General features: G+C 64.9%; 102 protein-coding genes, 5 tRNA genes and 2 pseudogenes (2 of these 109 only partly in view). 61 read left to right on the forward strand and 48 right to left on the reverse strand.

What is annotated here, in order from left to right; translation table 11 throughout:
• The 11 genes from LR961_RS04350 to LR961_RS04400 form a co-directional block, all read left to right on the forward strand.
• Positions 1 to 695, forward strand: the 3' portion of a protein-coding gene (locus LR961_RS04350; RefSeq protein WP_057633435.1) for a response regulator transcription factor. It extends 19 nt beyond the left edge of the window; only the last 695 of its 714 coding nucleotides appear in the window; its start codon lies beyond the left edge, outside the window; the stop codon is at positions 693 to 695.
• Between the two features lie 119 nt (positions 696 to 814).
• Positions 815 to 2,080 (forward strand): HAMP domain-containing sensor histidine kinase, encoded by a 1,266-nt coding sequence (locus LR961_RS04355; RefSeq protein WP_232147218.1) that lies wholly within the window; start codon positions 815 to 817, stop codon positions 2,078 to 2,080.
• Positions 2,081 to 2,226: 146 nt separating this feature from the next.
• Complete coding sequence (locus LR961_RS04360) at positions 2,227 to 2,607, forward strand: diacylglycerol kinase (protein ID WP_232147219.1); 381 nt, start codon at positions 2,227 to 2,229, stop codon at positions 2,605 to 2,607.
• Between the two features lie 53 nt (positions 2,608 to 2,660).
• The gene (locus tag LR961_RS04365; RefSeq protein ID WP_232147220.1) at positions 2,661 to 3,410 is read left to right on the forward strand and encodes a TerC family protein; all 750 of its coding nucleotides are present in this window, start codon (positions 2,661 to 2,663) and stop codon (positions 3,408 to 3,410) included.
• Positions 3,411 to 3,646: 236 nt separating this feature from the next.
• On the forward strand, positions 3,647 to 4,282 hold the full coding sequence (locus tag LR961_RS04370) for a LemA family protein (protein ID WP_232147221.1): 636 nt from the start codon (positions 3,647 to 3,649) through the stop codon (positions 4,280 to 4,282).
• Between the two features lie 10 nt (positions 4,283 to 4,292).
• Complete coding sequence (locus LR961_RS04375) at positions 4,293 to 5,186, forward strand: TPM domain-containing protein (protein ID WP_232147222.1); 894 nt, start codon at positions 4,293 to 4,295, stop codon at positions 5,184 to 5,186.
• Positions 5,186 to 5,677 carry a TPM domain-containing protein gene (locus LR961_RS04380; RefSeq protein ID WP_232147223.1) on the forward strand — a complete coding sequence of 164 codons (492 nt, stop codon included), beginning with the start codon at positions 5,186 to 5,188 and terminating at the stop codon, positions 5,675 to 5,677. Before LR961_RS04375 ends, LR961_RS04380 begins: the two co-directional genes overlap by 1 nt.
• A 64-nt stretch (positions 5,678 to 5,741) precedes the next feature.
• Positions 5,742 to 6,647: a prolipoprotein diacylglyceryl transferase gene (gene lgt / locus LR961_RS04385; protein WP_232147224.1), complete on the forward strand. Its 906-nt coding sequence runs from the start codon at positions 5,742 to 5,744 to the stop codon at positions 6,645 to 6,647.
• Positions 6,644 to 7,438: a thymidylate synthase gene (locus LR961_RS04390; protein WP_232147225.1), complete on the forward strand. Its 795-nt coding sequence runs from the start codon at positions 6,644 to 6,646 to the stop codon at positions 7,436 to 7,438. The genes lgt and LR961_RS04390 overlap by 4 nt, the downstream gene beginning before the upstream one ends.
• 23 nt (positions 7,439 to 7,461) lie before the next feature.
• Positions 7,462 to 8,040 (forward strand): hypothetical protein, encoded by a 579-nt coding sequence (locus tag LR961_RS04395; protein ID WP_232147226.1) that lies wholly within the window; start codon positions 7,462 to 7,464, stop codon positions 8,038 to 8,040.
• Positions 8,037 to 8,528, forward strand: a complete 492-nt coding sequence (locus LR961_RS04400; protein ID WP_232147227.1) for a dihydrofolate reductase — start codon at positions 8,037 to 8,039, stop codon at positions 8,526 to 8,528. The genes LR961_RS04395 and LR961_RS04400 overlap by 4 nt, the downstream gene beginning before the upstream one ends.
• A 199-nt stretch (positions 8,529 to 8,727) precedes the next feature.
• Here the strand turns inward: LR961_RS04400 and LR961_RS04405 are convergent, their stop codons facing one another.
• The 9 genes from LR961_RS04405 to LR961_RS04445 all read right to left on the reverse strand — a co-directional run bounded on the left by LR961_RS04405 (position 8,728) and on the right by LR961_RS04445 (position 18,015).
• Positions 8,728 to 9,750 (reverse strand): symmetrical bis(5'-nucleosyl)-tetraphosphatase, encoded by a 1,023-nt coding sequence (locus tag LR961_RS04405; protein WP_232147228.1) that lies wholly within the window; start codon positions 9,748 to 9,750, stop codon positions 8,728 to 8,730.
• A complete protein-coding gene (gene apaG / locus LR961_RS04410) occupies positions 9,750 to 10,133 on the reverse strand; it encodes a Co2+/Mg2+ efflux protein ApaG (protein WP_232147229.1) in 384 nt (127 codons plus the stop codon). The genes LR961_RS04405 and apaG overlap by 1 nt, the downstream gene beginning before the upstream one ends.
• A gap of 49 nt (positions 10,134 to 10,182) precedes the next feature.
• Positions 10,183 to 10,995 carry a 16S rRNA (adenine(1518)-N(6)/adenine(1519)-N(6))-dimethyltransferase RsmA gene (rsmA, locus tag LR961_RS04415; RefSeq protein ID WP_232147230.1) on the reverse strand — a complete coding sequence of 271 codons (813 nt, stop codon included), beginning with the start codon at positions 10,993 to 10,995 and terminating at the stop codon, positions 10,183 to 10,185.
• Complete coding sequence (pdxA, locus tag LR961_RS04420) at positions 10,992 to 11,972, reverse strand: 4-hydroxythreonine-4-phosphate dehydrogenase PdxA (protein ID WP_232147231.1); 981 nt, start codon at positions 11,970 to 11,972, stop codon at positions 10,992 to 10,994. Before pdxA ends, rsmA begins: the two co-directional genes overlap by 4 nt.
• 3 nt (positions 11,973 to 11,975) lie before the next feature.
• A complete protein-coding gene (locus LR961_RS04425) occupies positions 11,976 to 13,337 on the reverse strand; it encodes a peptidylprolyl isomerase (protein WP_232147232.1) in 1,362 nt (453 codons plus the stop codon).
• Complete coding sequence (gene lptD, locus LR961_RS04430) at positions 13,334 to 15,787, reverse strand: LPS-assembly protein LptD (RefSeq protein ID WP_232147233.1); 2,454 nt, start codon at positions 15,785 to 15,787, stop codon at positions 13,334 to 13,336. Before lptD ends, LR961_RS04425 begins: the two co-directional genes overlap by 4 nt.
• Positions 15,788 to 15,883: 96 nt before the next feature.
• Positions 15,884 to 16,804, reverse strand: a complete 921-nt coding sequence (locus LR961_RS04435; protein WP_232147234.1) for a histone deacetylase family protein — start codon at positions 16,802 to 16,804, stop codon at positions 15,884 to 15,886.
• A gap of 59 nt (positions 16,805 to 16,863) precedes the next feature.
• Positions 16,864 to 17,418: a cob(I)yrinic acid a,c-diamide adenosyltransferase gene (locus LR961_RS04440; RefSeq protein WP_232147235.1), complete on the reverse strand. Its 555-nt coding sequence runs from the start codon at positions 17,416 to 17,418 to the stop codon at positions 16,864 to 16,866.
• 15 nt (positions 17,419 to 17,433) lie between these two features.
• Positions 17,434 to 18,015: a hypothetical protein gene (locus LR961_RS04445; RefSeq protein WP_232147236.1), complete on the reverse strand. Its 582-nt coding sequence runs from the start codon at positions 18,013 to 18,015 to the stop codon at positions 17,434 to 17,436.
• A gap of 119 nt (positions 18,016 to 18,134) precedes the next feature.
• On the opposite strand from LR961_RS04445, the gene ubiH reads away from it, so the two are divergent.
• A complete protein-coding gene (gene ubiH / locus LR961_RS04450; protein WP_232147237.1) occupies positions 18,135 to 19,346 on the forward strand; it encodes a 2-octaprenyl-6-methoxyphenyl hydroxylase in 1,212 nt (403 codons plus the stop codon).
• A complete protein-coding gene (locus LR961_RS04455; RefSeq protein ID WP_232147238.1) occupies positions 19,343 to 20,521 on the forward strand; it encodes a UbiH/UbiF family hydroxylase in 1,179 nt (392 codons plus the stop codon). The genes ubiH and LR961_RS04455 overlap by 4 nt, the downstream gene beginning before the upstream one ends.
• Positions 20,522 to 20,666: 145 nt before the next feature.
• On the opposite strand, the gene LR961_RS04460 is transcribed toward LR961_RS04455, so the two are convergent.
• The 10 genes from LR961_RS04460 to LR961_RS04505 all read right to left on the reverse strand — a co-directional run bounded on the left by LR961_RS04460 (position 20,667) and on the right by LR961_RS04505 (position 31,366).
• The gene (locus LR961_RS04460; protein ID WP_232147239.1) at positions 20,667 to 21,077 is read right to left on the reverse strand and encodes an EF-hand domain-containing protein; all 411 of its coding nucleotides are present in this window, start codon (positions 21,075 to 21,077) and stop codon (positions 20,667 to 20,669) included.
• 134 nt (positions 21,078 to 21,211) lie between these two features.
• Positions 21,212 to 21,934, reverse strand: coding sequence for a hypothetical protein (locus tag LR961_RS04465; protein ID WP_232147240.1), 723 nt, complete (start codon positions 21,932 to 21,934; stop codon positions 21,212 to 21,214).
• A 66-nt stretch (positions 21,935 to 22,000) separates the two neighbouring features.
• A complete protein-coding gene (locus LR961_RS04470) occupies positions 22,001 to 22,900 on the reverse strand; it encodes an SMP-30/gluconolactonase/LRE family protein (RefSeq protein ID WP_232147241.1) in 900 nt (299 codons plus the stop codon).
• Positions 22,901 to 23,016: 116 nt separating this feature from the next.
• Positions 23,017 to 23,400: a hypothetical protein gene (locus tag LR961_RS04475; RefSeq protein ID WP_232147242.1), complete on the reverse strand. Its 384-nt coding sequence runs from the start codon at positions 23,398 to 23,400 to the stop codon at positions 23,017 to 23,019.
• Positions 23,401 to 23,511: 111 nt separating this feature from the next.
• On the reverse strand, positions 23,512 to 24,561 hold the full coding sequence (gene rlmM / locus LR961_RS04480) for a 23S rRNA (cytidine(2498)-2'-O)-methyltransferase RlmM (protein WP_232147243.1): 1,050 nt from the start codon (positions 24,559 to 24,561) through the stop codon (positions 23,512 to 23,514).
• A 162-nt stretch (positions 24,562 to 24,723) separates the two neighbouring features.
• On the reverse strand, positions 24,724 to 25,284 hold the full coding sequence (locus LR961_RS04485; RefSeq protein ID WP_232147244.1) for a nucleoside deaminase: 561 nt from the start codon (positions 25,282 to 25,284) through the stop codon (positions 24,724 to 24,726).
• A gap of 333 nt (positions 25,285 to 25,617) precedes the next feature.
• Entirely contained in the window at positions 25,618 to 27,927 is a 2,310-nt protein-coding gene (locus LR961_RS04490) for a TonB-dependent receptor (RefSeq protein WP_232147245.1), read from the reverse strand.
• 185 nt (positions 27,928 to 28,112) lie between these two features.
• Positions 28,113 to 28,853, reverse strand: a complete 741-nt coding sequence (phbB, locus tag LR961_RS04495; RefSeq protein WP_232147246.1) for an acetoacetyl-CoA reductase — start codon at positions 28,851 to 28,853, stop codon at positions 28,113 to 28,115.
• A 28-nt stretch (positions 28,854 to 28,881) separates the two neighbouring features.
• Positions 28,882 to 30,210 (reverse strand): CitMHS family transporter, encoded by a 1,329-nt coding sequence (locus LR961_RS04500; protein ID WP_232149193.1) that lies wholly within the window; start codon positions 30,208 to 30,210, stop codon positions 28,882 to 28,884.
• Positions 30,211 to 30,250: 40 nt separating this feature from the next.
• Positions 30,251 to 31,366 (reverse strand): porin, encoded by a 1,116-nt coding sequence (locus tag LR961_RS04505; protein WP_232149194.1) that lies wholly within the window; start codon positions 31,364 to 31,366, stop codon positions 30,251 to 30,253.
• Between the two features lie 253 nt (positions 31,367 to 31,619).
• On the opposite strand from LR961_RS04505, the gene LR961_RS04510 reads away from it, so the two are divergent.
• The 3 genes from LR961_RS04510 to LR961_RS04520 are packed head-to-tail and all read left to right on the forward strand — an operon-like array spanning position 31,620 to position 34,730.
• The gene (locus tag LR961_RS04510) at positions 31,620 to 32,309 is read left to right on the forward strand and encodes a response regulator transcription factor (RefSeq protein ID WP_232147247.1); all 690 of its coding nucleotides are present in this window, start codon (positions 31,620 to 31,622) and stop codon (positions 32,307 to 32,309) included.
• Positions 32,296 to 33,681, forward strand: coding sequence for a sensor histidine kinase (locus tag LR961_RS04515; RefSeq protein ID WP_232147248.1), 1,386 nt, complete (start codon positions 32,296 to 32,298; stop codon positions 33,679 to 33,681). Before LR961_RS04510 ends, LR961_RS04515 begins: the two co-directional genes overlap by 14 nt.
• On the forward strand, positions 33,678 to 34,730 hold the full coding sequence (locus LR961_RS04520) for an ABC transporter substrate-binding protein (RefSeq protein WP_232147249.1): 1,053 nt from the start codon (positions 33,678 to 33,680) through the stop codon (positions 34,728 to 34,730). Before LR961_RS04515 ends, LR961_RS04520 begins: the two co-directional genes overlap by 4 nt.
• A 130-nt stretch (positions 34,731 to 34,860) precedes the next feature.
• Here LR961_RS04520 and LR961_RS04525 read toward each other — a convergent pair whose 3' ends face one another.
• On the reverse strand, positions 34,861 to 36,609 hold the full coding sequence (locus LR961_RS04525; RefSeq protein WP_232147250.1) for a glutamine--tRNA ligase/YqeY domain fusion protein: 1,749 nt from the start codon (positions 36,607 to 36,609) through the stop codon (positions 34,861 to 34,863).
• Between the two features lie 103 nt (positions 36,610 to 36,712).
• Here LR961_RS04525 and LR961_RS04530 point away from each other — a divergent pair, with 103 nt between their 5' ends.
• The 4 genes from LR961_RS04530 to LR961_RS04545 are packed head-to-tail and all read left to right on the forward strand — an operon-like array spanning position 36,713 to position 38,864.
• Positions 36,713 to 37,381, forward strand: a complete 669-nt coding sequence (locus LR961_RS04530) for a glutathione S-transferase family protein (protein ID WP_232147251.1) — start codon at positions 36,713 to 36,715, stop codon at positions 37,379 to 37,381.
• Between the two features lie 19 nt (positions 37,382 to 37,400).
• Positions 37,401 to 37,667 (forward strand): DUF2007 domain-containing protein, encoded by a 267-nt coding sequence (locus LR961_RS04535; protein WP_232147252.1) that lies wholly within the window; start codon positions 37,401 to 37,403, stop codon positions 37,665 to 37,667.
• A 32-nt stretch (positions 37,668 to 37,699) separates the two neighbouring features.
• Positions 37,700 to 38,350, forward strand: coding sequence for a peptide-methionine (S)-S-oxide reductase MsrA (msrA, locus tag LR961_RS04540; protein WP_232149195.1), 651 nt, complete (start codon positions 37,700 to 37,702; stop codon positions 38,348 to 38,350).
• A complete protein-coding gene (locus tag LR961_RS04545; RefSeq protein WP_332311015.1) occupies positions 38,343 to 38,864 on the forward strand; it encodes an NAD(P)H-dependent oxidoreductase in 522 nt (173 codons plus the stop codon). The genes msrA and LR961_RS04545 overlap by 8 nt, the downstream gene beginning before the upstream one ends.
• A gap of 375 nt (positions 38,865 to 39,239) precedes the next feature.
• On the opposite strand, the gene LR961_RS04550 is transcribed toward LR961_RS04545, so the two are convergent.
• The 5 genes from LR961_RS04550 to ahpC form a co-directional block, all read right to left on the reverse strand.
• Entirely contained in the window at positions 39,240 to 40,205 is a 966-nt protein-coding gene (locus LR961_RS04550; RefSeq protein WP_232147254.1) for a transaldolase, read from the reverse strand.
• 36 nt (positions 40,206 to 40,241) lie between these two features.
• The gene (gene rnk, locus LR961_RS04555; protein WP_232147255.1) at positions 40,242 to 40,670 is read right to left on the reverse strand and encodes a nucleoside diphosphate kinase regulator; all 429 of its coding nucleotides are present in this window, start codon (positions 40,668 to 40,670) and stop codon (positions 40,242 to 40,244) included.
• A 305-nt stretch (positions 40,671 to 40,975) separates the two neighbouring features.
• Positions 40,976 to 41,908, reverse strand: a complete 933-nt coding sequence (gene oxyR, locus LR961_RS04560; protein ID WP_232147256.1) for a DNA-binding transcriptional regulator OxyR — start codon at positions 41,906 to 41,908, stop codon at positions 40,976 to 40,978.
• A gap of 249 nt (positions 41,909 to 42,157) precedes the next feature.
• Complete coding sequence (gene ahpF, locus LR961_RS04565; protein ID WP_232147257.1) at positions 42,158 to 43,753, reverse strand: alkyl hydroperoxide reductase subunit F; 1,596 nt, start codon at positions 43,751 to 43,753, stop codon at positions 42,158 to 42,160.
• A gap of 185 nt (positions 43,754 to 43,938) precedes the next feature.
• Entirely contained in the window at positions 43,939 to 44,502 is a 564-nt protein-coding gene (gene ahpC, locus LR961_RS04570) for an alkyl hydroperoxide reductase subunit C (protein WP_232147258.1), read from the reverse strand.
• Positions 44,503 to 44,797: 295 nt separating this feature from the next.
• On the opposite strand from ahpC, the gene prmC reads away from it, so the two are divergent.
• The 3 genes from prmC (at position 44,798) to LR961_RS04585 (ending at position 47,885) form a co-directional block, all read left to right on the forward strand.
• Entirely contained in the window at positions 44,798 to 45,640 is an 843-nt protein-coding gene (prmC, locus tag LR961_RS04575; protein WP_232147259.1) for a peptide chain release factor N(5)-glutamine methyltransferase, read from the forward strand.
• A 229-nt stretch (positions 45,641 to 45,869) separates the two neighbouring features.
• On the forward strand, positions 45,870 to 46,814 hold the full coding sequence (gene pip / locus LR961_RS04580) for a prolyl aminopeptidase (protein WP_232147260.1): 945 nt from the start codon (positions 45,870 to 45,872) through the stop codon (positions 46,812 to 46,814).
• A 333-nt stretch (positions 46,815 to 47,147) separates the two neighbouring features.
• A complete protein-coding gene (locus LR961_RS04585) occupies positions 47,148 to 47,885 on the forward strand; it encodes a hypothetical protein (protein ID WP_232149196.1) in 738 nt (245 codons plus the stop codon).
• Between the two features lie 91 nt (positions 47,886 to 47,976).
• Here LR961_RS04585 and LR961_RS04590 read toward each other — a convergent pair whose 3' ends face one another.
• Genes LR961_RS04590 through LR961_RS04605 form a run of 4 tightly spaced genes read right to left on the reverse strand, consistent with a single transcriptional unit; the run spans position 47,977 to position 50,831 of the window.
• Positions 47,977 to 48,780 carry an N-formylglutamate amidohydrolase gene (locus LR961_RS04590; protein WP_232147261.1) on the reverse strand — a complete coding sequence of 268 codons (804 nt, stop codon included), beginning with the start codon at positions 48,778 to 48,780 and terminating at the stop codon, positions 47,977 to 47,979.
• Entirely contained in the window at positions 48,773 to 49,324 is a 552-nt protein-coding gene (locus LR961_RS04595; protein ID WP_232147262.1) for an NUDIX hydrolase, read from the reverse strand. Before LR961_RS04595 ends, LR961_RS04590 begins: the two co-directional genes overlap by 8 nt.
• Positions 49,321 to 50,259: a 5'-3' exonuclease H3TH domain-containing protein gene (locus LR961_RS04600; protein WP_232147263.1), complete on the reverse strand. Its 939-nt coding sequence runs from the start codon at positions 50,257 to 50,259 to the stop codon at positions 49,321 to 49,323. Before LR961_RS04600 ends, LR961_RS04595 begins: the two co-directional genes overlap by 4 nt.
• Positions 50,256 to 50,831 carry a nitroreductase gene (locus tag LR961_RS04605; RefSeq protein ID WP_232147264.1) on the reverse strand — a complete coding sequence of 192 codons (576 nt, stop codon included), beginning with the start codon at positions 50,829 to 50,831 and terminating at the stop codon, positions 50,256 to 50,258. The genes LR961_RS04600 and LR961_RS04605 overlap by 4 nt, the downstream gene beginning before the upstream one ends.
• A gap of 313 nt (positions 50,832 to 51,144) precedes the next feature.
• Here LR961_RS04605 and LR961_RS04610 point away from each other — a divergent pair, with 313 nt between their 5' ends.
• Entirely contained in the window at positions 51,145 to 53,451 is a 2,307-nt protein-coding gene (locus LR961_RS04610; RefSeq protein WP_232147265.1) for a DUF1631 domain-containing protein, read from the forward strand.
• Between the two features lie 85 nt (positions 53,452 to 53,536).
• A complete protein-coding gene (locus tag LR961_RS04615) occupies positions 53,537 to 54,640 on the forward strand; it encodes an NAD(P) transhydrogenase subunit alpha (RefSeq protein WP_232147266.1) in 1,104 nt (367 codons plus the stop codon).
• Between the two features lie 391 nt (positions 54,641 to 55,031).
• Here the strand turns inward: LR961_RS04615 and LR961_RS04620 are convergent, their stop codons facing one another.
• The 3 genes from LR961_RS04620 to LR961_RS04630 are packed head-to-tail and all read right to left on the reverse strand — an operon-like array spanning position 55,032 to position 56,346.
• Positions 55,032 to 55,463, reverse strand: coding sequence for a DUF3106 domain-containing protein (locus LR961_RS04620; RefSeq protein ID WP_232147267.1), 432 nt, complete (start codon positions 55,461 to 55,463; stop codon positions 55,032 to 55,034).
• Positions 55,460 to 55,780, reverse strand: coding sequence for a hypothetical protein (locus tag LR961_RS04625; RefSeq protein WP_232149197.1), 321 nt, complete (start codon positions 55,778 to 55,780; stop codon positions 55,460 to 55,462). The genes LR961_RS04620 and LR961_RS04625 overlap by 4 nt, the downstream gene beginning before the upstream one ends.
• A 41-nt stretch (positions 55,781 to 55,821) precedes the next feature.
• On the reverse strand, positions 55,822 to 56,346 hold the full coding sequence (locus LR961_RS04630) for an RNA polymerase sigma factor (RefSeq protein WP_232149198.1): 525 nt from the start codon (positions 56,344 to 56,346) through the stop codon (positions 55,822 to 55,824).
• Between the two features lie 158 nt (positions 56,347 to 56,504).
• Here LR961_RS04630 and LR961_RS04635 point away from each other — a divergent pair, with 158 nt between their 5' ends.
• Genes LR961_RS04635 through LR961_RS04645 form a run of 3 tightly spaced genes read left to right on the forward strand, consistent with a single transcriptional unit; the run spans position 56,505 to position 58,734 of the window.
• A complete protein-coding gene (locus tag LR961_RS04635) occupies positions 56,505 to 56,807 on the forward strand; it encodes an NAD(P) transhydrogenase subunit alpha (protein ID WP_055772039.1) in 303 nt (100 codons plus the stop codon).
• Complete coding sequence (locus LR961_RS04640; RefSeq protein WP_232147268.1) at positions 56,804 to 57,301, forward strand: hypothetical protein; 498 nt, start codon at positions 56,804 to 56,806, stop codon at positions 57,299 to 57,301. Before LR961_RS04635 ends, LR961_RS04640 begins: the two co-directional genes overlap by 4 nt.
• A complete protein-coding gene (locus tag LR961_RS04645; protein ID WP_232147269.1) occupies positions 57,298 to 58,734 on the forward strand; it encodes an NAD(P)(+) transhydrogenase (Re/Si-specific) subunit beta in 1,437 nt (478 codons plus the stop codon). The genes LR961_RS04640 and LR961_RS04645 overlap by 4 nt, the downstream gene beginning before the upstream one ends.
• Before the next feature lie 21 nt (positions 58,735 to 58,755).
• Here the strand turns inward: LR961_RS04645 and LR961_RS19310 are convergent, their stop codons facing one another.
• Positions 58,756 to 59,673 (reverse strand): helix-turn-helix domain-containing protein, encoded by a 918-nt coding sequence (locus LR961_RS19310; RefSeq protein WP_232147270.1) that lies wholly within the window; start codon positions 59,671 to 59,673, stop codon positions 58,756 to 58,758.
• A gap of 407 nt (positions 59,674 to 60,080) precedes the next feature.
• Here LR961_RS19310 and LR961_RS04655 point away from each other — a divergent pair, with 407 nt between their 5' ends.
• Positions 60,081 to 61,892: a sulfotransferase gene (locus LR961_RS04655; RefSeq protein WP_232147271.1), complete on the forward strand. Its 1,812-nt coding sequence runs from the start codon at positions 60,081 to 60,083 to the stop codon at positions 61,890 to 61,892.
• On the opposite strand, the gene LR961_RS04660 is transcribed toward LR961_RS04655, so the two are convergent.
• The 3 genes from LR961_RS04660 to LR961_RS04670 form a co-directional block, all read right to left on the reverse strand.
• Positions 61,877 to 62,557, reverse strand: a complete 681-nt coding sequence (locus tag LR961_RS04660; protein ID WP_232147272.1) for a 2OG-Fe(II) oxygenase — start codon at positions 62,555 to 62,557, stop codon at positions 61,877 to 61,879. The two genes, LR961_RS04655 and LR961_RS04660, sit on opposite strands and share 16 nt — an antisense overlap.
• Entirely contained in the window at positions 62,511 to 65,447 is a 2,937-nt protein-coding gene (locus LR961_RS04665) for a TonB-dependent receptor (protein WP_232147273.1), read from the reverse strand. Before LR961_RS04665 ends, LR961_RS04660 begins: the two co-directional genes overlap by 47 nt.
• A 158-nt stretch (positions 65,448 to 65,605) precedes the next feature.
• Positions 65,606 to 66,034, reverse strand: coding sequence for a hypothetical protein (locus tag LR961_RS04670; protein WP_232147274.1), 429 nt, complete (start codon positions 66,032 to 66,034; stop codon positions 65,606 to 65,608).
• A 102-nt stretch (positions 66,035 to 66,136) separates the two neighbouring features.
• Here LR961_RS04670 and sufT point away from each other — a divergent pair, with 102 nt between their 5' ends.
• The 4 genes and pseudogenes from sufT to LR961_RS19315 all read left to right on the forward strand — a co-directional run.
• On the forward strand, positions 66,137 to 66,688 hold the full coding sequence (gene sufT, locus LR961_RS04675; RefSeq protein ID WP_057628710.1) for a putative Fe-S cluster assembly protein SufT: 552 nt from the start codon (positions 66,137 to 66,139) through the stop codon (positions 66,686 to 66,688).
• Positions 66,689 to 66,812: 124 nt separating this feature from the next.
• A complete protein-coding gene (locus LR961_RS04680; RefSeq protein ID WP_232147275.1) occupies positions 66,813 to 67,910 on the forward strand; it encodes a branched-chain amino acid aminotransferase in 1,098 nt (365 codons plus the stop codon).
• 309 nt (positions 67,911 to 68,219) lie between these two features.
• Positions 68,220 to 69,953: pseudogene (locus LR961_RS04685) on the forward strand (S8 family peptidase); the annotation flags it as partial.
• Positions 69,954 to 70,097: 144 nt separating this feature from the next.
• Positions 70,098 to 70,319, forward strand: a pseudogene (locus LR961_RS19315) (proprotein convertase P-domain-containing protein); the annotation flags it as partial.
• A 119-nt stretch (positions 70,320 to 70,438) separates the two neighbouring features.
• On the opposite strand, the gene ybaK reads toward LR961_RS19315, so the two are convergent.
• The 4 genes from ybaK to wrbA form a co-directional block, all read right to left on the reverse strand.
• Entirely contained in the window at positions 70,439 to 70,915 is a 477-nt protein-coding gene (gene ybaK, locus LR961_RS04695; protein ID WP_232147276.1) for a Cys-tRNA(Pro) deacylase, read from the reverse strand.
• On the reverse strand, positions 70,916 to 71,401 hold the full coding sequence (locus LR961_RS04700) for an asparaginase domain-containing protein (RefSeq protein WP_232149200.1): 486 nt from the start codon (positions 71,399 to 71,401) through the stop codon (positions 70,916 to 70,918). It lies immediately after the preceding gene.
• 200 nt (positions 71,402 to 71,601) lie between these two features.
• The gene (locus tag LR961_RS04705; protein ID WP_232147277.1) at positions 71,602 to 71,952 is read right to left on the reverse strand and encodes a DUF2069 domain-containing protein; all 351 of its coding nucleotides are present in this window, start codon (positions 71,950 to 71,952) and stop codon (positions 71,602 to 71,604) included.
• Complete coding sequence (gene wrbA / locus LR961_RS04710) at positions 71,949 to 72,542, reverse strand: NAD(P)H:quinone oxidoreductase (protein WP_232147278.1); 594 nt, start codon at positions 72,540 to 72,542, stop codon at positions 71,949 to 71,951. The genes LR961_RS04705 and wrbA overlap by 4 nt, the downstream gene beginning before the upstream one ends.
• Before the next feature lie 77 nt (positions 72,543 to 72,619).
• Here wrbA and LR961_RS04715 point away from each other — a divergent pair, with 77 nt between their 5' ends.
• Genes LR961_RS04715 through LR961_RS04725 form a run of 3 tightly spaced genes read left to right on the forward strand, consistent with a single transcriptional unit; the run spans position 72,620 to position 74,917 of the window.
• Entirely contained in the window at positions 72,620 to 73,894 is a 1,275-nt protein-coding gene (locus LR961_RS04715) for a YihY family inner membrane protein (RefSeq protein WP_232147279.1), read from the forward strand.
• Positions 73,891 to 74,463: a TlpA disulfide reductase family protein gene (locus LR961_RS04720; protein ID WP_232147280.1), complete on the forward strand. Its 573-nt coding sequence runs from the start codon at positions 73,891 to 73,893 to the stop codon at positions 74,461 to 74,463. Before LR961_RS04715 ends, LR961_RS04720 begins: the two co-directional genes overlap by 4 nt.
• 16 nt (positions 74,464 to 74,479) lie before the next feature.
• Positions 74,480 to 74,917 carry a T6SS immunity protein Tdi1 domain-containing protein gene (locus LR961_RS04725; RefSeq protein WP_232147281.1) on the forward strand — a complete coding sequence of 146 codons (438 nt, stop codon included), beginning with the start codon at positions 74,480 to 74,482 and terminating at the stop codon, positions 74,915 to 74,917.
• A gap of 61 nt (positions 74,918 to 74,978) precedes the next feature.
• On the opposite strand, the gene ppk2 is transcribed toward LR961_RS04725, so the two are convergent.
• From ppk2 to hemA, 4 genes are all read right to left on the reverse strand, one after another.
• Positions 74,979 to 75,764 carry a polyphosphate kinase 2 gene (gene ppk2, locus LR961_RS04730; RefSeq protein WP_232147282.1) on the reverse strand — a complete coding sequence of 262 codons (786 nt, stop codon included), beginning with the start codon at positions 75,762 to 75,764 and terminating at the stop codon, positions 74,979 to 74,981.
• A gap of 44 nt (positions 75,765 to 75,808) precedes the next feature.
• Positions 75,809 to 77,521, reverse strand: a complete 1,713-nt coding sequence (locus LR961_RS04735; protein ID WP_232147283.1) for a tetratricopeptide repeat protein — start codon at positions 77,519 to 77,521, stop codon at positions 75,809 to 75,811.
• A gap of 417 nt (positions 77,522 to 77,938) precedes the next feature.
• Positions 77,939 to 79,024: a peptide chain release factor 1 gene (gene prfA / locus LR961_RS04740; RefSeq protein ID WP_232147284.1), complete on the reverse strand. Its 1,086-nt coding sequence runs from the start codon at positions 79,022 to 79,024 to the stop codon at positions 77,939 to 77,941.
• A complete protein-coding gene (gene hemA / locus LR961_RS04745; protein WP_232147285.1) occupies positions 79,002 to 80,285 on the reverse strand; it encodes a glutamyl-tRNA reductase in 1,284 nt (427 codons plus the stop codon). Before hemA ends, prfA begins: the two co-directional genes overlap by 23 nt.
• 67 nt (positions 80,286 to 80,352) lie before the next feature.
• Between hemA and LR961_RS04750 the strand changes: the two genes are divergently transcribed.
• The 8 genes from LR961_RS04750 (at position 80,353) to ychF (ending at position 87,227) form a co-directional block, all read left to right on the forward strand.
• Positions 80,353 to 82,038, forward strand: coding sequence for a tetratricopeptide repeat protein (locus LR961_RS04750; RefSeq protein ID WP_232147286.1), 1,686 nt, complete (start codon positions 80,353 to 80,355; stop codon positions 82,036 to 82,038).
• A 35-nt stretch (positions 82,039 to 82,073) separates the two neighbouring features.
• Positions 82,074 to 82,694, forward strand: a complete 621-nt coding sequence (gene lolB / locus LR961_RS04755) for a lipoprotein insertase outer membrane protein LolB (RefSeq protein ID WP_232149201.1) — start codon at positions 82,074 to 82,076, stop codon at positions 82,692 to 82,694.
• Positions 82,691 to 83,569, forward strand: coding sequence for a 4-(cytidine 5'-diphospho)-2-C-methyl-D-erythritol kinase (gene ispE, locus LR961_RS04760; protein ID WP_232147287.1), 879 nt, complete (start codon positions 82,691 to 82,693; stop codon positions 83,567 to 83,569). The genes lolB and ispE overlap by 4 nt, the downstream gene beginning before the upstream one ends.
• 3 nt (positions 83,570 to 83,572) lie before the next feature.
• A tRNA-Gln gene (locus tag LR961_RS04765) sits at positions 83,573 to 83,649 on the forward strand.
• A gap of 110 nt (positions 83,650 to 83,759) precedes the next feature.
• Positions 83,760 to 84,719: a ribose-phosphate diphosphokinase gene (locus LR961_RS04770; RefSeq protein ID WP_057633081.1), complete on the forward strand. Its 960-nt coding sequence runs from the start codon at positions 83,760 to 83,762 to the stop codon at positions 84,717 to 84,719.
• A gap of 106 nt (positions 84,720 to 84,825) precedes the next feature.
• A complete protein-coding gene (locus LR961_RS04775) occupies positions 84,826 to 85,428 on the forward strand; it encodes a 50S ribosomal protein L25/general stress protein Ctc (protein ID WP_232147288.1) in 603 nt (200 codons plus the stop codon).
• 53 nt (positions 85,429 to 85,481) lie between these two features.
• Entirely contained in the window at positions 85,482 to 86,063 is a 582-nt protein-coding gene (pth, locus tag LR961_RS04780) for an aminoacyl-tRNA hydrolase (RefSeq protein ID WP_232147289.1), read from the forward strand.
• 72 nt (positions 86,064 to 86,135) lie between these two features.
• Complete coding sequence (gene ychF, locus LR961_RS04785; RefSeq protein ID WP_232147290.1) at positions 86,136 to 87,227, forward strand: redox-regulated ATPase YchF; 1,092 nt, start codon at positions 86,136 to 86,138, stop codon at positions 87,225 to 87,227.
• A gap of 571 nt (positions 87,228 to 87,798) precedes the next feature.
• On the opposite strand, the gene LR961_RS04790 is transcribed toward ychF, so the two are convergent.
• The 3 genes from LR961_RS04790 to LR961_RS04800 are packed head-to-tail and all read right to left on the reverse strand — an operon-like array spanning position 87,799 to position 92,174.
• Positions 87,799 to 88,443, reverse strand: coding sequence for a response regulator transcription factor (locus LR961_RS04790; protein ID WP_232147291.1), 645 nt, complete (start codon positions 88,441 to 88,443; stop codon positions 87,799 to 87,801).
• On the reverse strand, positions 88,415 to 89,317 hold the full coding sequence (locus LR961_RS04795; protein ID WP_232147292.1) for an Hpt domain-containing protein: 903 nt from the start codon (positions 89,315 to 89,317) through the stop codon (positions 88,415 to 88,417). The genes LR961_RS04790 and LR961_RS04795 overlap by 29 nt, the downstream gene beginning before the upstream one ends.
• Entirely contained in the window at positions 89,307 to 92,174 is a 2,868-nt protein-coding gene (locus LR961_RS04800) for a response regulator (RefSeq protein WP_232147293.1), read from the reverse strand. The genes LR961_RS04795 and LR961_RS04800 overlap by 11 nt, the downstream gene beginning before the upstream one ends.
• Before the next feature lie 588 nt (positions 92,175 to 92,762).
• Here LR961_RS04800 and LR961_RS19240 point away from each other — a divergent pair.
• Both LR961_RS19240 and LR961_RS04805 read left to right on the forward strand, forming a co-directional pair.
• On the forward strand, positions 92,763 to 92,894 hold the full coding sequence (locus LR961_RS19240; RefSeq protein WP_269670544.1) for a hypothetical protein: 132 nt from the start codon (positions 92,763 to 92,765) through the stop codon (positions 92,892 to 92,894).
• Positions 92,895 to 93,253: 359 nt separating this feature from the next.
• Complete coding sequence (locus tag LR961_RS04805) at positions 93,254 to 94,495, forward strand: carbohydrate porin (RefSeq protein ID WP_269670545.1); 1,242 nt, start codon at positions 93,254 to 93,256, stop codon at positions 94,493 to 94,495.
• 209 nt (positions 94,496 to 94,704) lie between these two features.
• Here LR961_RS04805 and LR961_RS04810 read toward each other — a convergent pair whose 3' ends face one another.
• Positions 94,705 to 97,494 (reverse strand): TonB-dependent receptor, encoded by a 2,790-nt coding sequence (locus LR961_RS04810; RefSeq protein WP_232147294.1) that lies wholly within the window; start codon positions 97,492 to 97,494, stop codon positions 94,705 to 94,707.
• Between the two features lie 184 nt (positions 97,495 to 97,678).
• On the opposite strand from LR961_RS04810, the gene LR961_RS04815 reads away from it, so the two are divergent.
• From LR961_RS04815 to rpoC, 15 genes are all read left to right on the forward strand, one after another.
• Positions 97,679 to 98,701 (forward strand): cyanophycinase, encoded by a 1,023-nt coding sequence (locus LR961_RS04815; protein ID WP_232147295.1) that lies wholly within the window; start codon positions 97,679 to 97,681, stop codon positions 98,699 to 98,701.
• Positions 98,702 to 98,814: 113 nt separating this feature from the next.
• Positions 98,815 to 99,831 carry an isoaspartyl peptidase/L-asparaginase gene (locus tag LR961_RS04820; RefSeq protein WP_232147296.1) on the forward strand — a complete coding sequence of 339 codons (1,017 nt, stop codon included), beginning with the start codon at positions 98,815 to 98,817 and terminating at the stop codon, positions 99,829 to 99,831.
• A gap of 169 nt (positions 99,832 to 100,000) precedes the next feature.
• Positions 100,001 to 100,086: transfer RNA gene (locus LR961_RS04825), tRNA-Tyr, on the forward strand.
• 27 nt (positions 100,087 to 100,113) lie between these two features.
• Positions 100,114 to 100,187, forward strand: a tRNA-Gly gene (locus tag LR961_RS04830).
• A gap of 37 nt (positions 100,188 to 100,224) precedes the next feature.
• Positions 100,225 to 100,300 (forward strand) — tRNA-Thr (locus LR961_RS04835).
• A 47-nt stretch (positions 100,301 to 100,347) separates the two neighbouring features.
• Entirely contained in the window at positions 100,348 to 101,538 is a 1,191-nt protein-coding gene (tuf, locus tag LR961_RS04840) for an elongation factor Tu (RefSeq protein ID WP_232147297.1), read from the forward strand.
• 105 nt (positions 101,539 to 101,643) lie between these two features.
• A tRNA-Trp gene (locus tag LR961_RS04845) sits at positions 101,644 to 101,719 on the forward strand.
• Positions 101,720 to 101,769: 50 nt separating this feature from the next.
• Positions 101,770 to 102,177 (forward strand): preprotein translocase subunit SecE, encoded by a 408-nt coding sequence (secE, locus tag LR961_RS04850; RefSeq protein ID WP_232147298.1) that lies wholly within the window; start codon positions 101,770 to 101,772, stop codon positions 102,175 to 102,177.
• A 10-nt stretch (positions 102,178 to 102,187) separates the two neighbouring features.
• The gene (gene nusG, locus LR961_RS04855) at positions 102,188 to 102,748 is read left to right on the forward strand and encodes a transcription termination/antitermination protein NusG (protein ID WP_232147299.1); all 561 of its coding nucleotides are present in this window, start codon (positions 102,188 to 102,190) and stop codon (positions 102,746 to 102,748) included.
• 202 nt (positions 102,749 to 102,950) lie between these two features.
• Complete coding sequence (rplK, locus tag LR961_RS04860; protein WP_057636147.1) at positions 102,951 to 103,379, forward strand: 50S ribosomal protein L11; 429 nt, start codon at positions 102,951 to 102,953, stop codon at positions 103,377 to 103,379.
• A gap of 4 nt (positions 103,380 to 103,383) precedes the next feature.
• Complete coding sequence (gene rplA, locus LR961_RS04865) at positions 103,384 to 104,082, forward strand: 50S ribosomal protein L1 (RefSeq protein WP_232147300.1); 699 nt, start codon at positions 103,384 to 103,386, stop codon at positions 104,080 to 104,082.
• Positions 104,083 to 104,737: 655 nt separating this feature from the next.
• On the forward strand, positions 104,738 to 105,271 hold the full coding sequence (rplJ, locus tag LR961_RS04870) for a 50S ribosomal protein L10 (protein ID WP_232147301.1): 534 nt from the start codon (positions 104,738 to 104,740) through the stop codon (positions 105,269 to 105,271).
• Positions 105,272 to 105,334: 63 nt separating this feature from the next.
• Positions 105,335 to 105,700 carry a 50S ribosomal protein L7/L12 gene (gene rplL, locus LR961_RS04875; protein WP_232147302.1) on the forward strand — a complete coding sequence of 122 codons (366 nt, stop codon included), beginning with the start codon at positions 105,335 to 105,337 and terminating at the stop codon, positions 105,698 to 105,700.
• Between the two features lie 321 nt (positions 105,701 to 106,021).
• Complete coding sequence (gene rpoB, locus LR961_RS04880; protein WP_232147303.1) at positions 106,022 to 110,212, forward strand: DNA-directed RNA polymerase subunit beta; 4,191 nt, start codon at positions 106,022 to 106,024, stop codon at positions 110,210 to 110,212.
• An 89-nt stretch (positions 110,213 to 110,301) separates the two neighbouring features.
• Positions 110,302 to 113,076 carry the 5' portion of a DNA-directed RNA polymerase subunit beta' gene (gene rpoC / locus LR961_RS04885; protein ID WP_232147304.1) on the forward strand. Its footprint extends 1,452 nt past the window's final position, so only the first 2,775 of its 4,227 coding nucleotides appear in the window; its start codon is at positions 110,302 to 110,304; its stop codon lies beyond the right edge, outside the window.

Here is a 113,076-nt window from a genome sequence, read left to right on the forward strand (position 1 = left end):
CGTCCGGGCTCGTGCTGGTCGTCGAGGACAACCGCAATATCTCCGAGATGATCGGTGAGTACCTGGAAGGCAAGGGGTTCGAAGTGGACTACGCGGTCGATGGCCTGGATGGTTACCGGTTGGCCGCAGAAAACAGCTATGACGTGGTGGTGCTGGACTTGATGCTGCCGCGCCTGGACGGCATTGAAGTATGTCGTCGCCTGCGCAATGAAGCGCGCAAATCGACACCGGTGCTGATGCTCACCGCGCGCGACACGCTCGACGACAAACTCACCGGGCTGGGTTATGGCGCCGATGATTACCTGACCAAACCCTTTGCGATCCAGGAACTGGAAGCGCGCCTGCGAGCCTTGATCCGTCGTGAGCGTCGCCAGGTGGGCGCCGAAGTGCTGAAGGTGGCCGACCTGGTGCTTGATCCGGTCAGCATGCGCGCCACCCGTGCCGGCAGTGAGCTGCAGCTGTCGCCGATCGGCCTGCGCCTGCTCACCATCCTGATGCGCGAATCACCGCGCGTGGTGACGCGACAGGAGATCGAACGCGAAATCTGGGGCAATGGTCTGCCCGACTCGGACACGCTGCGCAGCCATCTGTACAACCTGCGCAAGATCATCGACAAACCGTTCGATCGGCCGCTGCTGCACACGGTGCAGAGCGCTGGTTACCGCATCGCCGACATCGGTCAACCGATGGGCTGAGCGGCATCCGCGCCGCCATTCAGGGCCGCCACGGGCAACTGACGTGGCGGCTTTTTTATGAATACGGATCGGTAGCGCCCCACTGCTCCCTATAATCGCCGTGGCTCAGGGGGAGCAACATGGCGTACGGCTTGCCGCGCAAAATCCGGATCGCGTTCATCGTGCAGGCATTGCTGGCGAGCCTGGCAGTGCTGTTGGGCGCCTATCTGCTCACTGCGGTGGCAACGCGGGTGCTGGTCAGCGTGGGCTTGCATGAAGAGGCTGAGCACTATTGGACCCTGCACGCAGCTACGCCTGAGCAGGCCACTCCCAATACGCGCGGCATTCGCGGTTATCTGCTGCGCCCGGACCAATCGGCTGAAGGGCTGCCCGCCAACCTGCGCCCACTTGCGCCCGGATTTCATTCGTTGACCACAGACGGGCAATGGGTGCTGGTGGACCAGCGACCGGCTGGCCGGCTGTATCTGGTGTTCCAGCAATCGCGGGTCCAGCGTGGCGCCTTCTGGCTGGGGGTGATGCCGGCATTGTTGCTGCTGCTGGCCGTTCACGCGGTGTCTTGGCGGACCTATCGCGTGTCACGGCGGCTGGTATCACCGGTGAACTGGCTGGCGCGGCGGGTGGCGCGCTGGGACTCGCGTCATCCTGACGCCAGTGAGCTGGCACCGGATCGGCTGCCGGCCGATGTGCAGGGCGAAAGCCGGCAGTTGGCGCTGGCCCTGCACGCCATGGCGGGCAAGGTTGCCGAACATGTGGCGCGCGAGCGCAACTTCACTCGCGATGCCAGCCATGAGCTGCGCACTCCGCTGACCGTGATCCGCATGGCCAGCGACATGGCCCTGGCCGACCCGGAGATCAGCGTGCAGCAACAGCGCAGCCTGATGCGCATCCGCCGTGCAGGGCAGGACATGGAAGCGATCATTGACGCCTTCCTGTTGCTGGCCCGCGAAGTGGAGCCGCAGCAGGAGACCTTCGATGTGGGCGAAGTGGTGCGGCAGGAGGCCGAGGCCGCCGAGGAGCTGCTGGCCGGCAAGCCGGTCAGCCTGCATGTGCGGGTCGACGGCCCGCAGCCGCTGCTGGCGCCGCCGGGGGTGATGCACGTGGTGATCGCGCAGCTGCTGCGCAACGCCTGCCACTACACCGATGCCGGGGAGGTAGAGGTGCGGGTGACCGATGGTACGGTCGTGGTACGCGATACCGGCATAGGTATCAGCGCCGAGGCGCTGGGCAAGGTGTTCGACCCGTTCTATCGCGCCGGCTCCGGGCGTCCGCAGGGCAGCGGGCTTGGCCTGCCGATCGTGCGCCGGCTATGTGAACGCTGCGGCTGGCGCATCACCCTGCACAGCACTTTAGGCCAGGGCACCACTGCCACGTTGCGCTACCGCTGAGGGTGAGCCGCCATCTGGGGCTCCCAATAAGTGCCGGGCGGATGTGGCAAAATTGGGGATTATTTTCGGGCCCCGAGTCATGCCGATGCCGGTTCTGCTGCCGTTCCCCTCTCTGTACGCTCTCGGCCAGCCTGGCGGGGTGCTGCGTGGCTGATCAGACCGGGCACCTGCCGCGTGGGCCGGCGCGCATCCTGAAGGCCGCCAAGTGGTCCTGGCAGGGCTTGCGGGCCGCTTGGCTGCACGAATCCTCGTTCCGGCTGGAAGTGTGCCTGTTCGTGGTGTTGGCACCGTTGGCGTTGTGGCTGGGGCAAACCCCGGTGGAACGCGCGTTGTTGATCGGTTCGATGTTGCTGGTGATGGCGATGGAGCTGGCCAACTCGGCCATCGAGGCCGTCATCGAGCGTTACGGCCCGGAGTATCACGTGATGGCCGGACGCGCCAAGGACATGGGTTCGGCGGCGGTGTTCGTGCTGATGATGAATGTTCTGCTGTGCTGGGGCCTGATCCTGTCGCCCCGGCTTTTCTGAAACCACCTGCCGGGCGGCGGTGGTAGTACGGTTTTTGTTGAAGGATTGCTCGCATGTCTTTTGAGTTTCTTGCCGACCCCAATGTGTGGGTCACCCTGTTCATGCTCAGTGCGCTGGAAATCGTGCTCGGCATCGACAACCTGGTGTTCATCTCCATCGCCGTCGGGCGCCTGCCCGAGGAAAAGCGTCCGCTGGCGCGTCGTGTCGGCATCGCGGTGGCCTGTATCACCCGTGTTCTGCTGCTGATCTCGCTGGCCTATCTGGCGCACATGGAGAGCAACCTGTTCACCGTGGCCGGCATGGGTATTTCCATCCGCGACCTGGTGCTGATCCTGGGCGGTCTGTTCCTGCTCTACAAGGGCATCAAGGAAATCCGCGAACTGGTCAGCGGCGGTGAAGATGCCGATCCGACCACCACCAAGGTTGCATCGTCCTTCGGCATGGTGATCGCGCAGATCGCCATCATCGATATCGTGTTCTCGCTGGACTCGGTGATCACTGCGGTCGGCATTGCCGACCATGTGCCGGTGATGGTCTGCGCCGTGCTGCTGGCGGTGGCGGTAATGCTGCTGGCGGCCAACCCGCTGGGCCGTTTCATCGATGCCAACCCGACCGTGAAGCTGCTTGCGCTGGCCTTCATCCTGCTGGTCGGTGCGGTGCTGGTGCTGGACGGCCTGGATGTGCACGTGCCCAAGCCCTACATCTACGCAGCCATGGGCTTCTCGGTGCTGGTGGAATGGTTGAACCTGCTGATGCGCCGCAATGCCAAGGCCCATCACGTGCCGGGTGCGGACAACTGGTAAGCCCGTCGGTGACTGGGCTGTAAGCCGGATGTTCTGACAAACCCCGCGTTCTCCGGAACGCGGGGTTTGTCGTTTCAGGGCCGGGGCAACGGCGGGGATGGTTGCGTCAGGCATGTTGCCGGGGAGCGGCCCGTCAATGGCGCGAATCTGGCCGGTGCCTGCGGGCGGGGCCGTATGCACACGCTGCACACCGGCCGTGGCATGCTCGGCGCTCCTGCCGTCCAAGGATCCCGACCATGCGCCAGTTCCTCCGCCTGATGTTGCTTGTCATTGCGGCAATCTCGATTTCCGGGTGTGGCTACAACGCCATCCAGCAGAAGGACGAGGCGGTGAAGGCCGGCTGGTCCGAAGTGGTGAACCAGTACAAGCGTCGTGCCGACCTGATCCCCAATCTGGTCAACACCGTCCAGGGCTATGCCCAGCAGGAACGGCAGGTGCTGACCGAGGTGACCAACGCCCGCGCCAAGGTCGGGCAGATCCAGGTCAATGCAGATGATCCCGCCTCGCTGGCGCAGTTCCAGCAGGCGCAGGGCGAGCTGGGCAGTGCGCTGTCGCGGCTGCTGGTGGTCAGCGAGAACTACCCCACGCTCAAGTCCGACCAGAACTTCCGCGACCTGCAGGCGCAGCTGGAAGGCACCGAAAACCGCATCACCGTGGCGCGCGGCCGGTACATCCAGATGGTGCAGGACTACAACACCTACATCCGCTCGTTCCCGCAGGTGATCACCGCCAAGCTGTTCGGTTATTCGGCCAAGCCCAATTTCACCGTGGAGAACGAGGCGCAGATCGCGCAGCCGCCGGAAGTGAAGTTCGGCAGCCCGCAGCCGGCCGCGCAGCCGCAGCAGAGCCCGCCGCCGGCTCCGGCGCAGTGAGCCTGGGTCAGTGAAGCGCGCGCTGCTGCCGCGTCTGTGGCTGCTGTTCTGCCTGCTCGGCTTCGGCTGGGCGGGCTGGGCCGGCGCCCAGCAACTGGCGCCGATTCCCGCGCTGGATTCGCCGGTGGTCGATACCACCGGCACTCTGGATGCGGCCGGCAAACAGGCGCTGGTGCAACAGGCGTTGGCGTTGCAGCAGCGCAAGGGCAGCCAGTTGCAGGTGCTGATCGTGCCGACCACGCAGCCGGAAGACATCGCCCAGTACACCACCCGCGTGTTCGAGCAATGGGCCATCGGCCGCAAGGGCGTGGACGACGGCGTGTTGCTGGTGGTGGCCAAGGATGACCGGCGGGTGCGTATCGAGCCTGGTTACGGACTGGAAGGTGCCATTCCCGATGCCATCGCCAACCGCGTGATCCAGGAGTACCTGGTGCCGCGCTTCCGCCAGAACGATTACGCCGGTGGCATCACCGCCGCTACCGGTGCGCTGGTGGGCTTGATCGACGGCGAGGAGCTGCCGCCACCGGTGGCCAGCAACCGCGACGGTGGCGGCGATGGTGACCAGGTGTTCTTCATGGCGATCATGATCGGCCTGTTTGCTTCGGTGGTCATGCGCCTGTTGCTGTCCAAGCTGCCGCGGCCAATACGCGGGCTGATCGCTGGGGCCGTGGCCGGTGGCGTGGGCCTGCTGGTGCTGTCGATGGTCGGCGGCGGCATTGCCGCGCTGGTGGCGTTCTTCCTGTCCTTCGGCAATGCCTCGCGGGGCGGCTTCGCCAGCGGTGGTGGCTGGGGTGGAGGCGGCTTTGGCGGCGGAGGGTTTGGTGGAGGCGGCGGCTTCGGCGGTGGCGGCTGGGGCGGTGGTGGTGGTCGATCGGGAGGCGGTGGCGCCTCGGGGAGCTGGTGATGCGCTGGTTGCGCCATCTTTTTGCGCCTACGGCACAGGCCGCGTTCCCGGAAGCCAGCCTGGACCGGATCGCCCACGCGATCGCCGATGGCGAGCGTCTGCACGGCGGTCAGGTGATGTTTGCGGTGGAATCGGATCTGCCGCTGTCGGCGATCTGGAAGGGCGTAAGCCCGCGCCAGCGCGCCGAGCATGCGTTCGCGGTGCTGCGTACCTGGGACACACAGGCCAACAACGGCGTGCTGATCTACCTGCTGCTGGCCGACCACGCCATCGAGATCGTCGTCGATCGCGGCCTGCGTGCGCAGGTGGAGACGCAGCGCTGGCAACTGGTGTGCGAGCACCTGCGCGAGCAATTGCAGCACGGTGACCGGGAAGCGGCGGTACTGGCGGCGGTGGCCGAGGTCTCGCAGCTGCTGGCCGAGTACTTTCCGCCGGACCCGCAGCGCGCGACCGGCAACGAGTTACCTGACCGGCCGCAGCTGCTCGGCTGAGCCGGCGGTTGACGCCGGGGATGCAGCCCCGAGAATAGGGGATCGTTCGCCGGACAATGCTTCCATGATCTATCTGCATGACATAGACCCCATCGCCTTCTCGCTGGGGCCGGTAGATGTGCATTGGTACGGCATCATGTACCTGCTGGGCTTCGCCGCCGCCTGGTGGTTGGGGCGTAGCCGCATCCTTGCCGGGCGCCTGCCTGGCGTGAACATGAACGGTTTTTCCGATCTGCTGTTCTACGCGATGCTCGGCGTCGTGCTGGGTGGTCGTATCGGCTACATGCTGTTCTACGCAACCGATGCGTTCCTGGACAACCCGCTGATCCTGCTGCGCGTATGGGAAGGCGGCATGAGTTTCCACGGCGGCCTGCTCGGCGTGATGGTCGCGGGCTGGTGGTGGACCCGCAAGCACAAGCTGCATTACTTCGACACGATCGATTTCGTCGCGCCGCTGGTGCCGTTGGGTCTGGGCTTCGGCCGGTTGGGCAACTTCATCGGTGGCGAGCTGTACGGCAAGTTCACCAACAGCGGTTGGGGCGTGATCTTCCCGCACGCGCCGTTGCAGGACATTCCCGCCGGTCTGCCGACCATGCAGCAGCTGCTGTCCAGTACGCAGATCCAGCAGGATTACGCCGCCGGCCTGCTCAACCAGTACGCACGCCATCCTTCGCAGTTGTATGAGGCGCTTTTGGAAGGGCTGGTGATGTTCGCGGTGCTGTGGGCGTTCTCGATGACGCCGCGCGCGCGTTACGCCGTGTCCGGCCTGTTCGCGTTGATGTACGGCAGCTTCCGCTTTCTGGTCGAGTTCGTGCGCATGCCCGACAACGGTGTGTACGTGGCCTTCGACTGGCTGACCCGCGGGCAGATCCTGAGCCTGCCGCTGATCGCGCTGGGCGTGGTGCTGTTGCTGATGTCGCGTCGTGCACCGGTGCTGCAGCCGGTGTTGCCGCTGGAAGAAAAGGCATGAAGCAGTATCTGGATCTGCTCCAGCATGTACTGGAGCACGGCAACGAGAAGTCCGACCGCACCGGCACCGGCACGCGCAGCGTGTTCGGCTGGCAGATGCGCTTCGACCTCAACCAGGGTTTTCCGCTGGTCACCACCAAGAAGCTGCACCTGCGCTCGATCATCCACGAGCTGCTGTGGTTCCTGAAGGGCGATACCAACATCGCTTACCTGCAGGACAACCAGGTGCGCATCTGGGACGAATGGGCCGACGCCAATGGCGATCTTGGCCCGGTCTACGGCAAGCAGTGGCGCAGCTGGGCGACGGCCGATGGTCGCCAGATCGACCAGATGCAGTGGCTGGTCGATGAGATCAAGCGCAACCCGGATTCGCGCCGGCTGGTGGTCAGTGCGTGGAACGTGGGCGAGTTGTCGCAGATGGCGCTGATGCCCTGTCACAACCTGTTCCAGTTCTACGTGGTGGACGGCAAGCTCAGCTGCCAGCTGTACCAGCGCAGCGGCGACATCTTTCTCGGCGTACCGTTCAACATCGCCAGCTACGCGCTGCTGACCCACATGGTCGCCCAGGCAACGGGCCTGGGCGTGGGCGATTTCGTGCACACGCTGGGCGACGCGCATCTGTATTCCAACCACTACGAACAGGCACGCGAACAGCTCTCGCGCGAACCGCGCGCATTGCCGAAGCTGTGGTTGAACCCGGAAGTGACCGACCTGTTCGGTTTCAGCTTCGATGACATCCGCATCGATGGTTATGACCCGCATCCGGCGATCAAGGCGCCGGTGGCTGTTTGACGTTTCGGAAAAGGAGATTCTTTATGCGACGGATTGCATTGTTTTTCGTGGTTCTGGCTGTGGCGGTGCAGATGCCGGCATCTGCGGCAAAACTGGCAAAGCGATCGCAGTCAGAGCAGAACGCTGCCATCTATGCGCAGCTCATCAAGCCTGCGCTGCAGAAATCCTTGGTTGAGGATTTGCTGGGCGAACTGGAAGATAGATCCCTCGCTTATGCCCCGCCGGGATGGGAGGAGCAATGCGCGGAGATTCGGCCTGCGGTGCGCGGATTCGTGCAAAGCCGCGTTCTCCCTTGGACGCAGAAGTTGGTGGATGGAGACGAGCTGGCCGATGGTGTGGCGGCAAGCTTGCAGGAGCAGCTGACCGCGGCTGAGAGGCTTTTGATCGTCACCGCAATGGACAGTGGCAATGTGGCAATGGCTACGTATCTGGTAGCCAATCACAGAGGGTTGGCGGAGCGCTTGAGTGTGCTTTTGGGCGACCAGATGAAGGCTGGGCTGTCAGAGAACCTTTCGGTTGTAGTGGAGGGGGCGACGCATGACGTCAGGCCAGTTGTTGACTCGTGTAAAGCCCGTTTGGCTGCGCCGGGGGCAGCGTCTTGAAGCTCTCACTCATCGCCGCACTGGACCGCAACAACGGCATCGGCCGTGACAACACGATGCCGTGGCATTTGCCGGACGACTTCAGGCACTTCAAGGCACTGACCCTTGGCAAACCGATCCTGATGGGGCGCAAGACCGCCGAATCACTTGGTCGCGCGCTGCCGGGGCGGACCAACCTGGTGCTGACCCGCAGCGGACAGGTGCCGTTCGAGGGCATGCGCGCGGTGGCTTCGCTGGAGCAGGCGCAGGCCATCGCGGCCGAAGAGGGCGCCGATGAGTTGTGCGTGATCGGCGGTGGCGAGATCTATCGCTTGTTGCTGGACCGAGCCACCGATCTGCATCTGACCTGGGTGGATGCAGAGGTCGCGGCAGACACGCATTTCCCGGACGTTGATCCTGCAACGTGGCAGGAAACGGACAGCCAGCCGCATGCGGCCGATGAACGGCACGCGTTCGCGTTCCGGTTCGTGCATTACGTGCGGCGCTGAGGTTCGAGGCACAAAGCACAAAGCACCCCTCCCAAGTCGTCCCCTTCGCCTACGGCGCAAGGGAGGGAGTGGATCGTGCCAAGCCTGTTAGATGATGGCAGCACTGCCGCCCTTGCCCCCTCCCTTGCGCGGCAGGGGAGGGTTGGGGAGGGGTAAGGCTTTCAGATGCCCAAACCCGCGCACCAACAACGCCCGCACCTCATTCGGCAGGCGCAGGCGTACCCTGATTGCCGCGCGGATTGCCGCCGCCGTTTCCACCACCATTGCCACCACCACCCGGACGGTGACGACGGGGACGTCGGCGTTGCTCATTGCGTGGCTGTTGCGGCTGCTCGTTGCGCGGCTCGGGACGGCGCTCCTGCGGCGGCTTGCGCGGTGGACGTGCGCCCGGCACCGGCGCCGGCACATCGCGGCCGGGGACCTGCACCACGCACAGCGCCTCTCCATCCAGCCGCAACGCGGTGAGCTTGCCGCCCCAGACCGCGCCGGTGTCGATGGCGTGCACGCCCTGGGTGATGGTCAAGCCCAGCGCGGACCAGTGGCCACAGACCATCTTCAACTCGCGCTCGACCCGGCCGGGCACTTCAAACCACGGGTACATGCCTTGTGCCTGCGTACCGGGCGTGCCCTTGTCTTCCATGCTGATGCGCCCGCTCGGCGTGCAGTAACGCATGCGGGTGAACATGTTGATGATCGCGCGCGAGCGGTCGTAACCGCTCAGGCCCGGTGACCAGGCCGGCTTGTCGCCGTACATGTTGCGGAACAGCTTGCGGTAGCCATTGCCGTGCAGCTGCTGCTCGACTTCGCGCGCATGCTTCTCGGCCAGGCTGACCGTCCACTTCGGTGCCAGCCCGGCATGGAACATCATCCAGCCCAGTTCGCGGTCAACGTGCACCAGCTTCTGCATGCGCAGCCAGTCCAGCAGCACGTCGCGGTCCTCGGCCAGCACGATGCGCTGCAGGTCCGGGTTGACCTTGCGCTGCTCCTCTTCGCTGCGTGCGCCGATGGCCAGCAACGAAAGATCGTGGTTGCCCAGCACCACCACGCTGTGTTCGCGCAGCGAGTGCACCAACCGCAGGGTTTCCAGTGATTGGCCGCCACGGTTGACCAGGTCGCCGCAGAACCAGAGATTGTCTGCCGCCGGGTCGAAGTTGATCTTCTCCAGCAGGCGCTGGGTGACGTCGTAACAGCCTTGCAGGTCGCCGATTGCCCAGGTCGCCATCAGTGCAGCGTCCTGGGAATGGCCAGCACGAACGGGGCGATCGGCGCGGCGAATTCGGTGCCGTCGTCGGCCAGCATGTCGTAATGGCCCTGCATGGTGCCCGAGTCGGTGCCCAGCATCACCCCGGAGGTGTAGCGGAACTCCTCGCCCGGACGCAGCCGCGGTTGTTCGCCGACCACGCCTTCGCCGTCGACATGCTCGACCCGGCCTTCGCCGTCGGTGATGCGCCAATGGCGGCTGATCAGCCGCGCCGAAATGGTGCCGCTGTTGTGGATGCGGATCGTGTAGGCGAACGCATAGCGCCCGTCTTCAGGGGCCGACTGTTCGTCGATGAAGCGAGGGGAGACCTCGATCTCGATCGCGTAGTGGCGGGAATCTTCCATGGCGGGAGTGTAAGCAAAAGCAGGTGATCGGAATGCGCAGGTGCTGCACTCAAGCGTGCGGTACGTTGGCAAGGCGGATGAAATCGGCAACTTCAAGCTGTTCGGCACGGGCATCGCTGCGCACGCCGGCGGCCGCGAACTGGGCCTCGTCGATGACGCCGTTGAGCGCGTTGCGCAGGGTCTTGCGGCGCTGGCCAAAGGCGGCTTTGACCACTTCGGCGAAACGCTTCTGATCAAGGATGCCGACCGTGGCCGGGTCGCGCGGCACCAGTCGCACCACGGCCGAGTCCACCTTCGGCGGCGGCCGGAATGCACCCGGCGGCACCACGAACAACGAGGTGACTTCGCACCAGGCCTGCAACATCACGCTCAGGCGGCCATACACCTTGCTGCCCGGGCCGGCCGCCATGCGATCGACCACTTCCTTCTGCAGCATGAAGGTCATGTCCGAAATCGCTGCGGCATGTTCCAGCGCATGGAACAGGATCGGCGAGGAGATGTTGTAGGGCAGGTTGCCGACCAGACGGATCTGCGAATCACCGGCCAGCTCGGTGAAGTTCACCTGCAGCACGTCGCGATGGACGATGGTGAGCTCGCCCAGCGGCGCGGAAGCGGCCGTCAGCGGTGCGATCAGGTCGCGATCAAACTCGATGACCGTCAATTTCGGGTGTCGGCGCAGCAGCGGGAAGGTGATGGCCCCTTGGCCCGGGCCGATCTCGACCAGGCGGTCGCCGTCCTTCGGGTTGACTGCCATCACGATCTTTTCGACGTAATGCTTGTCGGCCAGGAAGTGTTGGCCCAGCTGCTTTTTCGCGGGCGCGGTGAAGCCGGCGCCGGTGCGCGGGGAATGTGAGGAATTCATTGGGTGATTTTACGTTGTGCAGCCAGTCTCGCGCACAGCGCGGTGGCGGCGAACAGGCTGGAGGGATCGGCCAGGCCCTTTCCGGCCAGGTCCAGGGCGGTGCCGTGGTCCACTGCCACACGCGGGTAGGGCAGGCCGAGGGTGATGTTGGTGGCCTGCTCGAAGCCGCTGTACTTGAGCACCGGCAGGCCCTGGTCGTGGTACATGGCCAGCACCGTATCGAACCCGGCCAGCTTGGCCGGCAGGAACGCGGTGTCGGCCGGCAACGGGCCGATCAGGTTCATGCCTTCGGCGCGCAGCTGCTCCAGCAGCGGGATCATCACGTCCAGCTCCTCGCGGCCCAGATGCCCGTCTTCACCGGCATGCGGATTCAGCCCGAGCACGGCGATGCGCGGCTGTGCCAGGCCGAAATCGCGGCAAAGCGCGGCGTGGACGGTGGTGATCACCTTGCGCAGACCGGCGGCGGTGATGGCGTCGGCCACCTCGCGCAACGGCAGGTGGGTCGTGGCCAGCGCCACGCGGACGATGTCGTTGGCCAGCATCATCACCACTTCGACTCCGGCCTGTTGGGCCAGTAGTTCGGTGGTGCCGCTGTAAGGGATGCCGCCTTCGTTGATGACCGCCTTGTGCACCGGGCCGGTGACCACGCCGTCCAGGCTGCCATCCAGGCAGGCCTGACCGGCGCCGAGCAGCGCGTCGATCACCGCATTGGCATTGCGCTTGTCGGCTTGGCCGAACTGGCTGGAGACCGCGTTGGGGACCGGGCGCAGGCGCAGGTCGCCGGGTGCGCTGGCATGCGCGTCCTCGGGCAGCAACTGCAGCGGCAGGGCCAGCGCGGCGGCGGCGGCCTTCAGGGTTTCGGGATCGCCAAACGCCAACAGCCGGCAATCACTGCGCGGCTGTTGGACGAGGCGGACACAAAGTTCCGGGCCGATCCCGGAGGGCTCGCCCGGAACCAGAGCGAGCTGGGGAATCATGGCTTACGGCTTGGCCGGCTCTGCCGGGGTGGCAGCAGGTTCGGCCGTGCCTTCGGCACGGTCGCCGCTGCGGAAGCTGACGTAGGCTTCGCCACGCAGTTCCTGCAGGAAGCGGTTGTACTCGTCGTCCAGCTTGCGGCGGCCGATCTGTTCGCGGACCTGTGCACGCTTGTTCTGGTCGGTCACGTCGGTCTGGCGGGTACCCACGCGCTGCACGATGTGCCAGCCGGCGTCGGTGCGGAACGGTGCGGTCACGCCGCCGTCGTTGACGCTCTCCACCTGACGGCTGAAATCCGGGCCGAAAGCGTCAACCGGGAACCAGCCCAGGTCGCCGCCCTGGCCGCGGCTGTTGGCGTCGTCCGAGGACTCCTTGGCCACGGCTTCGAACTCGGCGCCGCCAGCGATGCGGGCGCGCAGGGTTTCGGCCTTGGCCTTGGCGGCCGCGTCGCTGACCTGGTCGGTCACGCGGATCAGGATGTGGCGGGCGTGGTATTCGGTGACCTTGCTGGTGCCGGCACCGGCGCTGGCGTCGCGCACTTCCACCAGCTTGAGCAGCTGGAAACCGCTGGGGCCACGGATCGGGCCAAGCACGTCACCGGACTTCATGCTCTTGATCTGGTTGGCGAATGCGCTGGGAATCTCGTCGCTGCTGCGCCAGCCCAGGTCGCCGCCTTCCAGCGCGTTGGGGCTGTCCGAATAGCGCACTGCGGCAGCGGCGAAGTCCAACTCGCCCTTGTCCAGCAGGTTCTTGATGCCATCGACCTTGCTCTGGCCGGTTGCGATCTGCTCGGCGCTGGCCGCTTCCGGCAGTGCCACCAGGATGTGCGCCAGATGGAACTGCGCGCCGCCGGCGTTTTCCTGTGCCAGCGCGGCGTCCACTTCGCCCTCGCTCACGCTGATACGGCTCTGCGCGAAACTCTGGCGCAGGCGCTGGGTGATGATTTCCTCGCGCACCGAGTTGCGGAAGTCCGCATAGCCGATGCCGTCTTGGGCCAGGCGCTGGCGCAGGCCATCGACCGTGGTGCCGTTCTGCTGGGCGATGCTGCCGATGGCGTGGTTCAGTTCTTCGTCGCTGACGCGGATGCCGCTGCCATCGGCGCGGGCGACCTGCAGCTTGACCAGCACCAGGCGTTCAAGCACCTGCCGCTCCAGCACGCTGTCCGGCGGAAGCTGGTTTTCACGACCGGCGTACTGGCCCTTGATGTTGTTGACCGCGCGCTGCAACTCACTTTGCAGGATCACGCCTTCATCGACGATGGCCGCGATGCGGTCCAGCGGCTGGGTCTGCTGCTGGGCGGCTGCCGGAGCGGCCACGCCGGAAAACGCCAACAAGGTGGCGAGCACTGCGGGAAGGGTTTTGGTCATGGGATCTGATTCGGATCGTAGTCGTCGTCGAGCGCCTGGATGTTGCTGGGCGGCACGAGGTACAGGTCGTCGCGGTTGTAGCCGAGAATAGCACGGCGCAAGGTGCGGTCCGTGTCTTGCCCGACCGAGCTCAGGCCCTTGAGCACGAACTCGATCTGGAAGGAGTTGTTCATGTCGCCCTCGCGGTTGCGGACATAGCGACGGGCCAGCGCGCGGACTGCCAGGCAGCAGCTGTCCCATTGCACGCCGCCGATGATTTCCAGGGGCTTCTTGTCGGTTTCCAGCAGCGAGTAGTAATAGCGGCCAACAATGCTCCAGCGTGGGTTGATCGGATACAGGAAGGAGAAATCAACCTGCTTGAGCTGGTCTTCAAGCTTGCCGCTGGCCGAACTGGGATTGCCGCGATAGCGGTAGGTCACGTTGACCACGCCATCGTTGGGGAACAGGTAACGACCGCGCACGCTGGCCAGGTCTTCCTTGCGGTACTTCGGATTCCACTGATAGGTGCTGCCCAGCGTCCAGCGGTCGGTGATGGCCCAGTTGACGTCCGCCACCCAGGCTGATTTGCCGTCGCGGTCAACCGGATCGCTCGGATTAAGGGTGACTTCCGAATCGTCGAAGTAGGTGATCTGGCCGATGCTGGCCGACAGCTTCTCGCGGCCGTCCGCCTGGCGGATCAGGCGCGTGGTCAGCGCGGTGGTGAGCTGGTTGGCGTCGTTCTGGCGGTCGGCGCCGGTGAAGCGCGAATCGCGGAACAGCTGACCCCAGCTGAAGGTGAAGGCACGCGTGTCGAACAGGGGCAGGTCATCCTGGTCGCGGTACGGCGTGTTCAGGTAGTACAGGCGGGGTTCCAACGTGTGCAGGAACGACTTGCCGCCGATGCTGGTCTCGCGGTCGAAGAACAGTCCCATGTCCAGACTGGCGATGGGCAGGCTGCGGTTGGGCGAGGTATTGCCGCGCAGTTGTTCAGGCGTGGCGGTGGCCGGGTTGATGCCGTCGGCGATCAGCTGTTGTCGACGGACGTTGTCGGCCAGGCCGCGCTCCAGATCATAGGCGGTATAGCGCCATGCCAGGGTCGGAGTGATGTACCAGGAAGCGCCGGCCAGGGGCATCGAAACGTAGGGTTTGATGTCCAGCCGCGAGCCGTTGTACATGCGCGTCACGTCGCCGGTGCGAACGTACTCACCATCGGCATCGATCGTCTTCAGATTGATGTCGTCGTGGGTGAAGCGCACTGCTTCTGCGTAGATGCCGGCCTCGAGCCAGTTGCCGAAGCTCTCTTCCCAGGTGCCGAACAGACGTGGTTGGCGACTGTAGGGCAGGGATGCTTCGGTCAGCGTGTAATCGGTGAGCTGCCAGTGGTCGGCCATGATGCCGGCTGTCCAGCTGCGCCCGGTACCGTACACGCCGGCAGTGCTCTGGATGTTGGACGAGGTGATGCCGAGCAGACGGTTGGAGAAATCCTCCACGTAGCGCTCATCGCTGACCCAACCCAGGTTGGCGCGCGCCTGCCAGTGGCGGTTGATGTTGTGGTAGCCATTGAACAGAACCTGGCCCCGGTCCTTGTCGCGCAACGAATCGTTGGGCAGGTACGCGGTATCCAGCTGGCCTCTGCCGCCGGAATACAGATAGCGGAATTCGTTGTCCAGCATCAGCCCGCGCTTGCTCATGTAGCGCGGGGTCAGGGTGTCGTCGTAGTTCGGCGCCAGGTTGAAGTAGATCGGCTGCGCGTAATCGAAGCCGTTGCGGCCGGACATGCTGAGCTTGGGATACAGCAGGCCGGTCTGGCGGCGGTCGTCGATCGGGAACTTGAACCAGGGCGCGTACAGCACCGGCACCTTGCCGATGCGAAGCACCGCGTTGCGTGCGGTACCGAAACCTTCGTCGTTGTCCACTTCGATCTGCGGTGCAGACAGCTTCCACACCGGTTGCGAAGGGTCGCAGGTGGTGTAGGTGGAGTGGTGCATCTGGCCGATGGAGCCCTGCAGATCGATCGACTCGGCGCCACCGTTGCCACGCCGGGACACCAGTTGGTACTGGATGCTGCTGATCTTGTGGGTGTCCGCTTCCTGATTGCCTTCGGCGCGCTCGGCCACCATCCGGATCGAGGAGTCCGAGTAACGGACGTTGCCCTCGGCGATGTAGTTGCCGCTTTCGGTATCGAAGCGCAGGTTGTCGGTGCCCATGAACTGATCGCCGCGCTTGAGCACCACATTGCCCTGGTATTGGGGAATGGTGGCGGTGCCGGTCAGCTCGTTGCCTTCGATATCGGTGGGCAACTGCTCACGCTGCGCAGCGGCAGCCGGGTCGGCCTTGGGTGCTTCGTCGAAGGCGGGCAGGACATCGGTGGCCGGGCAAAGGCCCCAGTTGACCGGTTTCTCATCGGCCATCGCCGGCAGGCAGATGGCAATGCCCAGGGGCAAGGGAAGCAGGCGGAGGGCTCGGCGCACGCGGTTCGCATTCGGGGGAAAACGGCCGCTAGCTTGCCCCATCGCCTGCATGGGGGCAATGAAGGCGATCCGGCGGAGCCGGTCGGGGTTCATGGATCAGGCCGGCAGAAGTGCCTGTACGTGCGCCACGCTGGACTCCCGCAGTGCCTGCAGGTCGTAACCGCCTTCGAGCATGGACACCACCCGGCCGCTGCTGTGGCGGTTGGCGATGGCGACCAGTTCGTCGCTGAGCCAGCCGAAATCCTCGGTTTCCAGCATCAGATCGGCCTGCGGGTCGCGCATGTGCGCGTCAAAGCCCGCCGAAATGAACAACAGCTGCGGGCGGAACGCTTCGATCTGCGGCAGCATCTCGTCGGCCCAGGTGTTGCGGAAGCGGAAGCCGCCGCTGCCGGGTGGCAGCAGGATGTTGCAGATGTTGCCCACGCCGCGCTCGCGCATGTTGCCCGAGTACGGAAACAGGCCGGACTGGTGGGTGCTGTAGTAGGCCACCTTGGGGTCGGCCTCGAAGATGGCCTGGGTGCCATTGCCATGGTGCACGTCGAAATCGACGATGGCGATGCGCTCCAGGCCGTACTTGTCACGCGCATAGGCGGCGGCGATGGCGATGTTGTTGAACAGGCAGAAGCCCATCGCGGTGTCGGCGGTGGCGTGGTGGCCCGGCGGGCGCACCGCGCAGAAAACGTGCCGGTTGGCTTCGTCCAGCATCACCACATCCACCGCCGCCACGCCCGCGCCGGCGGCGTGCAGGGCGGCACTTGCCGAGCCGGGCGAGGTGAAGGTGTCCAGGTCGATGCGGCGCAAGGGCTCGGCCTGTGGCTGCAGGACGTGGTCGATCAGCTCGCGCTCGTGCACCCGCGCCAGTTCGCCGAGCTTGGCCGGCGGGGCTTCACGCCACTCCAGTTGATCGGGAAACGCGCCGCGTAGCGCCGAGATCACCTCGCGCAGGCGGTCCGGGGATTCAGGGTGGTCAGGGCCGGGGTCGTGCCCAAGGCAGGCAGGGTGGGTGAATACGAGCATGGCCGCACTCTAAACCGTCGACGCCGCGCAGTGCGCGGCGTCCAGGCAGGGGAAGGGACTCAGGCGCGACGGCGCTCGTGGTTCCAGAGCACTTCGCCGTGACCGTCGGCGCGGGCCAGCACGCGGGCCAGCACGAACAGCAGGTCCGAGAGGCGGTTGAGGTAGCGCACGGCTTCGCCGCGCACATCCTCGACCCGGGCCAGGGCCACGGTTTCGCGCTCGGCCCGACGCACGATGGTGCGCGCCAGGTGGCAACGCGCGGCGCCTTCGCCACCGGCCGGCAGGATGAAGTCCTTCAGTGCCGGCAGGTCGTCGTTGTAGCGGTCCAGGTGCTGCTCCAGTGCGTCGATGTCGGCGGCGTGGATGGCAGCATGGCCGGGGATGCAAAGCTCCCCGCCCAGATCGAACAACTGGTGCTGGATGGTGGTCAGCAACGCGCGCACATCGTCGGGCAACTGCACCGCCAGCAATACGCCGATTGCCGAATTGGCCTCATCGACGGTGCCGTAGGCGTTGACCCGGTCCGAGTCCTTGCCGGTGCGGCTGCCATCGCCCAGGCCGGTGCTGCCATCGTCACCGGTGCGGGTGTAGATCTTGGAAAGGCGGTTGCCCATTGCGCGGTTCCGTCCTTAGTGGGCGATGCGGCCGGTGGCCGACTGCTTGCCGAAGGCTTCCACGGCGACCTGCACCAGCGCGGCGGCACCAACGTACATTGCGGCAGAGCGCAGGTACGGCAGCAGCCAGTCGCTGTAGTTCTTGGCCCAGCCGGCGAAGGTCGGCTCGGCCACCGAAGCGCTGATCCAGTAGAAGCTGCCCTGGGCGATCAGATGGCACAGTGCCACCGAGCCGATCAGGCTGGCGGCCAGCACGCCCAGCGACTTCCAGCTGGCCTGACGGTAGTGACCGCGCAGCAGCATGCCGCCGGCCCACATCGCGAAGTACGCCGGGATCAGCATCCAGTAGGCGGCCGAGACGCAGTAATGCTGCCAGAAGCTCATGCCCTGGCTGCTGATCACCGCCCAGTCCACCACCACGGCCAGGCCCATCAGCAGCGGGAAGGCCCAGCGGGTCCAGCTGCGCAGGTAGAAGCCGCCGATGAAGAACACTGCCCAGGACGCGTCCGGAATCGGCGCGAAGTGGTTGATGCGGGTGCCAGCCATCAGCAGCACGAGCAGGGACAGGACAAAGGCACGTTGGACGTTGGCGGTCATGGCGATGATCGGTTTGACGGAATCAGACCGCCATTCTAGCCGCAGTAGCCGTGAACCGGCGGTTGCGCTGCGGCATTGGCAGGGCCGGCGCGGCCGGGCGAGGTCGTATCATGGCCGGCATGAGTGAGAACCATGACGTAGTGATTGTCGGTGGCGGGCTGGTTGGCGCCAGTCTGGCCATCGCCCTGGACCGGTTGGGACTGGACGTGGGCCTGGTGGAAGCCACGCCGGGTGGCGCGCTGCCGGCGGTGTTCGACCAGCGCAACCTCAGTTTTGCCGCAGCAACGGTCAACGCGCTGACCGCGCTGGGCGTGATGCAGCGCCTGGGCAACCCGGGTGGCCCGATCCGGCGCATCCATGTAAGCCGGGCCGGTGATTTCGGCCGGGTGGTGATGCGCGCCGAGGACTACGGCCGCGAGGCGTTCGGCCAGGTGGTGGTGGCGCGTGATTTCGGTGATGCGCTGGAAGCCCGTCTGGGCGAGCTGCAGCACCTGACCCGCTACCGACCGGCGAAGTTCGTCGGGCTGGGGGCATGCGCCGATGGGCGTCGCGAAGTAGTCATTGCCGATGAAGCCGGTGAGCGCCGTCTGCAGGCGCGGCTGGTGGTCGGCGCCGACGGCACCCGCAGCGCGGTACGTCAGGCGCTGGGCATCGAGGTGAGCGAGCACGATTACGAACAGACCCTGTTCGTGGCGCGGGTGCGTGCGGCCAAGGCCCCGGACGGCAGCGCCTACGAACGCTTCACCGATACCGGGCCGACCGCGTTGCTGCCGCGTGGTGATCGCCACTACGGCGTGGTCCATGGTGTGGCTCGCGATCAAGCCGATGCGGTGATGGCGCTGGATGACCGGGCCTGGTTGGCGCGGTTGCACGACGCGGTGGGCTGGCGCGCCGGGCGGCTGCTGGAAAGCGGGCCGCGCAGCGCGTATCCGCTGATCCAGGTGCTGGCGAAGAAGCTGGTCGGTGAGCGTGCGCTGCTGCTGGGCAATGCCGCGCAGACCATCCACCCGCTGGGTGCGCAGGGCTTCAACCTGGGCCTGCGCGATGCGCTGACCCTGGCCGAGCTGATCGGTGACGCCGAACGTGATCCTGGCAGCGATGCGCTGTTGCAGGCCTACGTGCAGCGTCGTGGGCCGGACCGCGAGCAGACCTTGGCGTTCTCCGATGGGTTGGCGCGTCTGACCAGCAATGCGTCACCGCTGATGCGGCCATTGCGCAGCCTCGGGCTGGTGGCCGCAGCGCAGGCCGCGCCGGTGCAGTCGTTCCTGGTCGGCGGTGCGATGGGATTCCGTGGGCAGGTGCCCGAACTGTGCAGGAGTGAGGCGCGATGAGCCGTCGCGGGCAATGGGATGCGGTGGTGGTCGGTGGCGGCGTGGTGGGCGGTGCCTGCGCGTTGGCACTGGCGAAGGAAGGCCTGCAGGTGGCCTTGGTCGAAGGCCGCGAGCCGCCGGCATGGTCGCCGCAGCGGCCGGATCTGCGCGTGTTCGCCTTCGCTGCCGACAACGCGGCGCTGCTGGATTCGCTGGGCGTGTGGTCGCAGGTCGAACGCGGTCATGCCTGCGCGTACCGGCGCATGCGCGTGTGGGATGCCGGTGGTGGCGGTGACCTGACCTTTGATGCGGACACGCTGGGCCGGCGCGAGCTGGGCTGGATTGTCGAGAACGGTTTGCTGGTGGACCGGCTGTGGGCCGCGTTGCCCGCTGCGGGTGTGCACGTGTACTGCCCGGCGCGGGTGGAAGCGATGGAGCAGGATGCAAAGGGCGTGCGTCTGCGCCTGGACGATGGCCGGCGCGTGGAAGCATCCATCGCCGTTGCCGCTGACGGCGCTGAATCCACGCTGCGTACATTGGCCGGGTTGGAAGTCTCCAATCACGACTACGGCCAGCGCGGCGTGGTCGGCTATGTCGACACCGAGCTGCCCAATGAAGCCACCGCGTGGCAGCGCTTCCTCGATACCGGCCCGTTGGCGGTGCTGCCGTACGACCGGCATCGCAGTTCGATCGTGTGGACGTTGCCCGATGCCGAAGCCGAACGTGTGCTGGCGTTGGACGATGCCGCGTTCGAGCGCGAACTGACCAATGCGTTTGCCGGCCGCCTGGGGCAGATGAAGGTGGCCTCTCTGCGCGCCGCATTCCCGCTGCGCCGGCAGTTGGCCAAGGGCTACGTCGCCGGGCGCGTGTTGACCCTGGGCGATGCCGCGCACGTGGTGCATCCGCTGGCCGGGCAGGGCGTGAACCTGGGGCTGCGCGATGTGGCCGGGTTGCGTGATCTGGTGCGCGAGTCGAAGCAGCGACGCCAGCAGTGGAGCACGCCGCATCGGTTGCAGCGTTGGGCGCGTACGCGCCGCAGCGAGAACAACGTGGCCGCGTACAGCTTTGATGCGATCAACAAGGTGTTCTCCAACGACGAGATGCACCTGACCCTGGCGCGTGGTGCGTTGCTGGGATTGGCCGGCCGCATGCCGCCGTTGTTGTCGCTGTTCTGGAAGCGCGCCTCAGGGTTGTGAGGCGTCGCGATGCTGGCGTGTGCAGGCGCGGCGTTGCCGATTGCATCCCCGCCTGCGAAAGCCAGCGGTAGTGCCGACATGCTCGGCAGGGCATTGCCGAGATGGCCTCAGCGGAGCGTGGCTCCGCTCTACCGGGGTTGGTGCGTCAGCGCAGCCAGCCTGCCAGTTGCTCGCGCGTGAGCTTGCCGCGCCGGCCGGTATCCAGTGCATTGAATTCGTCGGCCAGGGCAGGATTGGCCTGGGCTTCGTCGCGGCTGATGAAACCATCGCCATTGACGTCCATCGCCGCGAAGTCGATCCGGTAATTGCCGAGCACGGTGTCCGGCTGGATCGAGCGCACCGTCACCTGCGCCTGGCCGGGATCAGTGCGCACCTGCGCAGCGTGGGTGATGCTGCCACTGGACAGCGGTTGTTCGCGGACGTTCACCGGTACATCGGTTAGCGGCGTACTGACGGCCGGTGCCGGGCGGTGCTGGGCCAATGCGCTGAACGAGGAAACGACAAGGACGGCGGCAACAACGGGTAGTACGAGGCGGGCGCGAAGCGGTGTGGTCATGGAACGGCTCGTTTGATCGGGCGGAAGCGGTGCCGCAGCGATCAGACATCGCAGCGGCCGCGCGATGGTAGCCCGCGTGCCCGGACCGGTGAACCCGGTCGCGGTCCCGTTGAGAAAAGCAGCGTTGGCAGCGTTCAGCCGGGGATGAACGGAAACACCAGTTTCAGCAGGCCGCGCAGTCCGCCTTCGGCGGTGGAGCTGATGGCCTTGGCGCCGAGGCTGTTCAATGCGCGGCGGGCATCGTCCCAGCGCAGCTGCTTGATGTCCTTCTTCAGCAGGTCGGCCACTTCTTCCGAGGCAGGTGCCAGTTTCTTCAGGGCATCGAGCGTGGCCTGCGGATCGGGCTGCAGGTAGTTCCAGCGTTCGGCGATCTGCACCAGCGTGTCGAAACGCACCGCGACCACTTCGCGGTTGCGCTCGTACACCGGAATCGCGCCGACATCGAGGATGGCCTGCTCGAACTGCTGAGCGTCATCCGGGTGGTCGATGCGGATGGCCAGGAAACCTTCCTTGCGGCTGCGTTCGCTGACGTGCTTGCTTCCCGAGCGCAGGTTGGCCTCGGTCAGCACGCCGGCGACGATGCGCTGCAACGCGGCTTCGCCTTCTTCCGGCACCAGCGCCCGCCAGCGGGCGTAGCCATCGCGGCGCAGTCCCTTGACCTTGGCCGGGGTGACCCGCAGTCGCAGCGCGACGGCGGCATTGGACTCGCTGCGGCTGATGCTGCCATCGCGCTCGAGCAGCACGAAGATCAACAATTCCAGATCCCGCTTGGTCAGCGACTGGAAGCCCTGCAGCAGGGTCAGCCGCAGGAATTCATTGCCGAACGCGGCGGGGTCCTTCAGTTCGATTGCCTGCATCTTGGTCCTCCCGGAAGACTGACAGGATGCCTCATCGCAATGGCACAGGATGAGACTGGGAAAGCCTCAGCGGCTGATCGTGACCGGTTGCCCGTATTCACGCCCGGGCCGTTCGGCCTGGAAGGTTTCCACTGCGCCGCGGTCCTGCAGGGTCACGAACACCTGCCGGCCATCGGCGCCACCGAAGGCCACATTGGTCGGCTTGCGGCCGGTGAGCGGCACTTCGCGCAGCAGCTCGCCGGCCGGCGACACGATGGCGACCACGGCGGCGTCGTAGCGGGCGATGTACAGGTTGCCGTCAACATCGCAGCGCATGCCGTCCATGCCGTGCGCGGTGAAACGGATCAGCAGCCGCTTGTTGGCGATGCTGCCATCGGCGGCGCGATCGTAGACCCAGACATTGCGCTGCGCGCTTTCGTTGACGTACAGCCGCTTGCCATCCGGGCTGACCTCAATGCCATTGGTGGTGCCCATGCCGGTTTCGAGCAGATGCACGCTGCCATCGCGGTCGATGCGCCACAGCTGGCCGTTGTCGGGCCTGGCCCAGTCCGGGTCGCTGGCGTAAAGCGTGCCATCCGGCGCCATGGCGATGTCGTTGGGTTGATGGGCGTCGGGCAGGTGCGCGAACACGCTCACTGCGCGCGTGGCCGGATCGACGCGCAGGATGTTGTGTCGTGGGTAGTCGGCAATGAACATGCTGCCGTCTGCGCCAAAGCGGATGCCGTTGCCCACGCTGCCCTCGGGCAGGGTGAGGAAGGTCTCGGCCTTGCCGCTGGCATCGACGCGGCCGATTGTGCCGTCCTTGCCAAGGTTGACCGCGTACAAGGCGCCATCCGGGCCGCTGGCCGGGCCTTCGATGCCCGCAGTGAACACGCCATCGCCGACCAGGTCGCGCACGACGAACGGCGTGCTGGCACCGGCGCTGGCTGCCAGCAGCAGGCATGAGGAAACAACGAATCGGCGCAAGCAGGCGTGGCGGGCGATGGCGGCATCCTCCGGATCATGATCCGGACGAGTGTGCCAGAGCGCGACGTTGTCGCGGGGCTGTGGTTGCGCTGGCAACCGTGCCGCCATTGACCGGCTCAGCGTTGCCGGTCGCCCTGCAGCGGCTGGCGCAACGTGCCCGCTTCAGGTGGGTTGGATGCGCACTTGCCCTGCACGCAACTGCAACCGCTGATCTCCTTGAAACCGCACACGCTCATCATGCCGCGCGCCTGGCAGCTGGCCTGCACGCCCTTGGGATCGGTGGGGCTGTTGACGTTGACGCAGGCCGGGTAATAACCGCAGCAATTGCCGACATCCTTAACCGTGCAGTCGGCATCGCTGCGACAGCTCTGGTCGATGACCACGGCCGATGGGGTGGGCGGGGGCGGAGCCGGGTCCACTGCTTGAGGGGCTGGGGCTGCCGGCGTGCTGCAGGCCGCAGCGGTCAGCAACGCGATGAGCAACAGGAGCGAGCGCAACATGGCGGCATCCGGTTCTGGGCACGCCGCCATGTTAGTCCCTGCGCGGTGCAGGTCATGTGGTGGTCGAACCGGGGGCATGCGGATGCGGCACGGCCCCGGTAATGCTGCCGATCAGCGCGTGCGCGGGGTGACGAAGACCGTGATCTCCTCGCGGTCGTGGTAGAGCTGCTTGGCGCGGATGGTCAGCGGCTTGCCGGCCTGTTCGGCAAACAGTTCCAGGCACAGGCGGGTTTCGTCCCAGCGCTTCTTCATCGGCAGCTTGAGGTTGAAAATGGCGTGCTTGCACCAGCCCTGGCGCAGCCAGGTGGCCATGCGTTCGGCAACGCGGCGCGGCTGTTCGACCATGTCGCAGACCATCCAGTCCAGCGGCGTTTCAGGCTGCCAATGGAAGCCATCGGCGCGCAGGTGTTCGACCAGCCCGGTGTCGAGCACATGCTGGCGCAGCGGGCCGTTGTCGATGCTCAACACCTGCACGTGCTGGCGGGTCAGCACCCAGGTCCAGCCACCGGGCGCGGCGCCCAGGTCGGCCGCGCGCATGCCCGGCTTGACCAGCGCTTCGCGTTCTTCCGGGGTGAGCAGGGTCATCAGCGCTTCTTCCAGCTTCAATGCCGAACGCGATGGCGCGTCGGGCAGCAGCTTCAGGCGCGGGATGCCCAGCGGCCACGGCGCGCTGTCGCGCGTGTCGGAGACAGCAACGAAAGCATGGGTGCCGTCGACAAACACGATATGCAGGCGCGGCAGCTTGAGGTTGGCCTTGTCGGTGAGCAGGCCGGCCTTGCGCAGTGCCGGGCGCAACGCATTGCCGAAACTGCGCGCCAGGCCGGCCAGCGGCTTACCGGCGGCCGAATCGGGGTGCTCGACCCACAAGTCACCGAAGCGCTGCTGGCCTTCCAGGGCGGCGATGATCGGGGTGATGCGGTCGGCGGCATCGAGCTGAGGCAGTTCGGCCAGCACGCGCAGCTTCTGCCGGGCAAAGATCAGTTCGCGCCATTGCAGGCGCTGGTCCAGCTCGGCGGCCTCATCGGTGACGAACACCACGTAGCCATCATTGCGTTGCGTGCGCGCATAGCCGGCGATGCCGGCCGCGCCGGCGCGTTCGTTCAACTCGCCAGCGAGTTCGGGTTCAAAACCCTGGCGGCAGTAGCACAGCAGGCCGGTCATGGAAGTCCTTGGTGATGAGCGGAGCGGGGCAGGTTCCGTCTCCCATTGGGAGAAAGTGCCCCGCAGGGGTGGATGAGGGTGCGCGAAGCCTTGGTGGCTGCACGAGACTTCGTTCGGACCCTCACCCCAAGCCCTCTCCCGGTGGGAGAGGGGCTTTGGAAGTCAGTAATGCGCACCTTCGTTCAGTCCGTACGCGCGCAGCACCGCGCGTGCGTCCTCGCGTTGCAGGCCCTGTACGACTTCGATGCCGCGCTTGTTCAGCTCGCCCACCCAATCGGCTGGCAGCGGGCCTTCGTCGAACGGGGTGAGCTGCTCCACGTCGGCGGCACTGGCGCCGATCAGCAGGCGGTCGATGCCAGCCCACACGGTGGCCCCGTAGCACTGGCAGCAGGGCTGCGAGGAGGTGGCCAGGGTGATCGGCGAGAGCAGCGCATTCAGGCGCGGCGTATTGAGCTTCTGCTGGGCCAGCATGTAGGCCATGTTCTCGGCGTGCGCCAGCGAGGTCGCATGCGGCACCACGCGGTTCACCGCCGCAGCGATGACCTTGTCATCCGGGCCGAACACCACCGCGCCGAACGGGCCACCGCTGCCGTGTTCGACGTTCAGCCGCGACAGTTCGATCGCCAGCGCGACCTTGGCCTCATCGCCGATATACGCGCGGTCGCAATCGACGGCGTCGTGGATCCAGACGGGAAGGGTGAGGTGAACCTGCGCGTGAAGCATGACGATGACCGACCTGAGGCAAAAACGGCGGCCAGTGTATCGGAGTGAGGGTGGGGGCTCACTTGGCCCATACGGGCCGTTCATCTGTTCGGGAATCGAATGCGGGTGGAAAAGGGCTGAAAGCGACCCCTCCCCAGCCCTCCCCTTGGCTGTGCCAAAGGGAGGGAGCGGTTCATGTGTTCGATCAGATGGCAGCCAAGTCGCTTTTGGCTCCCTCCCTTTGGCGCAGCCAAGGGGAGGGCTGGGGAGGGGGCGCTGTTTGCAGGAGACTCAGACCGAACGGCCCCTCTCCTCAACCCCAGCTCTCCGGCCGGTGGGGAGAGGCACCAGCGGTCAGAACCCTGCGCTGACGGTCATGAACACCTGCCGTGGCGCGCTGGCGTGAATGGCGTAGCGGGTGCCGGTCGGGTCGGTCGGGGCGAATGAACTGAGCTGGCCGGCGTAGCGCTTGTTGGTCAGGTTGGTCACGTTCATCGACACCTTCAGGTCCTGCAGGCCCAGGCCGGGGCCGAAGGTGTAGCCGAAACCGGCATCGAAGGTGGTCACGCCCGGCACCGACTGGTCGTTGGTGTAGGTGTAATAACGCTTGCCGGTGTACTTGCCGCGCAGGCTGGCAAACCAACCGTCGCGGTTCCAGCTCAGTTCGCTGGAGGCCATGCGCTGCGGCGTGTCCACGGTGATCTTGCCGGCCACCGGCACCACCGCACCGCCGGAGATGTAGTCATCCTCGTAGGTGGATTTGTTCCAGGACAGCGCGTTGTACCACTGCAAGCCGTCCGTCGGCTTGAGGATGAACGTGAGCTCGGCGCCGCGGCTCTTCACCGAGCCGACATTGATGAAGCGGGTGACGCATTCCGGCCGCGTGCCCACCTCGATGCTTGAGCAGGGGTTGAGTGACAGCAGGCGGTTGTCGAAGGTGACGTCGTAGGCGGCGATGGATGCCTGGTACTTCTGGCCGAAGGTACGGAAGCCGGCTTCGAAGGTCTTGGATTTTTCCGGCTCCAGGCCGGCGCTGGCCGCGAATGATTCCGGCGTGACCTGCAATGGGCCACCGCTGCCGCCACCGACGAAGGCGGCGATGTTTTCCGAATACGACGCAAACACCTCGTTGTTCGGGGTGAGCTTGAAGCCGACGCCGGCCTGCGGCAGCAGCGATTCCTTGGCGGTCAGCGTGCCGGAGGCGAGTTTTGTCTCGGTGCCGGGCTTGGCGTTGGCGCGCATGCGCGTGTTCGGGCTCTTGATGCCCAGGTCCACGGTCAGGCGGTCATCGATGAAACGCATGCGGTCCTGCACGTAGAACTGGCGCGTGCGGATGTCGAAATCCTGGTCGAACAGGCGACGATCAGGATGGTTGAGGTAGGTGTCGTCCAGGAACGGACCGCTGATGTAGTAGAAGTTGCGCTCGACATTGTGGTCGTTCTGTTCCCACCACAGGCCAGCTTCCAGCTCGTGGATGCCCAGCGTCCACGACAACGCGGCGGTCAGGCCCTGGCGGTTGATCGTGTAGTTGGTGCTGCGGATGGAGATCGGCAGCATTTGATCAGTGCCCGGATAAGAGGGCTGGCCCGGCGCCCACCAGTGGCCCTGGCCGCGGTTCTCATGATGGTAGGCCAGCAGCTTCAGACGGCCCTGTTCGCCAACGCGCAGGTCCGCATCCAGCGAGTACAGGTTGTCATCACGCAAGGCGCGGCTCTGGTAGTACGCATCGTCGATGCTATTGACGCCGCCACTGAAGGCGCAACGGTCGGCGTTGAAGGTGGCCGGCGCACAATAGGCCGCCGCGACGGCGCGGTCCCAGTCCGGCGCGTAGATGTTCCAGTCCCAGCCCAGGCCGCGCTCGAGCATGCTTTTGGACAGATACGCGTAGTTGGCCTGGCTGGTGCGCGAGGTGGCAGCGAAGGCGCCGAAGCGGTTGTCGCCCACGTTCCACACCGCCTTGGCGTTGAACTGGCGTGTGGTCTGGTTCTGGTGCGGCGCGGCCCACATGTCCGCATCCTGGTAGACGCCGGAAACATAGGCGGCAAAGCCATTGTGCTCGCCGGTATCCACACGCAGGTAGCCACGACGCTGGCTGTCATCGCCGACGGTGATGCCGGCGCGGCCACCAAACACGGAGGCCGGATCACTGGAGAAGTACTGGATGGTGCCACCGAGGTTGCTGGTGGAGGCCACGCCCAACGAGCCGATGCCCTGCGACAACTCGGCACCGGCCAGGTTCTCGGCGATGATCGCGCGCGAAATGCTCAGCCCGTTGTAGTTGCCGTAGCTGTTGTCGCCCAGCGGGATGCCGTCGAGCGTGTAACCCAGCCGGGTCTTGTCGAAGCCGCGCAGGCTGATGGTCTGGGATTCCTCGTTTGCACCGAATGCATCATTGGATTGCACCGATACGCCAGGCAGACGGTCGAGGAGCTTCTGGCCGCTGGTGCCTGGCGGCAGCACCTGCTTGTCGACTTCGCCAATGCGCTGCACCTGGCGGGTTTCGCCCTGGCCGATCACCGAGATCGTATCCAGCGTCTGCGCGCTTGGTGCGGCCAGTGCCGCCGTCGTCTGGATGCTGGCCTCTGCTTGCGCGGGCGTTGCGGCGTAGAGCGGTGCGCTGGTGAGGGCGGTGAGTACTGCGATGGTCAGAAGTCGGGTCTGCATGTCGGTCCGTGGCATTTGGAAAACGCGCTGAAACAAGCGCGCAGCCACTATGCGAAGCCAACATGAAAGGTTGTTTACGGTGGTGTGTGATGCCTGCACGCTGCCACTTCCGCTGGCGATGAACAGGCAAAAAAAAGCCGCGATGAACTGCATCGCGGCATGCCGGGGGAGGGCAAAGCAATAGCTCAACTCATGTACAGGCCGCCGTTGACGGCGTAGTCGGCACCGGTGACGTAGGCCGCATCGTCCGACGCCAGCCAGGTACACAGTGCGGCCACTTCTTCCGGGCGGCCCAGGCGACGCACTGGCACCGATGCTGCCAGGCGGTCCAGTACATCCGGTGGGAAACTGCTGATCGCCTGGCTGGCGATGTAGCCCGGCGAGAGCGTGTTGACGGTGACGCCGCGCGCGGCGACTTCGGCTGCCAGAGCGCGGCTGAAGCCATGCATCGCCGCCTTGGCGGTGGCGTAGTTGACCTGACCGATCTGGCCCTTGTGCGCACTCACCGAGCCGATGTTGATGATGCGGCCCCAGCCACGCTGGGTCATGCCATCGACCACCTGCTTGGTGATGTTGAACATCGCGTTGACGTTGGAGCTGATCACCGCGTTCCAGTCGTCGACGGTCATCTGCCGGAACAGCACATCGCGGCTGCCACCTGCGTTGTTGACCAGTACATCGACCTCACCCACTTCGGCGCGCACCTGGGCAAAGGCGGCGCTGGTGGATGCCCAGTCGGTGGCGTTGCCTTCGGAGGCGATGAAGTCGAATCCCAGTTCGCGCTGTTCGCGCAGCCAGTTGGCCTTGCGCGGGGAGTTTGGCGCGCAGCCGGCGACCACGGTGTGGCCGCTGCGCGCCAGGCTCTGGCAGATGGCAGTGCCGACACTGCCCATGCCGCTGGTGACATATGCGATGCGAAGAGTCATGCGAGGCTCCAGTTCAATGCGGGGCCGCTCACGCGGCCAGCGGGTACAGGGCACACAGCAGGCTGCCGATCATCAACAACAGGCAGATCAGCACCGCCCACTTCAGGGTGAAACGCTGGTGGTCGGCGAAGTCCACCTTGGCAAGCCCGACCAGCAGATAGGTCGAAGGCACCAATGGGCTGAGCAGATGCACCGGCTGGCCGGCCAGCGAGGCGCGTGCCATTTCCACCGGAGTGATGCCGTAGTGACCTGCCGCTTCGGACAGGATCGGCAGCACGCCGAAGTAGAAGGCGTCGTTGGACATGAAGAAGGTGAACGGCATCGACGCCAGTGCGGTGATCACCGCCAGATACGGCCCCCAGGTTTCCGGAATCACCGCCAGGAAGCCGCGCGACATCGCCTCGACCATGCCGGTGTTGGACAGGATGCCGGTGAAGATGCCGGCGGCGAAGATCAGCGATACCACCGACAACACGTTGCCGGCGTGGTTGACCACGCGGCGGCGCTGCTCGGCCAGGTTCGGGTAGTTGATCACCAGCGCGATGGCGAAGCCGACCATGAACAACACCGGCATCGGCAGCACGCCGATCACCAGCGCAACCATCAATGCCAGGGTCAGGCCGAAGTTCACCCACAGTAGTTTCGGGCGCTTGGTGTCCTCGGCGTCTTCAACCGTCGGCAGGGCATTGGCATCGTCGGAAACCGTGGCATCGAGCCAGTTGCGGTCGTGCGGCATGGTGATCACGCCAAGCCGGCGACGCTCCTTCATGCCCAGGTACCAGGCCAGCACCATGATGCCGACGCAGGCCAGCAGCATCGCCGGGATCATCGGCACGAACACATCGGCCGGGTCCACGTGCAATGCGGTGGCTGCGCGTGCGGTGGGCCCGCCCCATGGGGTGAGGTTCATCACGCCACCGGCGAGGATGGTCACGCAGGTCATGTTCAACGCGTTCATGCCCAGCCGCTGGTACAGCGGCAGCATCGCCGAGACGGTGATCATGTAGGTGGTGGAGCCATCACCGTCGAGCGAGATCAGCATTGCCAGTGCGGCGGTGCCCATCACGATCTTCAGCGGATCACCCTTGACCAGGCGCAGGATGATCCGCACCAGCGGGTCGAACAGGCCGGCATCGATCATCACGCCGAAGTAGAGGATGGCGAACATCAGCATCACGCCGGTCGGCGCGATCTTCTTGATGCCATCGAGCATCATGTCATCCAGGCCGTTGCCAAAGCCGCCGATCAGGGCGAACACGATGGGCACGGTGATCAGGGCTACCAGCGGCGACAGGCGCTTGCTCATGATGAGATACATGAACGTGAGCACCATGCCGAAGCCGAGGATGGTCAGCATCATCTGCGGACTCCTTTCGGGTCAGTACGTGGGGGAGGGGTCAGAAATCGAATTGCAGGCGGCCGGTGACCGCGCGGGTGTGGTCCACGGTGGTGTCGGCCAGGCGGTCGCGGTTGCGGCTTTCGATCAGGTTGAGCATGAAACGCAGGTTGTCGCGCAGGTACCAGTTGCCGCCCACGGTCCAGGCCTCGGTGCTGCCGCGACGCAGGTCGGGCAGGCCATCGAGATGCTGCGCGCCGCGCATCTGGTCGTAGCGCAGCGCCAGTTCGAAGGCACCGGCCTTGTGGCGGATGTCCTTGACGCGGGCGAAGCGCCCGGTCTTGCGGTCGTAGGCGCGCGACTCACCGGTCACGAACCAGCTGACCAGGCCGTAGCCGGCCATCACGTCACCGCGCTGCATGCCATCGTTGAAGGTGGCGCCACTGAACTCGCCCTGCCATGACAGCGGGCCACGCACCTGTGCGTATTCCAGCGACCATTTGTTGACGTCGGTGTCGCGGCCGTCGGCGAAATTGATCAGCGTCAGCCGGCTTTCATCGGACAGATGCCCGGCCGGACGCGGCCGGATGCGCAGCGCCGGCACGCCGTTGGCGCCGGGGTTGTCATAGGCTTCGCGGGCCAGTGACAGGCCAAGGTGCAGCACGTCGCCGTCCAGCGGTGACGGTGCCCAGGTGACGCGACCGCCGGCCGCACGTCCCTTCACCTGCCACGCATCGATGCTCTCCAGGCTGTAGACGCTGGCCGCCCAGCTGAAATCGCCAGGATTGGCCTGCCACGAGGCACCCAGCCGGTACAGCGGCGCCAGCGTGGTGGCCGCGTTGCCGCGCTCCAGCAACGGGCCGTAGTTGGAACTGGTGCGGTCATCAAGCGAGTAGTACTGCTTGAACTGGCCTACCGTCAGCTTGCCGGCGTCACCAAAGCGGCGGCTCACGTAGACGTCCTTGGCTTCGACCCGGTCGCCGGAAAAATCGGCTTCCAGCTTGTAATCGACCACGTAGAACCTGCCCGATACGTCCAGCCAGGCGCGACGCACTTCGGTGTCGTCCTTGCTGGGCGTGCCGCGGTGGTCGTTGTCGAACGTGGCGAAATCCAGGTGCAGGCGGCCGCCGAGCGTGGCCGTCAGCGGATCGTTGTCATCGGCGGCCATTGCGGGCATGGCCAGTGAGGCCAGAACCAGAACGACGCCACCGCGCCAGCAATCAATCGTGTTCTTCACAGACCCTCCCTGGTGCGCGTGGGGCGCGGCAGACGTGGGCACCGGCTGGTGCGTTGGGGGGCGAGTCTGGAGTGGGCAAGCTGTCATGCGCCTGTCAGCGGTTTGTGCGGTGCAGCGAACGCAGTTCCCGACGCTGCGCGCGCACAGCCGTCCGCGTTAGCATTCGCGCTCTTGCCGTGCCGTTCCCCCGCCGATGCGCCTGTTGCTGGTCGAAGACAACCCGGATCTTGCCGATGCGATCATCCGTCGCATGCGCCGCAGTGGGCACGCCGTTGACTGGCAGTCAGATGGCCTGTCGGCCGCCAGCGTGCTGCGCTACCAGAGCTTCGATCTGGTGGTGCTGGACATCGGCCTGCCGCGCTTGGATGGGCTGCGCGTATTGGCTGGCATGCGCGAACGTGGCGATCGCACACCGGTGCTGATGCTGACCGCGCGCGACGGCATCGAAGACCGGGTGCAGGCGCTGGACGTGGGCGCTGACGACTACCTGGGCAAGCCGTTCGACTTCCGCGAATTCGAGGCTCGCTGCCGCGTGCTGCTGCGTCGCGGACGTGGCCATGCCAGCGATGTGGTCCAACTGGGTGGCTTCCAGTTCGACAACGCCGCGCATCGGGTCAGCCTCGATGGTGAGCCGATCGAACTGCCCAACCGCGAGTTCCGGTTGCTGGAAATCCTGGTCGGCCGGCTGGGCCAGGTGGTGAGCAAGGACGAGATCGGCAACGGCCTGTTCGGTTTTGACGATGAAGCCGGCCCGAATGCGATCGAGCTGTATGTCGGCCGCCTGCGTCGCAAGCTGGCCGCAGCGCCGCTTCGCATCACCACCGTGCGTGGCGTCGGGTATCTGCTGGAGCCCCATGAGGGCGGCGGCGATGGCGACGACTGAGGCGCCCGCGCCGGGTTCATTGCGGCGCACGTTGCTGCTGTATCTGGGCGGCCTGCTGGCGGTGTTCGCGGTGGTGCTGCTGTTCGCCGCGCGCGAGTACGGGCAGCGTGCGGCCAATCGTTCCTATGACCACCTGCTGGTGTCCTCGGCATTGTCCATTGCCGATTCGGTGGCGCTGGTCGATGGCCAGTGGCAGGTGGACCTGCCGTATGCCGCGCTGGACCTGTTGTCGATGGCCGAGGAGGACCGCGTGTTCTATCGCATCGCCGACAGCCGTGGACAGCTAATCACTGGCTATGAGGACCTGCCTGAATCACCCCAGGCGCCCGGCATCCGGCCGTATCTGTTCGATGCGACGTACAGCGGCGAAACGGTGCGATTCGTGGTGGTCACGCGCAGCTTTGCCGCCGCATCGGCGCAGGGTGAAGTGCAGGTGCAGGTCGGCCAGACCCGCCGTGCACGCGAGGCCTTGGCACAGGAAATGGTCAACCGCGCGCTGCTGGCCATCGGCGTGTTGTCCGGGTTGGCCCTGGCACTGGTTGTCTTCGGCGTGCATCGCGCGTTTCGGCCGCTGGTGCGGGTGGAGCGCGAGTTGTCGCGGCGTGAACCGTCGGACCTGAGGCCACTGGATGCCCGCGTGCCACGCGAGATGGACCAGATGGTGGCGGCGTTGAACCGGTTCATGGAACGCCTGTCCAGCAGCAACGAAACCCTGCGCGCTTTCATGGCCGAAGCCGCGCACCAGATGCGCACGCCATTGGCGGCGCTGCGCGCGCAGGCGCAGCTGGCGCTGGATGAGGATGATCCGCAGGACATGCAGCGCAGCCTCCAGGCCATCGAACGCAATGCCACCCACATGAGCCGGCTGCTCAACCAGCTGCTCAGCGACGCCAGCGTCATCCATCGCTCCAACCTGCATCACTTCGCGCCGCTGGACCTGGCCGAAACCGTGCACCAGGCGCTGCACGAAGCCTTGCCTTTGGCCGCACCGGCACCGCGCGTGCAGCTGGCGATGAGCCGTGACGTGGTGCTGGTCAACGGCGACGCGTTGCTGTTGCGTGAAGCGATCAAGAACCTGGTCGACAACGCGCTCAAGTACGGCGGCGACGGCGCCTTGCAGATCGCCTTGACCGTGGATGCCGGCGATGCGGTGTTGACCATTGCCGACCACGGCCCGGGCATCGCGGCAGCCGACGCCGAGCGGGTGTTCGAGCGTTTCGGGCGTGGTGAACATGCACCGGCTGGTGGCGCCGGCCTCGGGCTGGCCATCGTCAAGCGGGTGATCGACAGCCATGGTGGACGCATCGACCTGAGCAACCGCCCGCAGGGTGGCTTGATCGCCACCATTCGTCTGCCCCGGAGCACGGCATGAAGCGCCTGTTGTTGTGGACGATGCTGTGGTTGCTGGCCGCACCAGCCGCAGCGGCGCCGGGAGATGTGCAGCGTTTCCCTGCCCGGACGGCAACGCCCAATGCGCAGCTGCGCATCCACGGCACGACCGACATCGAAGTGTTCGCGATGGTGGTGGCCGACTACCAGCGGCTTAATCCGGGCACCGAGGTAGTGTACGAGGACATCATCACCCAGGACCTGCATGCGCGTTTCCTGCGTGACCGTAACGGACCGGCGTCGCCGGACCTGCTGATTTCCAGTGGCATGGACCTGCAGACCAAACTGGTCAACGATGGCTATGCATTGCCGCACCAGTCGGCCATGACCGATGCCGTGCCGAGCTGGGCGCAGTGGCGCCATGAAGCCTACGGGATCAGCTACGAGCCGGTGACCATCGTCTACAACACCCGCACGCTGCCCGCGGGCAAGGTGCCGCATACGCGCCGGCAACTGCTGGAGTTGCTGCGCGCCGAAGGTGCGCCCTTACGCGGCAAGGTGGGCACCTACGACATCGAGCGCAGCAGCGTGGGTTATCTGCTGGCAACACAGGACGCGCATCGCGGCAGCATTGCCGGTGCCTTGCTGGCTGCGTTGGGGGACAACGGCGTGCTGCGGGAGGAGCGCACCGGCGTGCTGCTGGACAAGGTCAGCAGCGGTGAGTTGTCGCTTGCTTACAACGTGCTGGGTTCGTATGCGCAGGCGCGCATCGATGCCGGCGCACCGCTGGGCATTGTCGAGCCGGAGGACTACACGCTGGTGGTGCTGCGCACGGCGGTGATCCCACGCAGCAGCCGCAACCAGAGCGAAGCCCGTCGATTCCTGGATTACCTGTTGTCACCGCGCGGTCAGCAGGTGTTGTCGCGCGAGGCGCGGCTGATGCCGATCATCGGCAGTGCCGGGCGCGAAAGCACGCCCGGTCGCAATCGCCGGCCGATCCTGCTTGGTCCGGGTTTGCTGGTCTATCTGGATGCGCTCAAGCGCCGCCAGTTCATCGATGCGTGGCGCAGCAGCGTTGAACCTGCGCGTTAGCAGGTAGAGCGCAACCACGCTGCGCTGGGGCAACACCGGCAACGTCACCGCCGAGCATGGCTCGGCGCTGACGTTGGACAGAAAGCAAAACGCCGGGCATTGCCCGGCGTTTTTGTGCATCAGCGGCGTATCAACCCGCCCAGGTGTCGCGCAGCGTCACGCTGCGGTTGAACACCGGCTTGGCAGCGCTGTGGTCGCGGCGGTCGGCCACGAAGTAACCGGTACGCTCGAACTGGAACGACCGCTCCGGCGCGGCGATGGCAGCGGCCGGTTCGACATAGCCGGTGACGACCTTGCGCGATTCCGGGTTCAGGTAATCGCGGTAGGTCTTGCCTTCGGATTCGTCGTCCGGGTTTTCCACCGAGAACAGGCGGTCGTACAGGCGCACTTCGGCTTCCACCGCATGCTGGGCACTGACCCAATGGATGGTGCCCTTGACCTTGCGGTTGGCGCCTTCCATGCCCGGACGCGATTCCGGGTCCAGCCAGCCACGCAGCTCGACGATCTCACCGGCATCGTTCTTGACCACTTCATCGACGCGGGCAATACCGGCGCCACGCAGGCGCACTTCACCGCCCGGTACCAGGCGCTTCCAGCCCTTCGGCGGGACTTCGGCGAAATCTTCGCGTTCGATCCACAGCTCGCGTGCGAACGGCACGTCGCGGGTGCCGAAGCTTTCGTCCTTCGGATGGTTGCTGAAGGTCAGGGTTTCCTCGTGGCCTTCGGGCAGGTTGGTGAGCACCAGCTTGATCGGATCGATCACCGCCATGCGGCGCGCGGCGGCGCTGTCCAGGTCCTCACGCAGCGCGCCTTCCAGCACGCTGAAATCGATCAGCGAATTCTGCTTGGAAATGCCAACGCGTTCGGCGAACAGGCGCATCGCCGCCGGGGTATAGCCACGGCGACGCAGGCCCTGCAGGGTCGGCATGCGCGGATCGTCCCAGCCGTCGACCAGCTGTTCGGTGACCAGCGCCATCAGCTTGCGCTTGCTCATCACCGTGTAGTTGATGTTCAAGCGCGAGAACTCGATCTGACGCGGCTTGGCCGCTTCACGCGGCAGGCCCTTGTCGACCAGTGGCTGGGTCAGTTCCGGGCTGTGTGCGTAGTCGACGTTGTCCACGCACCAGTCGTACAGCGGGCGGTGGTCTTCAAACTCCAGCGTGCACAGCGAGTGGGTGATGCCCTCGATCGAATCGCCCAGCGCATGGGCGAAGTCGTACATCGGGTAGATCGGCCACGCGTTGCCGGTGTTCTGGTGCTCGACGTGCTTGATGCGGTAGATCGCCGGGTCGCGCAGGTTGATGTTGCCGCTGGCCATGTCGATCTTGGCGCGCACCGTGCGCGCGCCATCCGGGAACTCGCCGGCGCGCATGCGGGTGAACAGATCCAGGTTCTCCTCGACGCTGCGGTCGCGGTACGGCGACGGGCGGCCCGGCTCGGTCAGGGTGCCGCGGTAGGCGCGCACTTCCTCGGCCGACAGGTCACAGACGTAGGCCTTGCCGTCACGGATCAGCTTCTGCGCCGCCAGGTAATAGGCGTCGAAGTAGTCAGATGCGTGGCGCAGCTCGTTCCACTCGAAGCCCAGCCAGCGCACGTCGTCCTGGATCGCGGTCACGTACTCCGGGTCTTCCTTGGCCGGGTTGGTGTCGTCGAAACGCAGGTTGCACACGCCGCTGAACTCCCCGGCGATGCCGAAGTTCAGGCAGATCGACTTGGCATGGCCGATATGCAGGTAGCCGTTGGGCTCGGGCGGGAAGCGGGTCTTGATGGCCGTGTGCTTGCCGCTGGCCAGGTCCTCACGGACGATCTGGCGGATGAAATCGCGCTTCTCCGGGGTGGTTTCCGGGGTGGCGTCGGCGGCAGGCGTGTTCTCGGACATTGGGGGCGCAGCGTTTTGAAATGATCGGCAAGTTTAGCCGAGCTGGGCCCGGCCTGCCGCCGATGGGCCTATGCTGGGCGTCCCGCCCAATCCGCCCGCGCCCATGAACCGCCCTGTCCTGGTGATCGGCAACAAGAACTATTCCTCCTGGTCGCTGCGGCCGTGGCTGCTGCTGCGGCATTTTGGCGTGGCTTTCGAGGAGGTTCGGCTGGCGCTGGATACCCCGGAATTCGCCACCGAAGTCCGTCGTTACTCGCCAGCGGGCAAGGTGCCGGCATTGCAGGACGGTGCGCTGCAGCTGTGGGATTCGCTGGCCATCTGCGAATACGCCAACGAGCGCTGGCTCGGCGGGCGGGGCTGGCCGGCCGACCTGCGGCAGCGCGCGCTGGCCCGCGTGGCGGCGGCGGAGATGCATTCGGGCTTCGTCGCCCTGCGCACCCAGCTGCCGATGAACAGCCGCCGCCAGCCGGATGGCTACCGCTGGGACGCCGCCGCGCAACGCGACATCGACCGCATCCAGGCGCTGTGGAGCGAGCTGCGCCGGGCCGAAGGCGGCGCAGGCCAGTTTCTCTTTGGCGATTTCGGCATCGTTGACGCCATGTTCGCGCCGGTTGCGGTGCGCTTTGACGGCTACGGCGTGGCCGTTGAGGGCGAGGCAGCTACCTACCTGCAAGCGCTGCTGGAGTTGCCGGCGCTGCGTGAATGGCGTGCGGCCGGCGCGGCTGAAACCGAGCACGTGGCCGCCACCGACGCGCTGCGTAGCCCTGCCTGAATGAACCGAGGAGAAAGCGATGCAGCTGGTCTACCAGACAAACAACCTGTTCGACGCACATCTGGTCAAGCATGCGCTGGAGGACGCGGGCATCCCGGCCTTCGTATTCGGTGAATCCCTGCTGGGGGCGGGTGGCGAGCTGCCGTTGTTCGGGCTGCTGCGGGTGTGTGTGCCGGACAGCGCCAAGCCGTTGGCCGATGACGTCGTCGCTGGCCTGGACTTGGACGCAGGGCCGGTCGACCCCATTTCAGATGACGATGAAGCGCCGGGCCTGTTGCCTGCGTGAGGAGAGCGGACATGTTGGGAATCGGCCAGGGGCTGTTGGGTATCGGTGCGTTCAAGCAGCGGCTGCCGCGCCCGGAAGAAGCGCTGCCGGGGCGTGATGCGCCGCTGCCGCTGCACAACGTGCATTTCGTCAACGGCCAGCCATTGCAGGCCGACTTCACCGGGCTGCAGGTACTGGACGTGGGGCTGGGCTGCTTCTGGGGCGCCGAACGCAAGTTCTGGCAGTTGCCGGGCGTGGTCACCACGGCGGTGGGTTACCAGGGCGGGGTCACCCCGAATCCGACCTATGAGGAAGTGTGCTCCGGGCTCACCGGTCACACCGAAGTGGTGCGGGTGGTGTTCGACCCGGCGCAGGTGACGCTGGACACGGTGCTGCGCACTTTCTGGGAGAACCACGATCCCACGCAGGGCATGCGCCAGGGCAACGACACCGGCACGCAGTACCGCTCTGCGATCTACTGCCATACGCAGGCGCAGTACGACGCGGCGTTGGCCAGCCGCGATGCTTACCAGCAGCAACTGCGCGCGGCCGGTTATGGCGACATCACTACGGAAATCGCCTTTCCTGCACCGACGTTCTATTACGCCGAGGATTACCACCAGCAGTACCTGGCCAAGAATCCGAACGGTTACTGCGGCATTGGCGGCACCGGCGTGAGCTGCCCGATCGGGCTGGATGTCTGAAGTGACTGCTGCCACGCCACGCCGCTTGCTGGTGGTGTGGCACAGCTTTACCGGTGCGACGCGCTCGATGGCGCAGGCACTGGTGGATGCGGCGCGTGAGGCCGGCGGCAACGGCTTGCAGATCGATCTGCTGCATGCGGCCGAGGCCGGGGCAGACGATGTGCTCGCCGCAGATGCGGTGGTGTTTGCTACGCCCGAGACGTTGGCATCGATCAGCGGCGCGATGAAGGATTTTTTCGACCGAAGCTATTACCCGCTGTTGGGGCGCTGCGAAGGCAAGCCTTATGCGTTGATGGTGTGCGCCGGTTCGGACGGACATCCGACGATTGCGCAGTTGCAGCGGATTGCCACGGGTTTGCGCATGCAAGAGGTGGCCGAGCCGATATTGGTGTGCACGCATGCGCAGACAGCAGAGGCGATTGCGGCGGTGAAGCAGCTGCCCGAAGCGGAGTTGGAGCGTGCGCGCGAACTGGGCGCATTGCTCGCGGCAGGGCTGGAGTTGGGGATTTTCTAGCTTTGCTTCAAAGCCCTTCTCCCGCGTGCGGAAAAGGGGTGACGGCAAGCTTCTAACGAGCGAACGTCAAAAGCGCCCCCATCCGCCCTACGGGCACCTCGCTCCGCGCCCCTGCCCAGCGCAGCGCGCTGGGCGTTCGGTCTTGTACGAGCCAGTGGCTCGTAAGCAACAAGCCCTCACCCCGCAGGCGGGAGAAGGGAGGTCGTCAGGCTTCTGCTTTGAGCCCCTCTCCCTCCGGGAGAGGGGGTGGGGAGAGGGTTCGGGCGAAGCCCGCTGAGATTGATTGGCACGCGGCTGCGTGCCTACCCTCATCCGCCCCTTCGAGGCACCTTCTCCCGGTGGGAGAAGGGGGGTGTTCCGAATCCTTGCGGTCGCTTACTTGCCCAATTCATCGGCAATGCGTTGACGCAGCGTCTGCAGATCCTTGGCAAACGCATCGATGCCGGTCGCCAGCTTTTCAGTGGCCATCGGATCGGCGGCCAGGTCCGCGTCGAACTTCGCTTCATCAATCGCCGCGACATTCACCGCTTCGGCCGCACCGGCCACCAGCTTGCGCGGCAGTTCGCCGAAATCGGCGTCCAGCTTTTCCAGCAGGTCCGGCGAGATGGTCAGACGATCGCAGCCGGCCAGCGCTTCGATCTGCGCGGTCGAGCGGAACGAGGCGCCCATCACCACGGTCGGTGAACCACGGCGCTTGAACTCGGCGTACACGCCGCGCACGAACTGCACGCCCGGGTCTTCGTCGATGCTGGCCGGGGTCTGGCCGTTGGCCACGTACCAGTCCAGGATCCGTCCGACGAACGGCGAGATCAGGAACGCGCCGGCTTCCGAGCAGGCCAGCGCCTGGGTCGGGTTGAAGATCAGCGTCAGGTTGCAGTCGATGCCCTCGGCCTGCAGCACGCGGGCCGCTTCCACGCCGGCCCAGGTGGCGGCGATCTTGATCAGCACCTTGCTGCGCGGCACGCCGGCCGCTTCGTACATGGCGATGAACTCGCGCGCCTTGGCAATCGTCGCTGCGGTGTTGTGCGCCTGGTCGGCGTCCACCTCGGTGGACACGCGGCCGGGCACCAGCTCGGCCAGCATCGCGCCGACGCCAACGGTCAGGCGATCAACCACGGCGTTGGCGACGTCCTGCACGTCACCGGATTGGGTACGGCCCCACTGCAGCTCGCGCTCGATCAGGCCGGCGTACACCGGCAGGTCGAGCGCCTTCTTCACCAGCGTGGGGTTGGTGGTGCAGTCCACCGGGCGCAGGCGCTTGATGGCGTCGTAGTCACCGGTGTCGGCGACGACGACGGACAGTTCGCGCAGCTGGGCGAGCTTGGAGGGGGCCTGGGTCATTGCATGGTCCTGTGCAGCGGTGCCGGCGCGGTGCGCTCAGCGGTGGAGGTCGCCAGCGGCTTCGGGCTGGTAATGGACGGCGGTCACGCGCAGGCGCAGCTGACGGCCACCGGGTGCGGTCCAGTCGATGGTCTGGCCGACCGACAGGCCCAGCAGGGCGCTACCGACCGGTGCCAGCACGGACACGCGGCCCTTGTCGAAATCCGCTTCGTGCGGATAGACCAGGGTCAGGGAATGCTTTTCGTTGTGCAGCTCGTCTTCGCAGTCCACGCGCGAATGCATGGTGACGATGCCAGCGGGGATTTCTTCCGGCGGCAGCACCTGCGCACGTTCCAGCTCCTGGGACAGGGCGACGGCGGCCGGGTGCCGGCTCAGGGCCGGGGAGTCGAGCAGGGCTTCAAGGCGGGCCATGTCGCGGGTGGAAACGATGATTGAGGGGGGAAGACCGCTTTGGCTGGTCGTCATTGGATGTTCCTTATCTGTTGAAAAAACAAGCAAAAGGCGACGCCTTGTCGGCGTCGCCCGGGCACTATTGTGCAGGTCTCGAGGGCCGGAAGCGACCCTGTTCCGATGATGGGGCCGGTCAGGGCCGGATGCAATGTGGGGGGAGGGAGTGTTCAGGTTGCCTGCCCCGTGAAAAGCACCCCTCCCCAACTCTCCCCTTCGCCTTCGGCGCAAGGGAGGGGGCGGTTCTGCTTAACCTGCCGGATCGTTGCGAATGCGGCTTCTCCCCGACTCGCGCCGAAGGTCGGGGAGGGCTCAGCTGGGGATCAAACCTGCGGCCTGACCGACTCCTGGCCCGCTTCCAGCAAGCCGCTGGGGAGCTGCCTGAACAGCTCGGCCAACTGCTCCAGGAAGGCCCCCATCGCCGAGCTGCGGCGCCAGATCATGGCGATGCGGCGGTTCGGATGCGGGTTGCCCTGGAAGGGGATCAGCTGGATGTTCTGCGAACGTGCCACCGGCGGCTTCACCGCCAGCATCGGCAGCAGGGTCACGCCTACATTGGCTGCGACCATCTGTCGCAGGGTTTCCAGGCTGGTGGCCTGGAATTCGGACTTCTCCAGCGCACCGGCCAGGTGGCAGACATCCAGGGCCTGGTCGCGCAGGCAATGGCCATCCTGCAACAGCAGCAGGCGCTGGTTGGAAAGGTCGTCCATGGTCAGCGCCGCATGCGCGGTGAGCGGGTGGCCTTCCGGCGCGGCCAGGACGAACGGCTCTTCGAACAGGAACTCGGTATGCAGCTGGTCGTCATTGATCGGCAGGGCCAGCAGTGCCGCGTCGAGCTGGCCGTTGCGCAGCTGCGCCATCAGCACGTCGCTTTTTTCTTCGACCAGCAGCATCTCCAGCTGCGGGAAGCGCTGACGGATGGCCGGCACAACATGCGGCAGCAGGTACGGGCCAAGGGTGGGGAAGATGCCAAGGCGCACGGTGCCGGCTTCCGGGTCGCGGCTGCGGCGGGCGGCTTCCTTCATCTGTTCCACTTCGGCAATGATGCCGCGCGCGCGCGCGGCTGCTTCGCGCCCGGCCGGGGTCAGCATCACCTTGCGCGGTGCGCGTTCGACCAGCGGTACGCCCAGCTCGTCTTCCAGTTTCTTGATCTGAGTGGACAGCGTGGGCTGGCTGACGAAACAGGCAGCCGCCGCACGACCGAAGTGTTTGTGCTCGGCCAGCGCTACCAGGTATTTCAGGTCACGTAGGTTCACGGCGTACTCCGGTCAGGCGTCCGAGTGTTTCCTTCTCCCTGCGGGAGAAGGTGCCCCGAAGGGGCGGATGAGGGTGCGAGCGACGTTCACTGGCCTCAGTCTGCACGAGGCTTCGACCTTACCCTCAACCCAACCTCCGCTCCGCGCCCCGGCCCCGCGCTGACGCGGGGGCGTTGGTGAGGCAGCGAAGCGGTGGTTCGTAAACTGCCCCTCTCACTCCGCAGGGAGAGGGGCTTTATCCCGCAGCTTTCAGGCGGTTTCAGCAACTTCGGCCTTCGCAACAGCCGGCACCGAACTGCGGATCAGGTGATCAAACGCGCTCAGTGCGGCGGTCGAGCCGGCGCCCATGGCGATGATGATCTGCTTGTACGGCACCGTGGTGCAGTCACCGGCGGCAAACACGCCCGGCACGTTGGTCTGGCCACGGTCGTCGATGATGATCTCGCCACGGTTGCTCAGCGCCACCGTGTCGCGCAGCCACTCGGTGTTCGGCAGCAGGCCGATCTGCACGAAGATGCCTTCCAGCTCGACGCGATGCGAATCGCCACCGACGCGGTCGGTGTAGACGATGCCGTTGACCTTCTGGCCGTCGCCCAGCACTTCGGTGGTCTGCGCGTTGAGCACCACCTTCACGTTCGGCAGGCTGTGCAGCTTGGCCTGCAGCACCTGGTCGGCGCGCAGCTTGCTGTCGAACTCGAACACGGTGACGTGGCTGACGATGCCGGCCAGGTCGATCGCCGCTTCGATACCGGAGTTGCCGCCACCGATCACCGCCACGCGCTTGCCCTTGAACAGCGGGCCGTCGCAATGCGGGCAGTAGGCCACGCCCTTGTTGCGGTATTCGCTCTCGCCGGGCACGTTCATCTGCCTCCAGCGTGCGCCCGTGGACAGGATCACGGTCTTGGACTTCAGCGAGGCGCCGTTTTCCAGCTGCACTTCGACCAGGCCATCGGCACCGGCCGGCACCAGCTTGGTGGCGCGCTGCAGGTTCATGATGTCCACCTCGTACTCACGTACGTGGGCTTCCAGCGCGCTGGCCAGCTTCGGGCCTTCGGTGTGCTGCACCGAGATGAAGTTCTCGATGGCCATGGTGTCCAGCACCTGGCCGCCGAAACGCTCGGCCGCAACGCCGGTGCGGATGCCCTTGCGTGCAGCGTAGATCGCCGCCGCAGCGCCGGCCGGGCCACCGCCCACCACCAGCACGTCGAACGCATCCTTGGCCTTGATCTTCTCCGCATCGCGGGCAGCGCTGCCGGTGTCGAGCTTGGCGACGATCTGCTCCAGGCTCATGCGGCCGGAATCGAACATCTGGCCACCCTGGAACACCATCGGCACCGCCATCACCTGGCGCTGCTCCACTTCCTGCTGGAAGGCACCGCCTTCGATCACGGTGGTGCGGATCTTCGGATTCACGATCGCCATCAATGCCAGCGCCTGGACCACGTCCGGGCAGTTGTGGCAGCTCAGCGACATGTAGACCTCGAAGTCGAAGTCCGCATCGATCGCCTTGATGCTGTCGATCACTTCCTCGGCCACCTTCGGCGGGTGACCGCCGGTCCACAGCAGGGTCAGTACCAGCGATTCGAATTCATGGCCCAGCGGCAGGCCGGCGAAACGCACGCCGTGGTCCTGGCCCTCACGGGCGACGACGAACGAGGGGCGGCGCGCATCGGTGCCGGCTGCATCCAGCGTGATCTTGCCGTTACCGGCTTCCACGATGTCGTCCAGCAGGCCACGCATTTCCTGGCCGGCGGCACTGTCATCGAGCGAGGCGATCAGGCGCAGCGGCTGACGCAGCAGGCCCATGTACTGCTGAAGCTGGGACTTGAGAGTGGCATCCAACATGGACAATCTCCGGTGTTGAGGCAAAGCGGGGGAGTGGCGCCGCTGCGGTGATGCGGGGCGCCGATAGAAGTAGGGGTGAACCGCAGCGGGCTGTTCGGCTTGCGGGCGCGTTGCTGGCTGGCATCAACACGCTGCGGTTCACCCCCACGCCCGCCGCGAAGGCGGGGTGGGAGTGCAGGTGCGGCTTAGATCTTGCCGACCAGGTCCAGCGACGGGGTCAGCGACTGGGCGCCTTCCTTCCACTTGGCCGGGCAAACCTGGTTCGGGTTGGCGGCGGTGAACTGGGCAGCCTTCAGCTTGCGCAGGGTCTCGGACACGTCACGGGCGATCTCGTTGGAGTGGATCTCCGCAGTCTTGATCACGCCTTCCGGGTTGATCACGAAGGTGCCACGCAGGGCCAAGCCTTCTTCCGGAATGTGCACGCCGAAAGCGTTGGTCAGCTGGTGGGTCGGGTCGCCGACCAGCGGGAACTTCGCCTTGCCCACGGCCGGCGAGGTTTCGTGCCACACCTTGTGCGAGAAGTGGGTGTCGGTGGTGACGATGTAGACCTCGGCGCCGGCCTTCTGGAACTCGGCATAGTTCTCGGCAGCGTCTTCGATCTCGGTCGGGCAGTTGAAGGTGAATGCGGCCGGCATGAAGATCAGGGTCGACCACTTGCCCTTCAGCGAAGCCTCGGTGACTTCAACGAACTTGCCGTTGTGGAACGCATTGACCTTGAACGGCTGAACCTGGGTGTTGATAAGAGACATGTAACTTCCTCTGGGTTGAAGGGGTGGGTGTGTGAACCTCGGAGGCAAGACTAATAGGCAAAACCTAATAAGACAAATGAATTGGGTGCATTGAATCGATAGGCATCGGCTATCGTTAAGCCTCATGAGCCGGCGATATCCGCCTGTTCCGGGGTTCTCGCCGGGAATCGCGTATGAGGCCTTGGCAAAGCTGAATCATTTTGGATAGGCAGCGCTTATCCCGGCGGAGGTAGGCAGGGAGGGGCGCGGTGACTATCCTCGCCGTCCGGAACCATCCGCCAAGAGGTTTGTAGAAGTGTCCACGCCGAACGTTGCGCAGCTGTTGCGGGAGGCCGCCACGCGCCTGCCGGGTGAAGAGGCCCGCCATGAGGCCGAACTCCTGCTGCTGCATGCCTTGGGCGTGGACCGCGCGTGGTTGTTCAGCCACGCCGACGACGCGGTGGATGAGCAGGCCCGGCAGCGTTTCGAACTGCTGGTCACGCGCCGCGCCGAGGGCCATCCGCTGGCCTACCTGACCGGCCGCCGTGGTTTCTGGACGCTGGACCTGCAGGTCAACACCGCCACCCTGATCCCGCGCCCGGAAACCGAGCTGCTGGTGGAGCAGGCGTTGGCGCGGTTGCCGGCCGACGACATGGTGCGGGTGGCCGACATGGGCACCGGCAGTGGCGCGATCGCGCTGTCCATCGCCAGTGAACGGCCCTTGGCGACGGTGATGGCCACCGACGTGCTCGGCCCCACGCTCGCCGTGGCAGTGAAGAACGCACAGGCGCATGGGCTGGAGAACGTCTGGTTCCGTCGTGGCCACTGGTACACCGCGCTGGGCGCGGACCGTTTCGACATGATCGTCAGCAACCCGCCCTATATCGCAGCCGGTGATCCACATCTGCAGCAGGGCGACCTGCGCTTCGAACCGCCACCGGCGCTGGCCTCCGGTGCCGACGGGCTGGATGCGATCCGCGAAATCATTGGCGGCGCGCACGAGCACCTCGTGCCCGGCGGCTGGCTGCTGCTGGAACATGGCTGGGACCAGGGCCCGGCCATCCGCGGGCTGCTGGAACAGGCCGGCTTCATCGAAGCGCAGACCGTGCAGGACCTGGAACAACGCGACCGGGTGACGCTGGGCCGCTTGCCCGGCTGAGGCCTGTCCGGGTCATCGGGACGGGGGGAGGCTCCTGCTCTTTGCCGTCGTTCCCGCGCAGGCGGGAATCGCTCTGGCTTTTGCCTTCGCTTTCCACGACATCAGACCAGGAGCAGGAGCGATTCCCGCCTGCGCGGGAATGACGAATCCAGCTTCCGCGTGGGTTCGCTCCAGACAAGAACAAAACACCCCTGCGCTAAACTGCGTGCCTGTATCCCGCGAGGTCACCATGCGCACGCTCTATCCCGAAATCACCCCCTACGACACTGGCACGCTGAAGGTCGACGACCGCCACACGCTGTACTTCGAGCAGTGCGGCAACCCGAACGGGAAGCCGGTGGTGATGCTGCATGGCGGCCCGGGTGGCGGCTGCACGCCGAAGATGCGCCAGTTCCATGACCCGTCCAAGTACCGGATCATCCTGTTCGATCAGCGTGGTTCAGGCCGTTCCACGCCGCATGCCGACCTGGTGGACAACACCACCTGGGACCTGGTGGCCGACATCGAAAAGCTGCGCGAGAAGCTTGGCGTGGAGAACTGGCAGGTGTTTGGCGGCAGCTGGGGTTCAACGCTTGCGCTCGCCTATGCCGAAACCCACCCGCAGCGCGTGACCGAGCTGGTGCTGCGCGGTATCTTCATGCTGCGCCGCTGGGAGTTGGAGTGGTTCTACCAGGAAGGCGCCAACCGCCTGTTCCCGGATGCGTGGGAGCACTACCTCAAGCCGATTCCGGCGGTGGAGCGCCACGACCTGATCTCCGCGTTCCATCGTCGCCTGACCAGCGACGATGAAGCCACCCGTCTGGCTGCGGCGCGTGCGTGGAGCGTGTGGGAAGGCGCGACCAGCTTCCTGCATGTGGACGACGACTTCATCAACAGCCACGAAGATCCGCAGTTCGCCTTGGCCTTTGCCCGCATCGAGAACCATTACTTCGTCAACGGCGGCTTCTTCGAAGTGGAAGACCAGTTGCTGCGCGACGCACACAAGATCGCGCATATCCCGGGCGTGATCGTGCACGGCCGTTACGACGTGGTCTGCCCGCTGGCCAATGCCTGGGAACTGCACAAGGCCTGGCCGAAGGCGCAGCTGCACATCTCGCCGGCATCGGGCCATTCGGCATTTGAAGCCGAGAACGTGGACGCACTGGTGCGCGCCACCGATTCGTTCGCTGGCTGAGTAAACGCACTGGATGGAGCGAACGGGCGGCGAAAGCCGCCCGTTCTGTTTGCGCGTACGGCTTCACCAATCCCCGGCAGGCAGGGCGTCGGCCAGTACCTGCTGCTGGATGAGCATCGTCGCGATGACGGATGGAGCAGGGACGGTTCGCGGCGGCGCATATCGGTCGATGGCAGCCTGCGATGCAGGCGCCCTTGTACCCATGCATCGCGGCCAAGCGCTCCATCAGCTTCACGATGCCAGTCAGGGTCTCCGCCGTCGGGTCGCCGCTGTCGAACCGCATGCACATCGGCGGTGTGAATTCCCGTAAATGCACTCTGGGTGCCGGTCGTGATGCGGACCAGCACGCTGTACGACACGGTTAGACTGCCATTCCCCGCATTGCCTGCTCAACGACGCATGATCGAACTGCTGGATCTCCGCCAGACTCTGGATACTTTGGCCGCGTGCAACGACGACGGCGAGGTGTGGGAACGCTACGGTTGGGTGCATGCGACCGAGGGCGGCGCGCTTGTCGCACGCTTCTGGCTGCCGCCCAGCGAAGAAGAGGCCTGGGACGAGGACGATGAGGTGGCCATTGCTGCCCGGGCACTTGGGTTGTCTTCGTTCCTGGAGCCGGCCACGTTCGCCGACGTGCTTGATGTGCAGAAGCGCCAACGCCCGTTGTCCACGCTCGAAGACTACGCCCGCGCGCTGGACTACTACGCCGAGTACGACGCCTTCCTGCAGGTTCCCGGCATCGATGAGGCCTTGGGCGAAGCGTCGGCTGCCGAGCAGGAAGCCGCGCAGGTCATGGGCGTCGGCCCGGGAATCTTCGCTTCGTTCGATGTGGTGCTGGTGGCGTGCCCGGCCGAGCACATGAAGGACGCTGCAAGCCGGGTCGCGGCGTTGCTGGCGATCCCGGTGGGTGAAGCCCTGGCGCGTTGCCGCATGTTGCCGCTGTCGCTGGGGCAGCACCTGGACCGCAGGCGTTGTGGCGAAGTCCGGGCACCTTTCGAGGAAATCGGTGCAACGCTGCAGGTTCACGCTTACCGGCCGTTTCCATGGCCGGCTGAGCCGAGCGCTGGCTGAGGCGCTGCGTTGGCCGGGGTTAGGCCGCCGGCACCGTTGTCTCCAGCGGCGCCGAATGCCTGCTGCTACCGGGCGAGCAGCGCAGGCCCCATCACTGCAACTGCAACTGCAACAGCTCCGACTGCATCGCGCGGAAGATGCGCTCCAGACGGGCGGCCCATGCCTGCTGGCCGGCGGTATCGGCGATCAGGTCCTGGCGGATTTCCAGCTCCACATGCACCAGCCCGCGTGCCTCGCCGTGCATGGGCACGGCGTAGTCGCTGGTGCTGCTCACCGAGTACGGCTGGTTGTCACCAACGACCAGATCACCTTCCTCGCGCAGCGTGCGCAGCAGGGCATGCGCAAAACGCGTGTCCTGGTGATACAGCACGCCGGCCTGCCAGGGGCGCTGGCTGCCGTTCATGGCCGGGGTGAAGCTGTGCATCATCACCAGCAAGGTGGGGATGCCCTGGTCACGGCGGCGGTCGAGTTCGGCATTGATGCGCGCGTGGTACGGCGTATGAATGACGTCGATGCGTTGCTGACGCTGGGCTTCAGTCAGGCCAGCATTGCCTGGAACCAGCGTGCCATCGCTGGTTTCGGGGATCAGCGTCGGTGATGCCAGTGGCCGGTTGCAGTCGATCAGCAATCGCGAGTACGTCTGTTCGATGGCCCAGGCATCCAGCCGTCGTGCCAGTTCGCGCGTGGTGCCGGCGATACCGATGTCCCAGCCGATATGTCGGTCCAGTTCGTGCTGCGGCAGGCCCAGCGCGTCCAATGCGGCTGGGACGCGCTGGCCGGCGTGGTCGGCCAGCAACAGGAACGGCGAGGCGCCGTGCGGGTTGTGCACGGTGAACACGGCCGGGTCATCGACATCCAGCAGCGGCGGCAGCAGGTGTTGGCCCGAATCAGCCACGCGGCCTCCCGTCGAGGTGATGTTCGATCATCCACAAACCGGCCCAGAGCTTGGCGTCCAGCTCATAACCCTTGCCCATCATTTCCACCAGCCAGGCGGCGGCGCGGGTGCGCGGGATGCGGTGCACGGTGATGTCCTCGCTGTCGTCGCCACCACCGTCGCCGATCCTGCGCAGGCCGGTGGCGCGGACGAAGGCGATCTTCTCGCTGCTGGCGCCCGACGAGGTGGGGCCGATCATCAGCACCTCGGCGTGCGCGGCGGTCCAGCCGGTTTCCTCTTCCAGCTCGCGTACCGCTGAATCCTCGATTGCCTCATCGGCGTTGATGTCGCCGACCAATCCGGCCGGCATCTCGATGGTGCGGGCCTGCAATGGCACGCGGAACTGCTCGACGAACAGAACTTCGTCATCCGGGGTGACCGCGATGATGATCGCGGCCAGGCCGCCGGCGTGGGTGCGCTCGCTGTATTCCCAGGTGCCGCGCACGACCATGCGCTGGTACTTGCCTTCGTAGACGACACGGGGTTCTGCGGTGTTGTGGCTCATGCGAACTCGTTGGCGGAAGGGGGGGAAGGTTCCAGGCCGGCGGCGGACAACAGCCGGCGCCGGGTAAGCGGGCCGAAGCGCAATGCTTCGCACAGGCCGCCAAGCATGTCCGCATCGGCGTTGCCACGGGTGAAGCCGGGGCGCGCAGTGTTCAGCGGCGCATCCACCGCGATGGTGGTCAGCTGGCGGAACAGCAGCGCCTGCTCGCGTTGTTCGCGCAGGCGGGTGGCCATGCCGGCGGCGCCACGCAGGCGCAGGAACGGGATTTCATCGATGCGCTCGAGCATCACGTCCAGGCTGCCGAAGTGCGCCAGCAGCACCGCAGCGGACTTGGCGCCGATGCCGGAGACGCCGGGAATGTTGTCCACTGCGTCGCCGCACAGCGCGAGGTAGTCGGCCATCTGGTGCGCATGCACGCCGTGGCGTGCCTTCACCCCGGCCGCGCTCCAGCGCTGGTTGCGGGCGTAATCCCATTGCTCGTCGTGGTCGACCAACAGCTGCGAAAGATCCTTGTCGGCCGAGACGATCACCCCGCGCAGGGCCTGCCCGCGGCCGGCGTGCAGGGCGCTGCCGATCAGGTCGTCGGCTTCGTATTCGCGGTCGGCCAGTACGTCCAGGCCCAGCGCGGCGCACAGCGCCTTGCAGTGGGCGAACTGGCGGCGCAGTTCGTCCGGCGCAGGATCACGGTTGGCCTTGTAGGCCGGGTACAGCGCATGCCGGAAGCAGCTGTCCAGCGCCTCGTCGAAGGCCACCGCGATGTGGCGGGGGCGTTCGCGTTCAAGCAGGTCCAGCAGGAACCGCGCGAAACCGTGCACGGCGTTGACCGGCCAGCCCTGGTTGTCCTTGAACTCGTCCGGCATCGAGTGCCAGGCGCGGAACACATAAAGGCTGGCGTCGATCAGATAGAGCGGCTGCCGCACCTGCGCCTGGCTCACGGCTGGTAGTCCTGCAACAGTGCGGCCGGGTCGGGGCGCTCGCGGTCGGGCACCTGCAGCTTCGGCGTGCCGATATGGATGAAGCCGACGACCTGCTCGTTGTCAGCCAGCCCCAGGTGGCGGCTGAACTCGGCGTCGTAGGCCATCCATGCGGTCAGCCACTGCGCGCCGAAGCCGAAGCCCTGTGCGGCCTGCAACAGCGCGAAGCACACGCAGCCGGCGCTGAGCAGCTGCTCCTGCACCGGCACCTTGTGCTCGGGGTGCAGGCGGGCGATGACAGTGATGATCAAGGGCGCGTGGGAGAAGCGCAGGCGGTCCTTCTCGATTGTGGCCTCGGCAGCCTGCGGGTCACGCTCGCGGCCACGCCGGGCGGTGAATTCGCCCAGGGCATGACGTGCATCGCCACGCAACTGCAGGAAACGGAACGGCACCAGCTTGCCGTGGTCGGGAACGCGCACGGCGGCCTGGAGCATCCGCAGCACGGTGGCCGGGTCCGGGGCGGGCTCGCCCAGTTGCTTGGACGGAACCGAGACGCGCTGGTCCAGCGCTTGCAGGAAGCAGTTGTCGGGCATGACTCACCGGGGGCAAAACACGGCCAAGGATTATAGACGCCGGCCGCTGGCCGGCCTGACGCAAGCCCAACCGGGCAAAATCTGTGCGCTCGGTCGGAGCGACTGAACAACCGTCATTCGCCAATATTCGCCGCCGCGCTTAGCATGGAGGGGTTTTCCGGCCGCCGGCCATGAGGAACGAAGTGCGCACTGCATCACTGGCCCTGTTCAGCTTCTCCGCCTACCATGCCGGTGCGGAATCAGGGGCCGCGTCTGCATCTTTCCTTCCATATTCCAGAAGTCCAGCGCCTGTCAGGGTGCGGAGCCTTTGCGCATGATGTCCAACCCGCCTCTCGCCGGCCAGCCCGGCCGCAATCCCAACCTGCTTGCCATCGCGCGTGCGGCGGCCTTGCCGCCGTTGGCGCAGGCCTTTGGCAAGGTGCTGGCAGGGTTTGACGACGCGCTGTTCGACCGCGCCGAAAAGGCCGGTGCGTCACAAGTGGTGTTCCTGGACGGCATGCGCGAGCTGCGCCGCCGCAGCGACGAGATCGCCACCCGCTTCGAGGCCTCCCTGCAACTGGCCTGGTCTGCATTCGACAACGGCGCGCCGCTGTCGGCCGAAAGCCTGCTGGCCGGGCAGAACGAAGGTGGTCTGAGCCTGGTGCCCGAGCATGTCCTCGAGTCGCGGCTGGCGGTGCGCAATTTCGCCACCGTGCTGCTGCGCGACTGGAAGCAGGTGCTGGCGCGTATCGACCATCGTCTGGCCTGGTGCGCGGGCATCGCCCCGCTGGACCCGGATACCAACCCGATCGGCCCCGAGCATATCGGTGTGGCCGTGCATGAAGCTTTCTACACCTGCGACCTGGCACCGGAAGTGCGGCTGGTGCTGTTCAAGCTGTGCGAACGCGAGTTCGCCGCCGGGATCGGCAAGCTGTATGAAACGGTGGATGAGCGCCTGGCCCAGGCCGGCGCCGCACCGGAGGTTTCCGCGCCGCGCCGCGCCGCGCCGCCACGTCAGGCCGCGCAGATGGCGGCCGACGAGGACGGTACTGCGGGCGATGGCCATGCGCCGATGTGGGCGCAGCGTTTTTCCGAGCGTTGGAGCCAGCGCCGCAGCAGCATGGCCGGGCATGAAGCGGCGCACGCGGTGGCCGGTGGTTTCAGTGACGAATCGGCCTATGGCGACCGTCAGCACATGGTGCTCGAAGCGCTGCATGAGCTGCTGGCACAGACCCGGCAGACGCGCGAAGGCGCGCCCGGCGGGGCTGCAGCGTCCAATGCCGCAGCCGGCGGTGGCCAGCAGCGTTCATTGAACCAGCGCGAGATGATGTCGGTGCTGTCGTTGTTGCAGGCCACTCCCAGCGCCACCTTGCGCGCGGCGGTGGGTGAGGACGGTGAATCGCTGGCGCAGCGGCTCAAGAGCGAAGTGCTGTCCGGCGCGACCCGACTCGGCGTGGACCCGTCGCAGGCGCGGCTGGACCCGCAGGACGAGGACGCCATCGACCTGGTCGGCATGCTGTTTGACGTGATGCTGGACGAGCGCGACCTGGAAGGCCGCTCGCGCGAGCTGATCGGCCGGTTGGTGGTGCCGTTCGTCAAGGTCGCCATGCTCGACCGGCGCATGTTCGTGCAGAAGACCCATCCGGCCCGCAAGCTGCTCAACTCGCTGGCCGAAGCCTGCGAGGGCAATGCCGGCGAGAGCCAGGCCGAGCGCGCGCTGATGGGCAAGGTTGAGGAAATCACCGAGCGCCTCACCGCCGAGTTCAACGAGAACCTTGCGATCTTCCTGACCCTTGAAGAAGAATTCCGCGAGTTCCTGGTCCAGCACCGCCGCCGCATCGAGATCGCCGAGCGACGTGCCGCTGAAACCCAGCGCGGCCAGGAAAAGCTGGAAGTGGCGCGCAACCGCGCCGTCGCCGAACTGGACAAGCGCGTGGCAGGTGTCGCGCTGCCCAAGGCGATTGAAGATTTCCTGCACCAGCCCTGGAACCACCATCTCACCCTGACCCTGCTGCGCGAAGGCGACGAAGGCGAGGGCGTGAGTGAGGCACTGAAGCTGGCCGACGATCTGCTTGAAGAAGTGGCCCAGGCGCGCCGGCACATTGTCGGCAAGCCGTGGCTGCAGGCCTGCCAGCCGTCGCTGCGCAAGGTGTTTGCCAGCGTTGGCATGCATGGCGACGGCAGCACGGCGGCCATCGACGCGCTGCATGACACCTTGCAGGCCATCGCCGAAGCCCGTCCCGAACTGGAACGCGCGCTGCCGGAACTGCCGCAGGTCGCACTGCCGGCTCCGCCGGTACAGGAAGCACCTGCCATCGAGTTCGGCAGCGCAACCCGCGCCGAGGATTTCGACGACGCCGACGCCGAGCGCTTCCGCCGGATGGAAATTGGTACCTGGCTGGATTTCATCGACAAGGATGGAAAGTTGCAGGCCGGCAAGCTGTCGTGGGTGAGCCCGATTTCCTCGCGCCTGCTGTTCGTCAACCGTCGTGGCATCCGCTTCTGCGTGGCCTCGCCGGAAGAGCTGGCAGTGATGGTGCGTCTGGGCCGGCTGCGTACGCATGTGGACGATGGCGCCTTCGACAGCGCCATGCAGGGCGTGATCGACCGCCTCGAACCGCAGGCGGCTACGGTCGGTTGAGCTGTGCCGGGCCACATGGCCTGCCGCGTGGGCTGAAGGCTTGCTACGATCAGGCCGGATTATCCACAGCGCATCGGTGACAGGAATGGCCGTTGATGTACGGGTGTTGAAGGAAGCCGCCAGCGGCGAACGTCGCGTGGCTGCCACGCCGGAAACGGTGAAGAAGCTGCTGGCCGCAGGCGCCAGCGTGCACGTACAACCCGGCGCCGGCAGCTCGGCCGGGTTTACCGATCAAGCGTATCTGGACGCTGGCGCGCAGCTGGATGCTTCGCTGGCCGAGGCGGATCTGCTGCTGTGCGTGCAGCCGCCTTCGCCGGCGGTCATTGAAGGTTTCAAACCCGGTGCGGTGCTGGTGGGTATGTTGAATCCGCAGGCCGAACCAGCGCGCGCGGCGGCATTGCAGGGCCGGCAGGTACAGAGTTTTCCGCTGGAACGGCTGCCGCGCACCACGCGCGCGCAGGCGATGGACGTGCTCAGTTCGCAGGCCGGCATGGCTGGTTACAAGGCCACGCTGATCGCCGCACAACTGGCACCGCGCTTCTTCCCGATGCTGACCACCGCCGCCGGCACCATCCGCCCGTCCAAGGTGCTCGTGGTTGGGGCTGGCGTGGCTGGCCTGCAGGCTGTGGCCACCGCCAAGCGCCTGGGCGCGCAGGTGGAAGGCTTCGACGTGCGCCCGGAAACCCGCGAACAGATCGAATCCCTGGGCGGCAAGTTCCTGGACCTGGGCGTCAGCGCGGCAGGCGAGGGTGGCTATGCGAGGCAGCTCACCGAAGAGGAGCGTGCCGAGCAGCAGCGACGCCTGGCCGAACATCTGAAAGGCGTGGACGTGGTGATCTGCACTGCCGCCGTGCCCGGACGCCCGGCGCCGAAGATCATCACCGCATCGATGGTGGACGGCATGCGCCCGGGCAGTGTGATCGTGGACCTGGCCGCGGAAACCGGCGGCAACTGCGAAGCCACCCGGCCGGGTGAGACGCTGGACGTCGGCGGCGTGACCGTTGCCGGTCCGCTGGATCTGGCCAGCATGGGCGCGGTGCATGCCAGTGAGATGTATGCGCGCAACGTCTACAACTTCGTTGCGTTGTTCCTGAAGGACGGCGGGTTGAAGTTCGATTGGAATGACGAGCTGCTGAGCAAGACGGTGTGGCCGGCGCGTCCGGCCGGCGGGGAAATTCCGCCGGTGTGAGATGTGCTCTGGCTGAGGTCGTAAGCCAGAAGCCAGATGCTCGTCTCATCCGCCCCTTCGAGGCACCTCGCTTCGCGCCCCCGCCCAGCGCAGCGCGCTGGGCGTTCGGTCTTGTACGAGCCAGTGGCTCGTAAGCAACAAGCCCTCACTCCGCAGACGGGAGAAGGGATTGGCATTCCTGCAACGGGTGGGGGATTCCAGGGACCTGCTCGTCAGCCGGCGAGCCCAACGCTCACACAGCCTTCCCTTCTCCCGTTATGTCCAAGAAGGGGGAGTCCACCAAAGGGGCGGGGATTCCAGAAATCTGCTCGTCAGCCGGTGAACCCAAGCCTCCCTTCTCCCGCTCGCGGGAGAAGGTGGTGCGCAGCACCGGATGAGGGCGCTTTGGGATTCAGCGCTCTGCGCGGGGCGGCGGTGGATTCGCTTCCACCCATTGCCGACGCTGCTCCGGGGTCATCTTCTGCCACTGCTCGCGCAGCTGTTGGCGCTGATCCTTGTCCATGCCACGCATCCTGGCGAACAACGCCTGTGCTTCACGACGCTGCTGCGGTGCCATGTGCTCGAAGCGATGCATGCCGCGCCGGGCCTGCTCGCGTTGCTCCGGCGTCATCTGCTGCCAGCTGCGTGCATGCTCATATGCGCGCTGGCGGCGTTCGGGCGCGGCGTTCCAGCGATCGCGCATCGGCGCGATCAGGGTCTCGCGCTGGGCCGGGGTGAGCTGGTCCCACTCGGGCAGCGGTTGTTCGGCCATGGCCGGTGCGCTGGCACAGAACAACAGCAGCGGCAGGAGCAGGCGGGGTGTCAGGATCTTCATGGTCTTCATTCCATCGCCAGGGCGCCGTCCGAACCCAGCCACAGGTACAGCTCGGGGCTTTCGTCGAACAGCAACGTGTCATCGGTGGTCGTGTCCTCGGCCATGGCGGCCGTTGTGGTGGGCACAGCCGGTGGCGCAGCGGTGTTGAAACGCAGCGCCACGGTGACGGCCAGCACCGCCGAACAGGCCGTTGCCAGCCACCAGCCACGGCGTCGCCAAGGCGAGGATGCGGTGCCGGTCGCACTGGCCTGCTGGCGCGCCTGTCGCAGCCGGCTCAGCGTGGCGGGCGAGAGCGCGCCTTCGGCGTGCTGCTGCAACTGCCTCAGCGCATGGTCGCAGTGTTCGTGTGTGGTTGTGGGCAGGCGGTTCACCGCGTGGCCTCCAGTTGTTTCTGCAATGCGTCGCGCGCGCGCGACAGGTGGGTTTTGACCGAGCCTTCCGAACAGCCCATGGCCTTGGCGGTGGTGGCCACGTCCAGTTCCTGCAGCACGCGCAGGCTGAAGGCTTCGCGCTGGCGTGCCGGCAGTTGCCGCAGCGCCTGCACCAGCCGCGCGTAGGTTTCGCGCTGTTCGTGCTGCTGGGCCGGGCCTGCGCTGTCGTCGGCCCAGTCGATGGCGCTGTCCTGGTCCTGCTCTTCCTGTGGTGCCCAGAATTTCAGGCGGAAGCTGCGGCGGCGCTGCAGGTCGATGATGCGCCGGCGCAGGATGCTCCAGAACAGGGGCGTCCATTCCTCGGCCGGCTGGTCGCGGTAGCCGAGCATGCGCTCCATGGCGTCCTGTACCGCGTCCAGTGCGTCATCGCGCTGGCGCAGGCCGGCTTCAGCGAAGCGGAACGCGCGCGGGCCGATGCCCGCCAGGAAGGCTTCCAGCGAGGCCGGTGTCGCAGTGGGCATCAGGGGCGGGCTGGTCACCAGCACAGGGTAGCGCTCCGGTCGGTACTGGGGGTGTTAACGCGCGAGGGCCGGATTGGTTGACACCGCAACGGTCGCATCGGCTTTCCCGGCATGGTTATGATGCCGCACGGGCGGTTCCAGCCTCGGAGAGCACAGCAATGAGCGATGGGTTCGTAGCGTTGTATATCTTCATGCTGGCGGCGATCGCCGGCCACGTGATCATCTCGCGGGTGCCGGTGATCCTGCACACGCCGTTGATGTCCGGTTCAAATTTCATCCACGGCATCGTGCTGATTGGCGCGATGGTGGTGCTGGGTCACGCCGACACCACGCTGGAAAAGGCCATCGGCTTCATCGCCGTCGCACTGGGGGCGGGCAATGCCGCCGGCGGCTATGTCGTCACCGAGCGCATGCTGGAGATGTTCAAGAGCTCAAAGAAGCCGGAAGGGAAGGGGAAATGACCGCGATGGCACCCGCTTCCGATGCACATCACTTCGATGCGCGGCAGGTTTTCCAGTGGCTCAGTTACCTGCAATACCCGGCGTTGCTGGTGGCCCTGGGCTTCGCGCTGTGGCCCTTGTTCCACCGCATGCAGGGCATGCTCGACGCCTACAACAATGCATTGCTGTATGCCGGCGTAGGCATTGGCATGTCCTCGCTGCAGGACCCGACCAAGACCCAGAACAAGGTGTCGCGGAAAACGTGGGAAGACCCGCGCAAGGGTTTGTTGGTGCTGTGGCTGCTGGCATTGCAGGCGCTGCTGTCGATCGTGCTGGGCCTGCTTGGCACGGCATTGGCCGATTCCACCGCGCTTTCACAGCTTTCGCTGGGCATGGTGGCCTTTGGCCTGGGCATGGTCGGCCTGCTGAAGACGGCCATCGAGATGCGTGAGCATCATCGCCTGGACAAGCAGGTGGGCACGGAAGACCGCGTTGTCTCGGAGGCGAGCGCATGAGCATGTTGCTGTTGGTGAAGACGGGTTACCTGGTGGCGGCCACGTTGTTCCTGCTGGGACTGCAACGGATGGCCTCGCCGAAGACCGCGCGCAGCGGCATTCACTGGGCCGGGTTGGGCATGTTGATCGCCACCGTGGCCACGTTCTTCCTTCCGGGGCTGCACAACATCGCGCTGATCCTGGTGGCGCTGGTGCTGGGTACCGGGCTGGCGTGGGTGTCCGCCAAGAAGGTAGCCATCACCGACATGCCGCAGATGGTGGCGCTGTACAACGGCATGGGCGGCGGTTCGGCCGCGGCCATCGGTGCGGTGGAACTGCTGCGCTTCTCCGATGTGGCCGGTCGCGATACCAGTCACTGGAGCGCACAGGCCATCGCTGAACTGGCCGCGCGGCAGCCTTCGGCGACGGTGCTGGCATTGGCGGTGGTCGGCTCGGCGATTGGTGCGGTGTCGCTGTCCGGCTCGATCATTGCCTGGGCAAAACTTGATGGTCGCCTGGACAAGCGGGTCACCTTCCCGGGGCAGCAGGTGTTCAACCTGCTGGTCGCCGTGGCGATGGTGGTGCTCGGTGTATGGGCGGCGGTGAGCCTGCAACCGCTGGCGATCATCAGTTTCTTCGTGGTGGCGCTGGCACTGGGCGTGTTGATGACCTTGCCCATCGGCGGCGCCGACATGCCGGTGGTGATTTCGCTGTACAACGCCTTCACCGGCCTGGCCGTGGCGTTCGAGGGTTACGTGCTGGGCAACGAGGCGCTGATCATCGCCGGCATGATGGTCGGCGCGGCCGGCATCCTGCTTACCCGCCTGATGGCCAAGGCGATGAACCGCCCGATCAGTGGCGTGCTGTTCTCCAACTTCGGTGGAGGTGGCCAGGGCGCGGAAATCAGTGGTACGCAGAAGCCGATCGAAGCGGCCGACGTGGCCGCGATGATGGCCTTCGCCGAGCGCGTGGTGATCGTGCCCGGCTACGGCATGGCGGTGGCGCAGGCCCAGCACAAGATATGGGAGCTGGCACAACGGCTGATCGAGCGTGGGGTGAAGGTGAAGTTCGCCATCCACCCGGTGGCCGGGCGCATGCCGGGGCACATGAACGTACTGTTGGCCGAGGCCGGTGTGCCCTACGACCTGATCGCCGACATGGACGACATCAATCCCGAATTCGCCACCACCGATGTGTCGCTGGTGATCGGTGCCAACGACGTGGTCAACCCGGTGGCCAAGACCGACCCGACCAGCCCGATCTACGGCATGCCGATCCTGGACGTGGTCAATTCGAAGAACACCATCGTCATCAAGCGCGGCAAGGGTACCGGTTTTGCCGGCATCGAAAACGCGCTGTTCTATGCCGACAACACGCGCATGCTGTACGGCGACGGTGCCGAGGCGGCCAGTGCGCTGGTCAGCGAGTTGAAGGCACTGGACGGCGGGCACTGAGGCCTGTCGTTGTTGCCATGCTCAGCTGATGCTTTCCATCAGCTGAGCCGGCGCGCGTGCCGGGGCAGGCGGTGGGGAGGCCAGCAGCGGACACTGGCGACGCACCTCGGTTGTGGTGCAGCCGAATGCATGCCGGAACGCCCGGCAGAACGCGCTTTCACTTTCAAAGCCCAGTGATTCGGCGATTTCACAGACCGACAGATCAGTCGTGCATACCAGTTCCCAGGCGCGTTGATGGCGCAGACGCGCCGCATATTCGCTGGGCGTTTCGCCAAACACATCGCGATAGACGCGGATCAGATGGGTGGGCGAGTAGTTGGCGATCGCTGCCAGACGGGTGAGGTCCAGGCGGTCGTCGATGTTGCAGCGGATCAGGTGCTGCACACGCAACAGCCGCAACAGCGTCTGGTGGCGACGCAGTGCGGTGCGACCACTGCAGCGATGCAACTGCTGATGCATTGCCTGCTGCTGGCTCAGCAGTGTGTCGCGCAGCCAGGTCAGGCTGTCGGTTACCGCCGCGGTGTCATTGCCATCGGCAAACCAGCGCGTGCGCGCAAGATGCACCAGTGGGCGGCCTAGTTCCGGTGAGTAACCGGCTTCGCGTGGAATCAGACTGGCATCGCCAGCCAGCTTGCCGGGCAACTCGCGCCACAACTGCGCCGGTGCCGCCACGCATAACCACCAGCAGGGATTGCGGCTGATGTGCTGCAACCCGCCATCGAGCCAGACCTGGAAATGGCGCGATGCCAGATGCCAGCACATGTCACCGCAACCAAGCTCAAGCATGCCCTGCATCACCAGCGTCACGCTGATCCAGCCCAGTGGCAACATCAGGCGCGTGCCGCGCCCGCTGCCTACCACGACATGGACGTTCCCACTCTCGCGCGCTGGCACCTCATGCGACTGCGGACCATGGATGTAGTGATGCTGGATCTTCACTTCGTCTCCGTTGCGGGCGTGTGCCGGCGGTGCGATGAAACAGCAGGAAAACGGGAACGCAGCAGCATTGAAAAGCAGCTCGCTGACATCGTGACGGCATGGGGCTGTAATGCTTATTTCAGTCGCCGGTGGCGCGCTGAAATGTGGCGATAGATTAGGGGAAAAGTGCGTGAAAAAAGAAGCCCGGGCAAGCCGGGCAGATCCGGAGTTGGCCCCGCTTGCCCCGTTGCTTCTAGGGCTGAGGAAGGTCTGACCTGGGAGAGAGTTGCCAGGGGTCCGGATAGCCCTATGCTGCGTGCGTGCGGTTGCATACGACGTACCCGGATTTGCATTTGGATAGGCAGTGGTTGCGAATTTGCACGCAGCGCAGCTGCTTTCTTGTGTAACTGATGAAGAGGGTGTGAGTAATGCCGGTTCACTTCGAGCAGGTGCTTGAGTGCTTTCAGCTGGGGCAATGGGAAAACACCGAACGACTGGCCCGGCAATTGCTTGCCGATACGCCGGAATTTGTCCCGGCGCTGCAGGTGCTTGCAATGACACTCGCGCAGCAGGGTCGCGCATCCGAAGCGCGTGATCTGTTGCAGCGGGCTACGCAGCTGCAGCCGCAGTCGGCAGAGGCGTGGATCAACCTGGGCAACGCCTGCCTGGAATGTGCTGATCTGGAAGGTGCCGATGCTGCATTCGGGCATGCGCGCACATTGGGTGCGGGCGATGAGGTGGCCTATCTGCTCGGCCATGGCCTGACCCTGTTGGGTAACGGGAATTACGTTGATGCGCAGGTTCTGCTGAAGGCCGCATTTGAACGCGAGCCGGACGCGCCTGACGTCCGTCTGGCCCATGCGCAATGCCTGTCGGAACTGGAGCGTTTCGACGATCTGGCGCAGTGCCTGCAAGGACTGGATGCCGACGCGTTGGACCAGCAGCAACAGCGCGCACTGGCCTGGTTGCTGGCGCAGGCGGGCAGGGATGAGGCTGCCTTGCTGTTGTATCGACGGTTGCTGGAAACCGCGCCGGATGATGAGCTGCGCATCCAGCTGGCTCTGCTGCTTGAACGGCTGAATCGGGTGGAGGACGCGGCGGATGCCTTGGCAGCGGTAGCGCATCAATCCACAACGCCGATGCGAGCGTTGTGTGCGGCACGTGTGCTGCGCAGGCAGGGCGAAGCATCGGCTGCGGTGGCGGAGTTGAGCGCGGCGCTGGCCCTGCCCATGACATCGGCAATGCAGGCGCAGCTTCAGTTCGAACTGGCCAAGTGCCACGACCAGCAAGCGCAGGTCGATGCGGCGATGCAGGCGTTGGCGCGCGCACACTCTGCTGCGGCCGAAGCATTCGGCCAGCGCAGCCCCGCGCAGGCATCGGCACCGGTGCTGGGCTGGCTGCAGCAGCGCCTGCATAAGCCGATGCCGGCGTATTGGCAGACGCCCGTAGCGGATGCGCTGCCGGACGATCCGGTGTTCCTGGTGGGCTTTCCGCGCTCCGGCACGACATTGCTGGAACGCATGCTCGATGGTCATCGGCAGTTGGATGTCCTGGACGAACGACCGGCGCTGGAGGTGATGATCGAGCAGCTGCGTTCGCGGCAGGATTGGCAGGATGACGATCTGGATGCCTCGCTGGAGCGGCTTGCTCCCGCGCAGGTGCAACAGGCACGACAGAAGTACTGGCAGGAAGTAGGGCGCCATCTGCAACCGCGCGGCAGGCTGGTCGACAAGTACCCGCTGACGATGACCCGGCTGCCTTACGTGGCGCGCATGTTTCCCCGTGCCGATTGGTTGTTGCTGCTGCGCCATCCCTGCGATTGTGTGCTGAGCTGCCACATGCAGGCATTCGGCATCAACGGCGGTGCACTGGCATTTGCCTCATTGGAATCCACCGCCCGCACCTACGCAGCGGTGATGCAGTGGTGGGACGAGCAGCGGCAACGCGCGCCGGCGCGCGTGCATGTGCTGCGTTACGAGGACCTGGTGCAGGACGTGCCGGCACAACTGGAAGCATTGATGGTATTCCTTTCGTTGACGGTCGAACCGGAGCAGCTGGCTTCACACCATGCCTCGGCAGCGCGCAGCCGGCGGATCAACACGCCCAGCTACGCGCAGGTGGTCAAGCCGGTGAATGCGGCCGCGGTGGGGCGCTGGGAGCGCTACCGCGCACATTTCAGCCAGGCCGCGCTGGACGTGCTTGCGCCCTGGGTGACGCGTTACGGCTATCGGCTTGATTGAGGCTGCGGGAAGCGCAGGTAGGTGGACAGGATGTACTTGTCCTGTTCGGGCGATGGTTGCCCCTGGTGCGCGTACATCCAGTAGGGCGGAAACATCAGCAGCCGTCCGGCACGCGGCGCAACGCCCGTCTGCAGGCCGGGGAACCAGGTCTGCCCGCCGCTGCCGACATCGTTGAGGTACCAGAGGAAGACCAGGTAGCGATCGCACACTTCGTTGATGGAGTCGAAGTGGGTCTGGAACTTCTCCTCGTCACCGGCGCGGTAACGCTTGAGGATCAACGGGCTCAGCAGCGGGCTGTCGGGGATGGCCAGCGGCAGGCCGACATCGCTGTTGTAACGCTGCAGTGCCTGGCTGATCAGCTGCCGGAAGAATGACAGGAACGCGGCATCGGACAGCCGGCTGATGTCCAGCTCGGTCCAGGCGCTTTCATCCAGCCCGGCGCGCACGCCGCGGCCATTGCGCTGCTGGAAACGGGAGAGTGTGTTGAATGAGTCGATCAGCTTGGCGCACAACTCCGGCGGCAGGCTGTTGTCGTAGGTGCGGATGTAGTGACGCAGGTCGCTGCCATGAACATCCGCCGCGGCTTGCGCCGCGGCGGATGCCGGTGTTGCCGATGGATCAGAAGCGGGCAGTCCAGCGCATCCAGTAGTAACGGCCGATTGCATCGTAGGTCCGCATGTCCGTCGAGGCGTTGAAGCCAGAATAGATCAACGGCGGCTGGCGGTCAGTAAGGTTGCGCACGCCGATCTGGATGGAACTGTTGTTCAGGTCCTCGAAGCGGTAGCCGACCTGCAGGTCGGTCTGGGTGAAGGACGGCACCCGGCGCCTGGCCACGTAACCTGGCTCGGTGACATCGGCCACGTCCGGTGCTTCGTACACGTGGTGCACGTAGCGCGTGGTCAGGCTGGCGCTGAGGTTGCCGCGCGACCAGCTGATGTCATTGAGCGCGCGCCAACGGGCCATGTTGCCGAAGCCGGAGGACGCGTTGTCCACGAACGTGCCGGCCAGGCCGGTGCTGCCCGGAATGCCCGGGAAGGCGCCGACGTTGCTGCTCGGGTCGCCGGCCAGCAGCTGCACCTCGTACTCGGCCAGGTAGGTGGTGTCCAGGTTCCAGCTGAACTTGCCCCATGCACCTTCCGGGAACAGGTAGCGGAAGCCCAGGTCCATGCCCGAGGTCTTGAGCGAACCGAAGTTGCCGGTGATGTTGGTCATCTGCGCCACATCGCCGGCGTCGTCGCGGATGAAGGTGTCGCAGAAGCGGCCGAAGTTGAAGCACTGGTTGAGCAGCACGTTCTCCGGCAGGTTGGTGATGAACTGGTCCAGCTTCACGCGCCAGTAGTCGGCGGTGACGCTGAAGCCTTCCAGGTAGCTCGGGCTGTAGACGAAGCCGTAGGTCAGCACATCGCCTTCTTCCGGCTGCAGGTCGGGATTGGCGACCTGGAACGAGGTGACCTGGTTGTTGCTCTGGCGGAAGGAGCCGTCCGTGGGCACACCGGCGCAGGCGGTGGGATTGCCACCGGTGTAGCCGTTGCAGGGGTCGGTATAGGTACTGGCGCTGGGTACCGTGGGGGCGTACAGATCACCGATGGTCGGCGCACGGAACACGTCGGCGTAGGTGGCACGTACCAGCAGGTCGGCGAACGGCTTCCATTCCACGCCGATCTTGGAGTTGGTGGTGCCGCCGAAGTTGGAGTAGTCCGAGTAGCGCGTGCCGAGCGACACATTGAGCTTCTCGGCGAACGGTGCATCGGCCAACAGCGGGATCAGCGCTTCGGCATAGATTTCGTTGACATCGAACTTGCCGTTGATGTCGCCGAACGTACAGGCTTCCTGGGTGATGAGGCAGACCGTTTCACCCGGCGGAATGATGGTCAGGAAGTCGCTGCTGGAGCTGGCCGATTCGATGCGACGTTCGGCACCGACGGCCAGGGACACCGCGCCAGCCGGCAGGCTGAAGAGGTCGCCGGTAACGTTGGCGTTGAAGACCTTCAGGTCGTTCTCATTGCTGCTGTGGATGGTCGGGTTGATCAGGTCCAGTGCGGCCAGCTGTGCCTGTCCTGCCGGAGTGTTGGGGTCCGGCGCCGGGCCAAGGAAGTTGACCGGCAGACAGCCGGCAATCGCAGTGGCAGCGTTGCCCGGCGTGCGCACGCAGATCGGGCTGCCGGTGGCCGGGTCGATCATCGACGGGCCCAGTGCATCGGTCAGGCCGGGGCTGTAGAGGTAACCACGCACCGTCGAGGACTGCGGCGTGCGGCCATAGCCATAGGAGGCATCCCAACTCCAGGTGCTGTCACCGAATACGCCACGCAGGCCGCCGGTGATCTGGTAGGTCTCGGTTTCGAAGCGGGTGGTACGGGTGGGAATGAAGTCACGCAGGCGCAGTCGCGCGTCGGTGATGTCCACGCCGAACGGGTTGTAGATGCTGTCCTTGCTGATCGGGACATCGTCCACCGTCGCGCGACCGTCGAACGGCAGCGGCGCGATGAAGAACGAGGACTCGGTGCGCAGCCACGAGCCGAGGATGAACGCCTCGATGTTGTCGGTGAGCTGGTAGTTGCCGCTCATGAACAACGCCGTGCGTTCCTGCGGCGTGAGGTTGAGGTTGCCGTCGGCCTGGAAGTTGTAGACGTCGGTGGCGGGATTGAAGCAGCGGAAATCCGATTGCGACGAACCGGGGCGGCCATCGATGCGGGTCAGCGTGACGTTGGCGCCGCTGCCGCAGTTGGGATCGGTCAGGTCCACGCCGGTTGCCGAAGCGCGCGGCACCACATAGCGGCCGGTCAGGATGCGGCTGGTGCCGCCGATGCCCTTCTCGCCGGCGTACAGCTGGTAGGGCTGGCTGGAGTAGCTGCGGTCGGCGGCGCTGACCGAATCTTCCTTGTCGTAGCTGGCGCCGAGCATCAACCGGCCCTTGTCGCCATGCAGGCCAAAGGTCGCGTCAAAGCGCTGGGTATCGGCGTCGCCGCGCGAGGAGATGCCGTAGAACGCGCTGGCTTCGACCCCCTCGAAGTCCTTGCGCAGGATGAAGTTGACCACGCCGCCGATGGCGTCGGAGCCGTAAATGGCCGAGGCGCCGTCCTTCAGCACTTCGACGCGCTCGATCAGTGCCATGGGGATCGAGTTCACGTCCACCGCGCCATTGGCATTGGAGATGGTGCCGATCCAGCGCTTGCCATCGACCAGCACCAGCGAGCGGTTCACGCCCAGGCCGCGCAGATCGACTGTCGCCGCACCCGCGCCGCCGCCGTTGTTGACCTGCGGGTTGGTAGCCGCGCCGGCAATGGCCGGGGTGCGCTGCAGGAACTCACCCACCGTCGCCGCGCCGGAACTCTCGATGTTCTGGCGGTCGATGGTGAAAACGGGGCTGGAGGTTTCCAGGTCGGCGCGCTTGATGCGCGAGCCGGTCACCTGGATGCGATCCAGGTTGGTGGCTTCCTCTTGCTTGGGTGGGGTGTCCTGGGCTTGGACGCTTGTTACGGCTCCCAGCGCCAGTGCTGCGGTAGACATCGGCAGCAGGGCACGGCGAATGGCGTGACTCAGTGGCTGAATACTCACATTTGACTCCGCGGTGTGTGATGCAGGCAGGGGAGTCGTGAAATTACGAATTATTAACCTTGCGGGATGTGCCAGCCAGGCACGGAAAGATGTGCCAAAACTGACATTTCATCTCTCCAGGGGTGAAATAATCCGTAACAAATATTACGTTGAGAGATTCAGCGTGCCGCGCGCCAGGCAACCACGGCGGCGATGGCCAGCCACAGGGCTTCACCCAGGCCGTTGGCCAGGGTCAGCAGGGTCCAGGCCAGATGTGGCCCCATACGCAACGCAGATTCCCACGGTGTGAGCCCCATCGGGCCACCGATATAGGCCGCGGCAATGCCCCAGTTGGCCGCGAGCGCGATCAGCAGCATGGCGATGATCGCCACCGCAACCCGCGCCGGTCCGGCCCGGAAACCACCCAGCCGCAACATCCACGCCGCTTCCAGGGCCGCCAGTACCGCCATCCAGCCGGCCTGTGTGCCGGTGGTCAGTGCCGCCAGCAACCAGGCCACGGCAACAGTGATGCTTCCCAGCAACAACAACATGGGCCACAGCCAGTGGCGAGAGGAACGCGCAGGCGGGGAAACGGAGGACATGGGCATTCCAGGAGGGGTCCGGCAGCATAGCCCTTCAGCGGGCAGGGTGCCCAGTCGGATAAAATGTCGCACCTTGCGGGCAGCACCCGCGTCCCCATATTGATTTGCATGTATTCGCGCAGCAGTGAACCCGTCCATTTCGAACGTGATTGCCCGGCCGTGATGGTGCCGCAGGGCGACAGCGTGACCCTGCCCGCTGGCAGCTACGGTTACATCACCCAGGCACTGGGCGGCAGCTACACGGTGTTTGTCGAAGGCAACCTGTTCCGTATTGCCGGCAAGGACGGCGATGCGATCGGCAAGGAGCCGCCGCCGGGACTGGAACTGCCTGACGACGCTGGCGACGAGGACGTGGAAAAGCTGGTCTGGCAGCAGCTGCGGACCTGCTTCGACCCGGAAATCCCGTTCAACATCGTTGACTTGGGGCTGATCTACGAAGTGGATATCAAGCACCTGGACGATGGCCAGCGCGAGGTGGACGTCAAGATGACGCTGACCGCACCTGGCTGCGGCATGGGCGAGATACTGGTCGATGACGTGCGCAGCAAGCTGGAAATGATTCCGACGGTGGCCCAGGCCGACGTCGATCTGGTCTTCGATCCGCCGTGGGGGCGCCATATGATGTCCGAAGCGGCGCGCCTGGAAACTGGCATGCTGTAACGGTTGGCTTTTCCTGCGGCCCGGGCGCACGCCCGGCCTTGCAGGGAGTGGTTGGCCGGCTCGTGTTCAACCGGTGGCGATATCCGCACCGGTGCCCATCCCGCAATCTGCAAGGAATTACCCGGTGTCCCAGTCTTCCCTGAGCTTTGCTGTCACCCGTTCGGCCAACCCGCGCAGCGCTTCGGAGCGCGCCACGATCCTGGAGAAGCCGGGCTTCGGCCTGTACTTCACCGACCACATGGTGGCAGTACGCTGGGACAAGGACACTGGCTGGCACGATGCGGCGGTAACGCCGTACGGCCCGATCTCGCTGGACCCGGCCGCCGCCGTGCTGCATTACGGTCAGGAAATCTTTGAGGGCATCAAGGCCTATCGCCACGCCGATGGTTCGATCTGGACCTTCCGTCCGGAAGCCAACGGTGCGCGCCTGCAGCGCTCGGCCCGTCGCCTGGCGCTGCCGGAACTGCCGGTGGAAATCTTCGTCGAGTCGCTCAAGCAGATCACCGCCGTCGACAAGGACTGGGTGTCCGATGCCGACGAAGCCAGCCTGTACTTCCGTCCGTTCATGATCGGCGACGAAGCGTTCCTCGGCGTGCGCGGCGCGCACAAGGCCACCTACTACGTGATCGCCAGCCCGGCCGGCCCGTACTTCGCCAAGGGCGTGGCGCCGGTGGCGATCTGGCTGTCCACCGATTACGCACGTGCGGCCAAGGGCGGTACCGGTGCGGCCAAGTGCGGTGGCAACTACGCCGCCTCGCTGCTGCCGCAGCAGCAGGCGCAGGCCAAGGGCTGCTCGCAGGTACTGTTCCTGGACCCGGTCGAGGGCAAGTACCTGGAAGAACTGGGCGGCATGAACGTGTTCCTGGTCTACGGCAAGACCAACACGCTGGTCACCCCGGCACTGTCGGGCAGCATCCTGGAAGGCATCACCCGCGAGTCGATCCTGCAGCTGGCGCGCGACCGCGGCATGACCGTGGAAGAGCGCAAGGTGTCCATCGACGAGTGGAAGCAGGGCGTGGCTTCCGGTGACATCACCGAAGTGTTCGCCTGCGGCACCGCCGCAGTCATCACCCCGATCGGCCAGCTCAAGGGCGAAGGCTTTGAAGTGGGCGACCTGGGTGCGCCGGCTGGCGAAGTGACCATGTCGCTGCGCAAGGAACTGACCGACATCCAGTACGGCCGCCTGCCGGATCGCCACGGCTGGTTGGTGCGTCTGGCCTGATCCGCTCTGCGGGACTGCCCAAACCCGCCCGGGACCTGTGCCCGGGCGGGTTTTTCATTGCCCGGATTCGGGAGTCTCATCACACTTTCTTTGTGAAACAGTCACTTATGGCAGTGGCGTGGGGGATGGTTTCGTCTGCAACCCTCTTGGCAGGGGTTTATCCGGCGTTTACTCTCGGCCGACGGATCGGTTACAGGGGACTGGTCCGGGTAGTCCTACCCGGGCAATACACGCTTCCCCACCGATGTCTGGAGCCCGGGCAGGACCTTGGCCGCGCAACGCGGCATCCTCATGCAGAAGGGCTCATCAATGTCACGCAAATCAGACCGTAGGCTTGGCCGTGGGTTGGTTGTAGCAGGCACGGTGTCGTTGTCCTCCCTGTTGTTGTGTACGCCGGCCTTTGCCGGTGATGTCCACCTGGCCGGCTTGGACAGCGCGCCCACGTACCAGCGCTTCATCGTCAAGTACAGGCAGGACAGCCGGCAGCTCGCCGGCGAGGCGGCACTGCAGAGGACGCTGGGCTCGGCGGCGCGCGCATTGCCGTTGCGTGGTGGCAAGAGCGTGGGCGTGGAGCACCTGCGCCGGCTGGCGGTGGGGGCGGACGTGATCCGCGCCGACGCCCGGCTCGACCGTGTCGATGCCGAGACGCTGATGCGCAAGTTGGCGGCCGATCCGAACGTGGAGTACGTGGAGGTCGATCGCCTCAACACGGTCCGCCTGACGCCCAATGACACGCGCTACAGCGAGCAGTGGGGCTATTCCGGCACCTACGGCATCAAGGCCAACCAGGCCTGGGATGTGACCAACGGAGCCGGCTCGGTGGTGGCGGTGCTCGATACCGGCATCACCAACCACAGCGACCTCAGCGCCAACCTGTTGCCGGGTTACGACTTCATCAACGACACCAGCGTTTCCAACGATGGCGGTGGTCGCGACAATGACCCCAGCGATCCGGGCGACTGGGTCAGCGCCAACCAGTGCGGGGGCACCCATGCCGCACAGGGTTCGAGCTGGCACGGCACCCATGTCGCCGGCACCATCGCCGCGGTGACCAACAATGCCAAGGGCGTGGCGGGTGTGGCCTATGGCGCCAAGATCGTGCCGGTCCGCGTGCTCGGCACCTGCGGTGGCTATGACTCGGACATCGCCGATGCCATCGTCTGGGCCTCGGGTGGCACGGTGTCCGGCGTGCCGGCCAATGCCAATCCGGCCGAGGTGATCAATCTCAGCCTCGGCGGCTCCGGTGCCTGTGGTACCACCACTCAGAGCGCGATCAACAGCGCGGTCGGCCGCGGCACCGCCCTGGTCATCGCCGCCGGCAACGACAACGTCAACGTGTCCAACGCCTCGCCGGCCAACTGCAACAACGTCATCGCGGTGGCCTCGATCACCAGCACCGGCGCGCGTTCGAGCTTCTCCAATTACGGCGCGCTGATCGACATCGCCGCGCCGGGCTCGAACATCCTGTCCACGCTCAACACCGGCAGCACCACACCTGGCACGGAAACCTACGCGGCCTACAACGGCACCTCGATGGCCACCCCGCACGTGGCCGGCGTGGTGGCGCTGATCCAGGCGGTGGCCACCACGCCGAAGACGCCGGCCCAGGTGGAGGCGCTGATCAAGGCCAACGTGACCGCGTTCCCGTCGACCCCATCGCAGTCCATCGGCCCGGGCATCCTCAATGCCAAGGCGGTGGTGGATGCGGTCAATGGCGGGACCACGCCGAACCCGGGTGGCACGGTGCTTGGCAACGGCGTGCCGTTGACCGGCCAGTCCGGCGCCGCCGGGAGCAGCCAGTACTACACCGTGCAGGTACCTGCCGGTGCCAGCAACCTGGTGATCGCCAGCTCCGGTGGCAGCGGAGATGCCGACCTGTACGTGCGTGCCGGCAGCCAGCCGACCACCTCCATCTATGATTGCCGGCCGTACAAGAGTGGCAATGCGGAAAGCTGCACGTTCGCCACGCCGACGGCTGGCACCTACCACGTGATGCTCAACGCCTACGCGGCCTATTCGGGGGTGACCCTGCAGGCCAGCTGGAGCACTGGCGGCGGCAGTGGCGGTGCGCAGACCTACAGCAATGCCACGGCGGTGAACATCGTCGACAACGCCACGGTGGAAAGCGCGATCAGCGTGTCCGGGCGCAGCGGCAATGCGCCCGCCTCGACGCCGGTGGCGGTGGACATCAGCCACACCTGGAAGGGTGACCTGAAGGTGGACCTGGTGGCGCCGGACGGCAGCGTATATGTGCTGAGCAACTACGCCGGCGGCAGCGCCGACGACATCAAGCAGACCTTCAACGTGAACCTGTCCAGCGAAGCCCTCAACGGCACCTGGAAGCTTCGGGTGAACGACAAGGCCAGTGGTGATGCCGGCAGGATCAACCGCTGGTCGATCACGTTCTGATCCGGTGGCAACGACGGCGCCCGCAGCGGCGCCGTCCTCAACGCGCATGATGTATGGGCCCCGGCACCGCCGGGGCCTTTTTTATCGAGCCAGATGCACAAGCGGGCCGGTGCGTGGGCTCAGTCTTCGCAGATGTCGGCCGGGGACGCCTGCAGAAACCTCAGCGCATCGGCCGGGGCGATATCCAGCAGCAGGCCGCGCTGGCCGGCATTGATGTAGACGGCGGTGTGCTGCTGCACCTGCTCGGCGAACAGCACGTTTGCAGGGCGCTGCTGGGCGAACGGACTGATGCCGCCCACCTTGTAGCCACTGCGACGCTCGGCTTCGGCCACTTCCATCATCTGCGCGTGCTTGCCGCCGCACTGTGCGGCAAGTTTCTTCAGTGACAGCCGCTGGTCGCTGGGAATCACCGCGATCACCGGCTGCTTGTCGACCCATGCCATCAGCGTCTTGAACATCCGCGCCGGGGCGATGCCCAGTGCCTGCGCCGCCGCCAGGCCCTTGCTGTCCACGTCGGCGGAGTAGTCGTAGGCGTGCACGCCGTGGGCGATCCCGGCCTTGTCCAAGGCAGCGTTGGCGCGGGTGCCCTTGGCCACTCAGACCGCCTCGAAGCGGTTCGCATCCACGTTCTTGCGCACCTTGGTCGGGTCCCAGATGCGGCCGTTCATGGCGATGTACACGCCCGCCGGCAACGACTGCACTGCGCCGATCGCACAGCCGATGTTGAACTCGGCATCGGAGCCGCGGAAGCGGGCCGGGCTGAGCGCGCCGGTCATCACGATGGTCTTGCCGGGAATGGTCTGCAGCACCTTGCCGGTGGCGACCATCGAATCGGTGCCGTGGGTGACCAGCACGTGGCGGGTGGGCTGGGCGGCGATGGTGGCGCGGATCAGCTCGCGGTCGTCATCGCTGATGTGCAGCGAATCCTTGCGCAGGATCGGAATGACGTTGAAGCGGAAGGTGACGCCCAGCTCGCGCAGGATCATGCCGATCTGCGGATCGCCGATCTGGTAGTCGGACTTGTCGTCGAAGTAGATCTTGTCGATCGTGCCGCCGGTGGTGACGACCAGGAGTTCTTCCATCATTGCGGTAAATCCTTGCGGTGACTGCGTGCGGCGCCGTGCCGCGATGCTGCGCATGATAATCCAAGGCCCGTGGCACCGAGCCGCGCGCGGCCCCAATGCGGTAGCACCGAGCCGGGCTCGGCGCGGGCGTCAGCGGGAGGGCTTCAGCCGAGCATGGCCCGGCTCTACACGCAAGATCGGTCGAGCAGGGCTCGCCGCTACCGGGCCTGCTTGCGGGCAAACCGCGCCCGCACCCCGGGCACGCTGACCAGGCCGATGATCAGCAACGACAGGCCAATCTCCAGCCACGCATACAAGGCAGCTTCGCGATGGGCCCAGGCGCTCATCACGCCGTGGCTGAACCAGAACAGGGCCAGCACCCCGGCCCAGAACCGTGCCGCCGCACGTCGTGCGATCACCCCGGCCAGCAACAGCAGTGGCGGGACCACGAACACCAGCAGCACCGCGGCCAGATGGCGGTCGCCACGGAACCACCAGCCGTAAAGCGCGGCCAGCAGCAGCAGCGCCAAGGCCAGTACGCCGTCACGCAGGCGGCTGGGGGGAGTCATTGCGCCAGGCGCCGGGCGATGTCGGCCACGCGCCGGCCCAGCACGCGTGCCAGGTGCGCCTCGTCGTCACTGGGCTGTGGGTCGTCCTGCGCGCCGGCCACATGGCTGGCGCCATAGGGTGTGCCGCCGGTGGTGGTGTGGCTCAACGCCGGCTCGGTGAACGGGATGCCGACGATCAGGCAACCGTGGTGCAGCAGTGGCACCTGCATCGACAGCAGCGTCGACTCCTGGCCGCCGTGCATCGAGGCGGTGGAGGTGAACACCGCCGCCGGCTTGCCGGCCAGCGTACCGTTCACCCATTCCGCGCCCAGGCCATCGAGGAAGTGCTTGACCGGCGCGGCCATGTTGCCGAACCGGGTGGGGCTGCCGAGCACGATGCCATCGCATTCGGCCAAGTCGGCGATCTCCACGTAGGGCGCGCCGTCCTCGGGCACCGGCGGGGCGCTGGTCTGGGTGACGGCGGCCACCGGCGGCACCGTGCGCAGGCGGGCGCTCATGCCGGGCACCTCGCCAATGCCACGCGCGATCTGCCGGGCCAGCCGGGCCACCGAGCCGCCACGGCTGTAGTACAGCACCAGAATTTCCGCCATCACACCATCCATTCATCACGCAGGAGCCCGCAGTATCGGCGATGCGGGCCGCGCTTTGTATCGGGTACCCTTGCCGCATGGAACCACTGGACACACTCAATCTATGGATGGAGCGCCTGCGCGACAGGGCGCGGAACATCAGCTTCGCGCGCTTCCTGTGGTGCCGCTTCCTGGATGACCGCCTGTTCCAGGCCGCCGGTTCACTGGCTTACACCACCGTGTTTGCGCTGGTGCCATTGGCGATCGTGGTGTTCGGGGTGCTGTCGGCATTCCCGATGTTCGACCGCTGGAGCGAGGCGCTGAGCAACTTTGTGTTCTCCAACTTCGTGCCGTCGGCCGCGCGCGCTGCCGAGGGCTATCTGCGCCAGTTCTCGGCCAGTGCCGGGCAGCTGACGGCTGCCGGTTTCATTGCGTTGGTGGTGTCGTTGCTGATCACCCTCAACAGCGTCGAGCAGACCTTCAACCGCATTTGGCGGGTGGCCTCGGCGCGCCCCCAACTGACCCGTTTCCTGGTTTATTGGACCGTGCTGACCTTGGGGGCGCTGATGGCGGCCGCATCGCTTGCGGTCTCGGCCAAGGTGTTGTCGCTGCCGTTGTTCGGCACCACCGAAGGCCGTTGGCTGGCCGATCTGGGCCTGCGCCTGGCACCGGTGGTGATCGAGTTCGCAAGCGTGGTGCTGATCTACCGCGTGGTCCCGCACCACACAGTGAAGTGGCACCACGCCATTCCGGGCGCGCTGCTGGCAGTGCTGATGCTGGAGCTGGTGAAGTGGGGTATGGGCCTTTATCTGGGCAGCTTCCAGTCCTATCAGAAGTTGTATGGCACGGTGGCGTTCGTGCCGATCCTGTTGCTGTGGATCTACCTGGGTTGGGTATCGGTGCTGCTGGGGGCTTCGCTGGCCTCGTCGATTGCAGCCTTCCGTTACCAGCCGGCAGCACTGCGCTTGCCGCAGGGCAGCGAGCTGTACGGGCTGCTGCGCCTGCTCGGCCGCTTCCGCCAGGCGCGGCAGCAAGGGCAGGGGTTGGACGAGGAGCAGATACTGGCGTTGGAGCCGATGCTCACCGATTCGCTGCTGCAACAGCTGCTCGAGCAGATGGAATGCATCAAGTTGCTGCGTCGCGATGAGCAGGGCCAATGGCTGCTGGCCCGCGACCTGAACCGCATCACCCTTCACGAGTTGTACGAAAGCACCCAGCTGCGCATCCCCGTAGCCGAGGAATACCTGCCGTTCCGTGACGACAGCCTGGGACAGGCTGCCTGCCGCGCGCTGGACGAGCTGCGCGTGCCATTGCGCGCGCTGCTCAAGCGCCCCGTGGACGACATCTACGCAGATACCGGAGAACACCGATGAATCGCAGTTTGTTTCTCCTTGCGCTGCTGGCGCTGACGCTGGCTGGCTGCAAACCGCAGGCGCCGACTGCTGCACCCGACCCGGCCACGCCGACGCCGACGCCGCAGGCCACCACGCCGGCCGCGCCGGCTACCGAAGTCGTGCCGCAGACGGCAGAGGTGCCGCAGTTGCAGGTGCAGACGGTGGATGGAGCGGCCTACGACCTGGCCACCCATCGCGGTCAGTGGGTGGTGGTCAACTTCTGGGCGACCTGGTGCGCACCATGCCTGCAGGAAATGCCGGAGTTGTCGGCCCTGCACGCCATGCGCGGCAATGTCGAAGTGCTGGGGCTGGCCTACGAGGACATCGAGCTGGACGAGATGCAGGCGTTCCTGAAGGAACACCCGGTGGCGTATCCGATCGCCATCATCGACACCTACGCCCCGCCCAAGGATTTCGCCACGCCGCGCGGTTTGCCGATGACCTACCTGATCGCACCGGACGGCAAGATCGCCAAGCAGTTCCTCGGGCCGGTCAATGCCCATGACATCGAACAGGCGATCAGCGCCGCCGGTGGCAAGGCGGTCTGAGCAGGCTGCACGACGCATGGAGTTGATCGAGCGTATCCGGCAGGCCTGGGGCTGGACCGGCCTGCAACCGGATCAGGTGGTGGGCGAGAACCCCTTCGGTAACCTGATGATCAAGGACCATGACGGCAGCTACTGGCGGCTGTGCCCGGAGGATCTTTACTGCCGGCCAGTTGCCGAAGACCGCGCGGCACTGGATGCGCTGTCGCGTGAGCAGGAATTCCTGCAGGACTGGCACATGGCTGGACTGGTGCAGCTTGCCGAGCAGCAACTTGGCCGGCCAGCGCCTGGCCACTGTTACTGCCTGAAGGTTCCCGGTGTACTGGGAGGTGCCTACGGCGAGGACAACCTGGCGGTGATAGCACTGCAGGAGCTCATCGCCGCTTCGGGCAGCTTGGCCAAGCAGATCGCCCACCTGCCGGACGGCGCGCAGGTAAGGCTGACGGTTGTGGATTGATCGGCAAGGTTGCCTGGCATCCACCGCACGAGAAGGCGTCTATTTCCCCGCGCCGCAATATTCACCCGGCATCGGTCGCAATCTGGGGAATCGGCTTCACCGCGCCGTAGGTTTCCTTCTTTGGCTTGCCCTTCAGCGGCGGCAGTTCAACCAGGGGCTCGTCCACGCGGGTATCGGGCAGGCGGTCGAGCAGGTCGCGGATCAGGGTCAGGCGTCCGCGTTTCTGGTCATTGAAATCCACCAGCGTCCACGGGGCATGCAGCGTGTGGGTGGCCTGCAACATGGCTTCGCGGGCCTGGGTGTAATCGGCGTATGCCAGGCGTGATTGCAGGTCCACCGGCGACAGTTTCCAGCCCTTGAGTGGATCTTCGCGGCGTTCGGCAAAACGCTTTTCCTGCTGTTGCTGGTCCACGCACAGCCAGTACTTGAACAGCAGGATGCCGTCATCGACCAGCAGCTTCTCGAAGACCGGCGCCTGCTGGAGGAACGCCTGGTACTGCGTGTCGCTGCAATAGCCCATCACTTTCTCAACGCCGGCGCGGTTGTACCAGCTGCGGTCCATCAGCACGATCTCGCCGGCCGCAGGCAGGTGGGCGATATGGCGCTGGAAATACCATTGCGTGTTCTCGCGCTCGGTCGGCTTGGGCAGGGCGACGACACGGCATTGACGCGGATTGAGATGCTTGGCCACGTCCTGGATCACGCCACCCTTGCCGGCAGTGTCGCGGCCTTCAAATATCGCCAGCACGCGCTGCCCGCAGTGCTGGGCCCAGCGCGCCATGTTGGCCAGTTCCAGCTGCATGGGTTCCAGCAGCTGTTCGTATTCCTTGCGCTTGAGCTTGGCCATGGTTGCTCCTGGTCCGGAAATGGCGAGCCTAGCGCAGTGATGTGTCAGACGGCGTCAGCGCCTTGCCAGCCCTGTTCGCGGGCCAGCTGTTGCAGCAGCGTGGCCAGGTCCTGGGCAAAGCCGCGCATGTCGAACAGACTGGTGTTTTCGCGCGCTTCGGCAAGCTTGCGGCGCAGCGCCTGCAACGCCATGGGGTCGTTGCCGAGTGCGATGGCGGTTGCAACGAAGGCGCGATCGTCGGCTACGTTCATCTGCGCCAGGCCCAGATGGTGGTTGAGGCTGCCGGCCACGCGCGCGGCGAAGGTTTCGCCGGGAGCGGTCAGCACCGGGCAACCGGCCCACAGCGCATCCGATGCGGTGGTGTGCGCGTTGTACGGATGTGTGTCCAGGAACAGATCGGCATGGCGGTAACGGGCCAGGTACTGCGGATGCGGCAGCTTGCGCATGAACACCAGTCGCGTCGGCTCCACGCCCTGTTGGCGGGCCACTTCGCGCAACCGTTCATCGGCCTTGCCGGGGCCGGACAGCAGCCACAACACGCTGCCGGGCACACCCTTGAGGACCTGCAGCAGCCGGTCCACGCTGCGCGGGTTGAGCTTGTAGCTGTTGTTGAAGCAGCACAGCACCACGCCCTGTTCGGGCAGGCCGCAATCACTTCGTGATGGAGGTTGCTCCACCACGCGGGTGTTGTCCGAAGGCTGGAAGGCGCGCGGCAGGCGCAGCACGTTTTCACTGAATGCCGGTTCCAGCCGGGCGGGCAGCACGAAGTCATCGGCCAGCACATGATCGATCCAGGGCGCACCGGACGTGCCCGGATACGCCAGCCAGTTGATCTGCACCGGCGCCGGCCGCATGGCCAGTACTTCGGGCGTGCCACCACCGCCCCAGCCGCGCAGGTCGAACAGGATGTCGATGCCGGCTTCGCGGATGCGATTGGCGATGCTGGAGTGCGGCTGCCCTTCCACGTCGTGCAAGGTGTGCGCGGCATCGTGCAGGCGTTGCCGGATACGGCTGTTGTCGTAGCGGTTGAGGGCGAACAGATGTATCTGCAACTGCGGGTGCGCACGCAGCTGCTCGAACAGCGCCACGGTCAGCAGTCCGGTGGGATGGGCGCCGAATCCGTTGGAGAGGAAGCCAACACGCAACGGCCCGTTCTGCCGCACTGCGCTGGGGGGCAGCTGCGGGATAGCCTGCGCCAATACCTGCGCGCGTTGTCGCGCACACGCCAGTTGTTCGGCTGCACTGGCGTCCTCGCTGAGGAAGGCAAATGGCTCTACTGCCGGATTGCCTTGGGCCACCGCGCTGCGCACTTGCCGAGACAGGCTGTCCAGATCGCGCCAGTCACACAGGCGGCGTTGCCAGTTCAGGCGCTGCGCAGCCATGTAGGCCTCGCCCGGTGCCAGTGCATGGGCGCGGCGATAGGCCTCGGCGGCGGCCTCGGGTTGGTTGGCGTCTTCCAGTACATGACCAAGCCACAACGCCATGCCCGGATGTTGCGGGGCGAGTTGGCAGGCGCGTTGCAGCGCGGTAGCCGCTTCGTCGTAACGGCCCTGCATCCAGTGGGCACGCCCGAGGCGGGCGAGGGCCTCGGGATGCTCGGGGTGCAATTGCAGTGCGCGGCGTGCGGCGGCTTCACCGGCGCCGACATCGCCTTCGCCGAGTTCCGCATCGGCGAGCATCACCCAGGCGATGAAATCGGAAGGCTGGCGGCTGACAGCGGCGCGCAGCTGCTCGCGTTGGCTTGGGGGATTGGGCATTGGATCAGGCAGCGGTGAATGCAATGAGCGTGATTTTGCCGTGCATGCCGGGCTTTTGCTTGGCTCCTCTGGTTCTGCTGAGAGGGAGGGCATGCTTGGGGAAGCGGCTGTTGCTTGCGCCCCCTCCCTTTCGCGCAGCGAAGGGGAGGGTTGGGGAGGGGTAGCTCTGCCTCTGCCTTTGCAGTTGCCGTTGCCGTTGCTCTGGCATTTGACGTGCCGGCTCCGTCGCAGCGGAAGGGGCCCGGTACGTCAAATGCCGGACAACAGCGGGAGCCAAAGCGACAGACAGGGCCAAAGCACGAAGCTCAAAGCTCAAAGCTCAAAGCGCCCCCTCCCCAGCCCTCCCCTGTGCTTTGCACAAGGGAGGGGGCGAAGCCAAGGCCAAGCCAAGATCAAGCGAAGCTAAAGCCGCCTTGCTCAGCTGCCCTCGGCCAGCCGCGCCAGTTCGTCCACCTGATGCTCGTGCTGCAGGCGGCTCACCAGCGCATCCAGATCACCTTCGATGATGTTGGGCAGGTCGTACAGGGTCAGGCCTTCGACGCGGTGGTCGGTGATCCGCCCCTGCGGGAAGCTGTAGGTGCGGATGCGTTGGCTGCGGTCGCCGCTGCCTACCTGCAAACGGCGCGATTCGGCCTGTGCTGCCGCCTGCTTGCTGCGCTCGGCATCCAGTAACTGGGCTTTCAGGCGCTTCATCGCCTTGTCGCGGTTGGCGTGCTGGCTGCGTTCGGTCTGGCACTCGACCACCACGCCGCTCGGCACGTGGGTGATGCGGATCGCAGATTCGGTCTTGTTGACGTGCTGCCCGCCGGCACCGGAAGAGCGGAACGTATCCACTTTCAGGTCCGCCGGGTTGATGACGATCTCTTCCACATCGTCGGCTTCGGGAATGATCGCCACCGTGGCCGCGGAGGTGTGGATGCGGCCCTGCGACTCGGTGGCGGGCACGCGTTGCACGCGGTGGGTGCCGGACTCGAATTTCAGTTTGGAATAGGCCCCGCGACCGACCACGCGTGCCACGATTTCCTTGTAACCGCCGTGCTCGCCGGGGTTGTCGGATTCGATCTCGACTTTCCAGCCCTGTCGTTCGGCATAACGTGCGTACATGCGGAACAGGTCGCCGGCGAAGATCGCCGCCTCGTCGCCGCCAGTGCCGGCGCGGACTTCCAGGAACAGGTTGCCCTCATCACGCGGGTCACGTGGCACCAGCAGCAGCGCGAGTTCCTCGTCCAGGGCCAGAAGGCGCGCCTGGGCGCTGCTGATTTCCTCTTCAGCCAGCTCGCGCAGTTCCGGGTCGGCGCGCATGGCTTCGGCCGAAGCAAGGTCGGCCTTGGCGCGGGTCTCTTCAGCCAGCGCGTTGGCGACGGGTTCAAGCTGTGCGAATTCGCGGGAGAAGTTGCGGAAGCGCTCGTTGTCGGCAACTACGTCCGGTTCGGAGAGCAGGCGTTCCAGTTCTTCACGGCGCTCGGCCAGTGCCAGCAACTTACGGCGCAGGGTCGGCGTCATCGGTCCTCGCTACGGGGTGTTGATATCCGGGCGTGGCCGGGAACAGGCGCTCTGCGGCGCGGGTGAGTTCAGTGTCACCCTGCTGCGCCGCTTCGCGCAATGCGGCCGTAGGCGGATGCAGCAGGCGGTTGGTCAGGCCGTGCGCGAGTTGCTCCAGCACCTCGTCGGCGGATTTGCCATGCGCCAGCTGCTGGCGCGCCTTGGCCAGCATTTCGCTGCGGGTGGCTTCGCCAAAGGCGCGCAGCTGCTTGATCGGCGTCTGCAACTGGGTGGCGCGCAGGTTTTCCAGGTAGCGGCCAACCTGCAGGTTGATGATGGTCTCGGCTTCGGCGGCAGCTTCGCGGCGGCTGCGTCGGTTCTCTTCCACCGCGCGCTCCATGTCGTCAACGGTGTACAGATAGGCGTCGGACAGCTTGCCGACTTCGGCCTCGATGTCGCGCGGCACGGCCAGGTCGAACAGCAGCATCGGTTTGTGCTTGCGCGAACCCAGCGCCGTGGCGACATGGCGGTGCAGGATCACCGGTTCGCGCGCGGCGGTGGCGGAGAACACCACGTCCGCTTCGCCCAGGTGGCGCTCCAGTTCGGTCAATGGCAGGGCCACGCCGCCATGGCGGCTGGCCAGATCCTGCGCATGGGCCAAGGTGCGGTTGGCGATCAGCAGGCGCTTCACCCGGGCTTCGCTCAGGTGCTTGGCCGCCAGTTCGATGGTTTCGCCGGCGCCGACCAGCAGCACCGTGGATTCGTCCATGCGTGCGAACGAGTCCTGCGCCAGCCGCACCGCGGTGGAGGCCACCGAGACGGGATTGGCGCCGACGCGGGTATCGGTCCGGGCCCGCTTGGCCACCGAGAAGGCCTGCTGGAACAGGCGGTCGAGCTGCTGGCCGATGGCGCCGTTGTCATGTGCCAGTGCCCAGGCGTCCTTCACCTGGCCCAGGATCTGCGGTTCGCCCAGCACCATCGAATCCAGGCCGGTGGCCACGCGGAACAGATGGCGCACGGCCTCGCTGTCGCTGTGCTGGTACAGATAGCCATGCAGGTCACCGGCGTGATGCTGCAGCCAGTGCTCAAGGGCCTGGCCGTCCTCTGCCACGGCGTACAGCTCGGTGCGATTGCAGGTGGACAGCAGCACCGCTTCGGCCAGTTGTGGCGACTGGCGCAACGAATCGAGCGCGCGCGGCAGCGCGTCGCCGCCAAAGGCAGCCCGTTCGCGCAGTTCCACCGGCGCTGTCTGGTGATTCAGTCCTAGCACCCACAGGGTCATCTGTTCAGTTGCTTGCGATAAGCTGCTGGCTGTTGAAGGCCGCCATTTTACGGCCCGGTCGCGTCAGATGCCCGTATTCAATCGCATATGCAGCGTTCTGTTGCTTTTTCTGCCGGTCATGCCGGTGCTGGCGGCTCCTGCCAAGCCGGCCAGAGCGCCGTTGGCGGCCGAGCCGGCGCCTCCGCTGGCTCCGGTCCTGGCGGGTGAGTTCTCGCTCCAAGCGGGCAAGCTTGGCGACGCGGCGCGCTGGTACCTGGAGGCCGCAAAGCAGGCCAAGGACGACGCCGGCCTGGCCGAGCGCGCCACCCGCATTGCCATGCTGGCCGACGATGACGCCGGCGCCACCGAGGCGCTGGCCCTGTGGGCACAGCGTGACCCGAAGGCCATCGCCATCCGCGCCACGCGGGGTTCGCTGGCCATGCGCAAGGGCGACGCTCAATTGGCGCAGCGCGAATTGCTGGCGGTGCTGCGTTCATCCGAGCCGCGCGCCTGGCGCTATGCCTTGCTGGCGCTGGCCACCGGTGGGCGTGACCCGGCGGTGCCGGCGCAGGTGCTGAGCGGTCTGATCGATGCCAATGCCATCCCGGAGGACCTGGAGGCCTGGCAGGAGTTCGGGCGTCTGGCCTTGCGCATGGAGCGCCCGGAACTGGCCCAGCGGATGGTTGGCGAGGTGGTCAGGCGCTTCCCCGACGAGCCGCGCGTGGTGCTGTTGCATGCAAGCCAGCTCAAGCAGGCGGGCAAGCCGGACGAGGCATTGGCCCTGCTCAAGGGCATCGAGCCCAAGGCGGCGCAGGATGAAGAGCTGCGCAATGCGCTGGCCATTGCCTATGACGTGATGGGCGAGCCGAAGGCGGCCGAGCAGGTGCTGTCGGTGGGCGAGCAGAATCTGCAGACCTGGGGCATGCGCGCTTCGCTGCTGGCCAAACAGAAGGACGACGCGGCGTTGCTGGCGCTGTACCAGGACATCTCGGCCAAGACCAGCAAGCCGGACCCCGAGCAGCGCCTGTTGCTGGGCAAGATTGCCGAGTACCTCAAGCGCTACCAGGAAGCGGTGGACTGGTACCAGGGCGTGCCCGGTGGCGAGCAGCGTGGCGAAGCCCAGTTGCGCGCGGTCAACGCGCTGTACCTGATGGACGAGAAGGCCCAGGCCCTGCGCCAGGTGCATGCGATCCAAGGCGATGCGGCGGTGGATGACGAAGTACGCCGTGATGCCTACCTGCTGGAAGCCGAACTGGAGCTGCGCAACGGCGACGCCGATGCGGAGATGGCCGTTCTGACCCGCGGCCTGGCCGCCTATCCGGACGAGAGTGCATTGCTTTACGCGCGCGCACTGGCCTGGGAGCGCAATGACGACGTGCCGCGCGCCGAGGCTGACCTGCGCAAGATCCTCGTTGCCGAACCGGAGAACGTGGCTGCGCTCAATGCGCTGGGGTACACCCTGGCCGACCGCACGCACCGTTACCAGGAGGCGTTGGAGCTGATCGACCGTGCCCGCGTGGCCGAGCCGGACAACGCCGCCATCGTCGACAGTTATGGCTGGGTCCTGTACCGGCTGGGGCGCAATGAAGAAGCCTTGATCCACCTGCGCCGTGCCTGGGGCCTGAACAAGGACCCGGAAATCGCCGCGCATGTGGGCGAGGTGCTGTGGGTGCTGGGGCGCAAGGACGAGGCGCGGCAGTTCTTCGAGGAAGCCCGCAAACTGGATCCGGACAACCGTGCGCTGCAGCGTGCGATCGAGAAATTTGAAGTATGAACAACGTGATGTGGCGGGCGCCGCTGGTGCTGTTGATGGCCGGCGCACTGGGCGCCTGTGTTTCGGTGGATACCCGCAAGGCGCCGCCGGTTGCCGCGGAAGTGGCCGAAGTATCGGCCGCTGCGCAGGCTGCAGAGCAGGCAAGACAGGCGGCGCTGCGCGCGCAGCCTGACTGGGTTCTGCAGGGGCGGGTGGCGATCAGCAAGGGCCGCAACGGCGGTAATGGGCGCATCGACTGGCACCAACAGTCCGGCCAGTACCAGGTCAGCCTCGCTGCGCCGGTGACCCGGCAGAGCTGGCAGCTCAGCGGCGGCCCCGGCCAGCCGGTGCGGCTGGACGGCCTGGAGGGCGGGCCACGCAGCGGCGATGACGCGGGGCAGGTGCTGTTGCAGGCCATCGGCTGGGAAATCCCGGTCGAACAGCTTCAGGATTGGGTGCGCGGCCTGCCGGCCGAGCAGGCCGGGGCACCGGATCACCTGGGTTTCGACGCCGAGGGGCGCCCGCGCGTACTGCGCCAGTTCGGTTGGCAGGTCGATTATCTGGATTGGTACCCGGCCGAAGCCGGGCGGCCGGCGCTGCCGCGGCGCATCGAAGCGGTCAGTGGCGACGCGAAGGTGCGCCTGATCGTCGATGCCTGGGGCGCGGACGGGCAATGAGTACACCGCAAGACAACGCCGGCTGGTCGTACTGGCCGGCCCCGGCCAAGCTGAATCTGTTCCTGCACATCACCGGACGCCGCGCCGACGGCTACCACGAGCTGCAGACCGTTTTCCGCCTGCTGGACTGGGGCGATCGCATCGGTCTGCGTCTGCGTGAAGACGGTCAGATCCGCCGTGACGGCCCTTCCGTGGCTGGCGTGGCCGAGGCCGATGACCTGGTGGTGCGGGCAGCGATCGCACTGCAAAAGGCGGCCAATTGCGGCAAAGGTGCTGATATCCGGGTCGAGAAGCGGATTCCTGCCGGCGGTGGTTTTGGCGGTGGTTCGTCCGATGCAGCGACCGTGCTGGTTGCCTTGAACGCGCTGTGGGAAACCGGGTTGAGTGAAGATGCGCTGGCCGCCATCGGTGTTCAGCTCGGCGCCGATGTGCCGGTCTTCGTGCGCGGACGCAGTGCCTGGGCCGAGGGTGTCGGCGAAAAGCTGCAACCGCTGGACCTGCCCGAAGCCTGTTATGTGCTGGTCGATCCGGGTGTTCACGTGCCCACGGCTGAACTTTTTCGTTCACCGGATTTGACGCGGGATGCCTTGCCCGTGAAAATAGCGGACTTCGCTTCCGGGACCGTCCTCGGAAATGCGTTCGAGCCGGTACTACGGCGCCGTGAACCCGCCATCGAAGCGGTGTTCCAGGCCTTGTCAGGTATTGGTCGGGCACGGCTCACGGGGTCGGGAAGCGGTTGTTTCGTCGAATTCACCACGCGCGCTGCCGCAGAGCAGGCCCTGGCGAAATTGCCGAAGGAACTGCGGGCATGGGTAGCTGCGGGTGTTGATCGCTCGCCACTGCTTGATGCACTGGATACGACGGGAATTGTTTGATGCAGGGGCGTCGCCAAGAGGCCCAAGGCACCAGGTTTTGATCCTGGCATTCGTAGGTTCGAATCCTACCGCCCCTGCCACTCCTTTCCCCGAGGCTGTAAGCACAACGGATGTGCGCGAATCGCAATACGCGCCATCACCGCTGTAATCCCGATCCTTCCGCTACTCGCCCCCGCCCGAGAGAGCTGTCATGCAAGATTCCCCGAACCTGCTGGTCTTTTCCGGCAATGCCAACAAACACCTTGCGCAGAGCATCTGCAAGGAACTGGGGGTGAGGCCGGGCAAGGCGCTGGTTTCCAAGTTCTCCGACGGCGAAGTGCAGGTCGAGATCCAGGAAAACGTGCGCAAGCAGGACGTATTCGTGGTCCAGTCCACCGGCGCCCCGAGTGCGGAAAACCTGATGGAACTGCTGGTGATCATCGACGCGCTCAAGCGCGCGAGCGCCGCTTCCGTCACCGCGGTGGTGCCGTACTTCGGTTACGCCCGCCAGGATCGCCGCATGCGCTCCTCGCGCGTGCCGATCACGGCCAAGGTCGCCGCAAAGATGTTCTCGGCCGTGAACACCGACCAGATCCTCACGGTCGATCTGCACGCCGACCAGATCCAGGGCTTCTTCGACATGCCCGTGGACAATGTTTACGCCTCGCCGCTGCTGCTCGCCGATATCTGGCGCGCCTACGGCACGGACAACCTGATCGTGGTCAGCCCGGACGTTGGCGGCGTGGTACGCGCCCGTGCCGTGGCAAAGCGCCTGGATGATGCCGACCTGGCCATCATCGACAAGCGCCGTCCGCGTGCCAACGTCGCCACCGTGATGAACATCATCGGTGACGTTGAAGGCAAGACCTGCGTGATGGTCGACGACATCGTCGACACCGCCGGCACCCTGTGTGCTGCCGCTGCTGCCCTTAAAGCGCGTGGCGCGCTGAAGGTGGCTGCGTACTGCACCCACGCCGTGCTCTCGGGCCCGGCGGTGGACAACCTGAACAACTCCCAGCTCGACGAGCTGGTGGTGACCGACACGATTCCGCTTTCCGAAGTGGCCCGCGTCTGTCCCAAGATCCGCCAGATCAGCGTGGCCGAAATGCTGGCCGAGACGATGCGCCGCATCGCCTTCGGTGAGTCGGTCAGCTCGATGTACGTGGATTGATTTTCCGGTCTCCGGCTTCGGCTGGGGACCGCACCAGGCTCTTCTGGTCGCGGAAGAGTCTTTACGCAACGTCGCGAGGCGTTGCATCAACCTAGAGTAGTCAACAATGGCAAAGTCTCACGAAATCAAGGTCTCCCGTCGTGACGTGCAAGGTCAGGGTGCGAGCCGCCGCCTGCGTCACGCCGGTGTGGTGCCGGGCATCGTTTACGGTGGTGATAAGGAGCCGGTGAAGGTCCAGTTCAACCACAACGAAATCTGGCTGGCCCAGTTCAACGATTGGTTCTACTCGTCGATCATCGACCTGAACCTCGACGGCACCATCCACAAGGTGCTGCTGCGTGACATGCAGCGTCACCCGTTCAAGCAGCTGGTCATGCACCTGGACTTCCAGCGCGTGAACGACAACGAAGTGCTGCACGCTTCGGTGCCGCTGACCTTCATCAACGAAGACACCTCGCCGGCTGGCAAGGCTGCCGACGTGCTGGTGACCCACGAGCTGAAGGAAGTGGCCATCGCCTGCTTGCCGAAGGATCTGCCGGAGTCGATCGAAGTCGACCTGGGCGAGCTGAAGGCTGGCGACATCATCTACCTGTCGGGCCTGAAGCTGCCGGCCGGCGTTGAAATCCCGGCACTGAAGCTGGGCAAGAACCACGACGACGCCGTGGTCATTGCCAAGGCTGCCGGCGCTGAAGAAGCATCGGCCGAGTAATCGGCTTTGCCCGGTCCGCCCTTCGGGGCGGGCCAGGCAGATGCATCTGAAAGATGACTGGCTTGCGATTGATCGTTGGTCTGGGCAACCCCGGACCCGAACACGCCCGGACCCGGCACAACGCCGGGTTTCATTTCGTTGAGGCCCTGGCAGAGCGGCAGGGTGCGCGCTGGACGCTTGAAAGCAAGCTGTTCGGCGAAGTTGCCAAGGTCGAGATCGGCGGCCAGCCGGTGTGGCTGCTCAAGCCGGCAACCTTCATGAATCTTTCCGGCAAGTCCGTGACCGCCGCACAGCGGTTCTGGAAGATCGAGCCGGAGCAGACCCTGCTCGCACACGACGAACTGGACATGCCGCCCGGCGTGGCACGGCTCAAGTTCGATGGTGGGCATGGTGGCCAGAACGGTCTGCGCGACACCATCCGTCTGCTTGGCCACGGCAAATTCCATCGCCTGCGTCTGGGCATCGGTCATCCCGGTCACAAGGACCGCGTGGTGGGTTGGGTGTTGAACCGTCCCTCGCCGCAGGATGCGGTGCTGATGGATCAGGCCATCGATGCGGCCATCGACGTGATGCCGTTGGCGGTGGCGGGTGATTTCAATGAGGCCATGAAGCGGTTGCATACCGCCCGGCCATGATTGCGGCTTGCGGTTTCGGGGGCGGATGCCTGCTGGAGAGCGCAAGCCGGAATCTCGAATCGTGGAGTTAGCATGGGTATCAAATGCGGCATCGTCGGTCTGCCCAACGTCGGCAAATCGACCCTGTTCAATGCACTGACCAAGGCGGGTATCGCTGCGGCCAATTTCCCGTTCTGCACGATCGAACCGAACGTCGGCATCGTGCCGGTGCCGGATCAGCGTTTGAACGAACTGGCCGGCATCATCAATCCGCAGAAGGTCGTACCGACCGCGGTTGAGTTCGTCGACATCGCCGGCCTGGTGGCCGGTGCTGCCAGCGGCGAAGGCCTGGGCAACAAGTTCCTGGCCCACATCCGCGAAGTGGATGCGATCACCCACGTGGTGCGCTGCTTTGAACACACCGACATCATCCATGTCGCCGGCCGCGTTGATCCGATTGCCGATATCGACACCATCGACCTGGAACTGGCGTTGGCTGACCTGGACAGCGTCGAGAAGGCGCTGAACCGTGCCGAGCGCGCGGCCAAGGGCGGCGACAAGGAAGCAGCGGCACGCAAGCCGGTGCTGGCCAAGCTGCAGGTGGCGTTGTCCGATGGCAGGTCCGGCCGCAGCGTTGGCCTGGACGATGAGGAAAAGGCGCTGGTGCGTGACCTGTTCCTGCTGACTCTCAAGCCGGTGATGTACATCGCCAACGTGCTGGAAGACGGTTTCGACAACAACCCGCATCTGGAAGCCGTGCGCGCCCGCGCCGCGACCGAAGGTGCCGAAGTGGTGCCGGTGTCGGCGGCCATCGAGGAAGAACTGTCGCAGCTGGACGACGAAGACCGTGACACGTTCCTGGCTGACCTGGGCCTGGACGAGCCGGGCTTGAACCGCGTCATCCGTGCGGCCTACAACCTGCTGGGTCTGCAGACCTACTTCACCGCTGGCGTGAAGGAAGTTCGTGCCTGGACCGTGCGCAAGGGCGCCACCGCACCGCAGGCCGCGGCGGTGATCCACACCGATTTCGAAAAGGGCTTCATCCGCGCGGAAACCATTTCCTACGCTGACTTCATCAAGTACCGCGGTGAAGCCGGTGCCAAGGAAGCCGGTCGTCTGCGTCTGGAAGGCAAGGAATACCGGGTGCAGGAAGGTGACATCCTGCATTTCCGCTTCAACGTCTGATCCACCGGCGTTGTTGCAGGAAGACAGAGCCCCGCACTGCGGGGCTTTGTCGTTTCTGGACGGCGGCGTAGCTGCTGTATCCGCGCGCCCGGGGATGCACCGGGCTGCGATGGTTTGCTTGGCAGTGCCAGATGCTGAGGCAACGCATTGCATCCGTCGCAAGCGGGTGTCTCTGTCGCCGAGAATTCACTGCATTGGGCAGCCAGTGGATGCTGGTGAAATAATCGCCACCATCTGTAAGTCCTTGTCGCAGCGGCGGTGTATGGACTTATCCACATGATTCTCCCGCGACTCTCCACATCGGCTGTGGAGAACGTGGAGCGAGCCACTTCCGGGGCTGGCGAAAAATTGGCCACGCATCGAAGAGCCTTGCCGCAGCTGGGCTGTGCGGATTTATCCACATGATCTTCCCATCGCGCTGCACATGCACTGTGGAAAACATCGCTCCAGCACGGCAGAGGATGAGTCTGCCGTGCGTGCAGGCCCGCCATGGAACCGTGAGGGATGCCTGCAAGCGGCATCACCGTGGCGCCATGCAGGCGGTCGACGATTCGGTTGCATGCAGCGGGAATCAACGAAACAGGTCCGACTCCAGGCAGAAGCTGATCAGTTCCTGGTCGCTCTGGGTGCCGAGCTTGCGCATGGCGCTGACTTTCTGAGTGCTGACGGTCTTGCTGCTTCGATTCAGGTGCTTGGCGATGTCTCGCACATTCTGGCCATTGACGAACAGGCGTATGACCTCGAACTCACGCGGCGACAGGCGTGACAGGGACGGCGATGTGCTCCCGCCGTGCAGCGGGTGCACTCGTCCATTCCAACCCGGCGGACAATGGATGCGATGGTTGAGCAGGGTGGACAGGGCGATGCTCAGTTCCTTCAGGTCACCGCTCTTGCGCACCACGCCACTTGCTCCGGCGCGGTACATGGCACCGATGATCGAAGGATTGGAGATCATCGTCAGGATCAGTACCTTGCTGTCGGGAAAATGGCGGTGCAGGTGTGAGATGAGTTTGATGCCATCGCCATGTGGGTCATTGCCCGGCATGTTGTAGTCGGAGATCACGATGTCCGGCGCCAGTGCGCGCGTCAGTTCAACCAGGGCGGAAGGGCTTTGTGCCTGACCGACGAGCTCAAAACGTGGATCACCGGCGATCAGCTCGCGGATGCCGGCCAGCACGATGGGGTGATCATCGGCGATGACGACAGTCGTGCTCATGGGGGATTCCGACGGGAGGAATGGGGCTGGTCATCGCCTGGGCTTCCAGCTGCGTCAGCGCGAGGTCCAGGCGGACGAGGAAATGGACACTTGCCAGCGGGCTGGCATTGCTCGCCGGGTCTTCGTCGATGGCTTCCTCCGCTGCCTGTGCGGCGCGGACGAGTCCGGGGCAGGACGCCATCACCAGCGCGCCACGGATCCGATGCACCAGTTGTTGCACAAGCTCCAGCTGCGCCATCTGTATCGCGCTCGACAGGCGGAGCTGATCGCTGCGCATGGTGTCCAGGAACACATCCCGCATCCCATCTGCAACGTGCATCGTGTCTGCCAGCTCGATATCCGTACCGCTCGTTGCGTAGCGGCAAGGCTCGGACGACGGTGATTCGTCGCTGCCGGCGGGTACCTGCTGCGCGCGATGCAGCGGCGGCCCCAGTGTGTCATCGGGCTCCCTCTGTCGTGCGGGAACCGGTGCTGCATTCGAGGGCGCGATGCGCCGGGAATCGACATGGCTGCGAAATCGCCCGAACGCGGCCAGCATGCTCAACCCGACCGATAACAGGGGGATGCTTGCGCCGATCAGGAAGATGCCCGGCACCCCGGCCGTCGTTGGCGCGCTACCGGCATGAAGACGCGATGGCGCCTGCTTGAAGCTGGGAGCTGCCAATGGGCTTGCATGGCCGGCTGGGCTGGACGGGCGTGCGGTCGGATGCAGATCGCCACCGCGTGGAACGGGTGTGGTCACGATCTGCCCCTGGCCCAGCAGCCCGTGCGGGCAGGCGGACACAGGCAGCTGTACGCTTGTTGCAAGCGCGCCAACCAGCAGCATGCCGGCCAACCGCGATGCACGGTGATGTTGGCGGGTTTCAATCACCATGCCGCGCCTGCGTTGTGTCGGATCGGATCCTGGCTGGCGGTGCCTGCATGACCGCGCCGACCAGGGTGCGGCGCAGTGTCTCGATGTCGACGGGCTTCACCAGAACGCCGTCCATGCCAGCGGCCAGGCAGCGCGCACGTTCCTGCGGTGTCGCGTTGGCGGTCACGCCGATCACCGGCAGCGTCCGGCCTTGCGTGCGCAGCTGCCGGGTCAGGGCGAGGCCATCCTGTTCGGGCATGTTGAGATCGGTCAGCACAACGTCGAAGCGCGTGTGGCGGCAGGCCGCTTCGGCTTCATGACCATTGTCGGAGATGCACACGCTGCACCCCAACGCCTCCAGCTGTTCCTTCAGGAGCCGCTGATTGATCGGGTTGTCCTCGGCAACCAGAACCCGCATCCGCAGTGCCGGGAGCGCGGGCGCCGCCGGGGTGCTGATCGCTCCGGCCTGGCCCTGTTGCAGGCGCGCGACGGCATGGGCGATGGCGCGGATGCTGAACAGTGTCACGGTGAGCCGGTCAGGATGGATCAGATCCGGTTCGGGTTGCTCGCCTGCGTCCGCTGCGGTGATCACGCGTGGTCCCCGCCACGCGACCATGACGGCGTCGCGCGGGTCGCTATCCACCAGGATCGCGTTGTCTGCATGCGGGACAATGCCGTCGGCATGGGGCAGGGCGGTTGCGCCCCAGCGTCGCAACCACTGGCAGGCGCTCTCGACGAGTTCGGGGACGGAGGCGCGCACGTACACCGGCGGCGAGGGCAGCAGACAGGGAGCGTCGGTTTCCTGGTTGCTGTTCGTGGCCAGGGGCAGGGGTAACACGACGGTGAAGCTGGCGCCCAGTCCAGGCTCACTGACCAGCCGCATCTGGCCGTGCATCAGTCGTACCAGGTGGTCGCTGATGGCTAGCCCCAGGCCACTACCGCCCATGTCCGCTCGCCCTTCGATCTGTTGAAACGGCTTGAACAGATGCCGCTGCTCGCTGGCGGCGATGCCGATGCCGGTGTCGCTGACCTGCCAGCGGATAGAGGCGACCCCGTCCTGGCAGCCCTGCAGGCCCACGCGCAGGAAAACACGCCCGCTGTCGGTAAATTTGATCGCATTGCTGAGCAGATTGCCCAGTACCTGTCGGATGCGGCCCGCGTCGCCGATCACCCACGCTGGCAGGCGTGGATCGGTACACACAAGGATCTGCAGGCGCTTGCGTGCGGCTGCATCGGCGTAGGCGCGCAATGTGCTTTCGGCGAGCTCCAGCGGTGAGAACCGTGCTGGACTCAGGTTGAGCAGCCCCGATTCGATCCGGGCGATGTCCAGGGTGTCGCTGATCAACTGCAGCAGCACAGAGGATGAGCGCTGGATGATATGCAGGTGTTGGGTCTGCTTTGCATCGAGACGGGTATTGGCAAGTAGTTCCAGCGTGCCCAGCATGCCGTACAGCGGCGTGCGTATCTCATGGCTCAGGGTGGCAACGAAGGCACTCTTGGCCTTGCTGGCACGATCAGCCGCGAGGCTGGCCGCGGACAATGCAGCCTGGATCTGCCGATGCTCGCTGACGTCATTGAATACGCACAGGACCACATCCTGGTCCTGATAGCGTGCGGCGGCATACAGGACCTGCAGCGGACGACCGTCGTGCGTGCTGAAGTCTGCGGTGAAGTCACTGGCTCGCGCCGAGCTGACTTCGTTGGTGGCATATCGCCAGACATTCAGCCAGTCACCTCCCCGCGTATCCGCCCCCAGCCAGTCGCGTGCAAGCTGGTTTTCCATCTCCACTTCGCCATCGCGGCGGCGCAGCACGCAGATGCCTACCGGCGCCACTTCGATGACCTTGCTGCTGAAGTCGAAACTCTCCAGCAACTGCTGATGCTGCCGATGCGCCGGTTGGATCAGCAACCTATCGATTCTGAGGGTGAGCGCCCTCAGCGTGATGATGGCGGTGGCGCACAACAACAACGTGGCTGCGATGTGACCAAACAGGTCACGCAGCAACACTTGCGGTGGCAGGTGATAGACCAGGCGCCAGCCGTCGCGGCCGATGCCTTTTATCAGTGCAAGGCCGTCCGGCAGTCCATGCCGCCAGACCGGGCCGAAGGCATCATTCTGGTGGCTGCGCAGCCAGCTGTCGGGCAGCTGATCCATGCCGCTGCTCGCGATCCGGTTGCCGCTCTGGTCAAGCAGTGCGCTGCTGACAACGGCATCGCCGCTGATGGTGCGGCGTGTGGCGATCGGGTCGAGCATCAACACCAGCCAGTGTTGTGGTCTGGGGCCATCGTCAACCGGGCGATACAGAAACAACGTCGCTGCGTCCCGCTGCGATGCCAGCCAATGTACGTGCGATTGATCCCGTTGCCAGGATGCATGTGCCGAGAGTTTCGCCGAATCAAGCTCGGGCGGGATGGCCATGTTGTGCTGCGAATCGTCGAGCCACTGTTTGAAGCCGGTGTTGCCATCCACATGAAGTAGACGCACCCCCAGCTCGGAAAGCCTTTGTGCAGATTTCTCTGATAGCGGCAGCTGTAGTTGTTGACCGCCTCGCGCGTTGCCGAGGAGTAGTGGCTTCATCTGCTTGCCATCAGCCGATTTTCCAGAGGCAACGTGCAGGACGGGCGCGCCTTCCACCACCGAATCGACGAGATAGTCCAGCAGGGCTTCGCGCTGGTCGAAGTACAGCTGCGCGGTGTATGCGGCGGCATTCATGTCGCGACGATGCTTTGAGACCTTGTCGCTCAGTTGGGCGAGCAGGTAGAACCCGCCGGTGCCCAGCAGGCAGAGCAACAGGCATAGGGAGAGCCAGCGCAGCAGCATGGTAGCCGCCACCGCAGGGGCGTCAACGGCAGTGCGCCGTGGCAGAAGGCGATGCATCTGAGCATGCTAGGGAGCGCATGCTGATGTGCACATCAGTGGATTCCTAATTCTGTATCCACAAAAACCCGAAGGGTGGACTCTGGTCTCCACGGATCTGGAGCAGGGCGGAGACGTGTCTGATCGCATGCTCATGGACGACTCCGTAGTGTCGCTGCGGGGCTCTACCTTCGACGGCGCATCTGCTGGAGCTGTCGGGCGCGAAGCGGATGTCGATTGCCCCGGGAACCCCGAACGCCGGCGATGCGGCGGTCTTGTCCCTTTGCTGCCGCCTTCTTGTTGTGCCCATCTTTGTGTCCGACTGTTCCGGAGCAGCAAGTACGGGGCTGGATGAAGCCGGGTGAAGAATCGCTTCCTGGGAGTGCGGCGCACATCGCAATTGTCTTCACTGCAGAACGATGCGAGCAGCATGAGGCGCTGTGCTGAAGCCCGCTGGGATCATTGGGTTGGATTCCTGCCCAATTCCTGGGGAGAGGAAGTTCGTGTAGCTAAAAAGCGTCTCCACGTAATCCCACTCGGCGCAACGATGCATCTTCGTCCTGATTCGAATCACTGTTGTGAGATCGGTGGGCACACTCGATTGTCTGAATGTTTGCTTCCATCCATTTGATTCGTCTTCTTTTATCAAGGGCAAACGTCGCTCTCGATCATCCGCGTGCGCTGGCTTTGCCACTTGATCGCAGCATCCTGGTCAGCGCAATGGTCCATTTCAGTGCGTGATGCATCTGCACGTTGCATGTGGACCTAGTCTCCCTGCGCATCAGCCAACTGTGTTGTGAGTGCGGGCATGCGCCGCAGCGGTTTCAGAACAGCGAACCGGCTGTTTCGTGTCGATGGAAACGACCACAACCCCTGGCGTCAGCAAAGAAGTCTCCAAGCATGCCAAGCCGTCGAGGCGAGGTCGGGAGCGGGCCGCGTCGTGCGCGGAATTTGTCGCCACTTGAGGAGGTTGTCGCGTGAAGAAGTTCCAATCCCCCCGCTCGCTGCGTGCGACGGCAGGCGGTCTGTGCCTACTGTCAGTCACCACGATGAGCAACCCCGTGCTCGCCGCGGATGCGTTTTCGAAGGATTCAAAATGGATGTTTGGCGATTGGGGTGGGACGCGCACAGCGCTTCACGAAAGAGGCTACGAGTTCGATGTCGGCTATGTCGGGGAAGTGGCCACCAACTTGAGTGGGGGCTACAACGACGACCAGGTGGGGCGCTTTACCGGACAGCTCGCGCTGGGCGCCCGGGTGGATCTGGAAAAGGTGTTCGGCTGGAACGATGCAGAGTTCAAGTTCTCCGTCACCGAGCGTAGTGGCCAGAATCTGTCCAGGGACCGCATTGGTGACCCGCGAGCCGGGCACCTCAGTTCGGTGCAGGAAGTGTGGGGACGTGGCCAGACCTGGCGGTTGACCCAGCTTTGGTACCGGCAGAAGTACTTCGATGGTGCGTTGGATGTGAAGCTGGGCCGTTTCGGACCGGGTGAGGATTTCAACAGCTTTCCGTGCGACTTCCAGAACCTGGCTTTCTGTGGATCGCAGGTAGGGGCCTGGGCCGGCGGCATCTGGTACAACTGGCCGGTGAGTCAGTGGGCGACACGGGTGAGGTACAACGTTGCCCCGGAATGGTTCGTCCAGGTGGGCGCCTATGAGCAGAATCCGGCCAACCTGGACGATCGTCGCGGCTTCACTCTCAGCACCAGTGGGCGGCAGGGTACGCTCGTCCCGGTCGAGCTGGTCTGGCAGCCCAGGTTCGGCGCCGACAGGCTGCCCGGCGAGTATCGCGCCGGTTACTACTACAGCACCTCGCGCGCCGACGATGTGTACGAGGACGTTGACGGCCTGCCACAGCCCCTCAGTGGTGCCGCGTTCAAGTCGCATGATCGCAAGCATGGCGCCTGGGTCGTGGTGCAGCAGCAACTAACTGTGCGAGACGGTGACGCGTCACGTGGCTTGAAGTTGTTCGCCAACTACACAACGCACGACAAGGCGACCAATGTGATCGACAACTTCCAGCAGATCGGCCTGGTCTACAAGGGGCCATTCGATGCGCGTCCGCAGGACGATATCGGTGTGGGCGTCGCACGCATCCACGTCAATGAGGATGTACGCCGGCGGCAGGCGCTGCTGAACGAGGTCAACGGCGTATCCGACTACCTTGATCCGTTGTTCCAGCCGCTGCAGGACACCGAGTACAACGCCGAGGTGTACTACGGCGTGCACGTGGCTGACTGGCTGACGGTGCGCCCCAACCTGCAGTACGTCCGCCACCCGGGCGGTGTTGAGCAGGTGGAAAATGCGTTTGTTGCGGGCATCAAGCTGCAGACGTCGTTCTGAACGCAGGGCAGCCGGGCAGGTGAGCGGGCGCGCCTCCCATGCGATCAACGCGATGCCGCCCCTTGCTGCAGGCAAGAGGGGCGGCCACTTGTTGCAGGAGTGACTTCGCGGTCGAGGTCACTCCTGCGCAGTCAGTCAGCACAGGCTTTGCAAGCGTCTGCCCATTGCGCAAGAGCGCCGGCCGCGATGAATGCAGACTCCAACCCGCCTTACAACGGCTTCCCGCCAATCTTCCAGCTGACCTGCAGGTAATAGCTGCGGCCGATGCTGTCGAACCAGGAAGTGTCGTAGTACGGATAGTTGGACCACGTCCGGTCCTTGGGCGGCATCTTGTCAAACAGGTTGTTGACCGACAACGAAAGGCGCAGATGGTCGTTGATGTCGTAACGAGCCCCCGCGTTGAAGCGCCAGGTTGCGTCGGTCCATGCGTCGTTGTCGTAGTTGGCCACGCGTCCCAGGTAGTTGCCGAAGAGGCTCGCACCCCAGGCGCCCCGGTCCCAGCTCACGCCCAGGTTGCCCTTGGTGCGCGGCAACGTGGTGGCGCTGAAGCTGACGTCCAGCATGTCTTCGGTGGGATCGCCCGGATACTGCTGGCGGGTGTGGCGGTGGGTCCAGTTGTAGCTGCCGCTGAAGCTGAAATCACCGGCATTGGCGGTCTGCAGCCGGTAGTTGGCTGCCACGTCGATGCCCGAGGTTTCTTCATTGGCGATGTTGATCGGGCTGAAGTGGACGCTGGTGATGTTGCCATCGGCATCGCGGATGACGCGGGCAAGCGCATCGACGCAGGTCGGGGACGTGACATCGACGGCCGCACCGCTGTCGGTGACGCCGAGGCGGCAGTTCGCTTCGTCGATCCTGAGCTTCTCGCGGTCCTGAGTCTGCACCTGGTTCTCGATGCGGATCTTGTAGTAATCCACCGCCAGGTCGAAGTTGGCCACGGGCGACCACACAAAGCCTGCGGTGAATGACTTGCTGGTCTCCACATCCAGCTGCATGTTGCCGCTGTAAACGTCGAACGTACTGCCATCGTAGTCGCCAACGTCGTAGCAGTAGCCGTCGGTGACGCCGGGCTCGGCGCTGCGGCACTGGAAGTAGTCGGTGGCAAAGCGCGTGCGGTAGTAGTCGTTGCCTGCGAACAGGTAATGCATGTCCGGGGCGCGGAAGCCGGTGCCGTAGGAACTGCGGATCAGCAGCGTATCCAGCGGGCGCCATTCAAGGCCGGCGCTGTAAGTGAACTTGCCCGGGTCCTTGTTGCCATAGCTGTAACGGTCGTAGCGGCCAGCGAGGCTGGCGTTGAGGCTGGACAGCAGTGGCACACGCAATTCGCCAGCGGCGCTCCAGTGGTCGCGGTCACCGTCGCCATCGCCGTAACGCGGGCCGTAGTAGGCATCCTCGGTCAGCGCCAGCGGGTCGGGGTTGATGTGGTAGGACTGCTTGCCGTACTCGATGGCACCGGCGAAGCCCACATCGCCGGCAGGCATCGTGAACAGCGTGGAGTTGTCCACGGTGAAGCTCAGGTTGTCGTTCTTGGCCTTGGGCCGGAACGTGGACATGGCGGCAATGGAGGCGAACTCGGCGGTGGTCAGCGGCGTGAACAGGCGCGCTGGGTCAGCGTTGTAGATCGCATAGCCGTCATCGTCATAGCCCTGCCGTTCGCCGAGGAACAGGCGGTTGGCGGCATCGGCCTTGATCCGCGGCATCTTGACGTCGGCCTTGTACTCGGAATGGTTGTAGGCCGCCTCCCAGTTCCACGCATCGACGAAGTAGCCCTTCAGGCCGGTGGTCAGCGCCAGCGTCTTCTGCGTGGTGGTGTTCATCCGGTTTTCCAGGCCGCCCACTTCCTCCGGCGAGAACTGTCGGGACCACAGTTCATAGCGTCCCGTGGCCGCGTTGTAGAAAACCTTGTTGCGGTAGTTGTTGGTCGAGGCCGGGTCGTGGAATTCCCAGCCCATGTGGTCGCTGGCCACATCGTTGCCGTTGGTGCCGGTCAGCAGCTTCACTTTCTGATACCCCAGTTGCACATCGGCAAACCAGGACAGGCTGTCGGAGAAGCGGTACTCGAACGAACCATAGGCATTGCCGCCCTTGCGCTCGTTCTCGATGGTGCGATACGCAATGGCGCGCTCGCTGCCGCAGTACGCGCCGTAGTCGTTTTCGGCCAGCACGGTGGTGCCGTCATTGAGCTTGGACATCGCCGCGCAGTTGTCGGTTGGCGCGATGTTGAGATCCTCATCCCAGTCCATCAGCTGGGCGGTGAGCCGTGGCAGGCGACGTTCCGCGGTAGGCGCATCCAGCGTGGAGTCCTGGACGCTGCGCTCGGTTCCCCATAGCGGGCGTTTGTTGAGCAGTTCCACGCCGACGATGCCGCTGAAATTGCCCTGCTCAAAGCCCGTCGTCAGGGTCAGCTTGTGCGACTCACCACCGCCACGGCTGGTATCGCCGTAGCGGTAATCAAGAGTGGTGCCGTCGGTGGATTTCTTGAGGATGAAGTTGATGACGCCTGCCATTGCATCGGAGCCATAGACGGCCGAAGCGCTGCCGGTCAGTACTTCAACGCGCTCGATCATTCCCAGCGGAATGTTGCCGACGTCGGTGAAGTTGCTGCGGCCATTGAGCGGCAACGGGAAGTCGGCGATGCGACGGCCGTTGACCAGCACCAGCGTGTGGTTGGGGCCGAGGCCACGCAGGTCGACGGCCTGCGCGCCGGGCGTGGACTGGGCGCCGGTCGTGTTCTGCTGGCCCTGGGTGCTGCCTGCGTTCTGGCTCAGCGAACGCAGTACATCCGGTACAGACGTGAAACCGGCCGATTGAATCTGCTCGGCCGTCACCACCGTGATCGGTGCCGGGCCTTCCACTTGTGCGCGGGCAATGCGCGAGCCGGTGACTTGTACCGTATCCAGTTGCTGGGGTTGCTCTCCGGATGCGGTCTGGGCCAGGGCCGGGGCGGACATGGCCAACAGGGCCAGTTGGATCGAACACACCATTGCGTGCTTTCGCATGAATCAGCTCTCTGATGAAAGGTGTTCTGCAATATCCCGAGCCAGCGCCTTGCAAGGGCGCCGGTTGCCCCAGCAGAAGTGTGAATGGGGTCATCGCATCTAACACCTTTTTTACATCCTTGACCACTGCCGGAAAGTCTGGCAATAGGGCCGTAAGCGATTACATGCATGGGGCGGAAATGTGATGAAACGTAAGATCTCCCTGTTGGGGCAGCTGGCCCTGTTGGCGATGCTGGCCGCTGTGGCAGGGGTTGCCGTTGCCGAGGGCGCTCGTGGCGTTTCGCCGTCCGGTTATCACTATTACGAGGTCGGCGATCTCGCTGCGCAGCGTCCTGGCAAGCGCGAGGCAGCGATGCTGTTGATGGGCGGCGGCGACTTCGTGCCGGAGGCCTTCCATTGGTGGCTCGAGCGTGCCGGTCACGGCCGCGTCGTCGTTCTGCGCGCCTCCGGTGCGGACGAGCTGCAGAAGGAGATCTACCACGACATCGGTGGCGTCACTGCGGTGCAGACGCTGGTTTTCGACAACCGCAAGGCGGCCGACGACCCGGCGGTGCTGCGGGTGGTGAAAGCGGCCGACGCGATCTTCATCGCTGGTGGCGATCAGTCGCGCTACATCCGCTTCTGGAAGGGCACCGCACTCAATGACGCCCTGAACGAACATGTCCGCGCCGGCAAGCCGATTGGTGGCACAAGCGCGGGACTGGCCATTCTCGGTGCGCATGCATACGGCGCGCTTGACGGTGGCAGCGTCAATTCCCTGGCCGCGATGAATGACCCGATGGGCAGCGAAGTCACCATGGACAAGGATTTCCTGGCCATGCCCTACCTGTCGAACGTGGTCACCGATACGCACTTCGCCAAGCGTGACCGTCTCGGCCGGCTGATCGTGTTCGTGGCTCGCGCCGCGCAGGACGCTGGTCAGAGCGACATCGTCGGCATCGGTGTGGACGAGGACACGGCCTTGTGCGTCGAGGCTGACGGCCGTGGGCGCGTGCATTCGTTGAATGGTGGCTACGCCTGGCTGGTGATGCCGCAACGCACGGCTGACCGTTTGAGCAATGGCGAGCCGTTGGACTTCAGTTCCATTCCGGTGACGGGTGTGGGAACGAGTAGTCGCCTGCATCTGGAAGGCTTCAAGGTCGACAACGCGGCGTTCACCGCGGTTGCGAGCGTGGTGAACGGCGAACTGCAGCTGCGGCCGCACTAGGCGCTCGCAGGCGTCAGCATGGGAAAAGGGGCTTCGGCCCCTTTTTCGTGTGTGTCTGTTCAGGTCGGCGGATACGTGCCTAGAATCGGGACTTCATTCCGGAGTGAAGAAACATGAAGCTGACTTCCGCGGTACTGCTTGGCCTGGCGTCGTTGTCTTCTGGTGCCGTCGCGGCGGCGTCATCGCCGCTGTTGGTCATCCACGGTGGCGCCGGCGTCGAACGCAAGGACCTCAGTGCGGAAGAGGAGCAGGTCGCGCGTGCGGCATTGACCCAGGCGCTGCGCAAGGGGCATGAGGCGCTGATGGCCGGCAAGCCGGCGATGGATGCGGTTACTGCCGCCATCACCGTGCTGGAAGATGATCCGACCTTCAACGCAGGCCGTGGTGCGGTGTTCACGCACGACGGCAAGAATGAACTCGATGCCTCCTTGATGGATGGCGCAACCCTTCGCGCCGGTGCGGTGGCTGGCGTGCATACGGTGAAGAATCCAATCCTGCTGGCGCGCGCGGTGATGGAGCATTCGCCGCACGTGATGATGGTGGGGGAGGGCGCGCAGGTGTTTGCCGCCGAGCAGAAGATCGAGCTGGTCGATCCGTCCTACTTCCGCACCGACAAGCGCTGGCAGCAGCTGCAGCGTGCGCTGAGGGAGGAGGCCGGTGGCCAGGCCCATGCCGACCTGGAAACGGCCAAGCATTTCGGTACGGTCGGTGCGGTGGCGCTTGATGCCGAAGGCAAGCTGGCAGCGGGCACGTCCACTGGCGGGATGACCAACAAGCGTTACGGGCGTGTTGGCGATTCCCCGATCATCGGCGCCGGTACCTATGCCGATCCACGCTGTGCGGTGTCAGGCACCGGCTGGGGCGAGTACTACATCCGTCTGGCCGTCGCGCACGATATCTGTGCACGGATGAACTACCTGGGGCAGAGCCCAGCGCAGGCCGGTGAAGATGTCATCATCAAGCAGGTGCCCGCATTGGGTGGCGATGGCGGTGCCATCATCCTGTCGGCTGATGGCCGGGCATCCACGCCGTTCAACACCCAGGGCATGTACCGTGGCTGGATCGGTGCCGACGGTGTGCCGCATGTGGCGATATTCGCTGACGAGAAGCTGAAATTGCCGGGTGAGTGAAGTGCGTCCATTGCTTTCCACTGCGCCATCGGATATCGGGAAATGGCCGCGTGAATGATTTTCATGAAATGTGAAGATTTCTGTTGACAGCATGGGGTCTCATCACCAAAATAGCGCGCTCTCCCACCCCTGACCGGTTCGGCCAAGGTCCTTAGAAAAGGGGTGGAGCGGAGGGATACCCAAGCGGCCAACGGGGGCAGACTGTAAATCTGCTGGCTTACGCCTTCGGTGGTTCGAATCCACCTCCCTCCACCAGTTTTAATGTTGTGGCGTGTTCCCGGTGCGGGAGTAGTTCAACGGTAGAACCTCAGCCTTCCAAGCTGATGGTGCGGGTTCGATTCCCGTCTCCCGCTCCATTGAACGAAATTGAAAACATGTCATAATAGAAAACTCGCTCACGTAGCTCAGTCGGTAGAGCACCTCCTTGGTAAGGAGGAGGTCGAAGGTTCGATTCCTTTCGTGAGCACCATCTTGCTGATAGCGCCATAACCAACCTGTTACCGAGAAGAAGCAGCCATGTCCAAGGGTAAGTTCGAACGTACCAAGCCGCACGTCAACGTCGGCACCATCGGCCACGTCGACCATGGCAAGACCACGCTGACCGCCGCACTGACCAAGATCGGTGCAGAGCGTTTCGGTGGCGAGTTCAAGGACTACTCGGCGATCGACGCCGCGCCGGAAGAGAAGGCTCGTGGTATCACGATCTCGACCGCGCACGTTGAGTACGAATCGGCCAACCGTCACTACGCCCACGTGGATTGCCCGGGCCATGCTGACTACGTCAAGAACATGATCACCGGTGCTGCCCAGATGGACGGCGCGATCCTGGTGTGCTCGGCCGCTGACGGCCCGATGCCGCAGACCCGCGAGCACATCCTGCTGTCGCGTCAGGTCGGCGTGCCGTACATCGTCGTGTTCCTGAACAAGGCCGACATGGTTGACGATGCCGAGCTGCTGGAACTGGTTGAGATGGAAGTCCGCGAGCTGCTGAGCAAGTACGACTTCCCGGGCGACGACACCCCGATCGTGCACGGTTCGGCCCGTCTGGCGCTGGAAGGCGACCAGAGCGACATCGGCGTGCCGGCCATCCTGAAGCTGGTCGATGCACTGGACAGCTGGATCCCGACCCCGGAGCGTGACGTCGACAAGCCGTTCCTGATGCCGGTGGAAGACGTGTTCTCGATCTCGGGCCGCGGCACCGTGGTGACCGGTCGTATCGAGCGCGGCATCATCAAGGTGGGCGACGAAATCGAAATCGTCGGTATCCGTCCGACCCAGAAGACCACCGTCACCGGCGTGGAAATGTTCCGCAAGCTGCTGGACCAGGGTCAGGCAGGTGACAACGCCGGTCTGCTGCTGCGCGGCACCAAGCGTGACGACGTCGAGCGCGGCCAGGTTCTGGCCAAGCCGGGTTCGATCACCCCGCACACCCAGTTCGACGCCGAAGTGTACGTGCTGTCGAAGGACGAAGGCGGCCGTCACACCCCGTTCTTCAAGGGCTACCGTCCGCAGTTCTACTTCCGTACCACCGACATCACCGGCGCTTGCGAACTGCCGGAAGGCGTCGAGATGGTGATGCCGGGTGACAACGTGAAGATGTCGGTCACCCTGATCAACCCGGTGGCAATGGACGAAGGTCTGCGCTTCGCTATCCGCGAAGGCGGCCGTACCGTCGGCGCCGGCGTGGTTGCCAAGATCATCAAGTAATAAGCCTGCAGTACCAGCGGTAACAGCTGCTGGTTGCGCGAATGGCGGGCCGGGAAACCCGGTCCGCCTTCGCCGTCTAAGGGTCGTGTAATAAGTTCAAGTCATACGCCAGTAGCTCAATTGGCAGAGCAGCGGTCTCCAAAACCGCAGGTTGGGGGTTCGAGTCCCTCCTGGCGTGCCACTTGGATCTCTCTATCCAGTGACCTTGGTCGCACTAGCTACAAGAGTCGGATGAACAGCAAGATCGACCACTCCAAGTCCGCCGCTTCCGGTGGCGATATCGTCAAGTACGTCGGCGCTGCACTGCTGGTGTTGGCGGGGCTGTTTGTGTGGTTCTGGTTCTCTGCGCCGGAGCGGGCTGCCCAGCTGGGCGCTTGGGCCGGACAGCTGCGTGCTTTGGCCGTTGTCGTCGGCCTGGTTGCTGGTGGTGCCGTGTTCATGCTGACCGGCAAGGGTCACCAGACCCGCGAATTTCTTTCCGAATCCCGTTTCGAACTGCGCAAGGTCGTGTGGCCGACTCGCCAGGAAGCCATCCGCATGACCTGGGTGGTTGTCGTGGTGGTGATCGTGTTGAGCCTGCTGTTGGGTGGGTTTGACTTTGTAATCCAGAAGCTGACCCAGTGGTTCCTGGGTCGTTGAGGAGAAGACAGTGAAGCGTTGGTACGTCGTTCACGCCTATTCAGGTTTTGAGAAGTCGGTTGCGCAGGCGTTGCGTGATCGCATCGTGCGCGACGAAATGCAGGAACGTTTCGGTGACGTCCTCGTCCCCACTGAAGAAGTGGTGGAAATGCGCGCCGGCCAGAAGCGTCGGTCTGAGCGCAAGTTTTTCCCGGGCTATGTTCTGGTCCAGATCGAGACCCACGAAGAAGCTGGTATTCCGCGCATCGACAACGAAAGTTGGCACCTTGTGAAGGAAACCCCGAAGGTTATGGGCTTCATCGGTGGCACCGCTGATCGCCCGCTGCCGATTCGTGACGAAGAGGCTGCTGCCATCCTGGATCGTGTTCAGGAAGGTGTCGAAAAGCCGCGTCCGAAGGTGCTGTTCGAGCCGGGCCAGATGGTCCGCGTTACCGATGGCCCGTTCAACGACTTCAACGGTGTGGTCGAAGAGGTCAACTACGAGAAGAGCCGCCTGCGCGTTTCGGTGCTGATCTTCGGTCGTGCAACTCCGGTCGAGCTGGAGTTTGGCCAGGTCGAAAAGGCGGTCTGATCCATTGCGGCCATCCTGTTCAGGTGGCGGGCAAAAAAACTGCTAGAATTGCCGGCTCCCTGTGATGGGGCTGGATCAAAGGCTGCCGCGAGGTGGCCTTTGGTGCGATTCAAGGATTTCAAAGCGCGATGCCGGGACGCGTGATTCCCGGTCCGATGGGGAGCCTGTTGTCGCAAGGCGCTAGCACCCGGAGAGTACTCAAATGGCAAAGAAAGTTGTCGGTTACATCAAGCTGCAGGTAAAGGCCGGTCAGGCCAATCCCTCGCCGCCGGTCGGTCCTGCGCTGGGTCAGCGCGGCCTGAACATCATGGAATTCTGCAAGGCGTTCAACGCCGCCACGCAGAAGCTGGAACCGGGTCTGCCGGTGCCGGTGATCATCACGGCCTATTCGGACCGTACGTTCACCTTCATCACCAAGAGCACCCCGGCGACCACGCTGCTGAAGAAGGCCGCTGGCATCACCTCCGGCTCCAAGCGCCCGAACACCGACAAGGTGGGCAAGGTCACTCGCAAGCAGCTTGAAGAAATCTGCAAGGCGAAGGAGCCGGATCTGACGGCTGCTGACCTGGACGCCGCCGTGCGTACGATCGCGGGCTCTGCCCGTTCCATGGGCCTGGTGGTAGAGGGTTAATCTGATGGCACAGACCAAGCGTGAGAAGGCCATCAAGGCCGCCGTTGTCCCGGGCAAGGCATATGCCTTCGAAGAGGCTATCAACATCCTGAAGACCGTCACCAAGGCCAAGTTCGTCGAGTCGATCGACGTTGCTGTGCGCCTGGGCGTGGACGCGAAGAAGTCCGACCAGCAGGTGCGCGGTTCGACCGTGCTGCCGGCCGGTACCGGCAAGTCGGTCCGCGTTGCCGTGTTCGCTCCGGCCGGTGCCAAGGCTGACGAAGCCCTGGCCGCTGGCGCCGAAGCCGTTGGCATGGACGACCTGGCTGAGAAGATGCAGGCCGGCGATCTGAACTACGACGTCGTCATTGCTACCCCGGACGCGATGCGCGTTGTCGGTAAGCTGGGCACCCTGCTGGGCCCGCGCGGCCTGATGCCGAACCCGAAGGTCGGCACCGTTTCGGCCAACCCGGGCGAAGCCGTGAAGAATGCCAAGTCGGGTCAGGTGCGTTACCGCACTGACAAGGCCGGCATCATCCACTGCACCATCGGCAAGGCCAGTTTCGACAACGCCGCACTGCAGTCGAACCTGCAGGCGCTGTTGCTGGATCTGATCAAGGCCAAGCCGGCCACCTCGAAGGGCACCTACCTGCAGAAGGTTTCGGTCAGCTCGACGATGGGCCCGGGCGTCACCGTCGACCAGTCGTCGCTGACCCTGAAGTGATTCATTGAACCGCGCGCTCTCGGGCGCGCGGTTTTGTCAATGCATCACCCCTGCGCAGGCGGGGCGCTTCCGGGCTCTTGAGCGCTGAAGCGACAAGCAACAAACGCAACAACATCGTGGAAGCAGCATCCAGGCAAAGGCTCTCGAGCCGCCCGATCAGGCTTCAACGAAACAGGTAACAGCAGCGTCATCCGAAAGGACGGCGCTGGACATTTGAAGGCGCCGTGCTGGTTCGTCCAGCCCGGTTAGCCGTCAAAGACCGCAGGCGCGGTCAGCGCATACCGGCGACGGGCACGGAAGCTCGATCTGGCAAGGAGTCGCCGCCGGCATAGCGGGATCGCTTAATCGATTCTTCGCCGAATCAACCTGCGTAGATGGTGACGCCCTTCTGGAGTTTTCTGGTTTAACGCACGTCTGGGGTTACCCAGGTTGGCCCACTCCAGGTCTAGAACGGCCACCACCGGAGCATCAGCCCGATGCTCCCGGCGTCCAGGACGGATGCCGCCTTGGACCGTAAGCGGCAAGGAGCCGTGAACGGAGTTTGTTTGAAGCAGGGATTTGAGGTTCGGTATTGGAGATTGGCAAGAGCGGCGCTGTCGCTACTGGTCAACCCCGAATCACCCATCCCCGATCCCCGCTTTAACGGAGGAGTGCAATGGCTCTCAATCTGTCCCAGAAGCAAGAAGTAGTCGCCGAACTGGCAGACGTCGCCGCCAAGGCTCACTCCTTGATCGCAGCCGAATACGCTGGCACCACGGTCGCTCAAATGACCGCGATGCGTAAGCAGGCCCGCGAAACCGGCGTTTTCTTGAAAGTTGTCAAGAACACGCTGGCCGCGCGCGCCGTTGAAGGCACCGATTTCGCAGTCGCAAAGGACCAGATGACCGGTCCGCTGCTGTATGCGTTTTCGCTTGAGGAGCCCGGCGCAGCCGGTCGCCTGATCAAGGATGCAGCAAAGGGCAACGACAAGCTGAAGGCGAAGGTCGTGGCAATCGGCGGGGAAATCTTCCCGGCCAGCCACGTCGAAGTGCTGGCATCGCTGCCGACCCGTGATCAGGCCCTGGCCATGCTGGCCCGCGTCCTGACCGAGCCGGTGACCATGTTCGCCCGCGCCATCAAGGCTGTCGGTGAAAAGCAGGATGGTGGTGCAGCTGCTGAAGCTGCCGAGCCGGCCGCTGAAACCGCCTAAGTTCGACGTCTTAGTGGTTCTGCAAAGAACCTCATCCCAGAATATTTTCAAAAGGTAATCAAAATGTCCCTTACCAACGAACAGATCGTCGACGCTATCGCCGAGAAGTCCCTGATGGAAGTGATGGAGCTGGTCAAGGCCATCGAAGAGAAGTTCGGCGTTTCCGCCGCTGCCCCGGTTGCCGTTGCTGTTGCCGGCCCGGCTGCTGTGGTTGAAGAGCAGACCGAATTCAACGTCATCCTGAAGGATGCCGGCGCCAAGAAGGTCGAAGTGATTAAGGCCGTTCGCGCCATCACCGGCCTGGGCCTGAAGGAAGCGAAGGATCTGGCCGAAGCCGGTGGCGTCGTGAAGGAAGGCGCTTCGAAGGAAGACGCCGACAAGTTCAAGAAGGAACTGGAAGCCGCCGGCGCGACCGTCGAGCTGAAGTAATCAGTTCCCTTGCATCGCTACCGATACGCGGCGATGCAGCCAAGGCTGGGGGTGTAAACCCCCGGCCTTTGGTCGTTGTTGCGCCGAACCCGGTTCGGTTGTGGCAAGCGCGGTAACTAAAGCCCAACACGGGCTGCGGTCAAACCCTGGTCAGTCAGCGCGAGGCGCGGCGGCGGGGGAGTGGATGCAGACGAGTTGGCAGTTGGAAGTAGCAATAGAAGGCGTGCTGGTGCCGGCAATACCAGCGACTTCCAACTGACAATTTAAAAGTTCCCTTCCGGGTCGTGGACGCACGGCCTGCACAACAAGGTGGAAGATCTCATGACGTCCTATTCGTACACCGAAAAAAAGCGCATCCGCAAGGATTTCGGCAAGCAGCGCTCGATCCTCGAGGTGCCGTTCCTGCTCGCCATTCAGGTTGACTCGTACCGCGAGTTCCTGCAGGAAAACATCGATCCGGCCAAGCGTTCGGACCACGGCCTGCACGCTGCTCTGAAGTCGGTGTTCCCGATTTCCAGCTACAGCGGCAACGCAGCCCTGGAATATGTCGGTTACAAGCTGGGCGATCCGGTGTTCGACGAGCGCGAATGCCGCCAGCGTGGCATGAGCTACGGCGCGCCGCTGCGCGTGACTGTTCGCCTGGTCATCTATGACCGCGAGTCGTCCACCAAGGCGATCAAGTACGTGAAGGAGCAGGAGGTCTATCTGGGTGAAATCCCGCTGATGACCGACAACGGCACCTTCATCGTCAACGGTACCGAGCGCGTCATCGTGTCGCAGCTGCACCGTTCGCCGGGCGTGTTCTTCGACCACGACCGTGGCAAGACCCACAGCTCGGGCAAGCTGCTGTACAGCGCCCGCATCATTCCTTACCGCGGTTCCTGGCTGGACTTCGAGTTCGACCCGAAGGACGCGCTGTTCACCCGTATCGACCGTCGCCGCAAGCTGCCGGTGTCGATCCTGCTGCGCGCGCTCGGTTACAACAACGAAGAGATGCTGGCCGAGTTCTTCGAGGTCAACACCTTCCACATCAACCCGGACGAAGGCGTGCAGCTGGAGCTGGTGCCGGAGCGTCTGCGTGGTGAAACGCTGGGCTTCGACCTGGCCGACGGTGACAAGGTCATCGTGGAAGCCGGCAAGCGCATCACCGCGCGTCACGTCAAGCAGCTGCAGGCTTCGGGCATTGCTGCCCTTGCCGTGCCGGACGACTACCTGGTCGGCCGCATCCTGTCGCACGACGTGGTTGATGCCAACACCGGTGAGCTGCTGGCCCAGGCCAACGACGAAATCACCGACGAGCAGCTGCAGAACTTCCGCAAGGCGGGCGTTGATGCGGTCGGCACCCTGTGGGTGAACGACCTGGATCGCGGTGCTTATCTGTCCAACACCCTGCGCATCGATCCGACCAAGACGCAGCTTGAAGCGCTGGTCGAAATCTACCGCATGATGCGTCCGGGCGAGCCGCCGACCAAGGACGCCGCGCAGAACCTGTTCCACAACCTGTTCTTCACCTTCGAGCGTTACGACCTGTCCACGGTCGGCCGCATGAAGTTCAACCGTCGTGTCGGCCGCAAGGAAGTCACCGGCGAAGCCGTGCTGTACGACCAGAAGTACTTCGGCGAGCGTAACGACGAAGAGTCCAAGCGCCTGGTCGCCGCTCACGGCGAAGGCTCCGACATTCTGGACGTGATCAAGGTCCTGACCGAGATCCGCAACGGCCGTGGCGTGGTTGACGATATCGACCACCTGGGCAACCGTCGCGTGCGTTCGGTCGGCGAAATGGCCGAGAACGTGTTCCGCGTGGGCCTGGTCCGCGTCGAGCGCGCGGTCAAGGAGCGCCTGTCGATGGCCGAGTCGGAAGGCTTGACCCCGCAGGAGCTGATCAACGCCAAGCCGGTCGCCGCTGCCATCAAGGAGTTCTTCGGCTCCTCGCAGCTGTCGCAGTTCATGGACCAGAACAACCCGCTGTCGGAAGTGACGCACAAGCGCCGTGTTTCCGCACTGGGCCCGGGTGGTCTGACCCGCGAGCGTGCCGGCTTCGAAGTGCGCGACGTGCACCCGACCCATTACGGCCGCGTCTGCACCATCGAAACGCCGGAAGGCCCGAACATCGGCCTGATCAACTCGCTGGCCGTGTTCGCACGCACCAACAAGTACGGCTTCCTGGAAACCCCGTACCGCAAGGTGCTGGACGGCAAGGTCACCGACGACGTCGAGTACCTGTCGGCCATCGAGGAGAACGAGTACGTCATCGCCCAGGCCAACGCCCTGACCGATGCCAAGAACATGCTCACCGAGCAGTTCGTGCCGTGCCGTTACCAGGGTGAGTCGCTGCTCAAGCCGCCGGCAGAAGTCCACTTCATGGACGTCTCGCCGATGCAGACCGTGTCCGTGGCTGCGGCGCTGGTTCCGTTCCTGGAGCACGATGACGCAAACCGCGCACTGATGGGCGCCAACATGCAGCGTCAGGCCGTGCCGACCCTGCGTGCGCAGAAGCCGCTGGTGGGTACCGGTATCGAGCGCGCCGTGGCGCGTGACTCGGGTGTGACCGTGAACGCCCGTCGTGGCGGTGACATCGTGCAGATCGACGCTGGCCGCATTGTGGTCAAGGTCAACGAGAACGAGATCACCGACGCCGCAGATGCCGGCGTGGATATCTACAACCTGATCAAGTACACCCGTTCGAACCAGAACACCTGCATCAACCAGCGTCCGCTGGTGAACGTGGGTGACGTGATCGCGCGCGGCGACGTGCTGGCTGACGGCCCGTCCACCGACATCGGTGAGCTGGCTCTGGGCCAGAACATGCTGATCGCGTTCATGCCGTGGAACGGCTACAACTTCGAAGACTCCATCCTGCTCTCCGAGCGCGTGGTGGAAGAGGATCGTTACACCACGATCCACATCGAAGAACTGACCTGCGTTGCGCGTGACACCAAGCTGGGGCCGGAGGAAATCTCCGCCGACATCCCGAACGTGTCCGAGCAGGCGCTGAACCGTCTGGACGAATCCGGCGTGGTGTACATCGGTGCGGAAGTGCGCGCCGGCGACATCATGGTCGGCAAGGTGACGCCGAAGGGCGAAAGCCAGCTGACCCCGGAAGAGAAGCTGCTGCGCGCCATCTTCGGTGAGAAGGCTTCGGACGTTAAGGACAGCTCGCTGCGCGTTCCGCCGGGCATGGACGGCACCGTCATCGACGTGCAGGTCTTCACCCGCGACGGCATCGAGAAGGACAAGCGTGCGCGTCAGATCGAAGAATCTGAAATCAAGCGCGTCAAGAAGGACTTCGACGACCAGTTCCGCATCCTGGAAGCGGCCATCTACGCACGTCTGCGTTCGCAGATCGTGGGCAAGGTAGCCAACGGCGGTGCCAACCTGAAGAAGGGCGACACCGTTTCCGACGCGCTGCTGGACGGCCTGAAGAAGTCCGACTGGTTCACCCTGCGCATGAAGGATGACGACGCAGCCGAAGCCATCGAACGTGCCCAGATGCAGATCCAGGCACACGAGAAGGAATTCGAGCGTCGCTTCGCCGACAAGCGTGGCAAGATCACCCAGGGCGACGATCTGGCACCGGGCGTGCTGAAGATGGTCAAGGTGTTCCTGGCCGTGAAGCGCCGCATCCAGCCGGGCGACAAGATGGCTGGTCGCCACGGCAACAAGGGTGTGGTTTCCAACGTCGTGCCGGTCGAGGACATGCCGTACATGGCCGATGGCACCACGGTGGACATCTGCTTGAACCCGCTGGGCGTGCCGTCGCGTATGAACATCGGCCAGATCCTGGAAGTGCACCTTGGCTGGGCCGCAAAGGGCCTGGGCAAGCGCATCCAGCGCATGCTGGAGCAGCAGCGCGCTGTCAGCGAACTGCGTGAGTTCCTGGGCAAGATCTACAACCACGACTCGGCCCTGGCCGGTGATCGCGTGGATCTGAGCCAGTTCAGCGACGAAGAGCTGCTCGGCCTGGCCAAGAACCTGACCGATGGCGTGCCGATGGCAACCCCGGTGTTCGACGGTGCCCACGAGGAAGAGATCCGGGTCATGCTGAATCTCGCCTACCCGGACGGTGCTCCGGAAACCGAAGTGCTCGGCTTCAACGCAAGCAAGACGCAGATGCAGCTGTATGACGGCCGCACCGGCGAGGCGTTCGACCGCCAGACCACCGTTGGCTACATGCACTACCTGAAGCTGAACCACCTGGTCGACGACAAGATGCACGCCCGTTCGACCGGTCCGTACTCGCTCGTCACCCAGCAGCCGCTGGGCGGCAAGGCGCAGTTCGGCGGTCAGCGCTTCGGTGAAATGGAAGTCTGGGCACTGGAAGCCTACGGCGCGGCCTACACCCTGCAGGAAATGCTGACGGTGAAGTCCGATGACGTGCAGGGCCGTAACCAGATGTACAAGAACATCGTCGACGGTGAGCACGAGATGGTCGCGGGCATGCCGGAATCCTTCAACGTGTTGGTGAAGGAAATCCGCTCGCTGGCCATCAACATGGAACTGGAAGACAACTGATCGCGCAGGCGCTGGTGCAGTGATGCACCAGCGCCGCCAGCAGTGACCGACAGCCCATCGACAAAGAATTCCTCCTTTCGGAGAACACCATGAAAGACCTGCTCAACCTCTTCAACCAGCAGCGCCAGACGCTGGACTTCGACGCGATCAAGATCGCGCTGGCCTCGCCGGACCTGATCCGCTCGTGGTCCTTCGGCGAAGTGAAGAAGCCGGAAACCATCAACTACCGTACCTTCAAGCCGGAGCGTGACGGCCTGTTCTGTGCCGCCATCTTCGGCCCGGTCAAGGACTACGAGTGCCTGTGCGGCAAGTACAAGCGCATGAAGCACCGCGGCGTGGTCTGCGAAAAGTGCGGCACCGAAGTGACCCTGGCCAAGGTGCGTCGTGAGCGCATGGGCCACATCGACCTGGCATCGCCGGTCGCGCACATCTGGTTCCTCAAGTCGCTGCCGTCGCGCATCGGCCTGATGCTGGACATGACCCTGCGTGACATCGAGCGCGTGCTGTACTTCGAAGCCTACGTGGTGACCGAGCCGGGCCTGACCGCCCTGGAGCGCCGCCAGCTGCTGACCGAAGAACAGTACCTGCAGGCCCGCCAGGAGCACGGCGACGACTTCGACGCCGCCATGGGTGCCGAGGCCGTTTACGAACTGCTGCGCACCATCGACCTGCAGGCCGAAATGGTGAAGCTGCGCGAGGAAATCGCCTCGACCGGTTCGGAAACCAAGCTCAAGCGTCTGACCAAGCGCATCAAGCTGGTCGAAGCCTTCCTGGAGTCGGGCAACCGTCCGGAGTGGATGGTGATGACCGTGCTGCCGGTGCTGCCGCCGGACCTGCGTCCGCTGGTTCCGCTGGACGGTGGCCGCTTCGCGACCTCGGATCTGAACGATCTGTACCGCCGCGTCATCAACCGCAACAACCGTCTGCGCCGCCTGCTGGAGCTCAACGCTCCGGACATCATCGTGCGCAACGAAAAGCGCATGCTGCAGGAATCGGTTGACGCCCTGCTGGACAACGGCCGTCGTGGCCGTGCCATCACCGGCACCAACAAGCGCCCGCTCAAGTCGCTGGCCGACATGATCAAGGGCAAGCAGGGTCGCTTCCGTCAGAACCTGCTGGGCAAGCGCGTGGACTACTCCGGCCGTTCGGTGATCACCGTCGGTCCGTACCTCAAGCTGCACCAGTGCGGCCTGCCGAAGAAGATGGCGCTGGAACTGTTCAAGCCGTTCGTCTTCGCCAAGCTGCAGCGTCGTGGCCTGGCGACCACCATCAAGGCCGCCAAGAAGCTGGTCGAGCGTGAAGAAGGTGAAGTCTGGGACGTCCTGGAAGAAGTCATCCGCGAGCATCCGGTGCTGCTGAACCGCGCACCGACCCTGCACCGTCTGGGCATCCAGGCGTTCGAACCGCTGTTGATCGAAGGCAAGGCCATCCAGCTGCACCCGCTGGTCTGTACTGCGTTCAACGCCGACTTCGACGGTGACCAGATGGCCGTCCACGTACCGCTCTCGCTGGAAGCCCAGCTGGAAGCGCGTGCGCTGATGATGTCCACCAACAACATCCTGTCGCCGGCCAACGGCGAGCCGATCATCGTGCCGTCGCAGGACGTGGTGTTGGGCCTGTACTACATGAGCCGCTCGCTGGTGAACAAGAAGGGCGAGGGCATGGTCTTCGCCAACACCGACGAAGTGAAGCGCGCCTATGACAACCGTCTGGTCGAGCTGCACGCCCGCGTCAAGGTGCGTATCACCCAGGTCGAGCGCGACGAGGAAGGCAACAAGGTCACCAAGACCTCGATCCAGGACACGACCGTTGGCCGTGCGCTGCTGAGCGAGATCATGCCCGAAGGCCTGCCGTTCGAGCTGTGCAACACCGAGATGACCAAGAAGAACATCTCGCGCCTGATCAACCAGAGCTACCGTCTGCTTGGCCTGAAGGACACCGTGGTGTTCGCCGACAAGCTGATGTACACCGGTTACGCCTACGCAACCCGCGCCGGCGTGTCGATCGGTATCGACGACATGCTGATCCCGTCGGAGAAGAAGGGCATCCTGGGCGAAGCTGAAGCCGAAGTGCTGGAAATCCAGGAGCAGTACCAGTCCGGCCTGGTCACCGCCGGCGAGCGCTACAACAAGGTGGTCGACATCTGGTCGCGCACCAATGAGCGCATCGCCAAGGCGATGATGGAAACCATCGGTACCGAAAAGGTCGTGGGCAGCGACGGTGAGCTGGTCGACCAGAAGTCGATGAACTCGCTGTACATCATGGCCGACTCCGGTGCGCGTGGTAGCCAGGCGCAGATCCGTCAGCTGGCCGGTATGCGTGGCCTGATGGCGCGTCCGGATGGCTCGATCATCGAGACGCCGATTAAGGCGAACTTCCGTGAAGGCCTGAACGTGCAGGAGTACTTCAACTCCACCCACGGTGCCCGTAAGGGTCTGGCCGATACCGCGCTGAAGACGGCGAACTCGGGTTACCTGACCCGTCGTCTGGTCGACGTGGCACAGGACGTGGTGATCACCGAAGTCGATTGCGGCACCACGCAGGGCCTGACCATGACTCCGATCGTGGAAGGCGGCGACGTGGTCGAGCCGTTGAAGGATCGCGTGCTGGGTCGCGTGGTTGCCGAGGACGTGTTCCTGCCGGGCAACGACGAAGATCCGATCGTCACCCGCAACACGCTGCTCGACGAGCAGTGGGTGGCCAAGCTGGAAGATGCCGGCGTGCAGACCATCCAGGTCCGCTCGACCATCACCTGCGAATCGTCCTTCGGCGTCTGCGGCCGCTGCTACGGCCGCGATCTGGCCCGTGGCCACATCGTCAACATCGGTGAAGCGGTCGGCGTCATCGCCGCACAGTCGATCGGT

This window comes from Stenotrophomonas sp. SY1, assembly GCF_021202945.1.
Lineage (GTDB): Bacteria > Pseudomonadota > Gammaproteobacteria > Xanthomonadales > Xanthomonadaceae > Stenotrophomonas.

Bases quoted from the DNA above. Each gene is read 5' to 3' on its own strand.
- LR961_RS04355 (WP_232147218.1), top strand. From the start codon at position 815: ATGGCGTACGGCTTGCCGCGCAAAATCCGGATCGCGTTCATCGTGCAG.
- LR961_RS04365 (WP_232147220.1), top strand. From the start codon at position 2,661: ATGTCTTTTGAGTTTCTTGCCGACCCCAATGTGTGGGTCACCCTGTTC.
- LR961_RS04370 (WP_232147221.1), top strand. From the start codon at position 3,647: ATGCGCCAGTTCCTCCGCCTGATGTTGCTTGTCATTGCGGCAATCTCG.
- LR961_RS04380 (WP_232147223.1), top strand. From the start codon at position 5,186: ATGCGCTGGTTGCGCCATCTTTTTGCGCCTACGGCACAGGCCGCGTTC.
- lgt (WP_232147224.1), top strand. From the start codon at position 5,742: ATGATCTATCTGCATGACATAGACCCCATCGCCTTCTCGCTGGGGCCG.
- LR961_RS04390 (WP_232147225.1), top strand. From the start codon at position 6,644: ATGAAGCAGTATCTGGATCTGCTCCAGCATGTACTGGAGCACGGCAAC.
- LR961_RS04395 (WP_232147226.1), top strand. From the start codon at position 7,462: ATGCGACGGATTGCATTGTTTTTCGTGGTTCTGGCTGTGGCGGTGCAG.
- LR961_RS04405 (WP_232147228.1), bottom strand. From the start codon at position 9,750: ATGGCGACCTGGGCAATCGGCGACCTGCAAGGCTGTTACGACGTCACC.
- apaG (WP_232147229.1), bottom strand. From the start codon at position 10,133: ATGGAAGATTCCCGCCACTACGCGATCGAGATCGAGGTCTCCCCTCGC.
- rsmA (WP_232147230.1), bottom strand. From the start codon at position 10,995: ATGAATTCCTCACATTCCCCGCGCACCGGCGCCGGCTTCACCGCGCCC.
- pdxA (WP_232147231.1), bottom strand. From the start codon at position 11,972: ATGATTCCCCAGCTCGCTCTGGTTCCGGGCGAGCCCTCCGGGATCGGC.
- LR961_RS04425 (WP_232147232.1), bottom strand. From the start codon at position 13,337: ATGACCAAAACCCTTCCCGCAGTGCTCGCCACCTTGTTGGCGTTTTCC.
- LR961_RS04435 (WP_232147234.1), bottom strand. From the start codon at position 16,804: ATGCTCGTATTCACCCACCCTGCCTGCCTTGGGCACGACCCCGGCCCT.
- LR961_RS04440 (WP_232147235.1), bottom strand. From the start codon at position 17,418: ATGGGCAACCGCCTTTCCAAGATCTACACCCGCACCGGTGACGATGGC.
- LR961_RS04445 (WP_232147236.1), bottom strand. From the start codon at position 18,015: ATGACCGCCAACGTCCAACGTGCCTTTGTCCTGTCCCTGCTCGTGCTG.
- ubiH (WP_232147237.1), top strand. From the start codon at position 18,135: ATGAGTGAGAACCATGACGTAGTGATTGTCGGTGGCGGGCTGGTTGGC.
- LR961_RS04455 (WP_232147238.1), top strand. From the start codon at position 19,343: ATGAGCCGTCGCGGGCAATGGGATGCGGTGGTGGTCGGTGGCGGCGTG.
- LR961_RS04460 (WP_232147239.1), bottom strand. From the start codon at position 21,077: ATGACCACACCGCTTCGCGCCCGCCTCGTACTACCCGTTGTTGCCGCC.
- LR961_RS04465 (WP_232147240.1), bottom strand. From the start codon at position 21,934: ATGCAGGCAATCGAACTGAAGGACCCCGCCGCGTTCGGCAATGAATTC.
- LR961_RS04475 (WP_232147242.1), bottom strand. From the start codon at position 23,400: ATGTTGCGCTCGCTCCTGTTGCTCATCGCGTTGCTGACCGCTGCGGCC.
- rlmM (WP_232147243.1), bottom strand. From the start codon at position 24,561: ATGACCGGCCTGCTGTGCTACTGCCGCCAGGGTTTTGAACCCGAACTC.
- LR961_RS04485 (WP_232147244.1), bottom strand. From the start codon at position 25,284: ATGCTTCACGCGCAGGTTCACCTCACCCTTCCCGTCTGGATCCACGAC.
- LR961_RS04490 (WP_232147245.1), bottom strand. From the start codon at position 27,927: ATGCAGACCCGACTTCTGACCATCGCAGTACTCACCGCCCTCACCAGC.
- phbB (WP_232147246.1), bottom strand. From the start codon at position 28,853: ATGACTCTTCGCATCGCATATGTCACCAGCGGCATGGGCAGTGTCGGC.
- LR961_RS04500 (WP_232149193.1), bottom strand. From the start codon at position 30,210: ATGCTGACCATCCTCGGCTTCGGCATGGTGCTCACGTTCATGTATCTC.
- LR961_RS04505 (WP_232149194.1), bottom strand. From the start codon at position 31,366: ATGCCCGCAATGGCCGCCGATGACAACGATCCGCTGACGGCCACGCTC.
- LR961_RS04510 (WP_232147247.1), top strand. From the start codon at position 31,620: ATGCGCCTGTTGCTGGTCGAAGACAACCCGGATCTTGCCGATGCGATC.
- LR961_RS04515 (WP_232147248.1), top strand. From the start codon at position 32,296: ATGGCGACGACTGAGGCGCCCGCGCCGGGTTCATTGCGGCGCACGTTG.
- LR961_RS04520 (WP_232147249.1), top strand. From the start codon at position 33,678: ATGAAGCGCCTGTTGTTGTGGACGATGCTGTGGTTGCTGGCCGCACCA.
- LR961_RS04525 (WP_232147250.1), bottom strand. From the start codon at position 36,609: ATGTCCGAGAACACGCCTGCCGCCGACGCCACCCCGGAAACCACCCCG.
- LR961_RS04530 (WP_232147251.1), top strand. From the start codon at position 36,713: ATGAACCGCCCTGTCCTGGTGATCGGCAACAAGAACTATTCCTCCTGG.
- LR961_RS04535 (WP_232147252.1), top strand. From the start codon at position 37,401: ATGCAGCTGGTCTACCAGACAAACAACCTGTTCGACGCACATCTGGTC.
- LR961_RS04545 (WP_332311015.1), top strand. From the start codon at position 38,343: ATGTCTGAAGTGACTGCTGCCACGCCACGCCGCTTGCTGGTGGTGTGG.
- LR961_RS04550 (WP_232147254.1), bottom strand. From the start codon at position 40,205: ATGACCCAGGCCCCCTCCAAGCTCGCCCAGCTGCGCGAACTGTCCGTC.
- rnk (WP_232147255.1), bottom strand. From the start codon at position 40,670: ATGACGACCAGCCAAAGCGGTCTTCCCCCCTCAATCATCGTTTCCACC.
- ahpF (WP_232147257.1), bottom strand. From the start codon at position 43,753: ATGTTGGATGCCACTCTCAAGTCCCAGCTTCAGCAGTACATGGGCCTG.
- ahpC (WP_232147258.1), bottom strand. From the start codon at position 44,502: ATGTCTCTTATCAACACCCAGGTTCAGCCGTTCAAGGTCAATGCGTTC.
- pip (WP_232147260.1), top strand. From the start codon at position 45,870: ATGCGCACGCTCTATCCCGAAATCACCCCCTACGACACTGGCACGCTG.
- LR961_RS04585 (WP_232149196.1), top strand. From the start codon at position 47,148: ATGCGGACCAGCACGCTGTACGACACGGTTAGACTGCCATTCCCCGCA.
- LR961_RS04595 (WP_232147262.1), bottom strand. From the start codon at position 49,324: ATGAGCCACAACACCGCAGAACCCCGTGTCGTCTACGAAGGCAAGTAC.
- LR961_RS04605 (WP_232147264.1), bottom strand. From the start codon at position 50,831: ATGCCCGACAACTGCTTCCTGCAAGCGCTGGACCAGCGCGTCTCGGTT.
- LR961_RS04610 (WP_232147265.1), top strand. From the start codon at position 51,145: ATGATGTCCAACCCGCCTCTCGCCGGCCAGCCCGGCCGCAATCCCAAC.
- LR961_RS04615 (WP_232147266.1), top strand. From the start codon at position 53,537: ATGGCCGTTGATGTACGGGTGTTGAAGGAAGCCGCCAGCGGCGAACGT.
- LR961_RS04620 (WP_232147267.1), bottom strand. From the start codon at position 55,463: ATGAAGACCATGAAGATCCTGACACCCCGCCTGCTCCTGCCGCTGCTG.
- LR961_RS04630 (WP_232149198.1), bottom strand. From the start codon at position 56,346: ATGCCCACTGCGACACCGGCCTCGCTGGAAGCCTTCCTGGCGGGCATC.
- LR961_RS04635 (WP_055772039.1), top strand. From the start codon at position 56,505: ATGAGCGATGGGTTCGTAGCGTTGTATATCTTCATGCTGGCGGCGATC.
- LR961_RS04640 (WP_232147268.1), top strand. From the start codon at position 56,804: ATGACCGCGATGGCACCCGCTTCCGATGCACATCACTTCGATGCGCGG.
- LR961_RS04645 (WP_232147269.1), top strand. From the start codon at position 57,298: ATGAGCATGTTGCTGTTGGTGAAGACGGGTTACCTGGTGGCGGCCACG.
- LR961_RS04655 (WP_232147271.1), top strand. From the start codon at position 60,081: ATGCCGGTTCACTTCGAGCAGGTGCTTGAGTGCTTTCAGCTGGGGCAA.
- LR961_RS04660 (WP_232147272.1), bottom strand. From the start codon at position 62,557: ATGCAATCGGCCGTTACTACTGGATGCGCTGGACTGCCCGCTTCTGAT.
- LR961_RS04670 (WP_232147274.1), bottom strand. From the start codon at position 66,034: ATGCCCATGTCCTCCGTTTCCCCGCCTGCGCGTTCCTCTCGCCACTGG.
- sufT (WP_057628710.1), top strand. From the start codon at position 66,137: ATGTATTCGCGCAGCAGTGAACCCGTCCATTTCGAACGTGATTGCCCG.
- LR961_RS04700 (WP_232149200.1), bottom strand. From the start codon at position 71,401: ATGGAAGAACTCCTGGTCGTCACCACCGGCGGCACGATCGACAAGATC.
- LR961_RS04705 (WP_232147277.1), bottom strand. From the start codon at position 71,952: ATGACTCCCCCCAGCCGCCTGCGTGACGGCGTACTGGCCTTGGCGCTG.
- wrbA (WP_232147278.1), bottom strand. From the start codon at position 72,542: ATGGCGGAAATTCTGGTGCTGTACTACAGCCGTGGCGGCTCGGTGGCC.
- LR961_RS04715 (WP_232147279.1), top strand. From the start codon at position 72,620: ATGGAACCACTGGACACACTCAATCTATGGATGGAGCGCCTGCGCGAC.
- LR961_RS04720 (WP_232147280.1), top strand. From the start codon at position 73,891: ATGAATCGCAGTTTGTTTCTCCTTGCGCTGCTGGCGCTGACGCTGGCT.
- LR961_RS04725 (WP_232147281.1), top strand. From the start codon at position 74,480: ATGGAGTTGATCGAGCGTATCCGGCAGGCCTGGGGCTGGACCGGCCTG.
- ppk2 (WP_232147282.1), bottom strand. From the start codon at position 75,764: ATGGCCAAGCTCAAGCGCAAGGAATACGAACAGCTGCTGGAACCCATG.
- LR961_RS04735 (WP_232147283.1), bottom strand. From the start codon at position 77,521: ATGCCCAATCCCCCAAGCCAACGCGAGCAGCTGCGCGCCGCTGTCAGC.
- prfA (WP_232147284.1), bottom strand. From the start codon at position 79,024: ATGACGCCGACCCTGCGCCGTAAGTTGCTGGCACTGGCCGAGCGCCGT.
- hemA (WP_232147285.1), bottom strand. From the start codon at position 80,285: ATGACCCTGTGGGTGCTAGGACTGAATCACCAGACAGCGCCGGTGGAA.
- LR961_RS04750 (WP_232147286.1), top strand. From the start codon at position 80,353: ATGCCCGTATTCAATCGCATATGCAGCGTTCTGTTGCTTTTTCTGCCG.
- lolB (WP_232149201.1), top strand. From the start codon at position 82,074: ATGGCCGGCGCACTGGGCGCCTGTGTTTCGGTGGATACCCGCAAGGCG.
- ispE (WP_232147287.1), top strand. From the start codon at position 82,691: ATGAGTACACCGCAAGACAACGCCGGCTGGTCGTACTGGCCGGCCCCG.
- LR961_RS04770 (WP_057633081.1), top strand. From the start codon at position 83,760: ATGCAAGATTCCCCGAACCTGCTGGTCTTTTCCGGCAATGCCAACAAA.
- LR961_RS04775 (WP_232147288.1), top strand. From the start codon at position 84,826: ATGGCAAAGTCTCACGAAATCAAGGTCTCCCGTCGTGACGTGCAAGGT.
- pth (WP_232147289.1), top strand. From the start codon at position 85,482: ATGACTGGCTTGCGATTGATCGTTGGTCTGGGCAACCCCGGACCCGAA.
- ychF (WP_232147290.1), top strand. From the start codon at position 86,136: ATGGGTATCAAATGCGGCATCGTCGGTCTGCCCAACGTCGGCAAATCG.
- LR961_RS04790 (WP_232147291.1), bottom strand. From the start codon at position 88,443: ATGAGCACGACTGTCGTCATCGCCGATGATCACCCCATCGTGCTGGCC.
- LR961_RS04795 (WP_232147292.1), bottom strand. From the start codon at position 89,317: ATGGTGATTGAAACCCGCCAACATCACCGTGCATCGCGGTTGGCCGGC.
- LR961_RS04800 (WP_232147293.1), bottom strand. From the start codon at position 92,174: ATGCATCGCCTTCTGCCACGGCGCACTGCCGTTGACGCCCCTGCGGTG.
- LR961_RS19240 (WP_269670544.1), top strand. From the start codon at position 92,763: ATGTTTGCTTCCATCCATTTGATTCGTCTTCTTTTATCAAGGGCAAAC.
- LR961_RS04805 (WP_269670545.1), top strand. From the start codon at position 93,254: ATGTTTGGCGATTGGGGTGGGACGCGCACAGCGCTTCACGAAAGAGGC.
- LR961_RS04810 (WP_232147294.1), bottom strand. From the start codon at position 97,494: ATGCGAAAGCACGCAATGGTGTGTTCGATCCAACTGGCCCTGTTGGCC.
- LR961_RS04815 (WP_232147295.1), top strand. From the start codon at position 97,679: ATGAAACGTAAGATCTCCCTGTTGGGGCAGCTGGCCCTGTTGGCGATG.
- LR961_RS04820 (WP_232147296.1), top strand. From the start codon at position 98,815: ATGAAGCTGACTTCCGCGGTACTGCTTGGCCTGGCGTCGTTGTCTTCT.
- tuf (WP_232147297.1), top strand. From the start codon at position 100,348: ATGTCCAAGGGTAAGTTCGAACGTACCAAGCCGCACGTCAACGTCGGC.
- secE (WP_232147298.1), top strand. From the start codon at position 101,770: ATGAACAGCAAGATCGACCACTCCAAGTCCGCCGCTTCCGGTGGCGAT.
- rplK (WP_057636147.1), top strand. From the start codon at position 102,951: ATGGCAAAGAAAGTTGTCGGTTACATCAAGCTGCAGGTAAAGGCCGGT.
- rplA (WP_232147300.1), top strand. From the start codon at position 103,384: ATGGCACAGACCAAGCGTGAGAAGGCCATCAAGGCCGCCGTTGTCCCG.
- rplJ (WP_232147301.1), top strand. From the start codon at position 104,738: ATGGCTCTCAATCTGTCCCAGAAGCAAGAAGTAGTCGCCGAACTGGCA.
- rplL (WP_232147302.1), top strand. From the start codon at position 105,335: ATGTCCCTTACCAACGAACAGATCGTCGACGCTATCGCCGAGAAGTCC.
- rpoB (WP_232147303.1), top strand. From the start codon at position 106,022: ATGACGTCCTATTCGTACACCGAAAAAAAGCGCATCCGCAAGGATTTC.